At 68.7% G+C, this 114,622-nt stretch carries 102 protein-coding genes and 2 pseudogenes (1 of these 104 cut by a window edge); 76 read left to right on the top strand and 28 right to left on the bottom strand.

All coding sequences use genetic code 11. The features are described from left to right. On the bottom strand, positions 1 to 25 hold the start of the coding sequence (locus tag Aple_RS22175) for a TetR/AcrR family transcriptional regulator (RefSeq protein ID WP_155346579.1). The gene continues 524 nt to the left of window position 1, outside the view; only the first 25 of its 549 coding nucleotides appear in the window; the start codon lies at positions 23 to 25; its stop codon lies off the left edge, out of view. Positions 26 to 78: 53 nt separating this feature from the next. Between Aple_RS22175 and Aple_RS22170 the strand changes: the two genes are divergently transcribed. After that, entirely contained in the window at positions 79 to 792 is a 714-nt protein-coding gene (locus tag Aple_RS22170) for an MBL fold metallo-hydrolase (RefSeq protein WP_155346578.1), read from the top strand. A gap of 56 nt (positions 793 to 848) precedes the next feature. Here Aple_RS22170 and Aple_RS22165 read toward each other — a convergent pair whose 3' ends face one another. From Aple_RS22165 to Aple_RS22155, 3 genes are read right to left on the bottom strand one after another with little or no spacing between them, the layout of a single operon-like run. After that, complete coding sequence (locus tag Aple_RS22165) at positions 849 to 1,103, bottom strand: Txe/YoeB family addiction module toxin (protein ID WP_155346577.1); 255 nt, start codon at positions 1,101 to 1,103, stop codon at positions 849 to 851. Then, complete coding sequence (locus Aple_RS22160; protein ID WP_155346576.1) at positions 1,100 to 1,354, bottom strand: type II toxin-antitoxin system Phd/YefM family antitoxin; 255 nt, start codon at positions 1,352 to 1,354, stop codon at positions 1,100 to 1,102. Before Aple_RS22160 ends, Aple_RS22165 begins: the two co-directional genes overlap by 4 nt. Before the next feature lie 33 nt (positions 1,355 to 1,387). Beyond that, positions 1,388 to 2,527: a CobW family GTP-binding protein gene (locus Aple_RS22155; RefSeq protein WP_155346575.1), complete on the bottom strand. Its 1,140-nt coding sequence runs from the start codon at positions 2,525 to 2,527 to the stop codon at positions 1,388 to 1,390. A 76-nt stretch (positions 2,528 to 2,603) separates the two neighbouring features. Between Aple_RS22155 and rpmG the strand changes: the two genes are divergently transcribed. From rpmG to Aple_RS22130, 5 genes and pseudogenes are all read left to right on the top strand, one after another. Beyond that, positions 2,604 to 2,768 (top strand): 50S ribosomal protein L33, encoded by a 165-nt coding sequence (gene rpmG, locus Aple_RS22150; RefSeq protein ID WP_155346574.1) that lies wholly within the window; start codon positions 2,604 to 2,606, stop codon positions 2,766 to 2,768. Continuing rightward, on the top strand, positions 2,765 to 3,010 hold the full coding sequence (locus Aple_RS22145) for a type B 50S ribosomal protein L31 (RefSeq protein ID WP_155346573.1): 246 nt from the start codon (positions 2,765 to 2,767) through the stop codon (positions 3,008 to 3,010). The genes rpmG and Aple_RS22145 overlap by 4 nt, the downstream gene beginning before the upstream one ends. Further along, positions 3,010 to 3,390: a 30S ribosomal protein S14 gene (gene rpsN, locus Aple_RS22140; protein WP_425544268.1), complete on the top strand. Its 381-nt coding sequence runs from the start codon at positions 3,010 to 3,012 to the stop codon at positions 3,388 to 3,390. The genes Aple_RS22145 and rpsN overlap by 1 nt, the downstream gene beginning before the upstream one ends. Positions 3,391 to 3,392: 2 nt before the next feature. After that, a pseudogene (rpmF, locus tag Aple_RS54595) lies at positions 3,393 to 3,545 on the top strand (50S ribosomal protein L32); the annotation flags it as partial. A 71-nt stretch (positions 3,546 to 3,616) separates the two neighbouring features. After that, entirely contained in the window at positions 3,617 to 3,835 is a 219-nt protein-coding gene (locus Aple_RS22130; RefSeq protein ID WP_155346570.1) for a hypothetical protein, read from the top strand. On the opposite strand, the gene Aple_RS22125 is transcribed toward Aple_RS22130, so the two are convergent. From Aple_RS22125 to Aple_RS22115, 3 genes are all read right to left on the bottom strand, one after another. After that, positions 3,809 to 4,642, bottom strand: a complete 834-nt coding sequence (locus tag Aple_RS22125; RefSeq protein ID WP_155346569.1) for an alpha/beta hydrolase — start codon at positions 4,640 to 4,642, stop codon at positions 3,809 to 3,811. The genes Aple_RS22130 and Aple_RS22125 overlap by 27 nt on opposite strands. A gap of 21 nt (positions 4,643 to 4,663) precedes the next feature. After that, positions 4,664 to 5,488 (bottom strand): alpha/beta fold hydrolase, encoded by an 825-nt coding sequence (locus tag Aple_RS22120; RefSeq protein ID WP_155346568.1) that lies wholly within the window; start codon positions 5,486 to 5,488, stop codon positions 4,664 to 4,666. A 79-nt stretch (positions 5,489 to 5,567) separates the two neighbouring features. Continuing rightward, positions 5,568 to 5,825: a helix-turn-helix domain-containing protein gene (locus Aple_RS22115; protein ID WP_155346619.1), complete on the bottom strand. Its 258-nt coding sequence runs from the start codon at positions 5,823 to 5,825 to the stop codon at positions 5,568 to 5,570. 15 nt (positions 5,826 to 5,840) lie between these two features. Between Aple_RS22115 and Aple_RS22110 the strand changes: the two genes are divergently transcribed. Continuing rightward, positions 5,841 to 6,332: an alpha/beta fold hydrolase gene (locus Aple_RS22110; RefSeq protein ID WP_218038458.1), complete on the top strand. Its 492-nt coding sequence runs from the start codon at positions 5,841 to 5,843 to the stop codon at positions 6,330 to 6,332. Positions 6,333 to 6,376: 44 nt separating this feature from the next. Here the strand turns inward: Aple_RS22110 and Aple_RS22105 are convergent, their stop codons facing one another. Then, positions 6,377 to 7,072, bottom strand: a complete 696-nt coding sequence (locus tag Aple_RS22105) for a dihydrofolate reductase family protein (RefSeq protein WP_155346567.1) — start codon at positions 7,070 to 7,072, stop codon at positions 6,377 to 6,379. 418 nt (positions 7,073 to 7,490) lie between these two features. Between Aple_RS22105 and Aple_RS22100 the strand changes: the two genes are divergently transcribed. The 4 genes from Aple_RS22100 to Aple_RS22085 all read left to right on the top strand — a co-directional run bounded on the left by Aple_RS22100 (position 7,491) and on the right by Aple_RS22085 (position 12,263). Continuing rightward, entirely contained in the window at positions 7,491 to 8,747 is a 1,257-nt protein-coding gene (locus tag Aple_RS22100) for an ATP-binding protein (protein WP_174889856.1), read from the top strand. 622 nt (positions 8,748 to 9,369) lie between these two features. Continuing rightward, positions 9,370 to 10,350 carry a hypothetical protein gene (locus Aple_RS22095; protein WP_155346566.1) on the top strand — a complete coding sequence of 327 codons (981 nt, stop codon included), beginning with the start codon at positions 9,370 to 9,372 and terminating at the stop codon, positions 10,348 to 10,350. A gap of 249 nt (positions 10,351 to 10,599) precedes the next feature. Beyond that, positions 10,600 to 11,625, top strand: a complete 1,026-nt coding sequence (locus tag Aple_RS22090) for a hypothetical protein (RefSeq protein WP_170321617.1) — start codon at positions 10,600 to 10,602, stop codon at positions 11,623 to 11,625. Between the two features lie 164 nt (positions 11,626 to 11,789). Continuing rightward, positions 11,790 to 12,263, top strand: coding sequence for a hypothetical protein (locus Aple_RS22085; protein WP_155346564.1), 474 nt, complete (start codon positions 11,790 to 11,792; stop codon positions 12,261 to 12,263). Positions 12,264 to 12,355: 92 nt separating this feature from the next. Here the strand turns inward: Aple_RS22085 and Aple_RS22080 are convergent, their stop codons facing one another. From Aple_RS22080 to Aple_RS22070, 3 genes are all read right to left on the bottom strand, one after another. Then, complete coding sequence (locus Aple_RS22080; protein WP_155346563.1) at positions 12,356 to 15,559, bottom strand: PQQ-dependent sugar dehydrogenase; 3,204 nt, start codon at positions 15,557 to 15,559, stop codon at positions 12,356 to 12,358. Between the two features lie 208 nt (positions 15,560 to 15,767). Continuing rightward, positions 15,768 to 16,910, bottom strand: a complete 1,143-nt coding sequence (locus Aple_RS22075) for a sugar phosphate isomerase/epimerase family protein (RefSeq protein WP_155346617.1) — start codon at positions 16,908 to 16,910, stop codon at positions 15,768 to 15,770. Between the two features lie 248 nt (positions 16,911 to 17,158). Further along, positions 17,159 to 18,157: a LacI family DNA-binding transcriptional regulator gene (locus Aple_RS22070; protein WP_155346562.1), complete on the bottom strand. Its 999-nt coding sequence runs from the start codon at positions 18,155 to 18,157 to the stop codon at positions 17,159 to 17,161. 107 nt (positions 18,158 to 18,264) lie between these two features. Here Aple_RS22070 and Aple_RS22065 point away from each other — a divergent pair, with 107 nt between their 5' ends. From Aple_RS22065 to Aple_RS22035, 7 genes are read left to right on the top strand one after another with little or no spacing between them, the layout of a single operon-like run. Beyond that, entirely contained in the window at positions 18,265 to 19,680 is a 1,416-nt protein-coding gene (locus Aple_RS22065) for an L-fucose/L-arabinose isomerase family protein (RefSeq protein ID WP_155346561.1), read from the top strand. Further along, a complete protein-coding gene (locus tag Aple_RS22060; protein ID WP_155346560.1) occupies positions 19,677 to 21,176 on the top strand; it encodes an FGGY-family carbohydrate kinase in 1,500 nt (499 codons plus the stop codon). Before Aple_RS22065 ends, Aple_RS22060 begins: the two co-directional genes overlap by 4 nt. Beyond that, positions 21,173 to 22,087: a carbohydrate ABC transporter permease gene (locus tag Aple_RS22055; protein WP_155346559.1), complete on the top strand. Its 915-nt coding sequence runs from the start codon at positions 21,173 to 21,175 to the stop codon at positions 22,085 to 22,087. The genes Aple_RS22060 and Aple_RS22055 overlap by 4 nt, the downstream gene beginning before the upstream one ends. Continuing rightward, entirely contained in the window at positions 22,080 to 22,925 is an 846-nt protein-coding gene (locus Aple_RS22050) for a carbohydrate ABC transporter permease (protein WP_155346558.1), read from the top strand. The genes Aple_RS22055 and Aple_RS22050 overlap by 8 nt, the downstream gene beginning before the upstream one ends. 48 nt (positions 22,926 to 22,973) lie before the next feature. After that, the gene (locus tag Aple_RS22045) at positions 22,974 to 24,281 is read left to right on the top strand and encodes an ABC transporter substrate-binding protein (protein ID WP_170321616.1); all 1,308 of its coding nucleotides are present in this window, start codon (positions 22,974 to 22,976) and stop codon (positions 24,279 to 24,281) included. An 11-nt stretch (positions 24,282 to 24,292) separates the two neighbouring features. Further along, positions 24,293 to 25,819 (top strand): FAD-dependent oxidoreductase, encoded by a 1,527-nt coding sequence (locus Aple_RS22040; RefSeq protein WP_170321615.1) that lies wholly within the window; start codon positions 24,293 to 24,295, stop codon positions 25,817 to 25,819. After that, on the top strand, positions 25,816 to 26,670 hold the full coding sequence (locus Aple_RS22035) for a dihydrodipicolinate synthase family protein (RefSeq protein ID WP_155346555.1): 855 nt from the start codon (positions 25,816 to 25,818) through the stop codon (positions 26,668 to 26,670). Before Aple_RS22040 ends, Aple_RS22035 begins: the two co-directional genes overlap by 4 nt. Before the next feature lie 16 nt (positions 26,671 to 26,686). Here the strand turns inward: Aple_RS22035 and Aple_RS22030 are convergent, their stop codons facing one another. Continuing rightward, positions 26,687 to 27,349, bottom strand: coding sequence for a LacI family DNA-binding transcriptional regulator (locus Aple_RS22030; protein ID WP_155346554.1), 663 nt, complete (start codon positions 27,347 to 27,349; stop codon positions 26,687 to 26,689). Here Aple_RS22030 and Aple_RS22025 point away from each other — a divergent pair. The 3 genes from Aple_RS22025 to Aple_RS22015 are packed head-to-tail and all read left to right on the top strand — an operon-like array spanning position 27,252 to position 31,043. Then, positions 27,252 to 29,291, top strand: a complete 2,040-nt coding sequence (locus Aple_RS22025) for an AMP-binding protein (RefSeq protein WP_308805512.1) — start codon at positions 27,252 to 27,254, stop codon at positions 29,289 to 29,291. The two genes, Aple_RS22030 and Aple_RS22025, sit on opposite strands and share 98 nt — an antisense overlap. 5 nt (positions 29,292 to 29,296) lie before the next feature. Continuing rightward, the gene (locus tag Aple_RS22020; protein ID WP_170321613.1) at positions 29,297 to 30,475 is read left to right on the top strand and encodes a CaiB/BaiF CoA transferase family protein; all 1,179 of its coding nucleotides are present in this window, start codon (positions 29,297 to 29,299) and stop codon (positions 30,473 to 30,475) included. Then, entirely contained in the window at positions 30,447 to 31,043 is a 597-nt protein-coding gene (locus Aple_RS22015; protein ID WP_155346551.1) for a TetR/AcrR family transcriptional regulator, read from the top strand. The genes Aple_RS22020 and Aple_RS22015 overlap by 29 nt, the downstream gene beginning before the upstream one ends. 3 nt (positions 31,044 to 31,046) lie before the next feature. Here the strand turns inward: Aple_RS22015 and Aple_RS22010 are convergent, their stop codons facing one another. Next, positions 31,047 to 32,060: a TIGR03617 family F420-dependent LLM class oxidoreductase gene (locus Aple_RS22010; protein ID WP_155346550.1), complete on the bottom strand. Its 1,014-nt coding sequence runs from the start codon at positions 32,058 to 32,060 to the stop codon at positions 31,047 to 31,049. Between the two features lie 150 nt (positions 32,061 to 32,210). Here Aple_RS22010 and Aple_RS22005 point away from each other — a divergent pair, with 150 nt between their 5' ends. Genes Aple_RS22005 through Aple_RS21940 form a run of 14 tightly spaced genes read left to right on the top strand, consistent with a single transcriptional unit; the run spans position 32,211 to position 44,905 of the window. Next, complete coding sequence (locus Aple_RS22005) at positions 32,211 to 33,464, top strand: ABC transporter substrate-binding protein (protein WP_170321612.1); 1,254 nt, start codon at positions 32,211 to 32,213, stop codon at positions 33,462 to 33,464. Positions 33,465 to 33,506: 42 nt separating this feature from the next. Next, positions 33,507 to 34,265, top strand: coding sequence for an ABC transporter ATP-binding protein (locus Aple_RS22000; protein ID WP_155346616.1), 759 nt, complete (start codon positions 33,507 to 33,509; stop codon positions 34,263 to 34,265). Next, positions 34,262 to 34,969: an ABC transporter ATP-binding protein gene (locus tag Aple_RS21995; RefSeq protein WP_155346548.1), complete on the top strand. Its 708-nt coding sequence runs from the start codon at positions 34,262 to 34,264 to the stop codon at positions 34,967 to 34,969. The genes Aple_RS22000 and Aple_RS21995 overlap by 4 nt, the downstream gene beginning before the upstream one ends. Positions 34,970 to 34,971: 2 nt before the next feature. Then, positions 34,972 to 35,853 (top strand): branched-chain amino acid ABC transporter permease, encoded by an 882-nt coding sequence (locus tag Aple_RS21990; protein ID WP_155346547.1) that lies wholly within the window; start codon positions 34,972 to 34,974, stop codon positions 35,851 to 35,853. 9 nt (positions 35,854 to 35,862) lie between these two features. Continuing rightward, positions 35,863 to 36,888 (top strand): branched-chain amino acid ABC transporter permease, encoded by a 1,026-nt coding sequence (locus Aple_RS21985; protein ID WP_155346546.1) that lies wholly within the window; start codon positions 35,863 to 35,865, stop codon positions 36,886 to 36,888. Beyond that, positions 36,885 to 37,226, top strand: a complete 342-nt coding sequence (locus Aple_RS21980) for a PhlB family protein (protein ID WP_155346545.1) — start codon at positions 36,885 to 36,887, stop codon at positions 37,224 to 37,226. Before Aple_RS21985 ends, Aple_RS21980 begins: the two co-directional genes overlap by 4 nt. After that, on the top strand, positions 37,223 to 38,380 hold the full coding sequence (locus Aple_RS21975) for a thiolase family protein (RefSeq protein ID WP_155346544.1): 1,158 nt from the start codon (positions 37,223 to 37,225) through the stop codon (positions 38,378 to 38,380). Before Aple_RS21980 ends, Aple_RS21975 begins: the two co-directional genes overlap by 4 nt. After that, positions 38,381 to 39,526 carry an acyl-CoA dehydrogenase family protein gene (locus Aple_RS21970; RefSeq protein WP_155346543.1) on the top strand — a complete coding sequence of 382 codons (1,146 nt, stop codon included), beginning with the start codon at positions 38,381 to 38,383 and terminating at the stop codon, positions 39,524 to 39,526. Positions 39,527 to 39,575: 49 nt separating this feature from the next. Then, positions 39,576 to 40,361, top strand: coding sequence for an SDR family NAD(P)-dependent oxidoreductase (locus Aple_RS21965; protein ID WP_155346542.1), 786 nt, complete (start codon positions 39,576 to 39,578; stop codon positions 40,359 to 40,361). A 12-nt stretch (positions 40,362 to 40,373) separates the two neighbouring features. Further along, positions 40,374 to 41,147, top strand: a complete 774-nt coding sequence (locus tag Aple_RS21960; protein ID WP_155346541.1) for a crotonase/enoyl-CoA hydratase family protein — start codon at positions 40,374 to 40,376, stop codon at positions 41,145 to 41,147. After that, positions 41,144 to 41,611, top strand: a complete 468-nt coding sequence (locus Aple_RS21955; protein WP_155346540.1) for a MaoC/PaaZ C-terminal domain-containing protein — start codon at positions 41,144 to 41,146, stop codon at positions 41,609 to 41,611. The genes Aple_RS21960 and Aple_RS21955 overlap by 4 nt, the downstream gene beginning before the upstream one ends. Continuing rightward, complete coding sequence (locus tag Aple_RS21950; protein WP_155346539.1) at positions 41,608 to 42,384, top strand: enoyl-CoA hydratase/isomerase family protein; 777 nt, start codon at positions 41,608 to 41,610, stop codon at positions 42,382 to 42,384. The genes Aple_RS21955 and Aple_RS21950 overlap by 4 nt, the downstream gene beginning before the upstream one ends. A gap of 29 nt (positions 42,385 to 42,413) precedes the next feature. Then, a complete protein-coding gene (locus Aple_RS21945) occupies positions 42,414 to 43,583 on the top strand; it encodes an acyl-CoA dehydrogenase family protein (protein ID WP_155346538.1) in 1,170 nt (389 codons plus the stop codon). After that, on the top strand, positions 43,580 to 44,905 hold the full coding sequence (locus Aple_RS21940; protein WP_155346537.1) for a phenylacetate--CoA ligase family protein: 1,326 nt from the start codon (positions 43,580 to 43,582) through the stop codon (positions 44,903 to 44,905). The genes Aple_RS21945 and Aple_RS21940 overlap by 4 nt, the downstream gene beginning before the upstream one ends. Before the next feature lie 22 nt (positions 44,906 to 44,927). Here the strand turns inward: Aple_RS21940 and Aple_RS21935 are convergent, their stop codons facing one another. Both Aple_RS21935 and Aple_RS21930 read right to left on the bottom strand, forming a co-directional pair. Further along, positions 44,928 to 45,596 (bottom strand): GntR family transcriptional regulator, encoded by a 669-nt coding sequence (locus Aple_RS21935; RefSeq protein WP_155346536.1) that lies wholly within the window; start codon positions 45,594 to 45,596, stop codon positions 44,928 to 44,930. A 39-nt stretch (positions 45,597 to 45,635) separates the two neighbouring features. Continuing rightward, positions 45,636 to 46,160, bottom strand: coding sequence for a VOC family protein (locus tag Aple_RS21930; protein ID WP_155346535.1), 525 nt, complete (start codon positions 46,158 to 46,160; stop codon positions 45,636 to 45,638). Between the two features lie 121 nt (positions 46,161 to 46,281). On the opposite strand from Aple_RS21930, the gene Aple_RS21925 reads away from it, so the two are divergent. From Aple_RS21925 to Aple_RS21870, 12 genes are all read left to right on the top strand, one after another. Next, a complete protein-coding gene (locus tag Aple_RS21925) occupies positions 46,282 to 48,462 on the top strand; it encodes an alpha-ketoacid dehydrogenase subunit alpha/beta (RefSeq protein ID WP_155346534.1) in 2,181 nt (726 codons plus the stop codon). Between the two features lie 26 nt (positions 48,463 to 48,488). Beyond that, positions 48,489 to 49,781 (top strand): dihydrolipoamide acetyltransferase family protein, encoded by a 1,293-nt coding sequence (locus tag Aple_RS21920; protein WP_155346533.1) that lies wholly within the window; start codon positions 48,489 to 48,491, stop codon positions 49,779 to 49,781. 53 nt (positions 49,782 to 49,834) lie between these two features. After that, the gene (locus tag Aple_RS21915) at positions 49,835 to 50,719 is read left to right on the top strand and encodes an NAD(P)-dependent oxidoreductase (RefSeq protein WP_170321611.1); all 885 of its coding nucleotides are present in this window, start codon (positions 49,835 to 49,837) and stop codon (positions 50,717 to 50,719) included. A gap of 169 nt (positions 50,720 to 50,888) precedes the next feature. After that, entirely contained in the window at positions 50,889 to 51,593 is a 705-nt protein-coding gene (locus Aple_RS21910; RefSeq protein WP_170321610.1) for a helix-turn-helix domain-containing protein, read from the top strand. 229 nt (positions 51,594 to 51,822) lie between these two features. Beyond that, positions 51,823 to 53,208, top strand: a complete 1,386-nt coding sequence (locus tag Aple_RS21905; RefSeq protein WP_155346530.1) for an amidohydrolase family protein — start codon at positions 51,823 to 51,825, stop codon at positions 53,206 to 53,208. Next, a complete protein-coding gene (locus Aple_RS21900) occupies positions 53,205 to 54,218 on the top strand; it encodes an ABC transporter permease (RefSeq protein ID WP_155346529.1) in 1,014 nt (337 codons plus the stop codon). The genes Aple_RS21905 and Aple_RS21900 overlap by 4 nt, the downstream gene beginning before the upstream one ends. 96 nt (positions 54,219 to 54,314) lie before the next feature. Beyond that, positions 54,315 to 55,490 (top strand): substrate-binding domain-containing protein, encoded by a 1,176-nt coding sequence (locus Aple_RS21895; protein WP_155346528.1) that lies wholly within the window; start codon positions 54,315 to 54,317, stop codon positions 55,488 to 55,490. Positions 55,491 to 55,495: 5 nt separating this feature from the next. Beyond that, the gene (locus tag Aple_RS21890) at positions 55,496 to 57,994 is read left to right on the top strand and encodes an ATP-binding cassette domain-containing protein (protein ID WP_155346527.1); all 2,499 of its coding nucleotides are present in this window, start codon (positions 55,496 to 55,498) and stop codon (positions 57,992 to 57,994) included. A 103-nt stretch (positions 57,995 to 58,097) separates the two neighbouring features. Beyond that, complete coding sequence (locus Aple_RS21885) at positions 58,098 to 59,450, top strand: M24 family metallopeptidase (protein ID WP_155346526.1); 1,353 nt, start codon at positions 58,098 to 58,100, stop codon at positions 59,448 to 59,450. Then, a complete protein-coding gene (locus tag Aple_RS21880) occupies positions 59,447 to 60,475 on the top strand; it encodes a ketopantoate reductase family protein (protein WP_155346525.1) in 1,029 nt (342 codons plus the stop codon). Before Aple_RS21885 ends, Aple_RS21880 begins: the two co-directional genes overlap by 4 nt. Next, entirely contained in the window at positions 60,472 to 61,902 is a 1,431-nt protein-coding gene (locus tag Aple_RS21875; RefSeq protein WP_155346524.1) for an amidohydrolase family protein, read from the top strand. The genes Aple_RS21880 and Aple_RS21875 overlap by 4 nt, the downstream gene beginning before the upstream one ends. 82 nt (positions 61,903 to 61,984) lie before the next feature. Then, positions 61,985 to 62,605 (top strand): helix-turn-helix domain-containing protein, encoded by a 621-nt coding sequence (locus tag Aple_RS21870; RefSeq protein WP_155346523.1) that lies wholly within the window; start codon positions 61,985 to 61,987, stop codon positions 62,603 to 62,605. 43 nt (positions 62,606 to 62,648) lie between these two features. Here the strand turns inward: Aple_RS21870 and Aple_RS21865 are convergent, their stop codons facing one another. Beyond that, a complete protein-coding gene (locus tag Aple_RS21865) occupies positions 62,649 to 65,840 on the bottom strand; it encodes a GH92 family glycosyl hydrolase (protein ID WP_155346522.1) in 3,192 nt (1,063 codons plus the stop codon). A 257-nt stretch (positions 65,841 to 66,097) separates the two neighbouring features. Here Aple_RS21865 and Aple_RS21860 point away from each other — a divergent pair, with 257 nt between their 5' ends. From Aple_RS21860 to Aple_RS21850, 3 genes are all read left to right on the top strand, one after another. Continuing rightward, positions 66,098 to 67,492, top strand: a complete 1,395-nt coding sequence (locus Aple_RS21860; RefSeq protein ID WP_155346521.1) for an acyl-CoA carboxylase subunit beta — start codon at positions 66,098 to 66,100, stop codon at positions 67,490 to 67,492. Positions 67,493 to 68,183: 691 nt separating this feature from the next. Further along, a complete protein-coding gene (locus Aple_RS21855; protein WP_170321609.1) occupies positions 68,184 to 72,965 on the top strand; it encodes an HD domain-containing protein in 4,782 nt (1,593 codons plus the stop codon). 297 nt (positions 72,966 to 73,262) lie between these two features. Beyond that, complete coding sequence (locus tag Aple_RS21850; protein WP_155346519.1) at positions 73,263 to 73,853, top strand: hypothetical protein; 591 nt, start codon at positions 73,263 to 73,265, stop codon at positions 73,851 to 73,853. A gap of 14 nt (positions 73,854 to 73,867) precedes the next feature. Here Aple_RS21850 and Aple_RS21845 read toward each other — a convergent pair whose 3' ends face one another. The 5 genes and pseudogenes from Aple_RS21845 to Aple_RS21815 all read right to left on the bottom strand — a co-directional run bounded on the left by Aple_RS21845 (position 73,868) and on the right by Aple_RS21815 (position 80,453). Then, entirely contained in the window at positions 73,868 to 74,098 is a 231-nt protein-coding gene (locus Aple_RS21845) for a hypothetical protein (protein WP_155346518.1), read from the bottom strand. 245 nt (positions 74,099 to 74,343) lie between these two features. Beyond that, a pseudogene (locus Aple_RS54590) lies at positions 74,344 to 75,030 on the bottom strand (ISAzo13 family transposase); the annotation flags it as partial. A gap of 230 nt (positions 75,031 to 75,260) precedes the next feature. Then, positions 75,261 to 77,981: an AAA family ATPase gene (locus Aple_RS21825; RefSeq protein ID WP_155346515.1), complete on the bottom strand. Its 2,721-nt coding sequence runs from the start codon at positions 77,979 to 77,981 to the stop codon at positions 75,261 to 75,263. Between the two features lie 7 nt (positions 77,982 to 77,988). After that, a complete protein-coding gene (locus Aple_RS21820) occupies positions 77,989 to 79,710 on the bottom strand; it encodes a 2-isopropylmalate synthase (protein ID WP_155346514.1) in 1,722 nt (573 codons plus the stop codon). Beyond that, the gene (locus Aple_RS21815; RefSeq protein WP_155346513.1) at positions 79,707 to 80,453 is read right to left on the bottom strand and encodes an AfsR/SARP family transcriptional regulator; all 747 of its coding nucleotides are present in this window, start codon (positions 80,451 to 80,453) and stop codon (positions 79,707 to 79,709) included. The genes Aple_RS21820 and Aple_RS21815 overlap by 4 nt, the downstream gene beginning before the upstream one ends. A gap of 223 nt (positions 80,454 to 80,676) precedes the next feature. On the opposite strand from Aple_RS21815, the gene Aple_RS21810 reads away from it, so the two are divergent. From Aple_RS21810 to Aple_RS21800, 3 genes are all read left to right on the top strand, one after another. Then, positions 80,677 to 81,609 (top strand): UbiA family prenyltransferase, encoded by a 933-nt coding sequence (locus Aple_RS21810; protein WP_155346512.1) that lies wholly within the window; start codon positions 80,677 to 80,679, stop codon positions 81,607 to 81,609. Between the two features lie 217 nt (positions 81,610 to 81,826). Next, the gene (locus tag Aple_RS21805; RefSeq protein WP_155346511.1) at positions 81,827 to 82,786 is read left to right on the top strand and encodes a sensor histidine kinase; all 960 of its coding nucleotides are present in this window, start codon (positions 81,827 to 81,829) and stop codon (positions 82,784 to 82,786) included. Then, the gene (locus Aple_RS21800; RefSeq protein ID WP_246264689.1) at positions 82,767 to 83,435 is read left to right on the top strand and encodes a response regulator; all 669 of its coding nucleotides are present in this window, start codon (positions 82,767 to 82,769) and stop codon (positions 83,433 to 83,435) included. Before Aple_RS21805 ends, Aple_RS21800 begins: the two co-directional genes overlap by 20 nt. Here the strand turns inward: Aple_RS21800 and Aple_RS21795 are convergent. Further along, entirely contained in the window at positions 83,411 to 84,316 is a 906-nt protein-coding gene (locus tag Aple_RS21795) for an aldo/keto reductase (RefSeq protein ID WP_155346509.1), read from the bottom strand. The genes Aple_RS21800 and Aple_RS21795 overlap by 25 nt on opposite strands. Positions 84,317 to 84,651: 335 nt before the next feature. On the opposite strand from Aple_RS21795, the gene Aple_RS21790 reads away from it, so the two are divergent. Then, positions 84,652 to 86,085, top strand: a complete 1,434-nt coding sequence (locus tag Aple_RS21790) for an AfsR/SARP family transcriptional regulator (RefSeq protein ID WP_218038456.1) — start codon at positions 84,652 to 84,654, stop codon at positions 86,083 to 86,085. On the opposite strand, the gene Aple_RS21785 is transcribed toward Aple_RS21790, so the two are convergent. Next, complete coding sequence (locus Aple_RS21785) at positions 86,066 to 87,619, bottom strand: FAD-dependent monooxygenase (protein WP_218038455.1); 1,554 nt, start codon at positions 87,617 to 87,619, stop codon at positions 86,066 to 86,068. The genes Aple_RS21790 and Aple_RS21785 overlap by 20 nt on opposite strands. A 139-nt stretch (positions 87,620 to 87,758) precedes the next feature. Between Aple_RS21785 and Aple_RS21780 the strand changes: the two genes are divergently transcribed. The 18 genes from Aple_RS21780 to Aple_RS21695 are packed head-to-tail and all read left to right on the top strand — an operon-like array spanning position 87,759 to position 104,110. Beyond that, a complete protein-coding gene (locus Aple_RS21780; RefSeq protein WP_246264688.1) occupies positions 87,759 to 88,526 on the top strand; it encodes a 3-oxoacyl-ACP reductase family protein in 768 nt (255 codons plus the stop codon). Positions 88,527 to 88,547: 21 nt separating this feature from the next. Further along, positions 88,548 to 88,838 (top strand): acyl carrier protein, encoded by a 291-nt coding sequence (locus Aple_RS21775; protein WP_155346508.1) that lies wholly within the window; start codon positions 88,548 to 88,550, stop codon positions 88,836 to 88,838. Next, the gene (gene fabZ, locus Aple_RS21770; protein ID WP_155346507.1) at positions 88,835 to 89,308 is read left to right on the top strand and encodes a 3-hydroxyacyl-ACP dehydratase FabZ; all 474 of its coding nucleotides are present in this window, start codon (positions 88,835 to 88,837) and stop codon (positions 89,306 to 89,308) included. Before Aple_RS21775 ends, fabZ begins: the two co-directional genes overlap by 4 nt. A 3-nt stretch (positions 89,309 to 89,311) precedes the next feature. Then, positions 89,312 to 90,376 carry a glycine cleavage T C-terminal barrel domain-containing protein gene (locus Aple_RS21765; RefSeq protein ID WP_155346506.1) on the top strand — a complete coding sequence of 355 codons (1,065 nt, stop codon included), beginning with the start codon at positions 89,312 to 89,314 and terminating at the stop codon, positions 90,374 to 90,376. A gap of 27 nt (positions 90,377 to 90,403) precedes the next feature. After that, entirely contained in the window at positions 90,404 to 92,617 is a 2,214-nt protein-coding gene (locus tag Aple_RS21760; RefSeq protein ID WP_155346505.1) for a beta-ketoacyl-[acyl-carrier-protein] synthase family protein, read from the top strand. Between the two features lie 11 nt (positions 92,618 to 92,628). Continuing rightward, positions 92,629 to 93,336 (top strand): nitroreductase family protein, encoded by a 708-nt coding sequence (locus Aple_RS21755; protein ID WP_246264687.1) that lies wholly within the window; start codon positions 92,629 to 92,631, stop codon positions 93,334 to 93,336. Further along, positions 93,333 to 94,562 carry an FAD-dependent oxidoreductase gene (locus Aple_RS21750; protein WP_155346503.1) on the top strand — a complete coding sequence of 410 codons (1,230 nt, stop codon included), beginning with the start codon at positions 93,333 to 93,335 and terminating at the stop codon, positions 94,560 to 94,562. The genes Aple_RS21755 and Aple_RS21750 overlap by 4 nt, the downstream gene beginning before the upstream one ends. Continuing rightward, positions 94,559 to 95,428, top strand: coding sequence for an alpha/beta fold hydrolase (locus tag Aple_RS21745; RefSeq protein WP_155346502.1), 870 nt, complete (start codon positions 94,559 to 94,561; stop codon positions 95,426 to 95,428). The genes Aple_RS21750 and Aple_RS21745 overlap by 4 nt, the downstream gene beginning before the upstream one ends. Further along, the gene (locus Aple_RS21740) at positions 95,428 to 96,333 is read left to right on the top strand and encodes an ACP S-malonyltransferase (protein WP_155346501.1); all 906 of its coding nucleotides are present in this window, start codon (positions 95,428 to 95,430) and stop codon (positions 96,331 to 96,333) included. The genes Aple_RS21745 and Aple_RS21740 overlap by 1 nt, the downstream gene beginning before the upstream one ends. Next, positions 96,330 to 96,740: a holo-ACP synthase gene (locus Aple_RS21735; RefSeq protein WP_155346500.1), complete on the top strand. Its 411-nt coding sequence runs from the start codon at positions 96,330 to 96,332 to the stop codon at positions 96,738 to 96,740. The genes Aple_RS21740 and Aple_RS21735 overlap by 4 nt, the downstream gene beginning before the upstream one ends. Next, positions 96,740 to 97,579: an ester cyclase gene (locus Aple_RS21730; protein ID WP_155346499.1), complete on the top strand. Its 840-nt coding sequence runs from the start codon at positions 96,740 to 96,742 to the stop codon at positions 97,577 to 97,579. The genes Aple_RS21735 and Aple_RS21730 overlap by 1 nt, the downstream gene beginning before the upstream one ends. 11 nt (positions 97,580 to 97,590) lie before the next feature. Beyond that, positions 97,591 to 98,376: an alpha/beta fold hydrolase gene (locus tag Aple_RS21725; RefSeq protein ID WP_155346498.1), complete on the top strand. Its 786-nt coding sequence runs from the start codon at positions 97,591 to 97,593 to the stop codon at positions 98,374 to 98,376. Then, on the top strand, positions 98,373 to 98,834 hold the full coding sequence (locus Aple_RS21720) for a 4'-phosphopantetheinyl transferase family protein (protein ID WP_155346497.1): 462 nt from the start codon (positions 98,373 to 98,375) through the stop codon (positions 98,832 to 98,834). The genes Aple_RS21725 and Aple_RS21720 overlap by 4 nt, the downstream gene beginning before the upstream one ends. Further along, positions 98,825 to 99,829 (top strand): right-handed parallel beta-helix repeat-containing protein, encoded by a 1,005-nt coding sequence (locus Aple_RS21715; protein ID WP_155346496.1) that lies wholly within the window; start codon positions 98,825 to 98,827, stop codon positions 99,827 to 99,829. The genes Aple_RS21720 and Aple_RS21715 overlap by 10 nt, the downstream gene beginning before the upstream one ends. Further along, positions 99,826 to 100,764, top strand: coding sequence for an ABC transporter ATP-binding protein (locus Aple_RS21710; protein ID WP_155346495.1), 939 nt, complete (start codon positions 99,826 to 99,828; stop codon positions 100,762 to 100,764). The genes Aple_RS21715 and Aple_RS21710 overlap by 4 nt, the downstream gene beginning before the upstream one ends. 1 nt (position 100,765) lies before the next feature. Beyond that, a complete protein-coding gene (locus tag Aple_RS21705) occupies positions 100,766 to 101,944 on the top strand; it encodes an ABC transporter permease (protein WP_155346494.1) in 1,179 nt (392 codons plus the stop codon). Further along, positions 101,941 to 103,098 carry an ABC transporter permease gene (locus Aple_RS21700; protein WP_155346493.1) on the top strand — a complete coding sequence of 386 codons (1,158 nt, stop codon included), beginning with the start codon at positions 101,941 to 101,943 and terminating at the stop codon, positions 103,096 to 103,098. Before Aple_RS21705 ends, Aple_RS21700 begins: the two co-directional genes overlap by 4 nt. A gap of 10 nt (positions 103,099 to 103,108) precedes the next feature. Continuing rightward, entirely contained in the window at positions 103,109 to 104,110 is a 1,002-nt protein-coding gene (locus tag Aple_RS21695; RefSeq protein ID WP_155346492.1) for a hypothetical protein, read from the top strand. Positions 104,111 to 104,149: 39 nt separating this feature from the next. On the opposite strand, the gene Aple_RS21690 is transcribed toward Aple_RS21695, so the two are convergent. The 3 genes from Aple_RS21690 to Aple_RS21680 are packed head-to-tail and all read right to left on the bottom strand — an operon-like array spanning position 104,150 to position 107,551. After that, the gene (locus Aple_RS21690; protein WP_155346491.1) at positions 104,150 to 105,319 is read right to left on the bottom strand and encodes a cysteine desulfurase family protein; all 1,170 of its coding nucleotides are present in this window, start codon (positions 105,317 to 105,319) and stop codon (positions 104,150 to 104,152) included. A gap of 1 nt (position 105,320) precedes the next feature. Continuing rightward, complete coding sequence (locus Aple_RS21685) at positions 105,321 to 106,211, bottom strand: LPD16 domain-containing protein (RefSeq protein ID WP_155346490.1); 891 nt, start codon at positions 106,209 to 106,211, stop codon at positions 105,321 to 105,323. Next, on the bottom strand, positions 106,208 to 107,551 hold the full coding sequence (locus Aple_RS21680; RefSeq protein ID WP_170321607.1) for a condensation domain-containing protein: 1,344 nt from the start codon (positions 107,549 to 107,551) through the stop codon (positions 106,208 to 106,210). Before Aple_RS21680 ends, Aple_RS21685 begins: the two co-directional genes overlap by 4 nt. Positions 107,552 to 107,736: 185 nt before the next feature. On the opposite strand from Aple_RS21680, the gene Aple_RS21675 reads away from it, so the two are divergent. Genes Aple_RS21675 through Aple_RS21665 form a run of 3 tightly spaced genes read left to right on the top strand, consistent with a single transcriptional unit; the run spans position 107,737 to position 110,774 of the window. After that, positions 107,737 to 107,994: a phosphopantetheine-binding protein gene (locus tag Aple_RS21675; protein WP_155346488.1), complete on the top strand. Its 258-nt coding sequence runs from the start codon at positions 107,737 to 107,739 to the stop codon at positions 107,992 to 107,994. Positions 107,995 to 107,997: 3 nt separating this feature from the next. Beyond that, positions 107,998 to 109,572 carry an AMP-binding protein gene (locus tag Aple_RS21670; protein WP_155346487.1) on the top strand — a complete coding sequence of 525 codons (1,575 nt, stop codon included), beginning with the start codon at positions 107,998 to 108,000 and terminating at the stop codon, positions 109,570 to 109,572. Next, positions 109,572 to 110,774 (top strand): pyridoxal-dependent decarboxylase, exosortase A system-associated, encoded by a 1,203-nt coding sequence (locus Aple_RS21665; RefSeq protein ID WP_155346486.1) that lies wholly within the window; start codon positions 109,572 to 109,574, stop codon positions 110,772 to 110,774. Before Aple_RS21670 ends, Aple_RS21665 begins: the two co-directional genes overlap by 1 nt. 106 nt (positions 110,775 to 110,880) lie before the next feature. On the opposite strand, the gene Aple_RS21660 is transcribed toward Aple_RS21665, so the two are convergent. Both Aple_RS21660 and Aple_RS21655 read right to left on the bottom strand, forming a co-directional pair. Beyond that, positions 110,881 to 112,236, bottom strand: coding sequence for a condensation domain-containing protein (locus Aple_RS21660; RefSeq protein WP_155346485.1), 1,356 nt, complete (start codon positions 112,234 to 112,236; stop codon positions 110,881 to 110,883). Between the two features lie 8 nt (positions 112,237 to 112,244). After that, on the bottom strand, positions 112,245 to 113,123 hold the full coding sequence (locus Aple_RS21655) for a hypothetical protein (RefSeq protein ID WP_155346484.1): 879 nt from the start codon (positions 113,121 to 113,123) through the stop codon (positions 112,245 to 112,247). A gap of 309 nt (positions 113,124 to 113,432) precedes the next feature. On the opposite strand from Aple_RS21655, the gene Aple_RS21650 reads away from it, so the two are divergent. Then, positions 113,433 to 114,622 (top strand): beta-ketoacyl [acyl carrier protein] synthase domain-containing protein (locus Aple_RS21650; protein WP_170321606.1); only part of this gene is annotated, 1,190 nt, incomplete at its 3' end.

Here is a 114,622-nt window from a genome sequence, read left to right as displayed (position 1 = left end):
GCGAGGTACGGTCCGGAGTTGGCATATCCACAGTATAGCTATTGACAGTAGCCATGATGGCTATTTAGCGTAGCCATCATGAAACTTGCTCCGCACCTCCACCGCATCGGCAACGACATCGTGGCCGCGTATCTCGTCGAGGCGCCCGAGGGCGTGACCGTCGTCGATGCCGGATTGCCCGGACACTGGCGCGATCTGCTCGTTGAACTCAAGGCGATGGGGCGGTCCGTCGAGGAAGTGAGGGGCGTCATCCTCACTCATGGCGACTCCGATCATGTCGGTTTCGCCGAGCGGCTGCGGCGCGAACACGGAGTGCCGGTGTACGTGCATCCGGGTGACGCCGAGCGGGCGAAGGGCGGACCCAAGCCGAAGAATGCGAAGCAGGCGATGCGTCTTGGGCCGCTTCTCGGGTTCGTGGCCTACTCGCTCAGCAAGGGCGGAATGCGCACCACGTGGCTCACAGAGGTCATCGAAGTGCGCGACGGGGAGATCCTCGACCTGCCCGGGGCGCCGAAGATCATTGCCCTTCCCGGTCACTCTCCGGGCAGCATCGCGATCCACATCCCTGACGTCGACGCCGTGTTCGTGGGCGACGGACTGACGACGCGTCATGTCCTCACCGGAAAGCAGGGGCCACAGCCGGCTCCCTTCACCGATGCGCCCGATCAGGCGATCGCCTCGCTGCGGGCGCTGCTGGCGACCCGAGCGAAGTGGGTGCTTCCCGGGCACGGTGCCCCGTCGCGTGGCGGCGTCGAGGCTGTCGTGGCGGCGGTGGAGGCGGCGGTTCGCTGAGGTCTCCGTGCCGCACGCACGCGTCGCTGAGCAGGCATCGCCCGCCGATGTCGTGCTCAGTAGCGGTAGCGGGCCTGAAGAATGATCAGTTCGTCATCGCGTGGAAGGTAGACGAGCCGGTGTTCTTCGGCGATCCTTCGGGACCAGACTCCCTGAAGGGCGTGTTTGAGCGGCTCGGGTTTGCCAATGCCCGCGTACGGGTCGCGCAGGGCGTCTTCGATAAGCCGATTTATCCGTTTCGGGACTTGCCGGTCGGTGGCGAGCCAGGAGGAGTAGTCCTCCCAGGCTTCGGGCGTGAAAGAGAGCTTCATGCCTGGTCGTCGACGTCGATGAGCTCCCGGATTTCGTGACGGCCATCCAGGGCGTGCTGATAAGAGGCGATGAGCCTGCGCATGTTGGCCGGTGAGCGCAACAGGTGCGCCGTCTCCTTCAGCGCTTCGTACTCGGCAGCAGGCACGAGGTAGGCGCGGTTGTGCTTGGCGACGATCTCCACGGCCATGCTGTCCTCATTCACCTCGTCGATGAGAGGGAACAGCCGACGCCGGGCTTCGCTTGCGGTGATCGTGGGCCGTGGCTGTGGGGAGTGTGCGAGGCTTCAAACGATCTCCTCTAGGCCGAGTACGGGGGCGAACGGGTCGTCGTAGCCGGCCCACACGTGGGAGCCGCATACGGCCTCGGCTGGGGTGAGCAGGCAGGAGTCGAGCAGGGTGTGGATGCGGTCGCGGTCGAGGTCGGGGCCGGTGAAGACCAGGTGCTGGATGCGATCGCCGAGGAGGTCGGTCCAGTCCAGGCTGGCGGCCATGCGGCGGGCGGGGGAGATCAGGTCCCAGGAGGCTTCCGGGAGTGCGGCCAGCCACGGGCCGGTGTCCTCGATGGACAGTGCGCCCGCGACGGCGTCCCAGGCGAGCAAACGTTCGGGCCGGGTGGCCAGCCAGAACCGCCCGCGGGAGCGGACCGATTCGGTGACCAGCTGGTCCACGGCCTCGAAGAGGCGGGCGGGGTGCAGCGGCCGCAACCGGCGCCAGACGATGGTGGTGACCTCGCCGGTCTGCGCGTCGCAGGGCAGCAGGGCGGTGGCGGGGTCGACGCGTTCTGCCAGTTCCCGGGTGCGCAGCGCGGTGCCGGTCACGTCGGGCAGGGACTCGGTGAAGACCGGGGTGATGGGCGCGAGGTGGGTGAGCAGGGCGCGGGCGAGATCGAGGCCCTCCTCGTCGCCGCCGTGCAGGACCAGGGCGGTGGCGTACTCGACCTGCCGGGCCAGCACTTCGGCCAGGTAGCGCCGGTCGCCGGACGCCGCGCCCCGGCCGGTTTCTGACAGGCGCTCGCCGCGGGTGATGTCGACCGGCAGATGCTCGGTGCGCAGCGCGGTCAGCACGCAGGTCAGGCGCAGGACCTCGCGGGCTTCCTCGCAGTTGAGCGCCTCGGCCACCGAGCGGGGTTCGACCGAGTCCCACAGGTCCACGACCAGCAGGGACGCGGTGGCGGCATGCCGGATCAGCTGGGGGAGCAGATCCTCGCGAACGGTGCAGGTGACGCAGCCGTGCGCCAGCCGTACCTCGGCCAGGTCCTGTACGCCGGAGGCGTCGCGCACCACGCGCTCGACTCTTCCGGAGGTGACCTCGCACAGGTCGTGGTGGATGGCTACGGCGCCTGGATGGTCGGCCAGGAACCGGTCGACGGTGGCGGTGCGCGCCGAGGCGTGCAGGCCGGCGACCAGGACGACAGGGGTGGGCACGGGACCTCCCGAGTTGCGAGAATGAAAACAATTATCGTTATCATTGCATGGTCGGCAACAGGAAGGGACCTCGGCCTTGGCCAGAAACGAGCTACGACCGGTGATCAAACTGCGATCCACAGCGGGCACCGGCTACACCTACGTGACCCGCAAGAACCGCCGTACCACCCCCGACCGGCTCACCCTCAACAAGTACGACCCGATCATCCGCAAGCACGTCGAATTCCGGGAGGACCGATGAAGAAGGGCATTCACCCCGACTACCACCCGGTGGTGTTCCGCGATCCGAGCGCGGGTTTCGCCTTCCTGACCCGCTCGACCATGACCAGCGGCAAGACGATCGAGTGGGAGGACGGCAACACCTACCCCCTCGTCGATGTCGACGTCTCCTCGGCGAGCCACCCCTTCTACACCGGCAAGAGCCGGGTCCTGGACACCGCGGGCCGGGTGGAGCGCTTCAACCAGCGCTACGGGAGAACCTGATGTCGGCTCACTGCCACCGTCGACAAGATCGGCGTCGAGGCAGCCGTGGCCCGGATCCGCGCCCGGGGAGAGAAAGTCTGATGGCGAAGAAGAGCAAGATCGCAGCCAACGAACGGCGCCGCCTCGTCGTCGCCCGCTTCGCCCTTCGTAGAGCGGAGCTGAAGGAGATCATTCGCACTGGAACCCCCGAGGAGAAGGCGGCAGCCGTACGAGAACTGGCCAGGCAGCCCCGCGACGCCAGCGCTACCCGCGTACGCAACCGCGACTCCGTCGACGGACGCCCCCGCGGCCACCTGACCAAGTTTGGCATCTCGCGGATCCGGTTCCGCGAGATGGCTCACCGGGGCGAGCTGCCCGGCATCACGAAGGCGAGCTGGTAGCCGTGGCTGTTCCCGAACGCAGGGCGTCTCGCAGCAATACCAGGCACCGCCGCTCCCAGTGGAAGGCCACGGCCCCCGACTTGGTGGCCATCGTCGTCAACGGCCGACACCTGCTGGTGCCGCGCCGCCTGATCCGGGCCTACCAGCGCGGCCTGCCCCGTTCGCTTCGATGTGATCTGTCGGATCACATCGACGGCTCGCGCCGAACCAGACGAGCGCCGACCGGATGTTCGGCTACGTCACCCCGTGGGTGATCCCGACCGGCCATCGGGACGGCGCACTTCTCGTACTCGGCCGGGAGCACCACGGCAATTTCGAGCACGAGTCACCGGCATCCGATGATTTCGCGCCCGAAACGCTGCACCGATTCCGCCAGGCCACCATGACGCGCCTGCGCCGCCTGGTGACCCTCTCCAACCTACGACGCGGCGGAACCCCTGGCTGACGTCGCGTGCTCCAGGGCCCAGGCCAAGGCGTGGTCGGCTACGGCCTCCCAACCGGGTGCGCCGCAGGTCCAGTGGTCGCGGCCCTCGAACTCGTAGTACTCCGTGATCGCGGGAGACTTGTTGTAATGCTTGGCGTTCGACTTGTTCACCGACGGCGGCATGATGTGGTCCTTCTCGCCGCCGATGAACAGCAGCGGCGCGCGGTCCGCGGAGTAGTCGACCCAGGTGTCCTGGTGGCCGGGCTTGAAGTTCGCGAACAGTCCGTACTCCCACACCCAGTGGCCGGGGGCCGCGATGGCGTAGCGGTCCCACACCTTGCGCGACTCCTCCTCGCTGAGGGTGTTGGTGAAGGCGTAGTGGAACTCCTCGGGAGTGAAGCCGACGGCTCTGTGCCGATTGGCCGGGTTCTTCAGCGCGGGGAACAGGGATTTCGCCTGCGACAGCGGGTTGACCCGGACTCCCTCGGTGGGCGCGGAGTCGATGACCACCGCGGCCGCTCCCAGCCCGCGGGCCAGCAGCAGCTGGGTGAGCGTGCCGCCGAAGGAGTGGCCCATGATGATCGGCGGAGTCGGAACGGACTCGATGACGGAGGCGAGGTGGGCGACGGTCTCGGGGACGGTCAGCTTGGCGATGATGTCCGGGTTCTCGCGGAGTGCCTCGACTTCGATCTCGAAGCCCGGGTAGGCGGGGGCGAGCACGGTGAAGCCCTTGGCCTCGAAGTACGTGACCCAGTCCTCCCAGCTGCGGGGCGTCATCCACAGGCCGTGGACGAGGACGATGGTGTCGGGACGGATGGTGTCGCTCATGATGAAGGCTCCTTCGGCGGGTCAGGCGTCGATGAATTCGAGCAGGTCGGCGTGCAGGCGGTCGCGGCCGGTGTCCGGCAGGGCGTGTCCACTGCCCTCGTAGACCTTCAGGACGGCGCCGTCGATCAATTCGGCCGAGCGTTTTCCCCCGACCTCGAACGGCACGATCTGGTCGTCGTCGCCGTGGATGACCAGGGCAGGGACGTCGATCTTCGCCAGATCCGGCCGGAAGTCGGTGGCCGAGAAGGCGGCGATGCATTCGTACGCGGCTCGGTGCCCGCACGCCATGCTCTGCAGCCAGAACGCGTCCCGGAAGCCCTGGTCGACGTCCTGCCTGCGGTTATGCCCGAAGAACGGACCGTCGGCCAGGTTCCGGTAGAGCTGGGACCGATTCGCGGCCTCGCCCGCCCGGATCTCGTCGAAGACCTCGATCGGCAACCCTTCGGGGTTGTCGTCGGTACGCAGCATCAGCGGCGGCACGGCGGACACCAGGACCACCTTCGAGACCCGGTTGCTACCGTGACGACCGACATAGTGCACGACCTCCCCGCCACCCGTCGAGTGCCCGACCAAGGTGAGGTCCCGCAGGTCGAGGTGTTCGATCAGGCAGGCCAGGTCGTCGGCGTAGGTGTCCATCTCGTTGCCGTGCCAGGTCTGCGACGAGCGGCCGTGGCCACGCCGGTCATGGGCGATGGCGCGGTGCCCGTGCTTGGCGAGGAAGAGCGCGGCCGCCTCCCACGCGTCGGAGTTCAGCGGCCAGCCGTGGCTCAGCAGAACCGGGGATCCGTCGGTCCCCCAGTCCTTGTAGAAGATCCGGGCTCCGTCGTCGGCGGTGACGTAGGGCACGTGGCCTCCTTTGGCTCGATAGGTGGATCGAGCGTGCCGCGAAGCCCGCTCACGCGGACCACGTGATTCACGTAGTCGCTCAGCCGGCTTCCAGCTTGTCCGTGAGCTGACGCCGTGAGGCGATGCCGAGCTTCTGGAACACCGTGCGCAGGTGGTAGTCGACCGTGTTCACACTGATGAAGAGATTGGCCGCTATCTCCGGATTCGTACGTCCGACCTCCGCCGGCCGGGCGATGGTCAACTCCTGAGCGGTCAGCTCGGGTGTGCCGGAGCCGCTGCGGGCGACCGGCTTCGCGCCGACGGCGTCGAGCTCGGCGCGGGCCCGCGGCAGGAACATTCCTACGGCGGCGCGGTGATCAGTAACGGCGCCACGGGGAACCCGAAGGTCAAGGGCCTGGTCTACGTGGCGGCCTACGCCTTGAACGAGGGCGAAAGCGTCGCCGCCGCCAATGCGCTGGGCGGTGGCCACACCGACGTGACCGACCACCTGATCGTACGGCCCTACCCGGGTGCCGCCCCCGGAGACGGGGACGCCTACATCGACCCGGCCTACTTCCACCGCCTGTTCGCGCAGGATCTGCCGCGGAGCACGACCGGCGTCATGGCCGCCACCCAGCGGCCCGGGGCGCTGGCGGCGCTCGTCACGCCGTCCGGTCCGCCGGCTTGGAAGTCGGTGCCGAGCTGGTACCTCGTCGCCCGGCAGGACAGGATCATCCCGCCGGAAGCCGAGCGCGCGATGGCGAAGCGAGCCGGCGCCACGACCGTTGAGATCGACAGCTCGCACGTCGCGATGATGAGCCACCCCGACGTGGTGACGAAGTTGATCCTGCGGGCCGCCCGCTAGCCGAACCGTCCGGCACCGAGCACCCTCGGTGCCGGACGTCTTGGCTACGGTGCGTCGGTTCCTCTGCCGCGGTCGTCGAGGAGGAGGGCGGCCCGTCCATTGACGGTGTAGCGGATGTGCGTGACCTCAGGGGTATGGATCACTCGCGTGGGCGTGAGCTCGATCGCCTCCTTCTCCGCGAGATCGAGGTCGGCATCCAGCAGGCGCATCCCCGTACCCAGCACGGCCGGGACGATATGCAGCTCCAGCTCGTCCAGCAGCCCGGCCTTGATCACCTGCCGGAGCAGGCTCCCCCCACCGGCGACCGCCACATTCTTGCCCTTCGCCACGGCGCGTGCCTGTTCCACGGCGCTGGCGATCCCGTCGGTCACGTAGGTGAAGCTGGTCCCGCCCTGACGCACCAGCGTCTCGCGGGGCCGATGGGTCACGACGAACACCGGCGCCCGAAACGGCGGCTCGTCACCCCAGGGAACCTCACCACCGTCCGCCATGCGCCGCCCCATGACGTACGCCCCCGCGGCCTCGAACGTCTCAGCCATGATGTCCGAATTGACGTCCTGCTCGCCGCCCGCGAACCCTTGCCGTTCCCGCCAAGCCATGGCGTCGATCACCCACCGGGTAACCCGGAAGAATCCCGCAGCCTCCGCCGACTCCAGCCAATCCTGCGGCTCGCCACTGTGCTCCCGACCGGCGTAAAACCCGTCGAGCGACACCGACATCTGTGCCGTCACCTTTGTCATGTTCGCTTCGCTCCTGTCCTGACGGCCCCTCCGCTGGGACCCACTCAGTGGGAGAGTCGGAACCGCGAACCGAATCTCTACATGCGCGACATGCGCGCACCGTCGCGTGTGCGGGTATTACGCGGCCGTCGTACGGTGGTCGTCTCCGGGCTGCGGCCGGAATCCGAGTGGCGTACGGCGTCCGCGATCAGCTCGGGGACGACCAATGACAGGGTGGAGATTGCCGACTGACTGAGGTCCGACCTTCCCTGCTTTGCTTCGTCGAAGTGCCCACGTAGATGCGTCCATCTGCCCATAGAGCACCGGCGAACCGCCCACACACCTTTCGGCCAGATGCCCATCAAGCTCCGGCCAGTCGCCCAGCAGTTATTCGGCCATACGCCCACACACATGGTCTGACCTTGTGTAACGTAGCGGCATGGAAGGTCCGAAGCTCTACTCGCGACGTGCCGAGGTCATGGCCCTAGAGGCTCTGGCGGATACGCGAGTGATTGTCGTCAACGGTGCCCGCCAAGTCGGTAAGAGCACGCTCGCGAGATTGATCACCGATGGCAGCCCCGGTTCGCGGGCGCTCTATCTCGATGATCCTGCTGTGCGGGCAGCGGCTGAGGATGATCCTGTCGCGTTCGTACGCCATGACGCGCTCCTGCTGATCGATGAGATCCAGCGAGTCCCCAGTCTTCTCCTTCCGATCAAACGAGAGGTGGATCAAGACCCGCGGCCGGGGAGATTCCTGCTCACGGGCTCCGCACGGCTACTCGGGCTACGTGACCTTCCAGACAGCCTGCCTGGCCGTGCCGAAACGATCGAGCTCTGGCCTCTCTCCCAGGGAGAGATCGACTCAACTCCGGATGCGTTCGTCGACACGGTCTTCGCTGCCGGACCCGACCTTGTCATCCCACCCTCATCTCTGCGCAAGCGCGACTATGTGGAGAGAGCGCTCCGCGGTGGCTATCCAGAGGCAGTCCGGCGGGACGCGGGACGGCGCCGGGCACGATTCTTCGACTCTTACATCACGGACTTGATCACCCGGGATGTCCGGCAAATCTCGGACATTGAGCGCCCAGCGGAGATGCGTCGCCTGCTCAGCGTGATCGGTGCTCGGATGGCGAGCATGGCGGTCGTCCAATCGATCGCCAACGACGTCGGCTTGCCACGGATGACGCTGACCCGCTACCTGGACCTGCTGGAACTTGTCTTCGTCATCAAGCGCATCCCCGCGTGGTCCTCAAACCTGACGACTCGCGCGATCTCGACCCCCAAACTGATAGTCACCGACTCTGGTCTGGCGGGCCGGCTGGTCGGCCTGTCCATTGAGAAAGCCAAAGACCCGACCGCGCACATCGGCCCCCTGCTGAAGAACTTCGCGATCGGTGAAGTCGCGCGTCAGCTCACCTGGTCTGAGGAACCGGTCCAGCTCTTCCACTACCGGGACAAGGACCAAGTAGAAGTCGATATTGTCCTCGAACACGCCTCCGGCTCAGTGATCGGCATCGAGGTGAAGGCGTCCGAAACCGTCCGCACAGACGACTTCCGCGGGCTCAGACACCTCGCCGACCGTCTCGGCAACCGTTTCCAAGCAGGCTTCGTCCTCTACTGCGGCGAACAGCCACTGCCATTCGGCGAACGTCTCAGGGCTATCCCCATGGCTTCCCTCTGGACTCTCGAAACATAGAGAACAGCTTCGACGGACTGCCATCATGCTCGTCCCTGTAGCTGATCAGGCGGCTCCGAACTACAGCATCTGACTACGGATCAGAAGTTGGGGTTTCGAGTACCTCCGGCCGCACCCATGCAAGAAGGCCCCTGAACAGGCGATATGCCATCAGGGGCCTTTCGTTGTGGTGCTCAACTGGTCTCTTCGGTGTCCGTGGGAGCCAAAGGCACAGGTCTGCCCAGTTCACTGGTGTTACGCGGCCCTGGCCGCGTTGCCGTGGTCGGCTCGACTGCCATCGGCAACCTCGGTTGACTCGGTTGTGGTGACCGTCAGGGAGACTGGTGGGGGAGCATTGCCAGGTTCGGCAACTTCGTTGCCTTGTCCTGGCTTGGGGCCTTTTCCTGGCTTGGGGCGGCGGGACTTGGGGACGCGGCTAGCGGGTACTACGGCCATCGAGGTCCCCTGGCTGGGCCAGTCGCGGTAGGGCGCGGCCCGGACGCCCTTACGTTCGGTGTCGTAGGCCCAGTATCTGGAAACAAGCCGCCGAAGGACCAACCAGGCGCTGCCTCGGGAAATGTTGTGATCGATCATCAGCTGGCGAGTGGTCAGCCGCTGAAATTCGGCACCATAATCCGTGCTCGTGAAACCTTTGACCGCCGGAGTCGGCGTCGCCGTCATTGCCTGTGTTGTCCTGGTCCCGGCTCACGCTGAGGCCGCCGTAAACCCCGTCGCGGCGGTGAAGCGGTTGATGGCCCAGGCGCGGACGGCCAAAGTCATCGAATGGGGCACGGTGATGCTGGGCGGTCGGGGGCGCACCGTGAACAACATGGCCAGTCTCTTTGACTATCACTTCGAGCGAAAAGGCTGGCTGAAGCTTGGAAGGAGTGGCGTCGCCGCCTCCAATCTGACGCGGCATGTCATGTTCAAACGGCCGGGTACGCTCGCCATCGCCAAGCAGGACGCGGCAGGCGGCGACCTGCAGGCCAAGAGCCTGCTCGCGCAGACCAGCATTCACCGTTCCGCTGGCGTGAACGGCCGCCTCTACACAGCGGGCAAGCTGTATGCCCCGGCACTGCCGAAGGGGAAAACGTGGGCCTATCGAGGCAAGACATTCAGCGGCGGCGCCTTCACCGACCAGATCATCAACATATTCGAGCCGAAGACGCTGCAGCGGTTGCTGTCCGACACCTACGAGAAGAAATTCATCGCCGGACCCGCCTTCAATGATCCGACGGGGCGTGTCCACAAGGACGTCTACCTCTACAGGGGCAAGCTGACCTTCTCCGATCTCTACGCCGTATCGCCGACATTCCAGGCGCTCGCCCAGACCGAACCGGACGAGTCCTATGGACCGGCCCTGGTCTGGTGGGACCTGTCGACGGACAAGTCCGGAACGCCGCTGCGTTTCTCGATCAGCTGGAACACCCACTACCAGGGCTACTACTCCTCGCGGGAGCGCGCGGAAGGAAGCACGATCACGGACTTCATCGGCTGGCGGTCCAATCTCCCGATCAAACCGCCCCACTCCAGCACGGTGGCCGCGGTCTCCGGTCCAGCGGGCGGACTACCCGAGTTCGACGACGTGGCTGAAGTAATTCGCGGCCGACGCCCACGAAGCTGAACCTACCCAACTCGGTCAAGTCCGCCCTTGGGGCGTACAACTGGAAACCGCACTGCGTAGAACGCCTCCTGATCGTGCAATCCGGACATCAAAACCGCACAGGGCTGAATCACGACTATTGTTAGATGTAACAATCCTTGTGATTTGTGAGAGATGTCGGCTGGTTCTGGTCGCGCAGGCCATCATGAGATCATGGCGTACCGACCGTGGATAGTGAGCGCGGTAGTAGCAGGGCTTGTTCTGGTAGGCATGGCGGTGCTGCTGGCCTGGACCGGGCTTGACGACGCCGATAAATGGGGCAGCGTTATCAGTGCGTTCGCAGGACTGCTCAGCTTGGGCCTCGCCGGATACGGAGCGATACGCGAGCATCGAACGGCGCAGTCTGCCCCGCAGCCATTGACCGCGTCCGAACGTCGACCAGGCGCGGCACAATCCGTTTCCGGCCCTGACTCAGCCGAAGCTGCGGCAACCCTGGTGAAAATGGTGTCATCCAGCGGGGATCGTTCAATCGGCGTCGGCGGGGAGATGGGCGGGATCTCTTCCACCGGAGATCAGGCCATCAATGTGCAGTACAACACATACATCGAGACCAGGCAAAGTCAACGGCGATGGTTGTGGCCTATTATCCTGCTGATATTACCAGTGCTCGTGCTGGCTACGATCTTCATCGCGCCAATTCTAACGAATCCCAGGAACGCGCCGCTCACAACTACTCCCAAGAACACGCCGACTACAAGCACTTCCAACAACGAGCCGGCCATAGCCACACCCAGGAAGGATCCGATCTTCCTGACGGCAATTGCGAATAGAGCCACCTGGACTTCGGGCCGTGGAAAGATTGAATTTGGTGGCCAACCTGGCACTCCGGCTGGCCATGTACTACCTGACGTGGAGACCCTTGAAGACGGCTCAAAAGCTGGCGGTTTGCTGACACACCCCAATTGGGATGACGATGGCTATCTACGAGGATGTTTCAAACTTCCTCGTCAGCTACGAGAAGACGACTGGTTCTTTGCCACCGGCGGATTTCAGGACAAATACGCCGTCGCCGGAAACGTGAGATTTCAGGTTCTCGTCCGCGATCAGCAGGGAAACCAGAAAAAGATCGTCGACAAGCTTGACGACCGCGCTAACGGAAGGCTGATCTCGCTGGACGTCCCACTCGCTTCCTACGCAGGTTCAAAAACCATCTGCCTGCAAGTGACAGCGAATGGCGACCCCGCACAAGACGCCGCCTTCTGGGTCAAACCACGAATCGAACCACGCAAGCCCTGACAAACCCAGAGCCCAACGCGTTCACGGCCGCGCGTGATGCCGGCGCACAGATCCTCGCCGAGCACGGCATCCAACGTACGATCCTCACCCGACCCGACCGCCGCAGCTTCGAGGTCAGCGACGAGGCCGCCGCGCTGTTCCGGACCCAGACGGCCGGACGGCGCATGCTCATCGTGCTCGACAACGCCGTCGACGCCGCCCAGGTGAGGCCGCTGCTCCCCGGCGGATCGACCTCGGCCGTCCTGGTCACCAGCCGGGCCCGGCTCACCCCGCCCGAGACCCGCCTGGCCGAACTCAGCCACGGCGACCTGTGCGTCCGCGAGCGCCTGACCGCAGGCCACGACCTCGACCACCACCCCGCGGCCGGGGAACTCTTCAAACTGCTCGGCGTCCTCGACCTCCCGGAGGTGACCACTCCCGTCGCCGCACTCATGGACGGCGACACGGACGACGTCCAGCCACTCCTCGACGCCCTGATCCAGGCCCAGCTCCTGGAGAGCCGCGCCCCCGACCGCTACCGCATGCCCGTCCTGATCCGGCTCTTCGCCCGCTCCCAGGCCGCCCACACCGCCGCCGGCCGAGCCGCGCACTCCTACCTCCTCAGCGCGCCTCTCCTGCTCAACCTCATCGGCGCATAAGGTGTCCAGGCTCAGCCGGCTGCCCTGCCCAGGTGGAAGCGGAGATGTGTGGCGGGGGAGAGCCTCGCGCCCTGAGGCTCTCCCCGGCTTGGTTACTGCTGTTCCTCCAGGTCGGCGATGAGCGCCTGGCCGTCTCTGGCGAGCGCGGCCCGGACCGCGGAGTCAGCGATCTTGTTGGGCTTCCCTGCTTCGGAGATGAAGTTCCTCAGTGGGTTGATGGCGTGCTGGATCCTGCCCTTGAGGGCCTGTTCCTGAGAACGGTCGATACGGTCGCGGAGCTTGGCGGCCGTATCGGCGTTGAATTTGCCGGCCAGCTGGAACTGGGTGATGAGGGTGCGGACCTCGTCGTAGGAGGTCCGGGTCGTGAAGGTGACGGTCTGCGTGGCGGTGTTGCCGGCGTTGTCGGTAGCGGTGACGGTAAAGGTGTGTTCGCCCAGCGGCAGCGACCACAGCGGGACCGGTGTGCTGGAATCGACGTCGGTGCCGTCGATCGTGGCCTTGACGCTGCTGACGCCGGAGGTCGCGTCGCTCGCGGTGAACACCGGGGTGATCGACTCGGCGTCGCCGTACGGCTTGGCTTCGACGCCGATCGCGGCGATTCCAGGGGTGGTCTTGTCGACCTTGAGGGCGAGGCTGCGGGACGGAGAGGCGGTGCCCGCGCTGTCGGTGGCCCGGTAGAGGAGGGTTCCGTTGAAGTCGGCGCTCACGGTCTGGATTCCGGTCGCGGGTACGTTGACCCAGGTGGTGCCGTTGTTGATGGAGTATTGGCCGGTCCACAGGCCGGCGGTCAGCCCGCTGTAGACGAGCTTGACGTCGCCGGCGTACCAGCCGTTGTTCCCGGTGGGAGTGGCCGGGTCGAGGGTGACGCCGATGTCGGGGATGGTCTGGAACTGGAAGTTACGAGCGAACAGTTCGGGCTGGACGCCGCCGGTCCAGGTGGCGACGAAGTACAGGTCATGGACGCCGCCCGGGTCGGTGATCGGGGTGGTGAACCACTTGTAGACCCTGCTGGACAGTGATGTCGATCCGGTGCCGGGCACGTTCGCGAAGCTCGCGACGGTCGGTCCGGTGGGAGAGTCGGCGTGCACGGTGAAGTCGACTCCGGGCAGGCGGGTGGCGAACTCCATGTTGAGGTTGTCGACGTCCTTGAGGTTGACGCGAGGGAACATGAACCAGTTGCCGGTGTCGGGGATGAACAGCTGCCCGGTGTAGAGACCGACACCGACACCCTTTTGATAGGTGGAGGCGGCGTACTGGCGGGGGTGCAGGACGACGTCGCTGGAGCCTTCGAGCGCCGGGGTGTCGTCGGCGCCGCCCTGGTCGGTGTAGGAGGCCTCGACGACGTGGAAGACGTAGGCGTTGGTGCCGTGGGAGGCGTCGCGGCCCGGCACCAGCACGCCTGCGCAGTCGGCGCCGGGTGTGGCCTCGGCCATCGGGTGACCGTGCTGGTTGTGGCCGAGTTGGTAGGTCACTTTGACCTTGGTGCAGTCGATGGTGCCGTCCTCGGGGTCGGTCACCTTGACCTTGAACGGCAGGTTCTGGCCGAACTCTGCGAACCTGCCGTCTTCGGGCAGGATGAGCTCGACGGTGGGACGGGTGTTGCCGGCCACCACCGAAAGATTGGCGATCGCTTCGGCGCCGCCGGAGTCGGTGACGGTCAGGCGGGGATGGAACTGCCCGGCCGTGGTGTAGGTGTAGCTGGTGGTCGGCCCCGTCGCATCGGCGGTGCCGTCACCGTCGAGGTCCCAGGAGAACGTCAGCGGGTCGCCGTCGGGGTCAGTGGTGGCCGAGGCGTCGAAATCGACGGTGAGTGGGAGCTTGCCGGAGTCGGCGCTCAGGTCGGTCTTGATCGCGGGTGTCCGGTTGCCTTCGACGTAGTCGATCCGGTATATGCCCGAGTCGTCGTTGCTGGCGCCCCAGCCGTTGCCGTACTCCAGCACGTACAACGAGCCGTCGGGGCCGAACTGCATGTCCATCGGCTTACGGAAGTCCAGCTCAGGCAGGAACTCATGCATCTCGGCAGGTGCGCCGCTCTCGTCGAACTCCGTCGTCTGGATCCAGTCGGTGGTCCAGTCGAAGAAGAACCGCCGATTGTCGAACCACTCGGGGAACTTGGTCTTGGAGGTGCTGGCGGCGTCGTAGTGATACTGCGGTCCGGCCATGGCGCCGCCGCCGTACAGTTCGGGGAAGTAGGACTGCTTGTCGTAGGTGTAATAGATGGTGGCTGGCTTGATCGGCGGCAGGTTCACCAGGCCGGTGTTGTTGGGCGAGTCGTTGACCGGTGCGGCGCAGTCGAACCAGGGGCCGGGCTGGTCGGTGACGTAATTCCAGTCGTTGTAGGGGACGTTGTTCATCGTGCAGTACGGCCAGCCGTAGTTGCCTGGCCCGTCCATGAGGAACACTCTCACGTGCCCGGCCGGTCCGCGCTGGGGGTCGGCGAGCACCGCGTCGGGCCCGTAGTCGGCCATCCACAGCTTGCCCGTGGCCTCGTCGTAGTCGCCGATGGTGAAGGGGTTACGGAACCCCATCCCGTAGATTTCCGGACGGGTCTTGGCGGTGCCGACCGGGAACAGGTTGCCCTCGGGGATGTCGTAGCCGCCCTCGGGCTTGGGCACGATCCGCAGGATCTTGCCATTGAGGTCGTTGGTGTTGGCCGAGGTCCGCTGTGCGTCGCCGCCCGCCTGGCCGGGACGCTCGTCGGTGCCGGGAAAGCCCCGCGAGGCACAGCAGTTGGTGTTGTCGCCGGTGACGATGAACAGGTAACCGTCATCTGACATCAGCAGGTCACCGGCGCTGTGCCCGCCACCGACACCCTGCGGGTGCTGGATGTCCAGGATCACCTTCTCCGAGGAGAGATCCAGCACGTTGTCGTCGCCGAGGGTGAATCGCGACACCCGGGAGATGAAGCTGGTCGCCCAGTCCGGCCGGGAGAAATGCAGGTAGAGGTGGCCGGTCGTGGCGAAGTCCGGGGCGAGCGCGAGCCCTACCATGCCGAGTTCACCGACGACCCGGACCGGTACCGTACCGGCGACCACGGAGGCCTTGGTCGCCGGGTCCCAGACCTTTACCCGGCCATCACGCTCGATATAGACCACACGCCCGTCCGGGGCGACACTGATCCGCATCGGCTGCGTGAGATTGGTGTTCTCCAGCAAGACCTTCTGGAAGCGCTCGTCCGGAGGGGGTGGCGAGCTGTGTTCTCCGGGATGTGCCACGACCCTCGTCGCGGGCATCAGGGATGTCGTCAACAGGAACGAGGACAAGAAGGCCACCATAAGGCGGCGCGCGAAACGCATGAATCTCTCCACGGAGTGGGGATGGTTTCTTCGGTGCTGTAGGAGCTCCTCTGGCGGTCAGTTGTCTCCGGAGCCCGCTTGAGCAGGCCCCACGGCCCAGGCCGGCGCCGGCCTGGGCGGGAATCAGAGACAGGGGAAACCGGTCGTCACGCGACCGGTCACGGCGAAGCAGACACGGCGACCGGTCGGCCTCGCAGGCCCAGCAGGGCTAGGCGCGAAGAGCAGCCATGTTGTCGTAGCTGATCTTGGCGTACTCCAGGGACTGGTTCGGCGCCGTCGTGGCGTTGCCCGGCGCGTTGTCCTGCTCGTACATCGGGTAGTGGTGCCCGCTGGTCAGGCCGCGGAAGAACCCGGTGTAGTCGATGGCGCCGGTGCCGAACGGCACCATGTCGTAGCCGTTGGCGGTCGAGGTGTTGCTCGCGCCATCCTTGGCGTGGAACAGCGGGTAGCGGCCCTCCTGCGCCTGGACGAGGGCGAGCGGGTTGAAGACGTTCGTCTGGGTGGAGCCGTCCGGCGCAGTGTAGGTCGTGAACTTGTACTGGGCGACGTGCGCCCAGAAAATGTCCATCTCCAGGTTGACGAACTTGGGGTCGGTGATCCCGAGGAAGTACTCCAGCTTGCGGACGCCCGAGGAGCGCGTGGGGCGGCCCTGCTCATCGAGCGGCCCGCTGTCCAGCAGGAAGTTGTACGCCGCGTCGTGATTGTGGGTGTACAGCTTGACATAGCCGGAGGAACGGGCGATCTCGCCCAGCGCGTTCCACTTGGCCGCGGCGACGTCCCAGTCGGCCTTGTAGTTGCTCGACGTGGGGTCGCTGCCGGTGCCCATGTGGTCCATGCCCAGGATGTTGGAGATCTCCAGGGCCGCCTTGAACCGGTCGAGATCGGCCTGGGTCAGCGGCCAGGAGGCGGGGATGAAGCCGTGGTTGCCCTCGGCCCGCAGCCCGTTGTCGTCCAGCCACTTGCGCAGCAGCTCCGCACCGGCGACGGTCCCCAGGTTGGCGCCGCCCTCGGCGTTGGCGTTCTGGGTGTAGCCGGCGAACTCGACACGCTCGTAACCGATGTCGCTGAGCGCCTTGAACACCTCGCGGAAGCCCGAGGGCAGGTCGGAGGTGAGCGGGTTGCGGGAGATGGCGTCCCGGACGGTGAAGAGGATGATGCCGCGCTTGCTGTCCCGGATCAGGGGGACACCTTCGGCGGCCGCAGCGCGTCCGGGCTTCAGCGTCGAGGCGGCGACGGCCGCCGCTGCGGCCATCCCGGTGGTGGCCGCGAGGAGCTGCCGTCGGCTGAGACCCAGCTTGCGGCCCAGCTCGTGACCCTCGACAGGTGCGTCTGCTTGCGGATGACGAAACATCACACACGTATCCCTTCACAGGAAGAACGCGTGCGCCGACCACGTCACAACAAATCATTTCCTCAGACCATCCGGCATGCCACCGCCGTCAGGTCCGAGCTTCCACATTGTTAGCTGCTGATCACCATCACGTCAATGAGCCTTTTTCCAGCAGCGTGATCGCGGGCAGCGTGGCCGGCCCTGAACTACCGAGATGGGCGAGCACCTCCTGAGGTGCCACGGCGGGGCGATCTCCCGTCGCACCGGCGTCACGGTGCGGGGCGTGCGGAGCTCTGGTTCGGGAACAAGGTCGTTTCCAGGATGATGGACTGTTCCGCCGCGGTCGGCTCCTGCTGCCGGCGGATGAGGAGCTTCGCGGCGGCCTGGCCGAGTTCGGCGGCCGGCTGCCATACCGTCGTGAGCGGGGGTCTGATCAGGCGTGACCAGCTCGCGCCGCTGAAGGACACCAGGCCGATGTCGGGTGGCCTGATGTCGGCGTCGAGCAGCGCCTCCATGGCGCCCACGCCCAGGAGGCTGTTGGTCGCGAGCACGGCGTCCGGAGGGTCATTCGATCTGAGGAGGTCGGCCATGGCCGCCAGCCCGCCGTCCTCGCGATAGTTGGTGTGCTGGACCAGCCGGCGGTCGGGCTCGATGCCGGCGGTGCGCAGGGCGCGTCGGTAGCCCCGGAGCCGGCGTCTGGCGGTCAGAGCGTTGCGCGGACCCGCCAGGCAGGCGATTCGGCGGTACCCCTGCTCCAGCAGATGCGCCGTGGCGGTCTCGGCGCCGCGCTCGTCGTCGATGCCGACCAGGTCGATGGGGTGGCCGGTCGGCCGGCGGTCGATCGCGACCACTGCCGTGCCCCCGCCGACCAGGTGGGACAGGTCCAGTTTCGACCCGGAGGCGGGACTGATGATGGCGCCCGTCATGCGCTCCGCCTTGGCCGCCTCGATGTAGCGGTCCTGCTTCCGCTCGTCGTCATCGGCGTTGCACAGGACGAGCGACAGCCCCGCGTCCTGGGCGACGTCCTCCACCCCGCGCGCCAGGGACGTGAAGAACGGATTCTGGATGTCTGGGATGATGAGCGCCACCAGATCGCTGCGCTTGCGGTTGAGCCGGCGGGCGATGCGGTCCGGCACGAACTTCAGCTCCTCGGCGGCGGCCCGCACCAGCGCCTCGCGCTCGGCGGCGACCGAGCCGCCGTTGAAGACGCGGGATACCGTGGACGGCGCCACTCCCGCCAGGCGCGCGACATCGTAGATGGTGGCCATGCACCCCTCCATTGGAACCGGTTCCATAAGAATACCCTAGAAGTCTTGACGTCGCATATGTCGTTCCTGTTACATGATGGAACCGGTTCCACGAGAAAGAGGTGGTCATGGCGTGTATCGGGATTTTGACGTTCTCCGACGGGCGTGACTTCGTCTCAGCGGACCTCGACGCGTTCTGCCGGCAGCGTGAGTCCCGGCTCCGGAAGGAACTCGAGGCCCGGGGGCATCATGTCCTGCCGATGGTCGCGCCGATCAGCTCGAACGAGGCGGCCGTCCGCCTCGCGCGGGAGATGGACTCGCGCTCGCCCGACCTGACGATCTATCACTATCCGGTCTGGGCGTTCCCGCACTTCACCATGCTGGCCGCCACGGCCACCCGCGGCCAGGTGCTGCTGTACTCAGCGATGGAGCCCGAGCAGCCGGGGATGGTCGGGCTGCTGGCCGGCGGCGGCGCCCTCGACCAGGTCGGCCGGCCCCACGAGCGGGTGCTCGGCCCGCTCGGCGACCCGTCCGTCGGACGCCGGCTCGACGTCGCCCTACGCGCGGCGGCGGCCGTCGCCCGCCTGCGCGGCATGACGTTCGGCCGGATCGGCGGCAGGCCGATGGGCATGTACACCGCGGCGAGCAACGCCGACCAGTGGATCGAGCGGTTCGGCGTCGACGTCGAGGAGATCGACCAGTGGGAGATCGTGCGCCGGTCCGAGCACGTCGACGACGCCGCCGTCGTACGGGGAAGGCAGTGGCTGGAGCGGCACGCCGCGGGCGTGCACTACGACGGCCGGTCGCTGACCCCGAAACTGCTGGAGCGTCAGATTCGCGCGTACTACGCGGTTCGCGAGCTCATCGACGAGTGGAACCTGGACTTCGCCGGCATCAAGGGGCAGCCTGAGCTCACGAACCACTTCGCGACGATGGACGTCGCCGAGGCGGTCCTGAACGATCCCTACGACTGGGACGGCCCCAAGGAGCCGTTCGTCTGCGCGACCGAGAGCGACATGGACGGCGCGCTGACGATGCAGATCCTGAAGCTCCTGTCCGGACTGCCGGTGTTGTTCGCCGACGTCCGCCACTACCACGCCGACATCGATGTCTGGGACCTGGCGAACTCCGGCCAGCACGCCACCTGGTACGCCGCCCGCAGCGACGATCCGCTGGAGAACCTGCGCCGCGTGCACTTCTATCCGGAGGTCTTCTTCTTCCCGGCGGGCGGCGCCTCGGTCCATCACATCGCCGCGCCGGGCGAGGCCACGTTCGCGCGGCTGAGCCGGTACGACCACCGCTACCGGCTCCAGGTGACGAAGGGGCGCTTCGTCGACCTGGGGGAGGCGGAGCACACCAGGCTCGCGCGGGCCTCGACGTTCGAATGGCCACACGCGTTCGCGCGGTTCGACGCCCCGGCGCAGTCCTTCCTTTCGGCGTTCGGCGCCAACCACGTGCACGCGATCCCGGGGGACTGGACGGAGGAGCTGCGGGCCGTCAGCCGGCGGCTGGCCATCGACTACCACGATCTGGACGCCGGATGAGCGACGACCTGGTCCTCGGCCTGGACATCGGCACGTCGAGCAGCAAGGCCGTGCTGTGCGACTCCGGCGGCCGGGTGGTCCGGCGGGCGGAGCGTGAGCATCACACCAGCCGCCCGGCCGCCGGGCACGTCGAGCACGACGCCGACCGCGTCTGGTGGGACGACGTCCTGCGGCTCACGGCGGAACTCGGCGACCTGGACCGGGTGGCCGCGGTATGCGTCAGCGGCATCGGCCCCTGCCTGCTGGTCACGGACGAGGCGGGGACGCCGCTGCGCCCGGCGATCCTCTACGGGGTCGACACCCGCGCCGCCCGGCAGATCGCCGACCAGGAGCGGGCGTTCGGCGCCGAGAAGGTTCTGCGGCGGTGCGGGTCCGGGCTGACCAGCCAGGCGGTGGGCCCGAAGATGCAGTGGGTCCGCGAGAACGAGCCGCACGTCTGGGACCGGGCCCGCCGGTTCTTCATGGCGTCGTCGTTCATCGCCTTCAGGCTGTCGGGGGCGTACGTTCTCGACCATCACTCGGCGAGCCAGGCCGTGCCGCTGTACGACGCGAACGCCCAGGACTGGGCCGCGGACTGGGCCGCCGAGGTGGCCGGAGGGCTGGAACTGCCCGCGCTCGTCTGGCCTGGCGACATCGTGGGCGAGGTCACCGCCGAGGCCGCCGCGCACACCGGGCTGCGGACCGGCGTCCCCGTGCTCGCGGGCACCGTCGACGCGTGGGCCGAGGCGTACAGCGTCGGCGTCCGCGCGCCCGGCGACTGCATGATCATGTACGGCACGACCATGTTCCTGGTCGCCTACGCCGATGACGTCCAGCCGTGCCCGCGACTGTGGACCGCGAACGGTGTCGATCCGGGCAGCCGGTGCGCGGCGGCCGGGATGTCCGCCTTCGGGGCGGTGGCGCGGTGGGGCGCGCAGACTCTCGCCGGTGGCTCGTACGCGGAGCTGGAGGCCGCCGCCGCGGGGGTTCCGCCCGGCGCCGCGGGACTCGTGGTGCTCCCCTACTGGGACGGCGAGCGCACACCGATCTTCGACCCCGACGCGCGCGGCGTCATCGCGGGCCTGGGCCTGGAACACGGACCCGGGCACGTGTACCGGGCGCTGCTGGAGGGGACCGCCCTCGGCGTCCGCCACAATCTGCTCACCCTGCGGGAGGCCGGCGTGAGCCCCGAGCGCCTCGTCGCGGTGGGGGGCGGCGCGAGGCAGCGGCTCTGGGTGCGGATCGTCAGCGACGTCACCGGCGCCGAGCAGGCGATCCCCGGCGAGCTCGTCGGAGCGGCGTACGGCGACGCCCGGCTGGCGGCGGAGGCGATCGGTCTCGCCGACCGGCGGAGCACGTGGGCGCGCGTCCGCGAGACCGTCCGGCCCGACCCGCGGAACGCCGAGCTGTACGCCGCCATGTTCGACGACTACCTCGATCTCTACGACAGGACCGGCCCGCTGCTGCACCGGTTGCGAGACCGCGCCGATGGCGTTCCACAGAAGGGCGTGCGATGAGCACGATCGTCACCACGCGGCGGCCCGGCGAGCGCCGGTCCGCGGGCGGGCCGGCGCCCGCGACCCCGCGCCGCCGTATCCACGCGGGGCCGGTGCTGCTTTACGTGCCCGCGCTCGTCCTCGTCGTGGCCGTCTCCATCGTGCCGGTCGGCTACGCCGTGTGGCTCAGCGTCCACGTCACCCGCGCCCTTCGCGCGGGCGCGTTCAACGGCCTCGAGCACTACGGGGTCGTGCTGGGCGCCGGGGGCCTGCCGGACATCATCCGGACCTTCGTGTACGTGGGCGGATCCCTGCTGATCACGCTCCCGCTCGGGGTCGGGCTGGCGGTGCTGCTCAACAAGCCGGTCGCGTACCGCCGCGCCTTCCGCGTGATCATCCTGCTGCCCTGGGTGGTCTCGCAGACGATCGCCGCCCTGCTGTGGAAGTGGCTGCTCAACCCCTCGTACGGGCCGCTGCAGTCCATCCTCGGCGGGCACGACGTGCTGGCCGATCCGTACGCCTCGATGGCGGCCCTGATCCTCGTCAACGTCTGGATCAGCTATCCGCTGGCGACCATCCTCAGCCTGGCCGCGATGCAGACCGTGCCCGGCCAGGTGCTGGAGGCGGCGCGGGTCGACGGGTGCGGCCCGATCCAGTCGTTCCGGCGGATCGTGCTTCCGACGATCAAGCCCGTCCTGATGATCCTGATCATCATGCTGACGCTCCTGTACTTCAACATGGTCACCCTCGTCTACACCCTCACCGGCGGCGGCCCGCTGTCCGGCACCCAGGTGCTCAGCCTCCAGGCGTTCCTCCAGTCCTTCCAGTTCTTCAAGATCGGGTTGGGCGCGGCGTACAGCGTCGTGCTGTTCGGCTTCAACGTGATCTTCGGCATCGCCTACATCCGCGTCCTGAGGAGCGACAATGGCTGACCGCGCGAAGAGGATGCCGGCGCGGCGGGCGGTCGGCGTCTACGCGGGACTCGCCGCGGCGAGCGTCTTCGCCCTGCTGCCGATGCTGTGGGGACTCAGCACGTCGCTCAAGCCCGAGTCCCAGGTCTTCGCCGTTCCCGCCCGGTGGATTCCGCAGGTGCTGACGCTGGAGAACTACCGCAAGGTGCTGTTCGAGAGCCAGATCCCGCTGAACCTGCTCAACAGCGTCATCGTCAGCGTGGCGACCGTCGTGCTGACGCTGGTCATCGCCGTGCCCGCGGCGTACTCGGCGGCGCGCTTCCGGTTCCGGGGCAAGAACGGCCTGCTGTTCTTCATCCTCATGACCTCGATGATCCCGGGCATCGCGATCCTGGTCCCCCTCTACTACCTCGCGGTGAAGCTGGGGATCTACGACACCTACCAAGTAATGATCATCATCTACGCCGCCTGGCAGGTTCCCACCATCGTGTGGATCCTCAAGGGCTTCTTCGAGACCATCCCCGTGGAGATCGAGGAGTCGGGCCGGGTCGACGGATGCACCACGGCGGGCTCGTTCCTCCGCCTCGTCCTGCCGCTGGCCCGGCCGGGCCTGGGCGCGGCCTCGATCATCGCCTTCGTGTACGTCTGGAACGACTACCTGATCGCCAGCACCTTTGTCAGCGACCCCGACCTGCGCCTCGTGTCGGTCGGGCTCTACAGCTACCTGACCCAGTACGGGGTCGTCTGGGGTCAGCTCATGGCCGCGGTGGTCGTGACGCTCGTCCCCATGATCGTGGCGTTCGTCGTCTTCGAGCGCAGGCTCGTCGCCGGGCTGACCGCCGGAGCCAGCAAGGGCTGACTCCACCCGCCCACCTCATCACTCCCCATGCACATCAAGGAGTGGGCAATGTCCCATCGAACATTCCACCGGCATCTCCTCACCACCCTCTCACTCATGCTCATCGGCACGCTGCTGACCGCGTGCGGCTCGGGCTCGGGCTCCGCCGACGGCGTCACCCGGCTCACGATGTGGACCTTCCTCGACCCCAAGGGCGACGACCCCCGGGGCGCGGCGCTCGCCAAGATCGTCGAAGGCTTCAACGCCGCCAACCCGAAGGTGCGTGTCGAGGTCACCGGCATCAACTTCGCCAAGATCGACGGTGAGGTCATCCGGGCCGCCGCGACCGGCGGCGGCCCCGACATCGTGAACGTCTACAGCGTCCAGCTCGCCCAGCACGTGGCGGCCGGCTCCGTGCAGCCGATCACCACGCGGGTGCAGCCGTGGCTGGACAAGCAGGGGGAGGAGTACGTCTTCCCGATCGACAACGTGACCTACGACAAGGAGATCATGGCCCTGCCGTGGGAGTCCCGCGTGTGGCTGCTCTGGTACCGCAAGGACATCCTGAGCGAGTACGGCTTCGAGCCCCCCACCACGCTCGCCGAGCTGAGCAGCGTGGCCGCGGGGATCAGCGAGAAGTCCGGCGGCAAGGTGGCCGGCATCGGGATCGGCATGTCCGAGCAGGGGCTCGGCGCTGACTTCATGGAGAAGTTCCAGCCGCTCACCGCGCACTACGGCGGCACCCTCTTCGACTCCACCGGACGCGCCGTCTTCGACGACGCCGCCGGGCAGAAGGCCCTCTCCTACATCAAGAGCCTCGGCGAGAACGGCGCGCTGCCGCGCTCGTCCCTGACGATGTCGGCCGACGACGTCGTCAACAGCGTCAAGGCGGGCACCGTCGCCATGGCCATCGAGGGCAGCTACCGCGTCGCCTCGACACGGGCCGGCGAGGGAGTCGGCGAGAACCTCGTCACCGCCCCCGTGCCCGGGGACCCGGCAGGAGAGACGACGCCGACGGCCGTGGCCGGCCAGACCCTGGCGATGGGCGCCAACACCGAGCACCCGGACGACGTCTGGCGCTTCATGGAGTACTACCTGAGCGCGAGCTCCCAGGAGATCTTCGCCGGCGCGGGCGTCATGCCCGTGCTCAAGTCCGCGTACGCGAAGGCGCCCGCGACGGGCAGCGTGCCGGCCGAGGAGCTGGGGCGGTGGCGCGACTACCTGCTCAAGGACGGCCGGGCCTCGCGTTATCCGGAGGACTACAGCGAGCTGAGCACCGAGGCGGTCAAGGCGGCCCAGAAGGTCGTCTTCGAGGGCGGCGACGTCGCGTCCGCCCTCCAGCAGGTCGCCAAGAACTACAACGCCAACAGGAACTGAAAAGGATGCCCATGGCACACAAGGCAGAGGATCGCACGTACGACGTCATCGTCGTGGGTGGTGGACCGTCGGGGTTCGTGGCTGCCATCGCGGCCGCCCGCGAGGGCGCGCGAACCCTTCTCGTGGAGCGCTACGGCTTCCTCGGCGGGATGCCGACCAGCGCGGCCCTGGGACCGATCTCCCCGTTCTACTTCGACGACGAGCAGGTCATCCAGGGCATTCCCCACGAGTTCGTGCAGCGCATGGTCGCCGACGGGGGGAGCACCGGCCACATCCGCTGCACCAACCCGCACGGGAGCGGCAGCTACCTGTGCTTCTACGACCGGGAGGCGTACAAGTGGGCCGCCCTGTCGATGATCCTCGAGGCCGGCGTCACGCCGCTGTTCCACTCTTTCGTCAGCGGCGTCCGGGTCGAGGGCGACCGGGTCACCGGCGTGTCGGTGACGAACAAGTCCGGGACGTCGTTCTACTCGGCCTCCGTGGTGGTGGACGCGACCGGTGACGGAGACGTGGCCACGCTCGCGGGCGCCGAGTACGTGGTGGGCCGGGAGGCGGACGGCGCCGTCCAGCCGAGCACGATGATGTTCGACATGGCCGGCGTGGACACCGCGGCGGTCAAGGCGTACATGGACGACAACCTCGACGACTTCGAATGGGCGTCGGAGATGGTGGCGGTCCATCCGTACTCCGAGCGCCTGCCCCGGCAGCACTTCGTCGGCCAGGGCTTCAAGCGGCTGGTCAAGGAGGGCATGGACGCCGGGGAACTGCACCTCGGCCGTGATTCCGTGCTCTTCCTCACCACCTGCCATCCGGGGGTCCTGCACTTCAACAGCACCCGGATCCAGAATGTGGACGGGACGAGCGCCGAGAGCCTGACGGCGGGGGAGATCGAGGGCCGCCGGCAGGTCATGTCGCTGTCGCGGTACCTGATCGCCAGATTCCCGGGGTTCGAGAACGCCCAGCTCATCGCCACCGGCGTCCAGATCGGCATCCGCGAGAGCCGGCACATCCTGGGCGAGTACACCCTCACCGCCGACGACGTCATGAGCGGGCGCAAGCAGGAGGACGTCGTGGCCCGCGGCTACTTCCCCGTGGACATTCACAACGTCGACGGCGTGGAGGGCTACGGCGAGGGAGGCGTGTGGGCCGGCCTCGACGACTCCTACGACATCCCCTACCGCTGCCTGGTGCCGGCCCGCCTGGACGGGCTGGTCATCGCCGGTCGCGCGATCTCGGCGTCGCACGAGGCCCACGGGTCGTTCCGGACCCAGGGCGGCGTCATGGCCATCGGGCAGGCGTCCGGCACAGCGGCCGCGCTCGCGGCGCTCGGCGGCGTGGCGCCGCGCCGGCTGGACGTCGCCGAGCTCCAGGCCGCGCTGCTGCGCCAGAAGGCGTCCCTGCGCCGGGACCCCGAACGGGCCCGCGAGGAGCGCCGCAGGGCCGTCCAGGCCGTGAGCGCGGCGCTTGCCGAGGGCAGGATCTCGGCGAAGTACCTGGCCGACGCCGGCACGTTCACCGGCCAGGCGCCCCGGCTGTGAACGACATCATCACGGCCCTGACCACCCCCTTCGACGATCGGATGGACATCGATCTCGACGGCGTGCGCAGGCTCGTCGCGCACTCCGTCGGCGGCGGCGTCGACGGCGTCTTCGTGGCCGGCACCAACGGCGAGTTCCCGGCCCTGGACGACGGCGAGCGACTCGACGTGATCTCCGCGGCCATCGCCGAGGCGGGAGCGTCGCGAGTGATCGCCCACGTCGGAGCGCCGTCCACCCGCCAGGCGGTGCGCCTGACCACGGCGGCCCGGGACCGCGGCGCGGAGAGACTGGCCGTCATCACGCCGTACTTCCTGCCGGCCGGGCCGCGAAGGCTCGTCGAGCACTACGCGGAGGTGTGCGCCGCGGCCCAGGGCGCGCCCGTCTACATCTACGTCTTCCCCGCGCTGACCGGCACGCGGGTGCCGGCGGACCTGATGCGAGAGCTCGCGTCGATCGGCGGCATCGCGGGCGTGAAGGTGAGCGCGCCGGGCGCGGCGGTGGTGCGCGAGTACACGGACGCGGTGCCGCCGGGGCTCCCGGTGTGGTCGGGCAGCGACGGCGCGCTGCCCGAGGTCGTCGCGGCGGGTGGAGCCGGAGTCGTGTCCGGGGTCTCGGGCGCGCTCCCCGGACCCTTCGTCCGGCTCGCGGACGCGCTCCGCCGCGACGACCAGTCCGCCGCCCGCGCCTGGCAGCGGGATGTCCGTACCGCGGTGGACCGCATCGAGGGGGACATCGCCCGGATCAAGCACCTACTGGACCTGCAGGGCCTTCCCGGAGGGCGCTGCCGGATGGCGATCGACCCGCCGCGGCCTGACCAGATCACCGCGCTCACCCCGCTCGTCGCGGCGTAACGGGGGCTGCCCCGGCTCAGCCGGCCGTGCTCTCCCTGACGATCATCCGGTGTGGCACGACGACCTCGGCCGCACCGGATGTCGCCGTTCCATTGATCGCCGACAGCAGCGTGTCGACGGCCGTGCGGGCGATGGCGGCCTTGTCGGGAGCGACCGTCGTGAGGCTCGGCGTGCTGTACAGCCCCTCCTCGATGTCGTCGACGCCGACCACGGCCACGTCGTCGGGCACCCGGACACCTGCCCTGGTCAGCGCGCGGATCGCGCCGAGCGCGAGCAGGTCGTTGTAGCAGAACACCGCGTCGGGCGGCTCGGGCAGGGCCAGCAGCCGGTCCATCGCCTCGGCGCCCAGCCGCCGGTGGAAGCGGGCCGTCGGGACGACCAGCTCCTCCACCACGGGCAGGCCGCGGCGCGCGTGCGCCTGCCGGTAGCCGATCGTGCGCAGCTGCGCGGTCTCGCCCGTCGCGTACGGCTGGTCGCCGATGGCCGCCACCCGGGTACGGCCGAGGTCCAGCAGGTGGGATGTCGCGTCGAGGGCGGCGGCGACGTTGTCGATCGCCACGTGGTGGAAGCTGTCGTTGAAGATGTGCTCGCCCAGCAGCACGATCGGCACCCGGTTGCCGCGTTCGCGCAGCTCCTTGGCGGTGATCGTCAGCGGGCTGAGCAGCAGGCCGTCGAACATGGCGGCCCGCGAGTCGCGGCCGAGCAGCTTGACCTCGATGACTCGGTGCGGTTCGCCAGCTCACCGATCGTCAACTGCTCGCCCATTGACTTCAAGCGGCCTTGAAGTCGTTGACTGGCGACCATGCAGAGAGCAGGGACAGCTATCAAGCAACGCGCGTTCAGAAATTGGTGCGGCAGGCCGGTCGCCCCCGGGCTGCCCTGATACGAGACGCCTCTGCGCCATGGTCGGGACGTCTTGGGCCGTCTCTGCTCCAGCTGGTCGTCCCAAGACCAGCAGTGCCGGATCGAGACTCACACTCGGGCAAGTGGGTCACTCGAAACATGCCTTACTGGTTAAACAAGAACGAGCTAGGCTGCGTCCAGGCACAGGCGCCTCGCGCATGGAGGAGATCGGGATGCAGTCGGTAGTTCATGAGGTCACGGTCGTCGATGGTGCGCTTGCCGCTCTGCGTCGTCGGGGGAGCGACGTCGTTCTCAGACACGAGAGCGGGGCACTTCGGGCGGATGAGGCGATCCGCACGGTGTATCGGATCGCGCGGGTGTTGCGGAGTCGTGGGCTGGGGAAGGGTGATGGTTTCGCTTTGCTCAGTGGCAATCTGCCGCAGGCCTTTTTGGTCCAGCTCGCCGGGATGTTGCTGGGCGCTCGGTACACACCGCTGCACCCGCTCGGCTCGCTGTCGGACCACCTGTTCATCCTGGACGATGCCGAGATCGATCTGGTGGTCTTCGACCCGCGGATGTACGCCGAACGTGCGCACGCCTTGGGGGAGTCCGGCCGGGTCCGGAATCTGCTTTCGCTCGGGCCGGCGGACTCGGGCGACGACCTGCTGGCGCTCACCGGGGTCGAGGACGATTCGCCGTTGGACGTCGTACCGTCCTCGTCCGACATCGCCGGGATCTTCTATACGGGGGGCACGACCGGCGTGCCCAAGGGCGTGGTGCACACGCACGCCGAGGTCTGGTACACGAACATGCTCGCCGCGAGCCAGCTGGACTGGCCGACGGAGAACACCCTGCTGGTGTGCACCCCGATCAGCCATGCCGGCGGCTGGTTGATCACGCCGGCCCTGATCCGGAACGGTTCGGCAGTGCTCGTCGACCGATTCGATCCACACGAGTTCCTGAACCTCGTGGAGGCGTTCCGGATCACGGCCACCTTCCTCGTCCCCACTCAGATCTACGGGCTGCTGGATGCTCTCGACACCTCTCGTGCCGACATCTCGAGTCTCGAGGTGATCTTCTATGGAGCCGCGCCGATGTCGGTCGAACGGCTCCGCGAGGGCATCGACCGGCTGGGCCCGGTGTTCGCCGGCGGATACGGTCAGACCGAAGCGGGAATCAGCCTGCTGTCGCTCCCTCGTCGAGACCTGGACCCCGCTGTCCCCGGCCGCCTCGCCACGTGTGGCAAGCCGGTCGCCGGCGTCGTCATGCGGGTGGTTCGGGAGAGCGGTGCGGAGGCCGACGTCGGCGAAGTGGGTGAGCTGTGCCTCCGTGGTCCGATGGTCATGTCCGGCTACTGGAAGCGTGACGAGGCGACGGCGTACGCGTTGCGCGACGGTTGGCTGCACACGGACGACATGGGCTTCGTCGACGAGCACGGGTTCCTGACCTTGGTCGATCGCCGGAAAGATATGATCATCTCCGGCGGCTTCAACGTGTACCCCAGCGAGGTGGAGGCGGCGCTTGCCGAGCTGGCGGAGGTCAAGGAGTGCGCCGTGATCGGCGTACCCGACGACCACTGGGGCGAGGCTGTGCACGCCTTCGTGGTGCTACGGGACACCGCGGAGTTGAGCGAGGCAGAGGTGATCGATCATGTGCGTGAGCGCAAGGGCCCGGTCAACACCCCCAAGCGGGTGCATTTCCGAACGGCGCTGCCGCTCACGCCTATCGGCAAGCTGGACAAGAAGGCTCTTCGCGCGGCCCGGCAAGAAGGAGCCTGACTGCCGTGCCTGCCGGGAAGGTCGGCGTCGGCCAGCCGCTCGCCGGCCTCAGAGTGCTGAGTCTGGCGCAGCAATTCCCGGGGCCCTTCGCCTGCCGCCTGCTGGCCGACCTCGGTGCCGAAGTCGTGTTGGTCGAGCAGATCGACGGAGGGGATCCCGCTCGAACGCTCCCGCCGCTCTTCGACGCCCTGAATCATGGTCAGCGCAGTCTGGCCGTCGACCTCAAGTCGGCCGCGGGCCTCGATGTCTTCGCGAGGTTGGCGGCCACGTCGCGCGTCGTCCTCGAAGGCTTCCGGCCGGGTGTCGCAGCACGCCTCGGAGTCGGACTCGAGGACGTCCGCGCGATCCGGCCGGACGTCATCTACTGCTCGATCAGCGGCTTCGGGCAGGAATGCGACGAACCAGGCCATGATCTCGGGTTCCAGGCGCGGGCAGGAGTGATCGCGCCCAAGACGTTCAGCCCGGCGGAGCCAGGGCTGCCGCTCGCGGACCTCGCCGCGGCGATGTACGCCGCCCTCGGAGTCGTGGCAGCTGTGCCGGAACGGGACAGCGTCTTCCTCGACATCTCGATGACGGATGCTCTGGTGGCCTGGTCCGCACCCCTTCTCGCCCTCCGCTGGAGCCAGCCGGCGGGCAGGGACGCCACGCCACCTGGCTACGGCCTGTTCCGCACTCGTGACGGGTGGGCGTGCATCGCGATCTTCCACCACGAGGACGGCTTCTGGGCTGCGCTCTGCTCCGAGCTCGGGCTCGACGACATCGCCGGCATGCCGGCGGCTGAGCGCGTCGCCGGGGCAGAGGTTCTGAGAAGCCGGATCGCTGATCGCGTGGCCGGACGAGAAGCCGGCGAGCTGCTCGAAGCGCTGCGTGCACGCGGCGTACCGTCCGGCCCTGTGAACGATGCGGAGGCGGTACGTGTCGATCCGTTGCTCCGGGATCGGGGAACGGTCGTCGCTGCGGCCGACCGCACCGTGGTTCGCAGTCCGTTCGCCCGTCTGCACGCGGTGGATCGCTCGGCTGCGCCGAGACTGGGTGAAGATACTCTGTCGCTGTTGAGCGAGTTGAGCTATTCGCCGCAGGAGATCGACTGCCTCCTGGCAGAACGTGTGATTCGGGTGGACGGATCAGAGAGTGATCGATTGAAGGAGGTGTCGGATGGCACAGCCGAAGGCAAGCACCCCTGATGCCGTGCTGAAGGCTGCCGCCGAGGTCTTCCGTAAGCACGGGTACCAGAAGGCGACGATCGACGACATCGCCCGCGAGGCCGGGATCTCCAAGCCGACCGTGTACCGGTACGCCAAGAGCAAGCAGTGGCTGCTGGAGAAGATCGTCAAGACGGTCCAGGACGAGATGGTCCAGCGCCTGGACGCCGCCTGGGACGAAGGGTTGCCGGCCGCTGAGCGGCTGCGTGGCCTGGTCGCCGTGAACGTCGAGGTGTCGATCCACTTCCGCACCTTCTACAACGTCTCGCTCGGCGAGCAGCACGACATGTCGAAGCGGGCGGCGCAGCAGTACCGGGCATGGGCCCACGGCATCAACGAACGGACCGAGCAGATCCTGCGGGCGTGTGTCGAGGAGGGGTCGCTCGAGCTCGACGGCGACCTGACCGTCTACACGAACCTCTTTCAGAGCATGCTGTTCTCGCTGTTCCGCTGGTACGACGAGAGCGGTCCGGTCGATCGTGATCTGTTGGTCGACCACATCATGGGACTGGTCGGCTGCCGGGGATCCGCGACCCGCCAACCGGCCTGACGCTCAGGTCAGGACGGGTGTCTGGAGCCGGTCCAGCAGGCCGTCGTAGCGTTCGGCCGCGCGCTGCCGGATCTCGTCGGGACGGCAGATGAGTCCGATCGTCTCGACCACCTCGTCGTCGACCAGTTCCGCCATCCGCTCCCAGCGTGCCGGGTCGGTGGTCCGCGAGAGGCTGTGGAGCTGCTCGCCGAGGCGGCCCCAGCCATGGTGTTCGAGGACCGAGAGATAGGCCGGCGTGCTTCCGTAGAACGCGATCCGGCGGCGAACGGCGCGTATCGAGTTCGCCATCTCCTCGTCGGTGGCGCCGGTCGCGACGAGGACTGCTCCCGAGAGCCGGAACGCGTTCCTCTCCCGACCGGCCTCCTCGAGGCTGCGTTCGACCAGCGGCACGGTGTGTTCGCGCAGGTACGACGCGCTCGCGGCGAAGGGGTGAGTGATGAGCCCGTCCGCGGCACGACACGCGAGCCGGGTCATCGCGGGGCCGACGGCCGCCAGGAGGACGGGCGGATCCGGGTGCGAGATCGCGGGCGGGGTGAGCTCGGAGTTCATCAGGTTGATCGTGTAGTGGTCGTTGCGTACGTCGAGCACGCCGCCCTCACGCCAGCACGCCCAGATCGCGCGCGTGGCCTCGATGAAGGACTCCATCTGAGCCACCGGCTTGGTCCACGGCATGCTGTAGCGGCGGGTGATGTGCGGCTTGATCTGGCTGCCCAGACCGAGGACGAATCGGCCGCCGCTGATGGCCTGGAGATGATGTGCCCGCAGCGCCAGTGTCATCGGTGACCGGGCGAACGCGATCGCGATTCCGGTGCCGAGTTCGATGGTCGAGGTGTCCTCGGCAGCGGCCACGAGCGGCAGGAAGGCGTCGCTGTTGACCTCGGCGGAGTAGGTGGCCGCGTATCCGTTCGCTTCCTGCGCGGACGCCTGGTCCCGGATCTCCCGCGTGCTCAGGTACCTGAGCGCAGACTCGCCCGCGCCGTTGGTCGCGGCCTCGAGCGTCGCTTCGAACTGAACCATGTGCTGACTCTCCTCGGTGTCCACAAGACTGTACCTTGACTAACCAGTTAAGCAAGTGCCACAGTGAGCCGCGTCACGGGTTGTCACCGGTGATACGGGGACGAATCGTCGTCGGATGCGGGCTCGGCCCGCGAGCACATGGAGGCAGCAGTGAGACCCACCGGAAAGAAGTTCGCGGTTGTGACCGCAGCGGCTCTCGCCGCGGCTCTCTCCCTGACCGCGTGCGGCGGTCGCGGGTCCAACGACAGCAGTGCCATCCCGGGTGTCACAGACTCGGAGATCATCCTCGGCAGCTCGTACCCGTACAGCGGGCCGGCTTCCGCGTTCGGCACGATCGGTAAGGGCATCGCGACGTACTTCGACTACCTGAACGCCGAGAAAGGTGGCGTGAAGATGGGCGACGGCAAGACGCGGAAGATCAAGTTCATCAGCTACGACGACTCCTACGCTCCGGAGAAGCAACTCGCGAACGCCCAGAAGCTCGTCGAGCAGGACAAGGTCTTCGCCACCTTCGCGATGTTCGGCACGCCCACCCATCTGGCGGCGGTCGACTACCTGAATGCCAAGAAGGTTCCGGACGTCTGGGTCAACAGCGTCTCTGCGCAGTTCTCAGTCGAGTCCACGAAGTGGCCGTTCACGCTGGCATTTCCGCCCACGGGCCAGACGGAGGTCGACGTCCTCGCCACGTACCTCGGCCAGACCAAGCCGGACGCGAAGATCGGGCTGCTCTTTCAGAACGACGACACCGGCAAGGGCGCCGTCGCGCAGTTGGAGAAGAATGTGGCCGGCACGCGGATGAAGCTCGTCGCCAAGGAGTCCTACGAGGTGACGGACCCAACGGTCGACTCCCAGGTCACCAACCTCGTCCAGTCCGGGGCCGACGTCATCTGGATGGCGGTCGCGCCGAAGCAGGGCGCGCAGGCGATCAAGCGGAGCGCCGAGCTGAAGTTCAAAGGCGTGCGGATCATCTCCACCACGGCGTCGTCGGTCGCGGCCGTCCTTACCCCGGCGGGGCTCGAGGCGTCGAAGGGCCTCATCTCGACCGCGTTCACCAAGGACGCCAGTGATCCGAAGTGGGCTTCGGACCCAGACGTGGTCGAGGCCAACCGAATCATCGAGAAGTACGGCAAGGGCCTGAAAGCCAACGACTCGCTCGCGCTCACCGGGATCAACGCTGCGCAGATCATGGAGCGCACCCTCGAGCGGATGGACGAGCCCACGCGTGACTCGCTGATGAAGACGGTCCGCACCATCGACCCGCCGCTGCAGCTTCCCCTGGTGCTCCCCGGCGTCACCGTCTCGACCGGACCGGACAAGCTCCTGGCGGTCACCATCCTTCAAGTGCAGCAGTTCGACGGAGCTGCCTGGCAGTCCGTGGGCGAACCGGTCTCGCTCGACCAGTAGTCGGAGCCACCCTCCTCACGGACGATCGGATCCCCAGTGAACATGCTCAGCGTCGAGGGTGTGAGTCTCCGCTTCGGCGGGGTTCTCGCACTGGACGACGTCACCTTCTCGGTCGACGACGGTTCCATCTGCGGTCTCATCGGCCCCAACGGTGCCGGCAAGACGACCCTCTTCAACTGCATCACTCGCCTCTACGATCCCGACAGCGGTCATATCCACTTCAACGGTCTCGACCTTCTCGATCGCCGGGCACACGAGATCCCTCGCCACGGCGTAGCGAGGACGTTCCAGAACCTGGGGTTTCTTCCGGGCGAGACGGTGCTCGACAACGTGCTGCTAGGCGCGCATCACCGCTTCAGGTCGCGCTACCTCGGTGCCCTCCTGCGGAGCGTCGCCCATCGGCGGGAGCAACGTGCGTTGACCGAGGACGCTCTGACAGTTCTGGCCGGTCTCAACCTGCTCGACCTCGCCTACCGCCCCGTTGGCGGCCTGCCGTACGGCACGCAGAAGCGTGTCGAGCTGGCGCGAGCCGTCGTCGGCAAGCCGCGACTGATCCTGCTCGACGAGCCGGCGAACGGCCTGACCCATGGTGAGGTGGACGAACTGGGCGACGTCATCCGCCGGTTCCAGGCCGAACGGGACCTCACCGTCGTGCTCGTCGAGCACCACATGAGATTGGTCATGGGCGTGTCCGACCACATCGTCGCGCTGGCCATGGGACGCAAGATCTTCGACGGCACCCCGGCCGCCGCACAGTCGAACGCCGCCCTGAGCGAGGCGTACTTCGGGACGACGGCATGAGCATCCTCAGTCTGCGTGGTGTGTCCGCCGCGTACGGTCCGATCAACGTGCTCCACGACGTCTCCCTCGAGGTCCCAGCACGCCAGGCGGTCGTGGTGCTCGGGGCCAACGGCGCTGGAAAGACCACGACCCTCCGCTCGATCTGCGGAATCACGAACAATCGTGGGTCGATCGTCTTCGACGGCGCCGAGATCTCGCGCATGGCCACCGCTGACATTGTCCGCCGAGGGGTCGCACACGTGCCCCAGGGACGTGGGACCTTCGCGGATCTGACCGTCCGGGAGAATCTGGACCTGGGTGCCTACCTGCGTCGGGACAAGGCTGTGCGCGCCGATATCGACCGATGCTTCGACCTCTTTCCCCGGCTGTCGGAGCGCGCGACGCAGGCGGCCGGCAGTTTGTCCGGCGGGGAGCAGCAGATGCTCGCGATCGCCCGTGGGCTGATGCTGCGGCCGAAGCTGCTGGTTCTCGACGAGCCATCCCTCGGGCTCGCGCCGATCATCGTGCGCGACTTGTTCGACACGCTGGCCACGCTCCGATCCGAACGGGAACTCGCCCTGCTCATCGTCGAGCAGAACGCCGACCTGGCGCTCGCGATGGCAGACCACGCCTACGTCCTCGAAGCGGGATCGATTGTCTTCGGCGGCCCCTCCGAGGTCGTCCGCCAGAACGACACCCTCCGGCGCGCATATCTGGGGTACTGACGATGACCTTGTTCTTTCAGCAGATCGTCGACGGGATCTCGTCGGGCGCGATTTACGCGCTGCTCGGGCTCGCGATCGTGATGGTGCACCGCGGCAGCGGGGTCGCGAACTTCGCCCAGGGCGAGATGGCGATGCTGGCCGCGTACATCGCCTGGCAGGTCAACGCCTGGGGAGCCCCGTGGGCGCTGGCGATGCTCGCCGCGGTCGGGGCGTCGTTCGGGATCGGAATGCTGGTCGAGCGGCTCGTCGCGAGACGTGCCGCGCAAGGCTCGGTACTCACCGTAGTGATCGTCACGCTCGGTCTTTTCCTGGTCATCAACCAGAGCGCCGGGTACCTGTGGACCTTCGAGATCAAAGACTTCCGCGGAATCATGCCGTCCGGGGTGTGGTCAGTCGGTGGCGTCGCGGTCTCCTACGACGCTATGGGCGTGGTGGGCGCGCTCGTCCTGTGCGGCGTGGGTCTCTACCTGCTGCTGAGCCGCACCCGCGTCGGGCTGGCGATGCGAGCCGCGACGTCGAATCCGGAGTCGGCGGCGCTGGTGGGAATCCGCACCAGCCGGGTCCACATGTTCAGCTGGGGGCTGGCCGGTTCGATCGGGGCCGTCGCCGGCGTGATGGTGGCGCCGCGGCTGTTCCTCGAACCGAGCATGATGTTCGGCTCCCTGCTTTTCGCCTTCGCAGCCGTCACGGTCGGCGGTCTCGACAGCCCGCTCGGCGCGGTGATCGGAGGACTGCTGGTCGGCATCTCCGAGAACCTGGCCGGCACGTATGTCGACTTCATCGGCTCCGACCTGAAGATCGCGGTGCCGCTGCTGATCATCGTGCTGGTGCTCATCGTCCGTCCGGCCGGCATGTTCGGCAACCGATCCGTCACTCGCGCTTAGGGGGACGTGATGACCCAAACTCAAGCCGTGCCGTCGAGCAGCCTGAGCTCGCCGCTCTGGATAACTCGCGCACGCCGTCTGCGTTGGGCGCTCGCTGCCCTGTTGGCGCTGATCGCGCTGCTGCTGCCGTTCGGTCTGCAGCCCTACAACGTCCTACGTCTGACTCTGGTCCTGATCTTCGGGATCTCCATCATGGGCCTGAATCTCCTCACCGGCTACGCCGGCCAGATCTCGCTCGGGCACGGGGCGTTCTTCGCGGTGGGCGCGTACGTCACCGCGATCACGTGCAACGAATGGTCGTCGCCGTTCGCCGTCGCGCTGCCGGCCTCGCTCGTCGTTACCTTCGTGCTCGGTGGGCTGATCGGCATCCCCGCGCTGCGCATCCGCGGCGTGTACCTCGGAGTGATCACGCTGGCGCTGGCCATCATCGTGCCCTCGCTGGTCAAGCGGTTCGACTCCGTGACCGGCGGGGCGCAGGGGCTCCGGGTCCCGCAGCTGCAAGCGCCGGCGTGGAGCGGCCTGGGCGGCGACCAGTGGACCTACTTCGTCGTCCTCGTCGTGTGCGTGCTGGTGTTCCTCGGGGCCCGGAACCTGACGCACGGGCACATCGGGCGAGCCATGGTCGCCGTTCGGGAGAACGAGCTGGCCGCGAGTGCGAACGGGGTGGACGTCGTTCAGGTGAAGCTGGTCAGCTTCGCTGTCAGCGCGGCGCTCGCCGGGCTCGCCGGAGGACTGTACGCGATCGTGGTGGGCTACGTCGCCCCGGACAGCTTCACGCTGCTGCTGTCGATCAACCTGCTCGCCGGCATGGTCGTCGGGGGAGCCGGCTCCATCGCAGGCCCACTGATCGGAGCGGTCTTCATCGAGTACACGCCGATCGTCACCAGCGGTTTCAACCAGGCCCTGGGCGGCATGATCTACGGACTGGTGATCGTCGTCGTCATGCTGCTCTTCCCCAAGGGCGTCGTGGGTCTGGGTGAACTGGTGGCAGCACGCCTTCCCTGGACGCGACCCGACCAAGGGGTCCGCCGATGACGGAAGCGCCGCCCGAGCTCGAGGTCGCGGCCTGCGGAAGCTGCGGATTCCTCGATCACCCGGCCCAAGAGTTCGGGTGCCGGCGGTGCGGGGCGCACGGCGCGGCACTCGGAGTGGAACGTGTGCCCGCCCGCGGGATTGTCGTTTCGTCCGCAGAGGTGAACCTGTACGGCGGCACCGACATCACCGCACCGTTCGTCGTCAGTGCGGTGCGACTCGACAGCGGTCCGGTCCTGCGGGTGACGATGCTCGACACCACGCCGGTTCCCCGTGGTTGCGCCGTGATCGGCGTCGTCTCCGGCGGCGAACTGCGCTTCGTCCAGGAGAACGGCTCGTGATCAAGACGCTTCAGGATCTTCGCCCGGTGTACGTGGTCGGCATCGGACTGCACCGTTACCAGCGGATCGGCGACACGTCGTTCGTCCAGCTCGGCCTGACGGCGGTGCGCGCCGCGCTGGACGACGCTCGGCTGACCTGGCCCGACATCGACCACGTCTACACGGGGACAGCCACGAGTGGCATGGCCGTCTCGCGGCCCATCCTCAAACACCTCGGGGTCACGGGCATCCCCATGACGCAGATCGAGAACGCTTCCGCCTCCGGTTCCAGCGCGGTGCGTCTCGCCGCGATCACGGTCGCCTCGGGGTTATCAGATGCGAGTCTCGCGCTCGGCGTCGATAAGGGCTTCCAACTGCTGAACTCGGCCAGCCGCACCGGTGTCAGCGGGCTCGCTGATCACCGAATCCCGCCGCCCGCGCACTTCGCGCTGCTGGCCTCCGAGTACATCGACACCTACGGTGCGACGCCGGCGCAACTGGCAGCTGTGGCGGTGAAGAACCACCGCAACGGCGCCTTGAACCCGTACGCCCAGCGTCAGAAGGTACGGACGCTCGAGGAGGTGATGGCTGACGCCCCCATCGCCGGAGTGCTCACGCGGCTCCAGTGCTGCCCGATCGGCGAGGGAGCAGCGGCCGCCATCCTCGTCTCTGAGGACGCCATCGAGCGATGCGGACTCGACCGATCCAGATGCGTGCGGGTCGCATCGTCCGCCCAGTTCAGCGAGGAGCTCTACGGCGCCAGGAGCTTCGACGCGGAGCTCACCCGGCGTACGACGCGCCAAGCGATGGCCGAAGCCGACATCCGGCCGGAAGACCTCGATCTGGTCGAGCTCCACGACGCCTTCACCATCGAAGAGCTCCAGTACGTCGAGGCCATGGGCCTGTGCGCCGAGGGCGACGCCGCGGCAGAGATCGCCGCGGGCGCGTTCGACATCGGCGGCCGCACCGCGGTCAGCGCGTCCGGGGGACTGATCGCCATGGGGCACCCGACCGGTCCGACCGGGGTCGGCCAGGTCGTCGAGATCACCCGCCAGCTGCGCGGGGAGGCCGGAGCCCGGCAACAACCGGAAGCGCGCTGGGGCCTCGCCCACATGGTCGGCCTGGGTGCTGTCTGTGTCGCCCATGTTCTCGAAGCGCCGGAAGGAAGGCACTGAGTGTTCGATCCCATCGACCTCGCGCCGGAACACCAAGCGCTCCGCGAGCTGGTACGTCGGATCGCCGACGTTCACCACCGGCCGCTCGAGGAAAAGGTCCTGCGTGGCGAACGCGTCCAAGCCGGTGATCTCGTACCGGGCCAGGACGCGGCGAGAGCGGCCGGACTGGCCGGGATCGCCGTGCCCGCGGCGCTCGGCGGCGCGGGAATGACCGCGCTGGAGCGGGCGGTGGCGACGGAGGAGGCGGCGAGACCTCTGGTGCCGCTGCGCTTCCCCGGCAGTCCGTTCGATCAGGTCTTCGTGACGGCACCGCCGGAGCAGCGGGAACGGTTCCTCTTCCCGCTGATGAGGGGCGAGATCGAGTTCTGCTTCGCGCAGACCGAGCCGGGCGGCGGCTCCGATCCGGGACGCAGCATCCGGACCACGGCCGTGCGGGTCGACGACACCTGGGTGCTGAACGGCAACAAGGTGTTCATCTCCGAGGTCGCGAACGCCGACCACGTGCTGGTCGTTGCCGTCACCGACCGCGACCTCCGCCAGCGCGGAGGGTTCTCGCTGTTCATCGTCGATCGCGACACGCCCGGCCTCACCATCGGACGGCGGATCGAGATGCTCGGCGGGTTCGTGACGCACGAGATCTTCCTTGACGACTGCCCGGTTCCCCGGGAAAACGTCGTCGGCGCCGAGGGTTCGGGGTTCGCCGGCGCCCAGGCGCTCCTGACCTCGGCGCGACTCGGCGTGGGCGCTTCGTCTCTCGGCATCGCGAGCCGGGCCTGCGAGATGATGATCGAGCACGCTCGGACCCGGGAGGCCTTCGGCTCCCGGCTCAGCGACAAGCAGGCCGTCCAGACCGCGATCGCCGACTCCTGGATCGAGATCCACCAGGCCCGACTCGTCCTCTACAACGCCGCATCGCGCGCGGACCTGGGCAACGACGTCCGAGTCGAGTCCGGCGTCGTGAAGATGCTCGGAACCGAGGTTGCCGGACGAGTCATCGACCGCGCGATCCAGGTGCTCGGTGCCGCCGGCGCGTCCCTGGACCACCCGCTGGCGCACTGGAACGGACTGCAACGCCTGGCCCGGATCTACGAAGGCCCGACCGAGGTGCAACGCCACCAGGTCCTGGTGCCGCGGCTGCTGCGCTGATGCGGCCTGCGACGCCCTCCACCTCCAGACATCAGACAGGACATCTCCAATGAGTGACATCCTCAGCCTGACCGGAAAGGTCGGACTGGTTACCGGTGCCGGCCAGGGGGTCGGCCGCCAGATCGCGCTGCACTTCGCGGAGCACGGCGCCGGTGTCGTGGTCAACGACTACGTGCTCGATCGCGCCGCGGCGGTCGCGGCGGAGATCCAGGACCTCGGTGGATCCGCCTGCGCTGTGCAGGCGGACGTGAGCGACCATGCCGGCGTGATGGCGATGTCAAAGCAGGCCGTTGAGCAGTTCGGCCCGATCGACATCCTGGTCAACAACGCCGGCAACGCGGGAGCTACGCCTAGCCCCGATGCGCTGGCGCCCTTCTGGGAAACCGGGCCCGATGTCTGGAACACCTTCTTCAACGTCAATCTGTACGGCGTCATGAACTGCGCGGCGTCCGTGATCCCGAGCATGATCGAACGCCGGCAGGGCCGGATCATCACCATCATCTCCGAGGCGGGACGTTACGGGGATGCGGGCCTGGAGGCCTACTCGGCCGCCAAGGCCGGTGCCGCCGGGCTCACCCGGGCGATGGCGCGCACGCTCGGTCGCCACGAGATCACCGCCAACTGCGTGGCGATCGCAGCGACCGAGACGCCGGCCATCGCGGATCAACTCGCCGATGGCAAACGCCTCAAGAAGATCATGGAGCGCTACGTCATCCGCAGGCCGGGCCAGCCGAACGACATCGCGAACATGGTGCTGTTCCTCGCCTCCGACGCGAGCAGCTGGATCACCGGCCAGACCTATCCCGTCAACGGCGGATTCACGTTCGCTCTCTGAGGAGCCCCTTTCATGTCCCACGATCCATCATCGGTCCGCACCGAGCGGCAGGGCCCGATCCTCCTGGTGACGATCAACCGACCGCACGTGAAGAACGCGGTCGACAGCGGCACCGCCTACTTGATCAATGAGGCGATGGACGTCGTCGACTCCGATCCCGGCATCTTCGGAGCCGTCATCACCGGAGCCGGCGGAGCCTTCTCGGCCGGAGCCGATCTCAAGGCGCTGCGCGAGGACTCACACGTCGATCTACCGGCTCGCGGTGGGTTCGGGGTGATGCGGCGGCCTCCGCGCAAACCATTGGTCGCAGCGGTTGAGGGCATTGCCGTCGGCGGTGGACTCGAGCTCTGCCTCGCGTGTGATCTCGTCGTCGCCGCGCGGGACGCGCGGATGGGTCTGCCGGAGGTGCGCCACAACGTGGTGGCCGTTGGTGGCGGACTCTTCCGACTTCCCCGACGGATCCCGTACCACCTGGCGATGGAACTGGCGCTCTCCGGTGAGCTCCGTCCGGCCGAATTCTTCGCCGAACACGGCCTGGTCAACCGGCTGGTCGAGCCGGGCCAAGCGGTGACCGAGGCGCTGGCGATGCTTCAAGGGCTGCTCCGCAACGGCCCCACGGCCCTCGCGGCCACCAAACAGATCATGCTGGCCTCCACCGACTGGACCGAGTCGGAGGCCTGGCAGCTCCAGCTGCCGATCGCGGAGGTGGCCCTGACGTCGGCGGACCGGGAGGAAGGCATCCGGGCCTTCGCCGAGAAGCGCGCTCCCGTCTGGACCGGGCGATGAGGCTGCCGCTCTACTTCGACGACCTCGAGGTCGGTCAGCGGTGGGACCTGCCCGGTCGGACGGTCACCGAGACCGACCTGGTCAGTTTCGCGATGCTGTCCGGGGACTGGAACCCGATCCACACCGACGAGACCTTCGCAGCCTCCAGCCACTTCGGAACCCGGGTCGTCTACGGGTTGCTCGGTGTCGTGATGCTCACCGGTTTCCTCGACCGCAGCGGGCTCTTCACCGGCTCCGCCGTTGCCGCCCTCGGCATCAAGGACTGGCAGTACAAGAAGGCGTTCTTCATCGGGGACACGATTCGCGGACGGCTCGAGATCGTCGGTCTGCGCCTGACCAGCTCGGGGACGCAAGGCGTGGTCGAGCGTCATTTCACCCTGCTCGACCAGCATGACGACGTCGTTTCCGAGGGCCGGCTCGACTCGATGATCCGGGTCTCGCCCGAGGCGGTGATCCTGGCATGAGCGCGCGGGATCTGACCGTCGTCCGCGGCGACGGTGTCGTCACGATCACGCTCGATCGCCCCGGCGCCGGCAACGGCCTGAACCTTGAGTTGGCCAGGGCCGTGGCCGAGACGGTGCGCGGCGCGGGGCACGCGCGCTGCATCGTGCTGCGCTCCACGGGTCCCGTGTTCTGCGCGGGTGCTGACCTGGCCATGCTCGAAGGGCTGGGGGCGCCGGAGCAAGCGGAGGCGGTACGCACGTACGTCTACGACGGTTTCCAGGGCATGATCCTGGCGATCGCCACCTCGCCGGTCCCGGTCGTCGCGCGACTCCAGGGGCCGGCGCTGGGCGCCGGCGCTGACCTGGCTCTGGCGTGTGACATCCGGGTCGCCTCCGACCGCGCCTGGATCGAGGAGAGCTGGATCCGGATCGGCACGATCTCCGCACTCGGCGGCGCGCACACCCTGCCGGCGATCGTCGGTCGCGGCGACGCGCTCGACATGCTGCTGACCGCCCGCCGGCTGACCGCGAGCGAGTGCCTTCAGCGCGGCGTGTTCCAGCGCCTCGTACCGGAGGAGCAGCTGGATGCCGAGGTCGGCCGGGTGGTGCGGTCCATCGCGGCACACGACGCCGACGCGGTCCAGGCTGTCAAGCGCCTGGTCTGCGGTGGGGATGTCGAGACGGCGCTCCGTGCAGCGCTGGCGGCCGCACTCGAGGAGCAGGTGCCACTCATCGCACGCACGGAGTTCGCGGACCGGGTCCGCGACGTCAGGGCGCGCCTGGCGCGCAAGTGACGACGCAGCACAAACAAAAGGAGCAAAACATGGCAGTCATCTGGGAGCCCACGCTCGACGCGGAGGCCGCGCACTGGCGGGAGGTGGCCCGCGATCTGTCGGAACGCGTCTTCGGCCCGGCCGCGGAGGAGATCGACGCGAACGCGCGCTATCCGCACGAACACATCCCGGTCCTCGTGGAATCCGGCCTCGCCGGATTGTTCGTTCCGAAGGAGTTCGGCGGTGCCGGGGCCCCGCTCGTCACAACCTGCGCGGTGATGGAGGAGCTCGCCCACGGCTGCGCCACGACCGCCTCGCTGTTCGCGGCCTACATCCTCGGCTCCTACCCGATCCTCCTCGCCGGCACGGACGACCAGAAGGACGCCTACCTGCGGGCCGCCGCGACGAAGGGCGAATCGGTCAGCTTCGGACTGACCGAGCGCAACGCCGGGTCAGACGCCTCGGCGGTCGCGACCACGGCAACCCCGGAGGGCGACAAGATCCGGATCCGGGGTGAGAAATGGTTCATCGGCAACGGCGGTGAGTCACGGTTCTACACCGTCTTCGCCCGCTCCGAGACCGACGCCAAGGGTCGTGCGCGCCTCACGGCGTATGTCGTGGACAAGGAGTCCGAGGGTGTCGTGATCGACGAGTGGGTCGACAAGATGGGCATTCGCGGCACGAAGACGAGCAACATCAAGCTCGACACCCTGGTCGATCCGTCTGCCCGTGTCGGTGAGCCCGGTCGGGGGATCCAGCTGGCTCTCGGCACCCTGACCGTCGGGCGGATCAGTACCGCCGCGCAGTGCGTCGGCATCGGACGCGCGGCGTACGACGAGGCTGCCTCGCACGCCGTCGAGCGGCGGACGTTCGGCTCCCCGATCATCGACAACCAGGGCGTCTCGTTCCCGCTCGCCGAGATCGCGACGGAGCTGTCGGCCGCCCGGATGATGACCTACGAGGCCGCCCGCATGTTCGACGCGGGCCAGGACACCTCGGTGATCGGTTCGATGGCGAAGTACTACGGCAGCACGGTGGCGCACCACGCCGTGAACGTCGGGGTCCAGACCTTCGGCGGCTACGGTTACTGCAAGCCGAGCAAGGTCGAACGTCTCTACCGCGACCAGCGCATCTTCGAGATCGTCGAGGGGACGTCGGAGATCCAGCGCCTGGTGATCGGCCGCGCGATCAAGGACGAGAAGCAGGGGCCCCGGGGGTGACCGCGACGCCCTTCTCGGCAACGCTGTGGAACGAGTCCGAGCGGTGGAGCCGTGACCAGCTGGTCGCCCATCAATCCGACCGGTTGCGCTCGCAGCTGAGGTACGTCTCGGAGCGGAGCGCATTCTACGCTGCCCGGTTCGGCGAGCTGGACTGGTCGCCGGAGGACGTCGCCGGCCTGGACAGCCTCGCGGAGCTGCCGTTCACCCGGAAGTACGACTACGTCGAGTCGTTGTCCGCGGCTCCTCCCTGGGGATCCGCGATCGCCGCCGACCCCGAGAGCATCGAGCGGATCCACTTCTCGTCCGGTACGACCGCGCGGCCCGCTCCGCTGTTCTGGACCGGCGGCGACATCGAGCGCTGGACGGAGAACTACGCGCGCATGTACTACGGGCAGGGCATCCGCCCGGCGGACGTCGCCCAGGTGCTCTACACGTTCTCGTGGTTCGTCGGAGGCTCCGCCGCGGTGCAGGGGCTCCAGCGCGTCGGGGCGGCGAGCATCCCGGCGGGGTCACGCGACTCCGAGCGTCAGATCGAGACGATGATGCACTACCGCACGACCGTCCTGCCGGCCACACCGTCGTTCGTCTTCCACCTCCTGGAGGTCGCCGACGGCATGGGGCTCGACCTGCGTGACAGCGCGGTGCGAAAGATCGTGCTCGGCGGCGAGCCCGGGGGCAGCGTGCCCAGCACCCGGTCAAGGATCCAGGACGGCTACGGCGCGGAGGTGTTCGACACGTACGGAAGTCTGGAGTTCCAGCCGATCGCCTGGGAGTGCACGGCGCACGACGGGATGCACTTCGCCGAACACTCGGCCGTCGTCGAGATCCTCGACCCGGTCACCGACGAACCGGTGCCGGACGGCGACCCGGGGGTGGTCGTCCTGACCCACCTTCACCGTGAGGCGAGTCCGCTGGTCCGATGGTGGACCGGCGACGTCGCGGTCCGCGATTCCTCGCCCTGCGCGTGCGGGCGAACCACCGCACGCCTGGTCGGAGGGGTCCGCGGCCGAGCGGATGACATGCTCGTCGTCCGGGGAGTGAACCTGTTCCCCAGCGCGGTCGAGGAGCTGGTGCGGCAGGCCGAGGGCGCCGCGGGGGAGTACCTGATCGTGCTCGACGAGACGGTCAAGGACCCGGTCAGCGGCTACCTCACCGGTATCAAGGTACGGCTGGAGGCCCGCTCGGACGCCCCCGTCGATCTCGGCAGCGCAGTGGCGGCGGCGATCCACGCACGACTAGGTGTCCGAGCTCACGTTGAGGTGGTCGCGTACGGCGAGCTGCCGCGCAGCGAGCACAAGGCGAAGCGGGTCGTTCATGTCTAGGGCTCCCGGTGAAGTGGCCCGCTCATGAGGCGAAAATGTCCGGGTGCAGGCTGAGTTCGCGCTGGGTGCGGCTGATGTGCATGGCGAGGATGCGCTGCGCCATCTCGGCGTCCTTCTGGCGGATGGCCGCGATCAGAAGCCGGTGCTCGGAGTTGATGACCCAGCGCTGATCGTGGCCGATGAGCTTGGTGTACGCACGCCGGTAGTGCTGTGTCGTGTCCCACAGGCGGGCGATGATCGCCGCCAGTTCCCGGGCGTCGTGGCGCCGGTAGCTCGCCCAGTGCAGCTGGCGGTCGAGGCGGAGGAACTCCTCGACGTCCTCCGTGGCCTCGATGCGATCTTGGATGCCGGCCAGTTCCTCGAGGTCGTCCGGCGTGAGCGCGCGCATGCTCTCGGCCAGGAGCAGTGGTTCGAGCCGCTCACGGATCTTGTAGTTCAGCTCGCAGTCGCGCTGGTCCAGGGACGTGACCCAGGCGCCGCGGTTGGACTTCAGCGTCACCAGGCCACGTGACTGCAGGATGCGCAGGGCCTCGCGGACCGGCAGGCGGCTCGCGCTCAGCTCTTCGGCGAGCTCGTCCTGCAGGATGCGGGTCCCGGGTTTGAGCTGGCCCGACAGGATGCGCTCGCGAACGGTCTCCGCGATGCGGTGACTGGCGACCGTGGTGCCCGATCCCTCGTCAACCTCGGACACGCTCTGATCACTCCCTACGCTGATCACTCCCTTCGCTGATCACTCCTTCGCGGGGGCTTCCCGCGGCGCGCTGTCGAACGCCTTCCCGCCCGGATAGGACACTAGCTCAAACTGCATTCCCCACGGTGCGAGGAAGTAGATCCACCGCTGGCCCTCGCTCGGTCCCTTGCTGGCGGTCGGCTCGCCGAAGACCGTCAAGCCCAGGCTGCGCAGATGATCGACGGCGGCGTCCAGATCCGTGACGTACAGGGCGACATGATGGCCGCCCACGTCGCTGTTACGCGGCGGCGACAGGTTGTGCTCGGCGGCTTCGTACTCGAACACCTCGAAGATCGCCTGCCCGGCGAGGCGGAAGAAGTGGAGTCGGCGCATCACCGTGTCGTCGGCGACGTTGAGGTGCTCGCTCATCCAGTGGTCGTCGTGCCGGAAGGGGCCGAGCGTGTACATGTACTCGCAGCCGAGGACGTCGACGAAGAACGCGCGCGCCTCCTCGAGGTCGGGAACGGTCACCCCGAAGTGGTCGACGCGAGTGATCCCCGGTATCGGGCCGGTTGCGGATTTCATCTCACCCACCTTGTAATGGATCCATTCGTAGCCTACGGTGCTGCACATATGGCCGTCAACGCAGCAAAATGGTTATTGAGTTCCCCTTGTATGGATCCATGTTCTCGCTTGGAGGAAGAACATGTCGACGCATAGGAAGCTGGCCGCCCAATCCCCATGGGTGGAGCTGGCGCCGAGCCGTGCCGACTGGGACGCCGCAGACCCCGATCTCCTGCGCATGATGCTCATCCAGACACTGTGGATCCGGGTGTTCGAGGAGTACGTCCTCCAGCTGGCCACCGAGGGACTCGTGCACGGGCCCGCGCACTCGAGCATCGGCCAGGAGGGCGGCGCCGTCGGCTCGATCGTGAGCTTGCGAAGCACCGACTTCGTCAACGGCTCCCATCGCGGGCATCACCAGTTCCTGGCGAAGGCGCTCGGCCATGTGATGCCGCCCGCGGACGGCCGGCTGTCCGAGCTGAGCGAAGACGTGCGCACCGTCCTGTACCGGACGTTGGCCGAGATCTGCGGTCTCGCGGACGGGTTCTGCCGCGGCCGCGGTGGCTCGATGCACCTGCAATGGCGCGAGGCCGGGGCGATGGGCACGAACGCCATCGTCGGCGGGGGAGTGCCGCAGGCGCTCGGCTTCGCGTTCAACCAGCGGCACTCGGGCACGGACGGGGTGACCGTCACGTACTTCGGCGACGGCGCGGTGAACATTGGATCCGTCCTGGAGTCGTTCAACCTCGCGGCGGCGTGGAAGCTCCCCGTGTGCTTCTTCATCGAGAACAACCTGTACGCCGTCTCCACCCCCGTGGACAAGGCCACCGGCGAGCCGCGCCTGTCCGCCCGCGGCCTCGGCTTCAACATCCCGAGCTGGCGCGTCGACGGTATGGATCCACTCGCCGTGCATCTCGCGATGAACGAGGCGCTGGAGCACATGCGGTCCGGCAAGGGCCCGGTCATCGTCGAGGCGGAGGTGTACCGCTACTTCCACCAAAACGGCGCGTATCCGGGCAGCGCGTTCGGCTACCGCACGAAGGCTGAGGAGAGCGCCTGGCGTGAGCGTGACCCGCTGGAACTCCTCAAGCAGCACGCGATCCGGCGCCGCGTCGTCACCGGTGCGGAGTTCGAGGCGAAGCAGCGGGAGATCTCGGACTGCCTGCGGTCGATCGGGGACGGCCTCTTCGAACCGCTGCCCGGCGGCAAACCCGGTCAGCGCCGGATCCGGGCCGGCAAGTGGCCTGACCCGGGCTTCGTCGACGTCGGGATCCGCGGGGACCTGAGCGAACTGCGCGGCAGCCGCTACGAGGAGGAGCCGACCTTCGGCGGCGAGCTCGGTGAGCGGCGCTTCATCGACGTCGTCAGCGACGTCATGGCCCGGCGGATGGAAGAAGACCCCTCGATCGTCGTGCTCGGGGAAGACGTCGACGGCCTCAAGGGCGGTACGAACGGCGCCACCCGCCGGCCGCTCGAGAAGTTCCCCGAGCGGGTTCTCGGCACGCCCATCAGCGAAAACGCGTTCGCCGGCATGGGCGGCGGGATGGCGCTCGACGGGCGGGTCCGGCCGGTGGTCGAGTTCATGTACGCCGACTTCATGTGGGTCGCCGCCGACCAGATCTTCAACCAGATCGCCAAGGCGCGGCACATGTTCGGCGGTGACAGCCCCGTGCCCCTCGTGCTGCGCAGCAAGCTGGCCGCCGGGACGGGGTACGGCTCACAACACTCCATGGATCCGGCGGGCGTCCTCACCACCGCCCCGGGCCTTCGCGTGGTCGCCCCGTCCAACCCGTTCGACTACGTGGGCCTGATGAACACGGCGCTGGCCTGCGACGACCCCGTCGTGGTACTGGAACACGTCGATCTGTACGCCGCCACGGGAACCGGTCCGCTCGCGGACCTCGATTACCGGATCCCGGTCGGCAAGGCCGCGCTCAGGAGGCAGGGAGACGACCTCACGATCATCGCCTACCTCTCTATGGTGGGCCACTGCCTGGAGGCGCTGGAGCAGGTGCCCGAGCTGAGCGCCGACCTCATCGACCTGCGCTGGCTCGACCGCGCCAGCCTCGACTGGGACACGATCGAGGCGAGCGTCAGGAAGACGAACCGCGTACTGATCGTGGAGCAGGGCGCGGTCGGCACGTCTTACGGTGGCTGGCTGGCCGATGAGATCCACCGTCGGCTGTTCGACTGGCTCGACGGCCCGATCGAGCGCGTCACGGGCGCCATCGCGTCACCGAGCATCAGCAAGGTCCTCGAACGAGCCGCCATCGCCCGAACCGAGGAAGTCGTCACCGCGCTACGCGCCCGGGTCCAGTCCTGATCGCGCGAGAGCCAAAGGAGAAGATCATGGCAACCCTCCTGCGAATGCCCGAGGTCGCGGCCGGCGCCACGGAGGCGGTTCTGTCCGATTGGCTGGTCGATGAGAACGCGTCCTTCACCACCGGGCAGCCCATCGCCGTCATCGAGACCGACAAAGCCGTCGTCGAGATCGAGGCGGAGACCGACGCGGTCCTGCTTCGCCGCCTCGCCGAAGGCGGGGCGAGCGTGGAGGTCGGCTCGCCGATGGCCCTCATCGGGGACGAGAGCGAGAAGAACAGCGATCTCGACCGGATCCTGGCGGAGCTCGGGGCCGGTTCGCCCCGGGAGGCGCCCCCGCCGGTACGGCATGAGGTGCCCGCTGTACCCCTGCCTGTGGCGTCCGCCGTGCCGCCTGCCGCCCAGAAAGACGGGCGGCTGTTCATCACGCCCATCGCCCGCAAGATTCTCGCGGACGCCGGGCTGCGCGCCGAGGACGTGCAGGGCACCGGGCCGAACGGCCGGATCCTCCGCCGTGACGTGGAGCGGGCCGTGGCGACGTCCCGAGAACAGGCCGCGCCCAGCCCCGCCCCCGAGCCCGCGGTGGCCACGGGGGAATCCGCGCAGCCCGCACGCGCATCGCAAGCCGCCGCGGCACCGGGCTTGGATTTCGAGGAGATCCCGCACTCGCGGCTCCGGCGCGCGATCGCCGGTCGGCTGACTGCGAGCAAGCAGACGATCCCGCACTTCTACCTGCGGCGCACCGCGCGGATCGACGCCCTGCTCGCGCTGCGGTCCCAGCTGAACGACGTCTCACCGTGCCGGATCTCCGTCAACGATCTCGTTCTCCGCGCGGTCGCGATCGCCCATGTCGAGGTGCCCGACGCCAACGTGATCTGGACCGAGCAGGGCATGCGCAGGTTCGAGTCGGTCGACATCGGGGTCGCGATCGCGTCGGAGCGCGGACTCGTGACGCCGGTTCTGCGCGGCGTGCAGAACGCGGCCCCGAGCGCGGTCGCGCGGCAGGTCGGCACGTACGTGCGGCAGGCGAACGACGGCAAGCTGCGGCAGAGCGACCTCGAAGGCGGCTCCATCAGCGTCACGAATCTCGGGATGTTCGGCGTGGACGAGTTCGCCGCGATCATCAATCCCCCGCAGTCCGCGATTCTGGCGGTCGGCGCGGGGAAGGCCGTGCCGGTCGTCGCCGGCGGTGCGGTCGAGGTCGGGACGGTGATGTCACTCGTGCTCTCGGTGGACCATCGAGCCATCGACGGAGCCCTGGCGGCGAAATGGATGGCCGCGTTGGTGACGAGCATCGAGGAACCGCTGCGCCTGCTCGCCTAGACGGCGCATCCACCGACGGGAAGTTCACGATGAGCGTACGGAGACGAGACCAGATGACCAAGATCGCATTCCTCGGCTTGGGGCGGATGGGCCTGCCCATGGCCGGCAACCTGGCCGCGGACGGTTATGAGCTGACGGTTTGGAACCGCAGCCCGGCGAAGGCGGAGGACTTCGCCGCCCAGCACCGGGCCCGCGCCGCAGCGACACCGTACGACGCCGTGTCCGGGGCGGATGTCGTGATCACCATGCTCGCCGACGACCGCGCGGTGCTGGACGCCTACACCGGCGAAGGCGGGGCGCTGGAGGCAATGTCCGAGGGGACGCTCGCGTTCGACATGGGCACGGTGTCGCCGGACACGGTCGGCCGCCTTCGCTCCCTGCTGGGCGGCCGGGGAGTGGACTTCGTTGACGCCCCGGTCTCGGGCAGTGTCACCGCGGCCGCGGCCAGGTCCCTGACCATCATGGCCGCCGGCGACGCCGACGCCGTGCACCGGGGGCGGGAGGTCCTGTCATCGCTGGGCGACCCCGTCCTCTACCTGGGGGAGAGCGGCGCGGGAAGCGCCATGAAGCTCGTGGTCAACACGATCGTGCACAGCCTCAACCAGGCCGTGTCCGAGGCCCTCGTGCTTGCCGAGCGCGCGGGTATCGAGCGGTCCACGGCGTACTCGGTGTTCTTGAACAGCGCCGTCTCCGCGCCGTTCATGCAGTATCGCCGGGAGGCATTCGAGCGTCCCGGCGAGGTGCCCGTGGCATTCAGGCTCGAACTCGCGGCCAAGGACCTGCGCCTGGCTTTGGAACTGGCGGACAAGGTCGGGGCAGAGCTCCCGCAGGCCCGCGTCAACCGCGAGGTCCTCGGCGCGGCGATGGCCGCCGGGTTCGGCGACGCGGACGAGTCGGCCGTGGCGCAATATCTCCGCTCCGGTACGCCCCCGCCGTGATGTTCGCTGCGATTTACATCGCCGCACTCGTTTGACAGCAACTTTGAGTCTCATTAAAGTACGCGTTGTCGAGTCGGGAGTGATGATGGAGGTCGAGTGCCTGCTGCTGGAGCCACGCCAAACACGACAGCATGGAACGCGGGGTTATCCGCGTCCCCGCACCGGGGGCATGGCATTGCCTGAGATGGAGAACGCGGGCAACCGGATCAGGGCCGCTCGGCGCGCCAGGGGGATGAGCCTTCGCGTGCTCGCCGAGAAGGTCGGAGTGTCGGCCAGCATGCTCTCGCTACTGGAAAACGGCAAGTCACGCTCGTCCGTGCGTACCCTGTACGCCGTGGTCGAGGCGCTGGACATGACGATGGACGAGCTCTTCTCGGATCAGGAGTCCCCTGCCGCGCCACCGCCGCCGGCCGAGCGAGCCACGGAGGCGGCTCCCTCGTTCATCACCGTGGCCCGGGCGGGCGACCGACGCCGGATCGAGATGGAGACCGGTGTCATCTGGGAGCGACTGGGCCGAAATTCCGCGGCCGGCCTGGAGCTCATGCTGGTCATCTACCCGCCGGGCGCCAGGTCGAGTGAGTTCGGGCGCTACCACCGGCATCCGGGGGTGGAGAGCATGTTCGTGGTCCAGGGTGAGCTCACCTGCCGAGTCGGGTTCGAGGAGGTCTCCCTGGGCGTCGGCGACAGCGTCACCTTCGACTGCTCGCAGCCGCATCTTCTGGAGAACCGTGGAGTGGAGGAGATGCGCGCGGTCTGGGTCGTGCTGAACCGGTCCGCTGACGCCCTCGAATCCCGCACCGACGGGCCCGTCCCGCCGTATTCTCCCGGCCGGGCTGCCGGAGGTTCCGGCCACTGGCCGGACCAGATGCGCTGATCGTTCTTCATCCCATCCGCCGGAGGGCCTGCCGATACCACGTCGGCAGGCCCTCCGGCTTCTTCGTTGAACGTGACTGATCAACGAAACTGAACAGAAATCAAATGTTACTTGACAGACATTCAGCGTGGCTCGCATAGTTTGTTCACGCCGATCTGGGATTGAGGCACATCGACAGATCAGCGGAATCAATCACCCCCCCTGCCAAAGCCTGCGGAGGTTCACGCTGATGCGTACGCTGCTTCTCTCCGGCGGGATCGTCGTCACCTGCGATGACTCGAACACCGTCCTCTGGCCTGGAGACATCCTGATCCGAGACGGCAAGATCGCGGCCATTGGGCGCGAGTTAACAGCACCTGACGCGGAACGGATCGACATCGCCGGGCGGATCGTGATGCCGGGCCTGATCGACACCCACCGCCACACCTGGCAGTCAGTGGTCCGCAACATCGCCTCGGACTGGACACTCGATCAGTACCTCGTCGGCCTCCATATGGGGCTGAGCCGGCACTTCCGCCCCGAGGACACTTACGCGGGCAACCTCATCGGCGCGCTGGAAGCACTCGACAGCGGTATCACCACGTTGCTCGACTGGTCCCACAACCTGTACACCCCGGAGCACACGGACGCGGCCGTCGACGCGCTGGCGGAAGCGGGGCTCCGCGCCGTGTTCTCCCACGGCGGGGGCGCGCAGCAGTGGGGCGGCCCGATGCCCTCATCCGTCCCCCATCCGGAGCATGACGTCCGCCGACTGCGCGCGGATCGCTTCTCCGCCAACGACGGCTTGGTGACCATGGGGCTGGCGGTGCGGGGTCCCCAGTTCACCACGGCGGAGGTCAACAAGGCGGACTTCCTGCTCGCGCGCGAACTCGACCTGCGCGTCTCGGTACACGTCGGCGACGGGCACTGGGGCAAGAGCAAGCCGATCCACAAGCTGAACGAGGCGGGCCTGCTCGCGGACACGACGACCTACGTCCACTGCAACACCATCGCCGACGACGAGCTGCGGCTCATCGCCGACACGGGCGGGACCGCCTCGGTCGCGACCGACGTCGAGATGCAGATGGGGCACGGCTGGCCCGCGACGGGACGGCTGCTCGCCGTGGGCATCGAGCCGTCGCTGTCAGTCGACGTGTGCAGCTCGGTCGGCGGCGACATGTTCTCCTTGATGCGGACGACGATCGCGGTGCAACGGGCGAGCGACAACGCGGCCGCGGTGGAAGCGGGCGAGCAGCCGGATCGGATCAGACTCCGCTGCCAGGACGTGCTCCGCTTCGCGACGATCGAGGGCGCCCGAGCCAACGGGCTCGTGGACGTCACCGGTTCGCTCGAAGTCGGCAAGGCCGCCGACATCCTGATCCTGTCCAACGACACCCTGGCCACCACGCCGATCACCAACCCGGTCGGCACCATCGTCTACAACGCCCACCCCGGCCTGGTGAAGGACATCCTGGTGGCCGGGAAGTTCGTCAAGCGTGACGGAAAGCTGATCGGCGTCGACCTCGACCGGTTGCGCCGCATGGCGGAGTCCTCGCGCGATCACGTCTTCGGTTCGCTGGAAGGCGCCGCGATCGGCGGCGACTGGCAGCCCGAGCAAAAGCTGGCTCTAGGGTGAGCGCACCCACGGTGGCAGCGCCCGCGATCCGCACGAGCGACCCGTTGGCACAGCGCCTGGCGGCATGGCCGGTCAGCCGCGCGTTCGCCGCGGTCGTCATCCTGTTCCTAGCGAGTGCCGCCATCTCCCCCGCCAGTGTGAGCCAGAGCGCGCTACTGGCGATGCTGCCCTTCGCCGCGCTCACCGCGATCGTCTCAGTAGGACAGACACTCGTCGTCCAGCAGGCAGGACTCGACCTGTCCGTGGCGGGCGGGATCTCCCTCGGGGCGTTCATCGTCGCCAAGTACGGCTCGTCGCAAGAGCTCGGCCTCACGATGGCGATCGTGCTCGCGCTGATCGTGGCATTCGCCGCGGGCGCGGCGAGCGGTCTGATCGTCGCCTTCTTCGGGCTGCCGCCCCTGGTCGTGACCATCGCGATGAACGCGGTGCTGATCGGTCTGGTGCAATTCCTGTCGGGCGGGTACAGCGCCGAGGCGCCGCCGTCGCTGGCGAGCTTCTCGGTCGGCCGTACCCTCGGGGTGCCCAACATCGTCTACATCGCGGTCGTCCTCATCGTGGTGGCACAGGTCGTGCTCAAGACCACCGTGCTCGGGCGCCGCTACGAACTCGTCGGCGCGAACCGGCACACCGCACACGCGGCCGGCATCGGCACCCGACGCTACGCCGTCGCCGCCTACGTGCTGTCGGCCCTGCTCGCCGCGGCCACCGGTGTCCTGCTGGCCGGATTCCTGCGCACCACAACGCTTTCCCTGGGCGACGCCTACCTGCTGCCTTCGGTGGCCGCTGTCGTGCTCGGCGGCACCGCGCTCACCGGAGGCCGGGGCAGTCTGGTGGGCACCGCGCTGGGCGCGCTCTTCCTCGGACAGCTCAATCAACTGGTCCAGACCTACACCCAGACGACGGCCGTACAGAACATCGTGCAGGCCGCGATCATCGGCGTCGGCATCGTCGTCCAACTCGATCTGGCGAATCGACTGCGGCGCCGCGTCATCCGGCGAAACCCGAACTGACAAACCACTTCTGCCGGAGTTTCGGTCTCACCGGATCGCCTACTCACCCCTGCCCGCACCCCCTGCTTATCCGCACCCGTCTTTTGGGGAGCTCTCATGTCCAGCACAACCCGACGTCATGCCACCATAGCGTTCGCCACGGCCGCGACCCTGGCCGCGGCGCTGACCGCATGCTCCAGCGTGAACACCACCTCTTCGCCCGCCAGCGGCTCCCCGGCAGGCCCCGGCCAGGTCGCCGTGGGCAACTCGGGCCCCCTGTCGGCACTGATCTCCATGGACCAGGTCTGCGGCGACAAACCGGTCAAGGTCGGCTTGGTCGACGGCCTGGGCACCAACGCCTGGTCGAAGATCGTTCGGGCCGAGGTCGAGGACGAGGTGAAGAAATGCCCGTCCATCACGAGCTTCGACTACGTGGCGGGCCGGGGCGATCTGCAGGCGACGCTGGCGGGCATCACCGGCCTCGCCACCAAGGGCGTGAACATCCTGCTGGTCATCCCCGACGCGGGCCCGGGCCCCTCGCACCTGTCCGCCATGCGTGCGGCGACGAAGGCGGGCGCCACGGTGGTCGCGATCGCCGCGGACCCCTCCGGCTCCGCAGGGCCGGACTACCTCGACTACGCCGACTGGGACGCGGCGTACTCGGGTGAGGTCTGGGCGAAGTGGATGATCGACCGGCTCGGCCCCGAGGGCGGCAACATCGTGATGCTCGGCGGGCCCGCGGGTAACGCGGTGTCGGCGGCCGAACTGAAGGGCGTGAAGAAAGCGCTCGCGAACGCGTCCCAGGTGAAGCTGCTGACCGAGGAACCGGTGACGACCAACTGGGATCCGGCCATGGCTCAGCAGGCGATGAGCGCTCTGCTGGCCAAGTACCCGAAGATCGACGGTGTGATCGGCGACTACGGCGCGACCGTGAGCGGGGTGACGCGGGCCTTCGCCAGCGCCGGCCGGCCTCTGGTGCCGATCGTGACCACCGACGACAACGAGCTGAGCTGCGGCTTCGACGCCCTGAAGAAGGACAACCCCGACTACGAGCTGGCCACGGCCTCCTCGCGCACCTGGATCGGCCGCATCGGGCTGCGCAAGGCCATCGCCAGGTGGAACGGCAAGCCCAACGCCGAGCCCTCGCTGGTTCAGCTCGACCTGTACGAGGACTCCAGCGGCAGCCAGGCCGGCGCCATCGCCCCGTCGAAGGCGTGCAAGACGGGACTGCCCAATGGCGCCCCGCCGTCCTCCCAGCTGACCGACGCGCAACTCGGCGCTCTGTTCAGTTGAGCCCGATGGAACTGAAGGTGGAATCAGCGATCGGCACCGCCCTCACGCTCTCGGGGATCGTCAAGCGGTATCCGGGCGTCCGGGCGCTGGACGGGGTGGACCTGACGGTCCGCCCCGGGGAGATCCACGCGGTGCTCGGGGAGAACGGCGCGGGAAAGTCGACATTGGTCGGGGTCGCCGCGGGGTCGGTGACCCCGGACGAGGGCCGGATCTGCTTGCTGGGCAAGGAGTATCCGGCGATGACGCCCTCGGTGGCCAGGGCACACGGCCTGGCACTGGTGTATCAGACACCGGCGCTCGCGCCGAGCCTGACGATCAGCGAGTCGATGCTGGTGCTCGTGCACGAATCGGTGCGGCCTTCGGTGGCCGACGCCGGCGCGTGGACCAGGCGGCATTTCGAGAAGCTGGGCCTGCGGATCGACCCCGAGCTGAAGGTCGCCGAACTGACACCGCGTGAGGCGCACCTGGTCGAGATCGCCGCCGCTCTCGCCAACGAACCGCAGGTACTCGTGCTCGACGAACCGACCGAAGCGCTCGGTCCCGACGAGACCGACTGGTTGTTCCGCGAGGTCCGGTCCCTCGTCGCCGCCGGGGGTGCCGTCGTCTACATCACGCATCGCATCCCGGAGATCCGGGAGATCGCCGACTCGATGACCGTACTGCGGGACGGCCGCGTGGTCGGCGGCGGCAAGGTCGCGGAGTTCAGCGATGAACAGATCGTCGAACTCATCATCGGCCGCTCACTGGACACCACGTTTCCCGACAAGCCGGACCTGACCGGTGCCGAGACGGTCTTCCGGTTCGAGGAGCTCACCGGCACGGGATTCCAGGGCGTCACCGGGTCGGTGCGCGCGGGCGAGATCGTCGGCTTCGCCGGTGTCGAAGGCAACGGGCAACGGGACGTGCTTCGCGCGCTGGCCGGGCTCACCCGGTCCCATGGGACGGTGCATGTGGCGGGGAAGGCGGTCCGGTTGTCCAGCCCGGCCGCCGCGGCCGGGCACGGCATCGTGTTCCTGTCCGGGAATCGCCTGCGGGAAGCGGTGTTCGGTGACCTGGGCGTGCGGGAGAACATCGACGCGCTGCGGCTCCCGGACGTCTCGCTGGCCCGGTCGGTGCTCGTCCCTCGCCGGGAGCGGGAGCTGGTCGCCCCCGCGGTGGCCGCCCTGCGGGTCAAGGCGGCCAGTCTGGACACTCCGGTCAACACGCTCTCCGGTGGCAACCAGCAGAAGGTGCTGCTCGCCCGCGCGAGTCTCGGCGCGCCGAAGGTGCTGCTGGTCGAGGACCCGACGCAGGGGGTCGACGCGGGGGCGCGGCTGGAGATCTATCGTGTGCTCCGCGAGATCGCGGCCCGCGGCACGGCGGTCATCGCGCTGTCCACCGACGCGGTCGAGCTCGAAGGGCTGTGCGACCGGGTGTTGGTCTTCTCCCGCGGGCGCGTCAGGGCCGAACTGCAGGCGGCGATGCTGTCCGAGCGGGAGATCACCGGCGCGGCCGTGCTGTCCACCGAGCTGAGCGTCGAGCAGCCGCCGCCGACCCGCGCGCGGACCCGTCGCCCGCTGCTGGGCGGCGAGTTCCAGGCGGCGGCCATGCTGGCGTTGGTGGTCGTCGTCGGCGGGCTGACCACGCTGTCGTCTCCGGCGTTCCTGACCAGCCTCAACATCGGCCAACTGCTGCTGGCGACCTCGTCCCTGGCCCTGGTCGGCCTCGCTCAGCTCCTGGTCGTGATGACCGGCGGGATCGACCTGTCGGTGGGTTCGGTGGTCGCGCTGTCGGTGGTCACGGTGTCGTTCTTCGCGAGCGGCTCACCCGCCCTGTTCGGCATCGGCGTGGTGTGCGCCGCGGCGGCGGGCGCGGCGATCGGGCTGCTCAACGGCCTGCTGGTGACGAAAGTGGCCATGCCGCCGGTGATCGCCACCTTGGTCAGCTCCATCGGAGTGCTGGGGATGGCGCAGTTGCTGCGCCCGCTGCCCGGCGGTCAGGCCGACGACGCCTTGCTCAGCCTGCTGGGCACCACACTCGCCGGTGTCCCGATGGTGTTCGTGCTCGCCGTCGCGGTGGGTGTGCTCGCCCACGTGGTGACCCGCCGCACCAGAGCGGGCCGGGCGCTGCGGGCGACCGGGGCCGACCCGTTGCGGGCCGCGCGTATGGGTGTGCCCACCGGCCGCACCCGGCTGCTCGCCTACGTGACCGCGGGGGTGCTGGCCGCCTGCGGTGGTATCGCGTTCTACTCGCAGACCGGCGTCGGCGACGCTTCGGTCGGCCAGGCGCTCACGCTCACCTCGGTCACCGCCGTGGTGCTGGGCGGCGCCAGCATCTTCGGCGGCACCGGCTCGGCCTTGGCGACGCTGGCCACCGCGCTGTTCCTGCAGACCATCACGAGTTCGCTGAGCTTTCTGTCGGTCAGCGTGGCCTGGCAGTACTGGATCCAAGGCATCCTCGTCGTCGGCGCGGCCGTGGTCCCCCTGGTCAGGACGGAGAACTCCCGACGAAAGGCGAGCGCCTGATGTCCTGCCGGAGAACGAACGCGGCACCCGACCAGTCCCCCCTCGACGGGCGGGACCCCTACCGCCGGCCCTGTGGCTGAGCACCTACACACCGGAGAAACTCATGGGAACGGCCACATTCGGCATGAACGTCGTCGACTGGGAGGCACGCGTCGATGTCGACCGGCTGCGCCGGGAGCGGCTGGCCAAGCTCAAGCGGCAGCTCGCCACCTCGGACGTCGGCGCCCTGCTGACCTTCGACTTCCACAACATCCGCTACATGACCGCGACCCACATCGGCACGTGGGCGATGGACAAGCTGATCCGCTTCGCCCTGCTTCCCCGCGGTGGTGAACCCGTGCTGTGGGACTTCGGCTCGGCGGCGCGCCATCATCAGCTCTACGCACCGTGGCTGGACTACCGTACCGGTGATGACGTGGCCGGGCCCGCCCGCGGCACCAGCGGCGCCCGCGCCGGGATCTCTGTGCTGCGGGGCGCCTTCCACCCCGACGCCGGCATCGCCGAGGCGGTCGCACAGAAGATATTCGAAGAGCTCGAACGCTACGGCCTGCACACCGAGCCGATTGGAGTGGACATCGTCGAGATGCCCGTGCTGATGGCGTTGCGGGCCAAGGGCATCGAGGTCGTCGACGGGCAGCAGATCTTCCTGGAGGCCCGCCGGATCAAGACCGACGACGAGATCTCGCTGCTGACCACCGCCGCGTCAATGGTGGACGCGGCCTATGATGACCTGTACGCGTTCCTGCGCCCCGGTGTGCGCGAGAACGAAGCCGTGGGACTGGTGTCGAAGCGGTTGTTCGACCTCGGGTCGGAGCAGGTAGAAGGCGTCAACGCGATCTCCGGGGAACGGTGCTCCCCGCATCCGCACGTGTTCAGCGACCGGTTGCTCCGTCCCGGAGATCCGGCGTTCTTCGACATCCTGCACAGCTTCATGGGGTACCGGACCTGCTACTACCGCACCTTCGCGGTCGGCAGCGCCTCCCGCGCGCAGGTCGACGCCTACCGGCGCTGCCGCGAATATATGGACCACGCGATCGAACTCGTCAAGCCCGGCGCGACGACAGCCGACATCGTGAGCGTGTGGCCGACGGCGCGGGAATTCGGGTTCGCCGACGAGGAGGCCGCCTTCGCCCTGCAGTACGGCCACGGCGTCGGGCTGTCCATCTGGGAGAAGCCGATCTTCAGCCGCCTGGTCTCGCTGGACCATCCAGAGGTGCTGGAGGAGGGCATGGTGTTCGCGCTGGAGACCTACTGGCCGTCGGCCGACGGCGTGGGGGCGGCGCGGATCGAGGAGGAGCTGGTCGTCACCGCCGACGGCGCCGAGGTCATCACCAAGTTCCCGGCCGAGCAACTCCTGGTGGCGGGCCAGCGCTACTACAGCGTCGGCGGACCGCTGCCGACCGAGCGCCATGCCCAGTCCCACATCAACAATCGATCGACGGAGGAAACACGATGACCGGACTACGGATCGCCGTACTGGGCACCGGAGCGAACGGCGCCTCGATCGGGGCCGATCTCACCAGGGCGGGCCTCGACGTCACATTCATCGAGCAGTGGCCCGAGCACGTGGCCGCGATGCGCGCGGCGGGGGTCCGCGTCGACATGCCCGAGGAGAGCATCGTGACCCCCGTGCGGGCGTTCAACCTCTGCGATGTGGCGACCTTGCGCGAGCCCTTCGATCTGGTGTTCGTACTGGTCAAGGCATATGACACGCGATGGGCGTGCGAGCTGCTCAAACCGCTGGTCAAACCGGACGGCCTGGTGATCGGGTTGCAGAACGGGATGACGGTCGACACGATCGCCGACGTCATGGGTCCCGAACGCACGCTCGGTGCGGTGATCGAGTGCAGTGCCGCGATGTACGAGCCCGGCGTGGTCGAGCGGCACACGCCGCCCGCGAAGTCCTGGTTCGGGCTCGGCAGCGTGACATCGGCGACTCGCCCGCGGGAACGCGAAGTCGCCGGCATCCTCGGGCACGCGGGAACCGTGGAGATCGTCGAGGACATCCGGTCGGCGAAGTGGGCGAAGCTCATAGTCAACGCCGGCGAGCTGGTGCCCTCGGCGGTCCTGAATCTGCCGATGCGGGAGGCGATGGCGGCTCCCGGGATGCGGAAGTTCATGCTGCGGTGCGGGATCGAGGCGGCCGAGGCCGCCATCGCCGACGGCCACAAGCTGGTGCCCATCTTCGGTCTCAGCGGGCTCGACCCGGCGGACCCGCGCGGATTCGTCGAGGCATTGCTGGACGCGGTCATGAACGACTTCGCGCTGCCCCACACCAGGACCACCGTGTTGCACGACTGGATGAAGGGCCGCCGCTGCGAGGTCAAGGAGATCAACGGTCTGGTGGTCGACGTGCACGCCGAGCACGGAGGTTCGGCGCCCGCCAACGCGATCGCGGTGGAACTGGCGCGGCGGGTCGAGTCCGGCGAGTTGGAGGCCCGTCCCGAGAACGTCGACCTGATGGTGACGGCCCTGTCATGAGAATCCTCATCGAGAACGCCGCCGTCGTCACGATGGATCCCGCGCTGGGCGAGTTCGAGCGGGCGAGCATCCTGATCGAGGACGGCAGGATCGCCGCGGTCGGGCCGGACCTCGACGCGGACGCCGAACGGATCGACGCCTCGGCGATGATCGCCCTTCCCGGCCTGGTCGACACGCACCGGCACGTCTGGCAGTCGCCGCTGCGCGGGATTCTCGCCGATGGGAACATCCCCGATTACCTGCGCGGCATCCGGCTGCAGATGGCACCGCGGTTCCGGGCCGAGGACATGTACGTGGGCAACTACCTGGGCGCGCTGGACGCACTCAACTGCGGCATCACGTCGGTCGTCGACTACTGCCACAACATCCTGACGCCGGAGTGCGCTCATGCCGCGGTCTCGGGCCTGCTGGACGCGGGAATCCGCGGGCTGTACGCGCATGGCCTGACCCCGGTCACCAGCAATACGTGGTCGGAGAGCAAGAGCGGGAGTACGACGGCCGCGGATCCGGGCCGGCTCGAAACCCGGGCCCGGCTCGCCCGCGAGATCCGGGAGACCTACTTTTCCAGCTCCGACCAGCCGCTGCGGTTCGGCATCGCGCCCCAGGAGCTGTGCATCGCGCCCGTCGCCGAGGTCGCCGCGGAGTTCGCGCTGGCCAAGGAGCTCGACGCGCGCATCACCCTGCACGCCAACCAGGTCATGGTGCGGCAGCTTTTCGAGGACGTGGAGGTGCTGCACCGCCACGACCTGCTCGGCGACGACCTGCTCCTGGTCCACTGCACGTTCAACACCCCGAACGAATGGAAGCTGCTGGAGGGCACCGGAACCATGGTCTCGGTCTGCGCCGAGACCGAGATGCAGATGGGCATGGGATTCCCGGTGATCCGCGAGGTCACCGACCACACCCCCGGCCCCAGCCTCGGCATCGACGTGGTGAGCGGCGCCTCCGGCGACCTGCTCTCGCACGCCCGGTTCGTCCTGCAGGCCACCCGCTGGCGGCATGACGAACCGGAATACCGCGAGTACCGGGCTCCGCAGGTCATGGGCTGGACGACCCAGGACGCGCTGCGCTGGCTGACGATCAACGGAGCGAAGGCCGCGGGCGTGGACGACGTCGTGGGCTCGCTGTCTCCGGGCAAGCGCGCCGATGTGGTGCTGATCGATATGTCGGGCGTCAGCGTGGCCGGCTGGAACCGCCGTGAGCCCGGGAGCACGGTGATCGCGCAGGCCCACGCCGGGCTGGTGGACACCGTGCTGGTCGACGGCAAGATAGTCAAACGCGGCGGGCGGCTGGTGCACGTCGACGTCGAGGCCGCGCTCGCGAAGATGCGGGCCACCCACGACCACTTGTTCGAGCAGATGGATCGCCACGGTGGGTTCATTCCGCAGCCCCCGGTCGACATCCCGCTGTACCGTGAACGCGCCTGAAGCCGGATGTTCGCGGCTCGGTGCGCGCTCGGGCCGTGAGACCCTCCAAGGACGGGACATGTGCGGGTAACAGGAGCGTTCGATGGAAGTCGAGTTCGGGAAGCGCATCCGGGAGGAGCGACAGCGAAAGGGGCTGTCGCTGCGCGAACTCGCCGGTCGGGTCGGTGTGTCGGCGAGCATGCTGTCCCAGGTCGAGACCGGTCGCAGCCGCGCGTCGGTGACCACCCTCTACGCCCTGGTGCGCGAGTTGGACTTGTCGCTGGACGAGCTGTTCGGGGACCAGCCCGTCCCGGACCCGCCGCGGCCCTCGTCGGCGCGGTCCCGGGTCGTTCCCGTGCACCGGGACCGGCCGGTCGAGCATGCCGGCGACCGGACCAAGATCCAACTCGGTTCGGGGGTGGTGTGGGAACGGCTCGCGCACGTCGACCCCGATGTGGCGACGCTCATGGAGATCACCTACCCACCGGGCGGCACGTCGGCGGAGTCCGGCAAGTTCCAGCGGCATGACGGCATCGACTTCGCCTACGTGCTCGCCGGTCGGCTGACGCTGCACCTCGGGTTCGACACCTATGTCCTCGGACCGGGCGACACCGCCTCCTTCGACGCCACCGAGCCCCACATGCTTGAGAACACCGGCACCGAGGACGCCCGCGCACTCATGTTCGTCTTCAACCCCGACCGCCACCGACCCGACCACCACTGAGCGGGTCACCCCGGTTCGGGGTGACCCGCTCAGCACTGGGTGCCTAGAGGAAGGCCCAGGTGAAGATGTGCAGGATGCCGTCGTCGGAGGGGGAGAACTTGATGGTCTTCAGGGTTTTCGCCGGGTTCAGCGCGATGGGTTGTGCCGCGAACACGTGCGCTGGGATGGGCTGCATGGCCCAGGAGCCGCCGTACAGGCGGTAGGGGCTGGAGGCGATGATCTCGTTGCCGTACTGGGGCTGGCCGCCGCCGAAGTCGAGGAGCCAGTCGCTCATGCCGAGTTTGGCGGTGGTGGTGGTGCCGTCGGTGTAGGTGATCGTGGCGTCTACCTCGGGGTAGCCGCCGGTGCCGGCGCCGAGGAAGGCGATCTTGGTGGCGCCGGTGGGGGCCGTGACGTCCAGGGGTTTGACGCCGGGCTGGATGTCGTCCCATTCGCCGGGTTTGCGGTTTGGCCAGGTGAACGTGAAGCCGTTCCAGTTGATCGTCGAGCCGGGGGTGAGGCCGACCGCGCCGAGGGCCTGGGCGGAGTAGCTGAAGTTGGCGCCGTCCACGTTGGCGCTGCCGGGCTTGGTGTCGTCGCCGATGCTGGCGTTGTTGTGGTGCCAGGCGGGGGTGCCGGGCTTGGCGACGTTCACCCGGATGCCGGCGTTGAGCTGGCCGGATCCGATGATCGGGATGCTGACCATGCCGAGCGGGGTGTTCGCGGGCACGGTCACCGTGATCTTCTGTGAGGCCGCGCCGCCGCCCGAGGTGGGGTAGAGCGTGCCGCTGATCGGGGCGACCGAGATGCCGGGCGGCGGCTTCGCCTCCCAGCGCACCGACCCGCCGACGCTTCCGGTCGACCGCGCCGTGATCGTGGTCTCGAACGTCTTGCCCGGTTCGGCTGGGCCGCTGCCGGGGTTCAGGCCCAGCAGGAGCGGCTTCGCGCCCTCGTTGAACGCGGGCGGCGCGTCCGCGGGGGCCGAGCCGAACGCGGTGTTGGGGGTGGTCGCGGTGGTGAAGTCCAGCTTGCCGCCGCGCTGCGCGATCGTCTCCGGCACCCATGCCTTCGTCGTCGCCACGCCGTTGACCTTCAGCGTCCGCACGTACCGGTTGGTCGAACCCGGCGCGTTGATGATCAGGTCGCCGGCGGGGCGCTTGATCGTGATCGAGTCGAACAGCGGCGTGTTTACCAGCAGTTCGGCCCGGCCGGGAATCGCCGGGAACAGGCCGATCGCGGACCAGACATACCAGGAGCCCATCGCGCCGAGGTCGTCGTTTCCGACCAGCCCGTCCGGAGCTGAGGTGAAGAGCTCCTTCTGGACTCGCCGTACCAGATCCTGGGTTTTGTACGGCTGACCCGCCCACGCGTACAGCCACGGCGTGGCCGCCGACGGCTCGTTGCCGAGGTAGGCGTACGGCTGGTTCGGGCCCGCGTTGAGGACCTTGAAGAAATTGTCCAGGCGGGAGATCGCCGCCGCGTTGCCGCCCATCGAGTCGAACAGGCCGCGCACGTTGTGCGGCACCAGCCAGTGGTATTGCGCGCCGTTGCCCTCGATGTAGGAGTTCATCGAGCCCGGGTCGAACGGCGACCGGAACGCGCCGTCGGCCATCTTCGGCTGGATCCAGGTGTTCGCCGGGTTGTAGGTGCTCTGCCAGGCCTGCGACCGCTTCATGAACTCGCTCGCCAGCGCGGTGTTGCCCAGACGGCCGGCCAGCTGGGCGATGCCGAAGTCGGCGATCCCGTACTCCAGGGTGGTCGACGGGTCCATCGGGACGTAGCCCTTGGCCATGAAATCGGCGTTGCCCGGGCGCTCGTCGTAGCCGAGCAGCGAGTGGCCGATGTCCTGGGGGCCGACCCGGCGGGCCGCCTTGGCCATCGCGTCCAGCGCCGCGGGGGCGTCGAAACCGCGCGCGCCGAAGGCGTACATGCTGGACAGGATCGAGTGGAACGGGTCGCCCACCATGACGCCGGTGATCGCGTTCTGGTGTGACCAGCGGTCCCAGACATTCCCCACCGACTGCGCGTTGTCGTACATCGACTGGGCGATGTCACTCGCCACATCCGGCGCGAGCAGGGCGAGGAGTTGCACCTCGCTGCGGTAGATGTCCCAGCCGGAGAACGTCGCGTAGTGATGCTTTCCGGGCGCCACCTTGTACGGCTGGCCGTTCATCCCGGTGTAGGTGCCGTCCACGTCCTCGAACACGTACGGCTGGAGCAGCGCGTGGTAGAGGTTGCTGTAGAACGTGCGCCGCTGCTCGGTGGTGCCGCCGCCGATCTTCACCTGCCCCAGCCGGGTGTTCCAGCTGGCCCGCGCCTTCGCGGCGACCTGGTCCACCCCGTCCTGACCGATCTCGGCGGCCAGGTTGTTCTTCGCGCCGGCCAGGCTCACGTAGGACAGACCCACCCGCATCTGGACCGGCCGGGCCGGATCGAACTCCAGGTATGCCCCCGAGCCGGGCCCGTTCACCGTGATGTCGCCCGGGGTGACCACGTCGGCGTTGGCGACCTTCGCCTCGGAGGCGTTCCGCACGGCCGCGCCACCCGGCGTGACGGTGTCGTCCTTCCAGGTGCCGTAACCGAGGATCGGCTGGTCGAATGTGGCGTGGAAGTACACCTTGTACCGCATCGGCGGGCCGCAGAAGCCGCCCGTCTGCACCCAGCCGGTCACCGTGTTGCCGCTGATCCTGGTCTCGCCGTCGTCCACGCCGTTGACCGAGCCGCTGGTGTTCAGCAGGAGCGTGCCCGGCTTGCCGGCCGGGAAGGTGAACCGGCCCACGCCGCCGCGCGTGCTCGCCGACAGCTCGGTCTTGATGCCGGTGTCGAGAACCGAGCTGTAGAAACCGGGGGAGGCCTTCTCATTCTCATGCGTGAACGTCTGAATGTAATCGGCGCCGTGCGTCGCGGGCGATCGGCCGATCTTTCCGGAGATCGGGATCACGGGGAAATCCTGCGCGCCGGTGCAACCGGGCCCGGAGATGTGCGTCATGGAGAAACCGCGCAGGCGGTTGTCCTCCCACGCGTAGCCGCCCCCGGCGTTCTCCATCGTGTCGGGGCTCCACTGCATCATTCCGAACGGCACGACCGCGCCGGGGAAGTTCATTCCCGCGCCGCCGCCGTGCCCGAAGTCCGCGGCGCCGGCTTTGGTGCCGAGGAAGGGGTTGACCAATGCGGCCACGTCGGTGACCGGGGTCGGCACGGTGTCGCGCACCGCGCCCGCGGGCAATGCCATGGCCGCCAGGAGGGTGGCGGCCATCGATGCTGACCATATAGACAAGGGAGTCCTCCATCGTGGACATCGTGATCACGACGAGGAAACGGGAATGTGAGATGGCGGTCAATCAGCAGAAGTGCCGGTCACAAGTTGCCAATGCCGTGTTTTCGCGGGTCACCGGCCTGCCGGGCCGGGTCCTAAGGGCTGGAAACAGGGATAGGGGAAAATAGGGGTTGGCCGCCGCGGGCGCGGCTTGGCACATTCGGCAATATGACTTCCCCTGGAATCGGGATTCGCGAATGACTGCCGTCGAAATCGAGATTGACCGCCGGGCCCCTTCGGTCCGGCTGGCCCGGTTGCTTGACCCCGAGCCGGTGCCCCTGCACGCCGACGACGACAGCGGCGTCCAGGCCGTCTGCGGACGGGTGGACGGCTCGCCCGTCGTCGCCTACTGCACCGACGCGACCCGGATGGGCGGCGCGCTCGGGGCGGCCGGCGCGGAGCGCATCGTGGAGGCCATCGGCGCGGCCGAACGCCTCGGCTGCCCGGTGATCGGCCTGTGGCACTCCGGCGGCGCGCGCCTGGCCGACGGCGTCGAGTCGATGCACGGCGTGGGCCGCATGTTCGCCGCGATGACCAGGGTTTCCGGCGTGATCCCGCAGATCTCGGTCGTGCTCGGTCCCGCCGCAGGAGCCGCCGCGTACGGACCGGCCCTCACCGACATTGTGATCATGGCCGAGGACGCGCGGATCTTCATCACCGGACCCGAGATCGTCCGCAGCGTCACCGGGGAGCGCATCGACATGGCCGGTCTCGGCGGCCCCGAGGCGCACGGCCCCAAATCCGGCGTCGCCCACATGGTCGTCGGCGGCGAGGACGAGGCGTACGAGCAGGCCCGCCGCCTCACCGGCATCTTCACCCGGCCCGGCGCTTTCGACCTCGGCGTGCTGTCCGAACGCCGCGACCTCGCCGCGTTCCTGCCCGACTCGCCGCGCCGCGCGTACGACGTCCGCCCGCTCGTGCACGCGATCGTCGACGACGGATTCCAGGAACTCCAGCCCCGCTGGGCCGCCAACATCCTGGTCGGCCTCGGCCGCCTGGGCGGGCGCTCCGTGGGCGTGCTGGCCAACAACCCGATCCGCAAGGGCGGCTGCCTGGACACCCTCTCCGCCGAAAAGGCCTCCCGTTTTGTACGGATGTGCGACTCGCTGGGCGTGCCCTTGGTGGTGCTCGTCGACGTACCCGGCTATCTGCCCGGCATCGCGCAGGAATGGGATGGCGTCGTCCGGCGCGGCGCGAAACTCCTGCACGCCTTCGCCGAATCGGTCGTTCCCCGGGTCACCCTGATCACCCGCAAGTCGTATGGCGGCGCGTACATCGCGATGAACTCCCGCTCCCTCGGCGCCAACGCGGTCTTCGCCTGGCCGGACGCCGAAGTCGCGGTCATGGGCGCCGAATCCGCCGTCGGCATCCTGCACCGCAAGACCCTCGCCGCCGCCCCCGACGACGAGCGCGCCGCCCTGAAAGCACGCCTCACCGAGGAGCACCTCCGCGTCTCCGGCGGCGTCGAACGCGCCCTCGCGATCGGCGTCGTCGACGAGGTCATCTCCCCAGACTCCACCCGATTCCGCCTGGCCGAGGCCCTCGCCCAAGCCCCCTACGCCCGAGGACGCCACAACAACATCCCGCTCTAGGCTTGATCTTTAACCTGGCCGATGGATTGACCTCGTTAATCGAGCGGGGAGCCGTAGGGAAAGCTTGCTGGAGGACGCCGCTCACGTCGAGCCCTTGACCACATTGTCCCGGTTCCGGACCGATTTCTACGATTGCCTAGCCCGAGCTGATGCTGGCCTCCCAGCTTATTCGCGGCTGGCTCTACTCCTTCATCGCCGTCCTGGAGCCGGGCCGCACCCTCCTGAACGGAGGTGCTGGACGCGGTCAGGCTGCGCCCGGACGATGACGGAACGGATCGCTGTGCATGTTCGCGCCTTCGTCGCCTCGGCTGTCCTTGCCGGACGGTCACATTGCCAGCGCCACCGAGATCTGGCGGGACTCGATGTGCGCGAGTTTCGGCGCCACCCCGCCGGCAGGTCTCGCTTGTGCGACGATCCCGGGAGCCGTTCACATACAGCGACCGTGATGATCCATGCTGCTGGGGCCGCGCATTGTCTGCGGCAGAAGAGGATGGCCGCCCAACCAGGGCCGGGCGTTGTCGCGGGCTGGTGTCACTGGAGGTGGCGTACAAAGGGTGGCTTCAGCGGAAGATGACCGGAGGACGGTCATCTTCGGTTGGCTATGCTGATGAACCGGGTCGGTCTGGATGATACGCATCCCAATCTCCCAATACCGACCACATTGGTTGTCAGCGCATCTACCATGTCGCGAGTGACCGTGCGTCGTGCTCTTCTCATTGGTGTTCCGAACTGTGACGACACAGCTTTCTCCACTATTACCCAGGTGGTAGAAACTGACATCCAAAAAATGCGATCTGCCCTAGCCCTTTCGTCGTACGATATCGAGGCGCTGGGTGAGGACTCTAGAAGTCCTGAACCGAGCGGGAGTCGTATCAGGGCGGCAATCAAGAAGGCGTGTGCGGAGGCGCCCCGGGGCAGTGTCCTGCTGCTCTACTTCTCCGGCCACGGCGTCAATGTCGATGGTCGCGACTACTTGGTGCCGAGCGATGCCTATCGTGAGCCCGGCGCGACGATCCCTGACTTGGACAGCCTGGTCCCGGCGATTCCCGATCTGCGCCGGTGCCAGGCCAGGCTGGTGGTCTTCTTTATCGACGCGTGCCGCGACACCCCCGCCGGGTCACGAATCGAGGGTGCTCAGGGAGGAGCCATCCACTTTCCCGGAAGCGGTTCCCTGGTGATGGTCGCCGGATGCGGCCCCGGTCAGTTGTGCCACTACGGGGAGGACGGAAGCTCATTCAGCCAGACCTTGGCGAGAGTCCTCGACCGGCGTAATCCCGCCCGTACGCTGTCAGGCGTGCTCACCGAGGTCATTCAGGAGATGCGGCGAAAGGCTAACCCGGGTGATGGGAGAGCGCAGCTCCCTGAGGCGTATCCGCAGGCGATGCTGCTTGCTGCAGGGAATACCGTGATCTGCGAAGGCGACGAGCTGACGTCGGCGTGGCGGCGCGTCGCTGAGGACAACGCCCTGTGGACCCTATGCCCTGCGGCTAGCGAGGGAGACAGAGCGAAAGTTCGCAATGTGGTGGACGCCTGCGCGCGGAGCCACGTTGCGGCCACCGACTATCTCCTGCAGAAGACTGGCATGATCGACAACTGGTTCGATCTGGGTTATCCGGGCAGGGTTATCTCCTTCACCTCGACCCTGCTCGGGGCCGAAGTTCGACTTAACCCTGACCAGGCCGCCATCCTAATCGCCGCGCCGTTCCTCCGGGAAGCAGTGCTAGCCGCCTCCCTACGGATGGCAGCCGACGTCCGCCCGGGGGACTTCGAGCGCAGCTACGAGGTAGGCGAACGAACTGACCTCGAACTGACTCACGAAATGTATCCCCAGGTTATTCGACGAGCCGAGGGCTTGAAACAACGCGGCCGGAAGGAGGCACACGACGACCTGGCCCTTTGGCTTCTTCATCGTTGGCTCGGCAACAGAGCGTCGTTATGGCAGTCACAGGCAGCCGGAATTGAGTACGAGCGAGGCGCTGGGCTACTGACGGACTGGACATTGCGATTGAGCCAGGCGGAGCAGCGCACGCTGGTAGAGACGCTTTTACGGGCGGTAGGGGCCGAACCCCGCAATCCGCAATTAGAGGAACGGCTCAAGAACCCCTCGCTACCCGACGATTGGCGTGGCCTCAGCGCGATTCTTTGGCTGGCTGGGACTTTAGCAGCCGACCCCAGGCGCATGTCCGCCGTGATCGCTGACCACATCGGAACCGGACTAGAACTGCCCCTGACGTCGGTGAAAAGCGCTGCAGACCGCTTCGGTACCTCTAAGCATAAGGACGTGCTCGATTTGGAGCTGATCTGCGTTCACCCTGCACAGCACGCGGCTTTTGTAGCACTGACGAAGGCTGCCCAGACGGTGCTCGACGAGATTCCCGGATTCGGTGGCACGGGCCAGACTGGTGATACGTTGCCTGTACGGATTACGTATTCGGGGATTCGGCCAGATCAGCCGAGGGCAGAATCGGGTCCGGCATACAAAGTGCCTTTGACTCGGTTCAGGCTCTCCGAAGACAAGGTTCGCGAACTGCTGATGGGACGTCAACTCTACGACGACCCGTCGCTAGCAATTCGGGAGCTGTACCAGAACGCCCTGGACGCGTGTCGCTATAGAGACATTCGGCTCGAGGCGCTTCGCAGGCGGGGGAAAGATCCCTCGCCCTGGGATGGCCGTGTGATGTTCCGCCAAGGGTCCGAAGACGGCCGTGAGTACATCGAGTGCGAGGATAACGGCGTTGGCATGGACAGCGACGTACTCGAGCATGTATTTGCCAATGCTGGCGAGAGGTTCGTCTATCGGCAGGAATACCGTGCGGAGCACGCTATTTGGCAGTGCCTCAATCCGCCACTGCGCCTCGTCTCCAACAGCCAGTTCGGCATTGGGGTGTTTAGCTACTTCATGATCGCCGACGAGATCCTGCTGGTCACTCGGCCGGTCGACACCAAAGGGATTCCCTCGCACGAGGCATTTACCGTACGTATCGCGAGTAGCGGCAGTATGATCCAGGTCACCCCATCCGACGCCATGCTCGGTGGCGGTACCCGGATCAGGCTGTATCTGACCGGAGATGACGATGAGCGAGTCTCTGTGTTGCAGACACTGCGCAAACTACTGTGGATCGCCGACTACCGGGTGGTCGCCTCCGAGCACGACTCGGTGGAAGAAGAGTGGCAGCCCAAGGTACTGCGCTATCAGGATGAGTCGGCCGAGTCCCTCGAACACGACCGCGACCTATGGTGGGTCTCCGGCGAAGGTGGTCTAGTGGCGGACGGCATCCGAACGAACGAAGAGATCTATGGCTTGGTCGTAAACCTCCGCGACGCGCACCGACCGCAGTTCACGGTGGACCGCAAGAAGCTCAGGAGTTGGGATAAGGATTGGGTAAATGAGAAGATCGACAAGTCGCTGCCGCAGCTGATGGAATGGCCAGGACTCTCGCTTTCGTGGCTCTGGGAGGTCACGAATTCGGCACCCGAAGTGGCACAGCGGATCTTCGAGCATCTCGTAAAGACAGATACCCCTCTGTTGGTGGGCGGTACCCGAGCGAAGAGCGGCACCGTGAGGGCAGCCGAGATTGGCTGCCTGCCGTATGATAAAGAACTTCTCGACTCTTCAAACTGGAACCGCTATTTCGCAAGATGGTACAGCTCATGGCGAACTGGCGTCTGGATGGAACTAGCCAATTCACAACGCGGGCACCGGCGCATTCCGCCGGTGGTTTCACACAGGGGATTTCCCATGGTGGACCCTATCGACGGTGCGCTCTTAGGTGGATTGAAATGGTATCACCGCGAGGATGCCGTTTGGGTGGATAAGATCCTCGAAGCTATTGCCCAACCCGAACAGCAGGCAGCAGATTTACTGCGAAGGCTACGGAAATTCGCTATCACCGAGCTCAATCTGACTGAACTTCGGCGATGCCCCCCTCTTTCCAGAACTTTTGAGAAGGAAGAGAAACCGCTCCTGCGGGCTTTGGCTGCCTGGACGCCTCCCGGTCAGCCGACACCGTTGCTCGTCGCGGGCTGGCTGGTCAAAACCTCCTCCCAACTCGACAAGCCGCTGGGCGAGGTACTCAGATTGGCCGAAGAGCTGGCCCCTGAAGGGTGGATCGCGCCACTTCTTGACCTTGGCACCCTCGCCGACAAAATATGCACTGCAGCCGAAGTCAAGCTCGTTTCGGTGGAACTTGACGGACAGCCGCCATGGGTCCAAGGCGATCTGCAGCCTGACCACATCGCGCACGCCTCGAGTGAGTTGGGTCGGGATATTGAGCAGGTCCTAGAAATGTGTGATCGGCTATCTCCGCTGGGTATCACCGTTGCCGCGCGCGACCACTATCCGGAGTCTTTCGCACCAGTCGAGGCGGAGGCTCTGCGTCATGTGAGGGCAGTTGGAGATCGGCTCACCGCTATGCACATCGTACTCATCGCTGGATGGGCCGAGATAAGCGTCCAACAGACTCTCGCTGAGCTGTCTGAGCTGGAGCGGCGTGGCTTGCTCCGGTTGCCCGAGATCCCGCCGACAACGGACATCAGGCCAGACGGGGAGACCCTCAGACTGATCAACATCGCGATGATGAATTTTCGGCGCTCGACCAACAGATGGAGCATCAGCCCGAGAAGGCCCTGCCTAGCGCTCGCCGCCGCGAGAACCGGCAGGTACTTTCGGGGAGGACTGGTCAATCAGGCTGCCATGCTTACTCCCCTTACCGCTCCCGAGACCGAGGTCACCTTTCCTGAACTGATCAGCCTCGCATCACAGTTTTTCGGAACCATCGGCGAGGCCCGTCAGCTCCTGCTGGACGCCTACCCCGCCGTGAGGCTGCCTGCCGAAACGGAGCAGAGTAACCAACTGCATCCTTGGATGATCGAAAGCTATCTGATCTCCAATAGATGGAGTTGGCGCGTGACCGACTGGACGCTCGGACCCGGGGAGATCATCCGAGGCGCGCACGAACTTGGCAAGACAGTAGCTGAATTCTTGTTCCTGCTCGCGCCCTATAGAAGACTAGGCGCGCCCGTACCGGATCCTGATCCCGAGGTGATAGCAGACCTCACCAACTGGCATCCCGATCCATATGACGTGGACCTACTCGCTCTGTACGACATGAACGACGAGGCCGAGGATTTTCTGACGGAAGTTGACGCGCTGCGCTTGGTTCAACTCGCGGGCAGACTCGGCCTTACTCTTGCCGAGACTCACCGCAGGCTAGCCCGGATGGTGTCATTAGGCCTACGCCTCGACTATCCCATTCTGGATGTTCCCGACGAGATCGTCTACTGGCAAGATCTGCTACTGCTTACTGCCTACCGTGACGGCCAAGCGCCGTCTCTTGGCGGAGAGGTCTCCACCGGCCATCTAGCGACCGTGGCGGAGGAAACAGGCGAATCCATCGAATGGTTGACCGCCCGGCTTCGCCTCTACGTCACGCTGTTCACACTTCGTCTACCAACGGAGTCCGCCGATGTCTGAACAACACCGTCCTGTCCCGTTCGCTGAGACCGATTTCGCCGAACAACCCGGTTTCACCGTGTTGGAACTTGAAGACGGACTTACGATCAAAGGCTCATGCCCCGCTTGCTTCGGACATACGTCGATGACCTTCCGATACGGCACACCGCAAGGATACAAGGGCCCTTTTCGCAAGGTCGCTGTGCCTCAGCGCACCCGCCAAATCACCGTCTACTGCGTGTGCGGTCATCTCCATGCCGATCGCCCCACTGAATCACCAGAAAATGGTTGTGGGGCCTACTGGTTGGTCAATCTCGGATGAGCGTCGTGCGCAAGCGGTGGGCGATGCTGGCCCAGGATCTAACATTCGAGCAGCTAGCAACTGTACGCAAACAGGCCGAAGGGTGGCGAACCGCCCTGGCTGGATTGACCGCGCTGCTGAGCACAGTCCTCATCATTAAGGGCAGAGACTCCGTCACGAGCCTGGCCACGGTGCCCCGCTGGACGGCTACCGCCCTGCTGGGATTGGCTTTCGCAATGCTCATCGTTGCCACGCTGTCCTCTGTACGAGCCGCTTCCGGGAACCCGGGAACCGAGATTCTCCTCACAGGTGAAGAGCTCCGAACCTGGACCCAGACCGAGGTCCGCCACGTGGGAAGACTAATCTATCGGGCCACCCTTTTCACCATCACTGCATTGGCCTTGCTGGCCCTCGCCGTCGGCATCACTTGGCTCGCACCCTCGGCACAGACAGATCGTCCACTTATCGAGGTTCTCAACACCAGCGGTCGCGTATGCGGCGAACTAGTCGGCACGGCAGATGGCGCCCTCATCCTCAAGACCGCAAAGCTGAGGCAAGTGCCCCTCATCGCTGTCACTTCGGTTACCCCTGTCACAGCCTGTACTTAGGGCCTTGCAGATGATCAGCACGCTGTGTTGATCTTGTGTATAGCGCCGGTACTGATGACGTAGGTGGTGAGGTCTGCTGCGGTGTAGAGGCGTTTGCTGTTGGGCGTGATGGCATAGTCGGCCTGGTCGAGCAGGGGTTGGATCTGCCGAATGGCGCGGTTGGCGGTCATGAGGGTTGTGTGGAACAGGTCGGCGAGTACTGCTTGAGGTTGGCCGAGGCGGCGGTGCAAGACGGTGATCAGCACACGTTCGGTGATGGTGAGGGAGGGATGACGGCCCCAGTGCCGGGGGCGACCATCCGCGGCTAGGCCGCGTTGACGGTGCAGGCCGGCTTCTCTTGGGCATGTCGTAGGGCGGTCAGCTGGTCGATGAGGTGGTCCCAGTCTGGTTGCGGGAGGGCCGGTCAGGGGGTGGGGTGGATCAGCCAGGCATGGCCGTCTCGGCGGGGTGATGGCGCCGCAGTGGCGGAACCGGTGGCGGGGGTCAGCCATGCCGGAAGCAACGTGTAGTTCCAATCGTGGCTGGTGATCGGCAGGCTGGCCATCTGAGCGTCGCTGACGGTGACGCTGGTGGCGTACTGGCCGGAGTCCAGTTCGGCGTGCACGGTGAGCCGGTCGTGGTGGTGGTCGCGGCGATGCTCTGCACGACGACTTCATGGCTGCTCAGCGGCCTGCCACGCCAATTCATCGTGATGTGGCAGAACAACCGGTGTTCAACGCGGTTCCATTTGGAGGTGCCGGGCGTGAAATGGCAGATCATGATGGCCAAGCCGGCCTCGGCGGCCAAACGCCGCGAGTTCGGCCTTCCACGCGCGGGTGCGGTATCCGTTGGAGCCGCCTGCGTCTGAGGTGATCAGCAGGCGTGTCGCGTCGGGGTAGGCGCCTTGCTCGGCTCTGTTCCGCCAGCGGCGGATGGAGTCCACGGCGAAAGCGGCGGTGTCGTGGTCGGTGCCGACGTTGACCCAGTCGCTGTCAGTGGCCAGGTCGTAGATGCCCTAGGGAATCGTCTTGCCCGCCTGAGCGTCGGGGAAGTCGTGCATGGCGACCCGTACCGGCCGACCGGTGGGACACCACTCACGGCCTGCGGTTTTGTATTCGCCGACCAGTTCCTTCTTCTTGGTGTCCACGCTGATGACCGGCTGGCCGTCAGCGTGGTGGACTCTGACCTGCTCATCCACTCCTGCCGACACCGTTGCCGCTCGAAGCCGGGCGGCTTTGGCCACTGCCGCGATGCCCCCATGCCCAAGGCCCTTGCCTCAGCGCCTCAGTAACTGTCGCTGCCGCTCATCCAGGTGCAGGAAGATCGCCTCGAACTTCGCCGCCAGCATCTCCACAGTCCCGGCCGCCACGCGTATCCCACATCAACGAGCGACAATCCCGGAAGCTACGGGTCATTTCTCTGCAAGTCCTAAGCCACGGTCGGTTGCTGAGTATCAGCGAGAGTCTCCGGCAACTCCGTTCGACGGGACACCTTCAGCTTGCGGAAAACGCGGGTCAGATGCTGCTCGACCGTGCTGACCGTGATGAACAGCCGCGCGGAGATCTCCCGGTTCGTATACCCCTCGGCGGCCAGCTCCGCCACCCGGCGTTCGGCGTCGCTGAGCAGCACCGGAACTCCGCCCGGATCATCCCGATCCATCCGGGGCAACGCCCGGCGCAGCGAATCGGCGTGGCACTCCTTGGCCAGGGCGCGAGCGCGCTGCCCGAGCATCCCGGCCCGCCGATATTCGCCAGTGGCGTGATAGGCCTCGGTGAGGTCGAACAGCAACCGGGCGTACTCGTACCGATCGCCCCCCGCCTGGAGCAGATCGGCGGCCTGCCGCAGGAGCATCGGACGCTGGCGAACCTCGCTGACGGCGGCCAGCAGGCGCAACGCCGACCCCCGCACCCGCTGGGACTGGCGCCCGCACCGGGAGAGCTGCTCGGTCACCAGTCGCCGGGCCTCGTCGTCGTTCCGCAACGCGATCAGCGCTTCGGCGGCGTCCAGGCGCCACGCGATGAAGCTGGGCACGTCCAGGTCCCACCGCGTCATCAGCTCGCCGCACAGCAGGAAGTCCCGCAGGGCCTGGTCGGGCTGGTCGGCCATCAGGTTGAAACGGCCCTTGCCCCGCAGGTACTGCAGGCCGAACCGGGTGTCCAGCATCGCGTCGGGAACAGGCTGGTTGAACTCAGGCAGGCAGTCGTCCAGGCGGCCCATCGCGGCCCCGGCCAGCAGCAGGGTGCCCAGCGGTCCACCTACGGCCACCCCCCAGCTCCCGGCAGGGATGATCGACAAGGCGTGCCGCGCGTCCGCGGCCGCCGCGGCCAGGTCGCCACCCCGGAGGCCGATCTCGGCGCGGATGGCGGCCAGGCGGGCCTGGCGGCTGGGGGCGCGACGGGTTTCCGCCTCGGCGATGAAGGCGTCACACCAGGGGGCGGCGCGGCCGGGACGGTCGGTATAGGTGAGGGCCAGCAGCGCCGTCTCGACCGTGTCCATGGTCATCTCGTCCAGGCGGCAACCGCGCAGGATGTGCTCGGCGGTGGCCATGGTCTCCTCGCGAGGGCCGTGAGTGAGCACATCGGCGAGCGCCCCGGCCGACTGGATCCGGCGGCCGACGCCGAGGGAGGACGCGGCGGCGGTCCGCGAGGCGCCGACCTCCGGCAGGTGCGGCAGGAACGACGGGTAGAGGGCGCGGAACCACGGGCGGGCGGCGGCGAGTTCGGCCGCGGTCTCCTGGTCGGGTTCGCCGAGCTCGCGCAGGCGGCCCAGGACGTCCATGGCGTCCTGGGTGTGGCCGTGCCAGAGCAGCGCCTTGGCCAGGATGACGGTGTCGCCGCCGCCGAGGTGGCCCTTGTGCAGGGCGTCGGTCAGCCCGGCCAGGTGGCCGACGGGGTTGCTGGGGTTGATCCGCCATTCGGCCCGGACCAGCGTGGTGGCGATCCTGGCCCGGCGGCGCTCGTCGTCGCAGGTACGCCAGGCCAGTTTGAGGTACTCGATCGCGGATTCCACGCCGTTGTCACGCAACGCGTGCCTGGCCGCCTCCTCCAGGGCCGACAGCGCCCACGGGTCGCCCGCGTGGCTGGCGTGCAGGAGGTGGCCGGCCACGACATCGGCCGTCGCGCCGTCGCGGTGGGCCAGCTCGGCGGCGCGGCGGTGCAGGTGGATGCGGTCGGCGGCGTCCAGTTCCGCCAGTACGGCCGAGCGCGCCGCCTCATGCCGGAACCGGCCGTCGGCCAGCAGCCCGGCCCCGGCCAGCGCCTGCAGCGACTTGGCGACGGCGGCTTCGCTCTCGCCCCGGCCGAGCAGGCGGCCGATCGAGCCGGGCTCGCCCAGCACCGCCAGGCCGTGGGCCGCTTCCTGGGCGCACGGTCCTAGCCTGCGCACGCACGCGAGAACCGCTTCGCCGTAGCGGTCGCTGGGGGCGCCGGTGGTCTGGAGGTCCTCCAGCAGGGCGTCGACGAGCAGCCGGTTGCCGCCGCTCAGCTCGTGGACGACCGCGCCGAACCGGCGGGCGGCGTCCTCGCCGAGCCGGGCGTCGACGCCGTCGCGGGACAGGTGCGTGAGCCGTACCGGACGGCAGTGCGGCTGCCTGAGTATCTCGGTGTGGAAGAGGGTGCGCAGGTGGGGGCTGTGGTCCGCGGCGCTGAGCACGAGCATGACGTTGGCGAACTTGACCCGCCTGGCCAGGTAGGCCAGGCACAGCTGGGAGGCGCGGTCGGCGTGGTGCACGTCGTCGACCGCGACCACCAGCGGGCAGCGTTCGGCCAGGTCCAGCAGGACCGTGCAGAGGGCGTCCACGATCTGCACGTCCACATGCTCGATCGATTCGGTGCCCGGGTCCCTGGAGAGCTGCGAGCGGGCGCCCTCGTGCAGCAGGCCGCTCGTGGTGACCCGCTGCTGGTCCAGCAGCGGCGCCTGGTGCAGGAGCTGGGACAGCACGCCCAGCGGCAGGCCGCTCTCGGCCGGCGAACCCGTGGCCGTCAGGGGCAGCGCGCCCTGGTCGAAGGCGCGCTCGGCGATCGCGTACAGCAGCTCGCTCTTGCCGGTCGCCACCGCGCCGGTGACCATCGCGATCCTGCCCTTGCCCGCGACCGCCTCGGCCAGCAGCGCCCGCAGGGTCGCCATACCCTCGCGTCTGTCGTCCACCATGTGCTCCCTAGTGCCCAGCGGCGGCGAGCTGGTCGTCCAGATGACCGTCGCGGGCGAGCCGGTCGGCCGCCGCGCGGACTGCGGAGAAGGCCGCCGCCGCGATGTCCTTGTCGATGCCCGCGCCCCAGGCGACGGCTCCGCCGCTGCGGCACTCGGCGTAGATCACGGTCTCGTCGCCGGACCTGACCGCCTGGTTCGGGGTGAGATCCGCATGGTCCAGGGGCAGCCCGGTCCGGTGCACGACGCCGACCTGGATGCCCCACGGGCTCAGCACCGAGCCGAGCGTGCGGAACGCGTCGGCCTGGTCGCCGCTGACGTCGAACCCGCCGTCCACGTGCAGCGCCGTCGCGAGCGGTTCGCGGCCCACCTGGAGCGGGTCGGACGGGTCGCCGTGGTAGAGATACTCCTCGGCGAACAGCGCCCCGATCCGGCTCGGGGTCAGCTCGCCGCCGACCTCGTCGGCGTGCCGCTGCACCCGGGCGGACAGGTCGGCCTGCAGGCCGCGCGGCAGGTTCAGGCCGTGCCAGGCGCTCATGACGTACGCCACGCCGCCCTTGCCGGACTGCCCGTTCACCCGGACCACCGCCTCGTACGTGCGCCCCACGTTCCTGGGATCCACCGGCAGGTACGGCACCTGCCACGGCAGCGCGTCCGGGCGCACGCCGGTCTCGGCGGCCTGCCGTTCCAGCGCGTCGAAGCCCTTCTTGATGGCGTCCTGATGCGACCCGGAGAACGCGGTGTAGACGAGATCGCCGCCGTAGGGGTGGCGCGGGTGGACCGGCAGCCCGGTGCACCGCTCGACCGTGCGCCGGACCGCGTTGATGTCGGAGAAGTCGACGCCGGGGTCGACGCCGTGGCTGTACAGGTTCATCGCGAGCGTGACCAGGCAGACGTTGCCGGCGCGCTCGCCGTTGCCGAACAGGCAGCCCTCGATCCGTTCGGCGCCGGCCAGCAGGGCCAGTTCGGCGGCGGCGACCCCGGTGCCCCGGTCGTTGTGCGGGTGCACCGACAGGCAGACGTGCTCGCGCCTGGACAGGTTGCGGTGCAGCCACTCGATCTGGTCGGCGAAGACGTTCGGGAGGGACCGCTCGACCGTCGTCGGGAAGTTGAGGATGATGCCGCGCCCGCACTCGGGCTGCCAGACGTCCATGACGGCCTCGCACACCTCGAGGGCGAAGTCGGCCTCGGTCTCGTTGAACAGCTCGGGGGAGTACTGGAAGGCCAGGTCGCAGTCGCGCAGCACCCGCTCGGCGTGGTCCAGCATCGTCCGGGTGCCCTGGACGGCGAGGTCCCGCACGCCCGCCCGGTCCAGGTTGAACACGGTCCGGCGGAACAGGGGCGAGGTCGCGTTGTAGATGTGCACGAGCGCGCGGCTCGCGCCGCGCACGGACTCGACGGTGCGCCGGATCTGGTCCTCGCGGGCCTGGGTGAGCACGGTGATCCGCACGTCGTCCGGGATGCGGTCGCGTTCGATCAGCATGCGGACGAAGTCGTGGTCGCTCTGGCTGGCCACCGGGAAACCGACCTCGATCTCCTTGTAGCCGATCTCGACCAGCAGGTCGAACATCAGGAGTTTCCGCTCGGGTGTCATCGGATCGGCGAGCGACTGGTTGCCGTCCCTGAGGTCGGTGGAGAGCCAGCGCGGCGCCGCGGTGATGCGGTTTCCCGGCCAGGTGCGGTCGCTCAGAGCTAGGGGGGTGAATCCGGAGTAACGTTCGACACCCTTCATCGTCGGATTTCCTTTCCTGGATGACTCCTGGCGTGCGGATCGGGGATGGCGAATGAAGGCGCGACGCCGAGTTCGGCGTCCAGGAGCGCGCGCAGCCCTTCGTAGGCGTGCCGCGCGTCGGTGCGCCGGCCGGTGCGGCTGAGCGCGGTGATCAGCTGGGCGTGGAAGTTCTCGTTGAGCGGATGGGCGGCGACCAGCAGGCGCAACTCCTCGATGACCTCGCCGTGCCGGCCCAGGCTGATCATGGCGTCCATGTGCATCTCCTGCGCGCGCAGCCGCCGCTCGTGCAGGGCCGTCGCGTACGGCGCGAGCACAGGACCGAGCCGCACATCGGCCAGCGCCGGCCCGGTCCACCTGGCCAGCGCGTCGCGGAGGACCCGCTCGGCGGCCCGGTGGTCGCCCGCCTGCTGGTGCTCGGCGGCCCGGTCGACCAGGCGGGGAAAGACCAGGGCGTCGACCCGGTGCGGATCGACCCGCAGCGCGTAGCCGGGGGCCTGGGTGGCGACGATGCCGCCGGCCAGCACCTGGCGCAGGTGATAGATATGCGTCTGCAGCGTCTTTATCTCGGCCTTCTTGGCGACCTCGCCCCACAATTCAGTGACGAAGACGTCGACGCTGACGACTTTTCCCGCATTGAGCGCCAGCAGCGCCAGCACCTGCCGGAGCTTGGGGCCACCGGGGGTGCGAGAATGGCCGTCGCCGTCCAGCACCTCGGTCGGGCCCAGCAGCTTGAAATCCGGCATTTGATTCCCTAAGGTGTAGTCGATCGACTTGTTGAAAGTTGTACGACCCTTATTCCGCTGGCCCCAAGCTAATAAGGGTCACCCCCACCCGACAAGACCGGGAATCAGCAGTTCAGGGAAAGTAGCCCGGAGTGGTAAGGGGGGGTATCCAAAGTTGTATTCCGGACTACAACTCTCGGATTATCCCCTTAACGGATGACCGTTCCGGCGTAACAATCCGGTCATGGCAAGTACATGGGCAACGGGCCGCGCATCCGGCCCCTCCGCCCTCAAGAGCGCGGCGCGAGTGCTGCGATTCTGCGTGATCGAGGCCCGGCCGGCCGTGCTGGCCGTGTCCATGCTGAGGTTCCTGGCGGGGGCCATGCTGGCGCTGCCGGTCGCCGTCGCCCCCGTCCCGGCTGAGGTGCTGCAGGGCGGCGCCGCCTGGGTGTTGTCGATCTTCGCGATCTACGTCGGGAACGGGGTTTCTGACGTCACCGAGGACCAGGTGAACGGGTCCCGCCGGCCGATCGCCCGCGGCGATCTGGACCCGCGCGTGGCGGCCGCCGTCGCCGCCGTCGCCGCGGTCGTGTCGCTGGTGGCCACCGCCGGGCTGCCCGCCGCGATGACCTGGGTGATCGCGGCCAACCTGGTCCTCGGCTACCTGTACTCGGGCGCGCCGTTCCACCTGAAGAGCCGGTCCGGCGGCACCATCCTGGTGCTCTGCGGGTCGGGGCTGCTGGCCTACTGGGGCGGGTTCACCGTGGTCATCGGCGGTGCGGCCGAGTCCACGCCGATCCCGCTCATCATGTTCGCGGTGGCCGCGACCTGCTGGATGACGCTCGTCGGCGTGCCGGCCAAGGACCTGTCCGACATCGCGGGGGACGCCGCCGCCGGCCGGCGCACCATAGCCGTGACCTGCGGCGCGAGGGTGACCAGCAACGTCATGTCGGCCGCCGCGCTGATCCTGGCAGGGTCATTCTGCGTGGTCAGCCTGGCCCTCGGGGTGCCGCTCGCCTGGGCCGCGCTGGCCATGCTCGTCGGCGCGGTGGCGGTCACCCTGGCTGGTCGCGCGGCGCATGCCCACGCCGATCGGAGCCGCCGGCGCAGACCTTACCGAGCGTTCATGACCACACAACATATCGTTCACATTACCGTCCTGTTCTCCAATATCTGACAGGATATGTTGCTTTGCAGACGTAAGTGAGAGATAGTAAGGATCTCACGCGTCCCAAAGCGGAGGGGCTTCCTTGGGTGCTGAATTCGGGGCCGGGAGCGATCCAGCGAGATTCGTAGATGCGTGCCGGGCCGAAATCCTTGAGGAATTCGAGTCGGAGCTGCAAGCCACCGGTAACGCGCTCTCCGCGGATCCGAGTGCCATCCGCCAGGCTCTTATGACCGCCCAGTACGTCCTGGATGACGTGGCCGCGACGCTGCGCACCGGAAAAGTGCAGGTCAACGACCTCTATAAATTTCACGCCTGGGAAGTCGGCATCAGCAGGGCCGCTTCCGGAGTTCATCCAAGGGCCTCTCTTGAGGCGGGCTCACTTTTTTTCAAGTCCGCGCTGACGCATCTGGCGCGGCGAATTGCGGCCGATTCCGATCGCCCTTCCGACACGTTCGCGCTGGTCGCCACCGGCATGGAGGAGAGCCTGTCGCGCCGGGTCAGGGAGGCCTCCGAGAGCTACACGGGGTTCCTGCTCAACCAGGTCCACGAGGTGCAGGAGGAGGAGCGGCGCCGGATCGCGCGCGACCTGCACGACCGGATCGGCCACGGCATCAGCGTCGCGCACCAGCAGCTCGCGCTGTCGGAGCTGCATCGCGACACCGACCCGGCCAGGGCGGCCATCAAGATGGGGGTCGCCCAGCAGGTGATCAGGGAGGCGATGGAGAACCTCCGCCAGATCACCTCGGAGCTGCACCCGCAGGTGCCGGTCAAGAGCCTGGAGAAGGCGCTGCTCGGTTTCCTCGAAGCGGTCGAGGACGAGGCGGTCTCGGTCGGTCTGGACGTGAACGGCGACGAGTCGTGGGCCGAGCCGCGCGTCCTGGACGAGTCCTTCCTGATCATCCGCGAGGCGACCAGGAACGCGCTGACCCACGGCACGCCGACGGTGATCCTGATGCGGGTGGACATCGCCCCGCACGTGCTCCAGGCGTTCGTGCAGGACAACGGCAGGGGCTTCGAGCCGTCCCGGCCCAGAGTCCGCAACGGCGGGGTGGGGCTGACCTCCATGCGCGAAAGGGCCGAGCTGCTCGGCGGCCGGTTGGCGATCACCAGCGAACCGGGCAATGGCTGCCTGGTCGAGCTGTTCATCCCGCTCAAGAGGCAGTCACGTGAGTCCGAGCAGCTTTAGCGGAAAGATCTCGGTCGCGCTCGTGGACGACCACGCCCTGTTCCGGGAGGGCCTGCGCGAGATCCTCGAATCCACCCCCGACCTGGCCATCGTCGGCGAGGCGGGCAACTCGGCCGACGCCGTACAGCTGGTAGAGGACACCCGCCCGAACGTGGTGCTGCTGGACGTCGAGATCCCCGGCGACGAGGTGACCGAGACCGTCACCCGGATCCGGGCGCTGTCGTCGTGCACGCAGATCATCATTCTGAGCATGTACGACGGCCCGCAGCTGCTCACCCGCCTGCTGGCGGCCGGGATCAGCGGCTACCTGCTCAAGAGCATCCACCGGCACGAGCTGATCGCGGCCGTCCGCAGCGTGTACGAGGACCCGGGCCGGGTCGTGCTCGCCGTGTCCAGGACCAGCCTGGCCCAGGTGGAAGGTCCGCAGGCGGGGGTGCTGACCGACAAGGAGAAGGAGATCCTGCAGCTGGCGGCGCAGGCGCTGAGCAACCTGCAGATCGCCCGCCGGCTCGGGCTTGCCGAGGCGACGGTGAAGCGGCACATGCGGAACATCTTCGTGAAGCTCAACGCGGTCTCCCGGATCGACGCGGTCAACAAGGCGCTGGCCGCGTCGCTGATCCCGGCTCAGAGCAGGAGGGAGTCGGACTGATCCGCCGCCCCGGGCGGGAAGATCCGGCCGAGCTCGTCCCGGACGTCGGGAGCGAGGGTGACCTCGGAGGCGGCGAGGTTCATCTCCAGATGCACCTGGTCGCGGGTGCTCGGCACCGGGACGACGTGCTCGCCCTGGGACAGCAGCCAGCCGATCGCGAGCCGGCCCGTGCCGAGGTCCAGCCGGGCGGCGACGTCCTCGACCTCGCGCAGCGGGCCCAGGCCGCGGCGCAGGCTTTCGGGCTGGAAGCGGGGGTCGCGGTGCCGCCAGTCGCCGGGCGTCAGCTGGTCGGCGGAGCGGATGCGGCCGGTGAGGAACCCCCGGCCGACCGGGCGCGCGGCCACCACGCTGATGCCCAGGTGCCGGGCCTCGGCCAGCAGATCGGGCTCGGCGCGCAGCCCCCACAGCGAGTACTCCACCGCGAGCGCGGCGACCGGATGCACGGCATGGGCCTGGCGGAGTTGCCGCAGCGAGCCATTGGACAGGCCGACATGGCGGATTTTTCCGGCTTTGACCAGGTCGGCCAGCTGGGACATGCCCTCCTCGATCGGGGCGTCCGGGCGCAGGTAGTAGAGGTCGATGGCGTCGACGCCCAGCCGTTTCAGCGACGCCTCGCACGCCTGCGTGGTGCCGCTGCCCCGGGTGGCGATCACGATCTCCTCGCGGCGGCTCGCGACCGCCCGGCCGATCAGGCGCTCGACCTGGCCGTCGTCGTACACGTCGGCGGTGTCGACGAAGCTGACGCCCGCGTCCAGCGCGCGGCCGATCAGGTCGAACGCGTCGCCGGGGTCCACCGGGCCGTACGCCCCGGACAGCGCGAGCGTGCCGAGCCCGATACTGGAGATCATCGGGCCGTCCCGCCCGAGCCTCGTGTAACGCAATTGCCCCCCTTAGCGCGCCGGGTCGATCCATTGATAGCCTGCGCCGGTCAAAGCCCGGTCAAAAACGGCCGAACGCCGCCGGTTCCCGGAGAAATAGGGGAACCCTTATCAGGCGCCGGGGGCAGGGGATTACAGGGGGCGCCTAGGGGTGCCGGGGCAGCAGGCCCCTCATTAGGTTCAGAGCTAGCGGATCCCCCTCCAGCAATCTGCGGGAGAGATTCTTAAATGGCTCGAAAACATCTCTTCATGTTTCCACCGTATGACGGCAGTCTAATACCCTCCTCCCTAGTACTTTCCCTACCCAGTGGAAATTACCCGATACCGGTGCGGGCCCGATGATGGACGAGGGCCTCAGATTCCGGCTGCTCGGCCCCATGCAGGTGCTCAGGGACGGCGCCGAGCTGCATATCTACGCCAGCCGCGAACTGGCGATATTGGCCAGCCTGGTGCTCAACGCGGGCCGCGTGGTCAGCGTCGACCGCCTGATCGAGACGGTCTGGGCGGGGTCCGCCCCGCGCAGCGCGCGCCGCCAGATCGCCATCTGCGTGTCCCGGCTCCGCCGCATCCTGGGCGCCGGCGCGATCGAGACCTCCAGCCCCGGCTACCTGATCCGCCCGGCCCCCGACAGCGTCGACTGGCTGCAGTTCCGGGCCCTGGTGGCCCGCTCCCGCAGCGAGGTCGCGGGCAAGAACCGGGAAGAGGCGGTCCGGCTGCTGCGGGAGGCGCTCGCGCTGTGGCGCGGGAACCCGTTCGAGGACATCCGCGGCCTGCGCTACGACGTGGCCCGGATGGAGGAGTCCCGGCTGGAGGCCGCCGAGGCCTGCCTGGAGCTGGAGATCGAGCTCGGCCAGCACCATCAGGTGATCCCCGAACTGCTGGCGCTGGTCGCCGAGCACCCGTTCCGGGAGCGGGTCCGGGCCCTGCTCATGCTCGCCCACTACCGGGCCGGCCGCCGCGCCGACGCGCTGCGCACCTACCAGGAGACCCGCCGCTACCTGCGCGACCAGATCGGCCTGGAGCCAGGACCGGCGCTGCGCCACCTGCACGAGCAGATCCTGCGCGACGAGTCCAGCCTGATGCGGCAGTCCGTGCCCCGGGCCGCGATGGTCGTGCCGTCCCAGCTCCCGCCGCGGGTCGTGCCGTTCGTCGGGCGGGGTGAGGAGATGGCCGCACTGGACGCGGTGCTGCGGCCCGACCCCGAGGTGGCGCTGCCCGGCACGACCGTGCTGAGCGGCCCGGTCGGCGTCGGCAAGACCGCGCTGGCGCTGCAGTGGGCGCACGACCGGGCCGACTGGTTCCCCGACGGTCACCTCTTCGCCGACCTGGACGAGGCCGAGCCCGCCGTCGTGCTGGACCGGTTCCTGCGCGCGCTCGGCGTGCCCCGCGCCGACCTGCCCGCCGACCGGGCCGAGAAGGTCGCGCTGTTCCGCAGCTGGACGGCCCGCCGCCGGCTGGTCGTGGTGCTGGACCGGGCCAGGGACGCCGCCCAGGTGCTGCCGCTGCTGCCCGGCGGCGCGAACTGCCGGGTGATCGTGACCAGCACCAATCCGCTGGACGAGCTGGTGGCCCGGCAGGGCGCGCACCGCGAGTTCGTCCGCCCGCTCGCCACCGAGGCCGCCAGGGAGCTGGCCGATCTGCTGGTCGGCGCGGTCGAGGCGCAGGCCGTGACCGACCTGCTGGCGCACTCCTTCGGCAACCCGCTGCGGCTGCGGATGGGCGCGGCCAGGATGCGCTCCCGGGCCAGATCGGTCACGACCTGGCCAGGATGACGTCGAGTGCCTTCTCCAGCTCGGCGAAGTCCGCGTTCTGGGTGCGCCATCCGACCTGACCGTCGGGACGGACCAGCACCGCGCCTTCGGCTCCGACGCCGTACGTCTCCGCCCACTCGGCCGAATCGATCTCCACGACCCGCACCCCCGCCGCGGCCCGCGCCCACCCGCTTCCCGGCGCGGTGAGCAGCGTGAACGACGGGCCGAGCAGGTCGAGCGTGGACACCCCAGGCGACACCCAGACGTGCGGCGCGCGGTGCCCCGGCCGGGCGGTCGCCACATATGTCCGGTACGGATCCGCCGGCGCGGGCTCCGGCGTGCCATCCGGGACGACGGCGGCCGACTCGTAGTGGAATCCCAGCACCAGCCCCTCCGACCCGCGCCGCCCCGCCTGCTGCTCGATCGCCTCGTGCATGGACAGCTGCCCGGCCATCATCCGAAACGTGATCATGGCGTTGACCAGGCTCTCGTCCACGGTACGGACCGCGACAGGGCGGCGTTCCGCCGCATAGGTGGCCAGCAGGTCCGGCCCGGCCGTGCCGCGCAGGACGGCGGCCAGCTTCCAGGCCAGGTTGTGCGCGTCCTGGATGCCGCAGTTCATGCCGAACCCGCCCTGCGGGGTGGCCACGTGCGCGGCGTCCCCGGCCAGGTAGACCGGGTCCCTGGCGAACTCGGCGGCCACCACGGCCTGCTGGAGCCAGGGCATCACGCCCACGATGTGGACCGGATGATCGGGGATGCCGATCGCCGAACGCACCGCGGCCAGGCAGTACTCCTCGGTGAAGTCGTCGGCGCTGCCGCCCTTGGCGGGGTCGTACCCGGTCTGCATGATCCAGCGGCGGCGGTTGTCGACCGCCTCGATCGCGCCGCCCGGGGTGCTGCGGACGAAGGAGAGGGCGGCCCGGCGGCCGGGGGGCAGGAAGTCGAAGTCGGCGTCGAACATGATGCTGACCATGTGGCCGAGCGGGGGCGGCCCTTCGACGGCGATGCCGAGTCGCTCGCGGATGCCGCTGCGGCCGCCGTCGGCGGCGATCAGGTAGCGGGCCTCGACCCTGGTGGCGACGCCGCCGGATTCCACCACCGCCTCGACCCCGCCCGGGTCGACGCACAGGTCCGTCAGGGTGGTGTCGAAGCGCACGTCACCCGCCGACTCGGCGACCCTGCGTATGATCACTTCGAGGATGTCCTGCGAGCAGAGGTAGGTGTACGTCGGGCTCTGCGCCGCGTCCTCCGCGATGGCCGCCGCCTTGCGGAGGTAGTCGTCGGCGCTCAGCGAGGTGCCGACGCCGACCGCCAGCACGTCCTCGCGCGGCATGCCGGCCCGCTCCACCTCCTCCTGGATGCCCCAGGCGCGCAGGATCTCCATGGTCCGGGTGGTGACCAGCCGGGCCTTCGGGAAAAGGGAGGTGCCCGGGTGTTTCTCGACGAGCAGCGACGATATTCCGTACCGGGACAGCTCGATGGACGCGGCCAGCCCCACCGGGCCACCGCCGACGATCAAAACTTCAACTTTTTCGCTACGCAGCTCGTCCATTGCGCCAGAGTCGTATATCCCCTAATGCGCGTCAATCTTCGGATAACTCGGTGATACAGGCGTGATATCGCGCCTTAGTAGCTTGATTCGTGAAGTTAAGGACTATTTGCAGTGTGATTGTCCCGCGAATCTGGAGACGATGATGTTCTCTCCTGAAGGTCTCTTCGCCGAAGGCTCCGTGGCCCTTGTTACGGGCGGTTCCCGCGGCATCGGCCGGGCCGTCGCGCTCGACCTCGCCGCCGAGGGCGCGCACGTCATCGTCAACTACGCCCGCTCCGAGGCGGACGCCAAGGAGGTCGTCGCCCTGATCGAGGAGCACGGCGGCACCGCGACGGCCGTACAGGCGGATGTGACCGATGAGGACGCGGTGCGGCAGATGTTCCGCGACATCCGCACCACCCGCGGCCGGCTGGACGTCCTGGTGACCAGCGCCGGCATCACCCTGGACCGCTACCTCGTCGCGATGAACCTGGAGCAGTTCCGCAAGCCGATGGACATCAACATGACCGGCACGTTCCTGACCTGCCGGGAGGGCCTGCGGCTGATGCAGCACCAGCGCAGCGGCGCGATCGTGACGCTGTCCTCGACCAGCGGCCTGGACGGCGGCTTCCCCGGCCAGACCAACTATGTGGCGTCCAAGGGCGCGATCATCGCGTTCACCCGGGCGCTGTCCAACGAGGCCGCCCCGCACGGGGTGCGCGCCAACGTCGTCGCGCCCGGTTTCGTCGCCACCGACATGACCCGCAGAGTGCCCGCCGAGATCAGGAAGCAGTACGAGTCCCGCATCCGGCTGGGCCGGATGGGGCGGCCCGAGGAGATCGCCTCGATCGTCAGCTTCCTCGCTTCGGACAAGGCGTCCTACATCTCCGGCGCCGTCGTGGTCGCCCACGGCGGCGGCCTCGGCTGAAGACCCCAACCTGGAGGACAGATGACCATCGACGAGCTACGCGCCAAGGCCGCCGAGCGGCAGCAGACGTGCACCCAGATCAAGAAGATGATCGTGTCCCGCCTCGACCTGGAGATCGAGCCCGACTGGATCACCGACGACCAGCCGCTCTTCGGGCGCGGCCTCGAACTCGACAGCCTGGACGTGCTGGAGCTGTACGTCGCGATCGAGGCCGAGTTCGGGGTGGCCCTGTACGACAGCGAGATGGCCGTCTTCGGGTCCGTCTCCCGCCTCGCCGACGAGGTCAATCCGCAGCTCAAGGCCACCGCATGACGATCACGGAGGCGGCCCCGATCACCGGGCTGAGCAATGATCAGATCCGCGACGTGCTGCCGCACCGCTGGCCGATGCTGCTGCTGGACCGGGTCGGCAAGGTCGAACCGGGCACCAAGGGCACGGCCACCAAGAACGTCACCGGGACCGAGCTGTGGTTCCAGGGGCACTTCCCGACCGAGGCCGTGCTGCCCGGCGTGGTGATGATCGAGGCGATGGCGCAGCTCGCCGGCCTGGTCTTCGCCCTGTCCGGGGCCAGCCGGATCAGCTACCTGGCCGGGGTGAGGTCGATGCGGTTCCGCCGCCCCGTCGTCCCCGGCGACCAGCTCGCCCTGACCGCCGAGCGGACCGGGGGCGGCGCGGGCTTCGCCGAGTTCCGGGTCTCGGCCCGGGTCGACGGCCAGGTCGCGGCCGAAGGAATCCTCACGATCGTTGATCCGGCGGGGAACACCGCCGTACGAAAGGTGTGAGCAATGACTACCGTCCTCGCGCATGTGCACCCGGGGGACACCGTTTACGGCCAGGTCGGCGACGCCTCCGTCCCGCTCCGCTTCGGCGACCTGCCGGATGAGTACCAGGTGCTCAGGGACCGGGCCGCGTTGCTGGACCTGAGCGGGCACCGGCTGATCGAGATCAGCGGCCCCGCCGCCGTGGACTTCGCGCAGCGACTGCTGGCCCGCGACGTCGAGTACCTCACCTCCGAGCGCTGCATGATGAGCCTGGTGCTGGACGACGCCGGGCAGGTCGTCGACCAGGTCCTGGCGTTCGGCCGGGAGAACGGACTGCTGCTGGAGAGCTCGGTCGGGGCCGGCGACCGGCTGATCGAGCACCTGCGGGCCAACAACGACGAGGGTGTGGAGATCACCGACAGGTCCGGCGACCTGACCGTGCTCGGTCTCGAAGGCCCGTACGCGTGGGGCGTGGTCGGCCGGCTGATCGACGGCGAGCTGGCCTCGCTGCCGTTCGAGGCGGTGGCGGACACCGTCTGGAACGACGTCGAGATCATCTTCGCCAGGACCGGGTTCACCGGCGAGTACGGCTACCAGATGATCGTGCCCATCGAGTCCGCCGCCGACCTGTGGCAGGCCTCCCTGGAGCACGTCACCGCCGCCGGGCAGGAGGCGCTGGAGCTGGCCATGCTGGAGGTGCGCCAGCCGATCCCCCGGCTGGAGACCGCCGGCGGCGCGAACGTGATCGAGATCGGCGCCAACTGGCTGGTCGACGTCACCAAGGACGAGTTCGTCGGCAAGCAGGCCGTGCTCGCCGCGTTCGAGTCCGGGCAGGGCCGCAGGACCGTCGGCTTCTCCGGCGGCGACACCGTGCCCGAGCCGGGCGCTCGCGTCCTGGCCGGCGGCGAGGACGTCGGCGAGGTGGTGCTCGCGGTCCGCAGCGTCGGCCTCGGCGCGACCCTCGGCCTGGCCAGGGTGGACGCCGCGCTGGCCGCCGCCGGTCTGGAGTTCACTGTCGAAGGCACGGGTGTGACCACGCTGACCAGCCCCTACATCGTGCCCAAGAGCTGGAGCATCCCGATCATCTGATCGGTTCCGCGAGGTAAGGAGACCAGCATGGCGCTGCGGCCCGTTGTCGTCACCGGCCTTGGAGTCATCTGTGCCATCGGCCGCGACCCCGCCGAATTCTGGCACCGGCTCACCACCGGCCAAGGCGGCCTCACCCCCATCCAGGACCCGGCCTTCGCGGTCTTCGAGGCCAGGTACGCCGGCCAGGTCCCGGACGAGTGGATTACCGGACAGCTGCCCGAGCCCGACGCCGCCCTGGACCGCACCGCCAGGCTCGCCCTGATCGCGGCCCGCCAGGCGGTCGCCCAGGCGGGGCTCACCGGCATCGAACCCGCCCGGTTCGGGATGATCCTCGGCAAATGCCAGGCCACCCCGGACGCGGCCGGCCACTACCAGCCCATGCACCACACCCAGGACGTGCTCGCCGACCGGCTGGGCATGCGCGGCCCGCGCATCCTGGTGTCGACGGCCTGCGCGGCCGGCGGCAACGCGGTCGGCCTGGCCAAGGACAAGATCCTCACCGGTGAGGCCGACGCCGTCCTCGCCGGCGGTGTCGACCCGCTGCTGTTCGGCACGTACGCCGGGTTCGCCGGACTCAAGGCCCTGAGCACCGGGCCCTGCCGTCCCTACAGCCACTCCGACGGTCTGAACCTCGGCGAGGGAGCCGCGTTCCTGCTGCTGGAGCCGCTGGACCTGGCCCTGGCCCGGGGCGCGGTGCCGCTGGCCGAGGTCGCCGGGTACGGCCTGTCGGCCGACGCCTACCACGCCACCGCCCCCGACCCCACCGGCCGGGGCGGCACGTCCGCGATGCGGCGGGCGCTCGCCGACGCGGGGCTGACCACCGATGACGTCGGCTACGTCAGCGGGCACGGCACCGGCACCCCGGCCAACGACGCGATGGAGGTCAAGGTCATGCGCACGGTCTTCGGGCCGCGCGCCGGGCAGGTGCCGACCAGCAGCATCAAGTCGTTCGTCGGCCACACCCTGGGCGCGGCCGGCGCGGTCGAGGCGGTCGCCGCGGTGCTCGCGCTGCGGGACGGGATCGCGCCGCCGACGATCGGCTTCGCGGCGGACGCCGAGCCGGGTGATCTGGACTTCGTGCCCAACGTGGCGCGGGCGCTTCCGATCGACACGGTCGTGTCCAACAACTACGCGTTCGGCGGGAACAACGTCTCGCTGATCCTGACCACGCCAGGTGCTGACCGGGAGTATGAGGAGCTGCCCCGGCGGGAGGCCGTGATCACCGGGCTCGGGCCGGTCAGCGGGCTCGGCGTCGGGATCGCCGAGACCACCGAGGAGATCCTGGCCGGCCGGGCGGCGCTCGGCGCGCGGCCATCCCTGGAAGGCCGGACGTTCGCGCCCCGCTCGCTCTGGCGGCACATGAACAACCTGTCCAGAATGGCGATCGCGGCATCCCGGCTGAGCTGGGAGGACGCGGGTCTGAAGTTGCCGCGTAAGGAGCTCGACGACGTCGGTCTGGTGTTCGCCACCGGGGCCGGGTCGGCCGAGAGCACCGGCGGGTTCGACGACAGCATCGCGGCCAACCCCAACAAACCGGCCGTGCTGAGCTTCTCCAACGTGGTGCTGAACGCCACCGGCGGCGCGGTCTGCCAGACCCTCGGGCTGCGCGGACCGACCACGACGATCTGCAACGGCGGGGCGTCGGCGTCGATCGCGCTGGACTGCGCGCTGGAGATGATCAGAGCGGGCAAGGCGGACGTCGTCCTGGTGGTCGCCGCGGACGAGCATGTCAGGGCGGTGCCCGAGGGCGCGTTCGTGTCGCCGTACGACCGGGATTCCGGCAGCGTGCCCGGCTCCGCGGCGGTGGCGTTCGTGGTGGAGGCGGCCGAGCACTGCGCGGCGCGGGGCGGGACGCCCTACGCGCGGGTGCTGGGCACGAGCCACGCGGGCGGGCTGCTCGATGAGCGGCCAGGGCTGGTCATCGGCGCGGGCACCGGCGGCGGCGACGACGCAGAGGAGGCCGCGGCCGTGCTCGCCGCGCTGCCCGGCGTGCCGCTGACCGCCTCGGCCGGGCTCACCGGCGACTGCCAGGCCGCGACCGGCGCGCTGAACATCGCGCTGGGCGCGCTCGCGATCAGGGACGGGGTCGCCCCCGCGCTGACCGGGCTCGCCGCGCCGGCGGTGGGCGGACTGGCCGACTACCTGAGCAAACCGAACTTGCCCGAACCAGTCGAACGAGCGCTCGTGCTCAGCGCCGCGCCGGGATCGGTGCGCGGCGCGGTCCTGCTGGGGGCGATATGACCCCCTTCGACGTGGCTGAGACCGACAGGCTGCTGACCACCACCCGGTCTGTCCGGCGTCGCCTGGATCTGGACCGCCCGGTGCCGAGAGAGATCGTCGAGGAGACGCTGGAGGTCGCCGTCCAGGCGCCCACCGCGAACAACCACCAGAACTGGCGCTGGCTGGTGATCAGCGAACCGGCGATCAAAGCGAAGATCGCCGAGATGACGCTGTCGTCCTGGCTGTTCCACCGCAACGACGTGTGGACCAACGCCGGCCGGCGGCGCAACACGGCGCAGGCGCGCCGCAACAACGAGTCGGTGGTCGTGCTGGCCGAGACGATCGCCCGGGTGCCGATCCTGGTCATCCCGTGCGTGCTCGGCCGTCCGCCGGACACCGAGGCGATCGACGCCGCCTGGCGGGAGCGCATGTCGACCAAGCCGCCGCAGGACCCGGGCCACCAGGTCCGGCTCGGCCCGATGCGGGCCAGCATCTTCTACGGCTCGATCTTCCCCGCCATCTGGTCCTTCCAGCTGGCGCTGCGCAGCCGCGGCCTCGGCAGCACGATCACCTGCATGCACGTCCCGCACGAGCGGCAGGTCGGCGAGCTGCTGGGCATCCCGTCCGGGGTCACGCAGGTCTGCATGATCCCGGTCGCCTACACGGTGGGCACCGGGTTCCGCCCGGCCGATCGGGCCAGCGCGAAGGAACGCACGTACTGGGAGAGGTGGGAGGCATGACCGATGTCGTGATCGTCGGAGGGGGCATCGCGGGCGCGTCGGCGGCCTGCAAGCTGTCCGCCGGCGGGCTGGACGTGGTGCTGCTGGAGAAGCAGGCCGCCTACCACGATCTGGTCCGCGGCGAGTGGCTGGCCCCCTGGGGCATCCGCGAGGCGCAGCGGCTCGGCGTGTACGACTGCTTCGGCGCGGGCGGCGCCTGGGAGATCCGGGAGTGGATGACCTGGGACGAGGCGGTCGCCGACGACGAGGTCGAAGCCGTGGACATGACCCGGTTCATCCCCGGCATCGGCGGCCCGATGTCGTTCCCGCACCACGCGGTGTGCGAGCTGATGGCCGCCCAGGCCGCCGGTTCCGGCGCCCGCCTGGTGATGGACGCGTCCCGGATCAACGTCACCGCCGGCCGGGAACCCGTCGTCACCTACAAGACCCCCGAGGGCGAGCACGAGATCCGCCCGCGGCTGGTGCTCGGCGCGACCGGACGCGGCTGCACGGTCGGCCGGCAGGTCGGCGTCACCATGCGCAACTCCATGCACCACTGGGGCGGCGGCATGATGGTCGAGGGCCTGGACTCCTGGCCGGCCGACGTGCAGGCCATGGGCACCGAGGGCGACGTGATGTTCATGGTCTTTCCGCAGGGGTACGGCCGCGCCCGCCTCTACCTGAACTTCCCCGCCGAGAACAAGCTGCGCTACCGGGGCGAAGGCGGTGTGGAACGTTTCCTGGCCGCGTTCGAGCTCGACTGCCTGCCCGATCGCGGCAAGGCCGTCACCGAGGCGATCCCGGCCGGGCCGCTGTCGGTGTGGCCGTCGGTGTCGAGCGTGCCGGAGGGACCGCCGCTGGCCGAGGGCGTGGTGCTGATCGGCGACGAGGCCGGCAACGCCGACACCGTGCTCGGCACCGGCCTGTCCTGCGCGATGCGCGACTCCCGGACCGTGTGCGACATCCTGCTCGGCTCCGACGACTGGTCGCCTGGGGCGTTCGATCCGTACGTGCGGGAACGCCAGTTCCGGCTGGACCGGCTCGCGTTCGGCGCGGACATCGTCAGCCGGCTGCACGTGGAGTTCGGCGAGGTGGCGGTCGAGCGCCGGCGCCGGGCCCGCCGGTTGATGGCGAAGAACTTCGCCGCCCAGGTCACGGGCCTGCTGAACATGGTGGCCCCCGAGGATGTGCCCGAATTCGGATTCAGCGAGTTCTTCGCGGAGCGGTTGTTCAGGGAGACGGCATGACTGAGAAGAAGACGGTGCGCGTCAACGACGTCGACATCGCCTACGTCGAGGCGGGTGAGGGCGACCCCGTCATCCTGCTGCACGGCTACCCCGACTCCTCCTACCTGTGGCGGCACCAGATCCCGGCGCTCGCCGAGGGCGGCTTCCGGGTGATCGCGCCGGACCTGCGCGGCTTCGGCGACTCCTCCAAGCCGCAGGAGATCGAGGCGTACGGCATGCAGACGATCGTCAACGACATCGTCGCGCTCACCACCACACTCGGCATCCGCCGCCCGCACGTGGTCGGCCACGACTGGGGCGCGGCCATCGCCTGGATGTACGCGTTCCTGATGCCGCGCCGGATCGACCACCTGGCCGTGCTGTCGGTCGGCCACCCGGGGGTGTTCGCGAACCCGTCCATCGAGCAGCGCGCCGCCTCCTGGTACATGCTGCTCTACCAGTTCCCCGGGATCAGCGAGGAGCTGCTGCGCCGCAACGGCTGGCGGCTGTTCAAGGAGATCATGGGCAGGGACGGCGACTACGACCGCTACCTGCGCGACATGGCCCGCCCCGGCGCGCTGACCGCGGGGCTGAACTGGTACCGCGCGAACCGCTCGCCGGAGTCGGAGCTGCGGCCCGCCCGGCCGTTCCCGCCCATCCTGGCCCCGACCCTCGGCATCTGGGGGGCCGGCGACCGGGCGCTCCGCGAGGAGGGCATGCTCGGTTCCGCCAAGTTCGTGAAGGGCCCGTGGCGGTACGAGCGGGTCGAGGACGCCGGGCACTGGATCCCGCTCGACGCCCCCGAGGTGGTCAACAAGCTGCTGCTTGGCTTCCTCGGCACGGAGGACTCGGCGCAGGCCGAGCGGCGACCGCGCCGGCGGCTCTGATGCTCGGCTACCTGTTCCCCGGTCAGGGCACCGTGCGGGTCGGCATGGGCGCGTGGCTGCGCCGCCGGCCGGTCGCCCGGGCCGTGCTCGACGAGGTGGACGAGCTGCTGGCGCGGCCGATCTCGGCGCTGTGCGTGCGCGGGCCGCTGGATCGGCTGGTGGCCACCGAGCACGCGCAGATCGCGGTGACCGCGTGCAATCTGGCGGCGCTGGCCGTACTCGAGGAAGAGGGGTTCGAGCCGGGCATCGTGGCCGGTCACAGCGTCGGCGAGCTGGCCGCGCTGCACGCGGCCGGGGTGCTCGGGCGGGCCGAGGTGGTCCGGCTGGTGGAGACCAGGTCGCAATTGATGTCGCGGGTGGGCGTCACCGGCGGGATGCGCGCGGTGATGGGCCTGCCGGTCGAGCGGGTCGAGGAGCTGGCCGCGCTGGCCGGGACCGCGGCTGAGCCGCTCGTGGTCGGTCTGGAGAACGCGCCGGGACACGTGGTCGTCTCCGGCTCGCCGGCCGCGCTGGACCGGCTGGGCGAGCTGGCCACCGACGCCAGCAAGATCGTGCAGCTCGCGGTGGGCAACGCGTTCCACTCGCCGCTGATGGCCGCGGCCGTGCCGGGGTGGGCGGACGCCGTCCGGGCCGCGCCGATGAGCCCGCCCCGGGTGCCGGTGGTCCCGAACGTCACCGGCAGGCCCACCACCGACCTCGAACTGATCAGGGACTCGCTGATCGCCCAGCTGACCGGCCGGGTCCGCTGGACGGACACCGTCGCGGCGGTGGACGCGCTCGGGCCCTCCGTCGAGGTGGGCGACAGCAAGGTGCTGGCCGGGCTGTCCCGCCGGGCCGGCGCGCGCTGCCTGAGCATGGCCGACCCCGGCACGCTGCGCCGCCTGGCCAGGGAGCCGGCGGCATGAACCGGTGGGGGAGCGCCGTGGTCGGCTTCGCCGGGCTGACCCTGCCGCACGACCTGCTGGACGGCATGCGGCTCGAGGACGTCTACACCCCCGCCGAGCGGCTGCGCTCCGGCGCCGGCCGGTCGCTCCAGCACTGGGCCGGCCGGCTGGCCGCCAAGCGCGCCGTCCTGCGCCTGCTCGGGGTGCCGCCGACGGCCGAGCACCTGGCCCAGGTCGAGGTCCTGCCCCAGCCCACCGCCGCCTGCGCCCGTACCGCGGCCTGCAACGACGGCCATCCCCCTTTCGTACGGCTCAGCCCCGCCCTCGCCGCCCGGACCGATCAGCGGATCCGGCTCTCGCTCAGCCACACCTCCGGCCGGGCCCTGGCGGTGGCCGTGGCGTCGGCCGGGCTTCCGGAGGACGTGTGATGGACGCCAGGAAGATCGCCGAAGCGCATCTGGAGGCCTGGCGGAACGCCGACCCCGCCGCCGTGGCCGCCTCGGTCACCGGGTTCCAGGACCCCGACACCGCGGGCTCGCTGGCCGGCGACGCGCTGGCCGCGCACGCGGCGGCGGTGCTGGCGCGCTTCAGGAACCTGCGCCTCCAGGTCGAGCGGGTGACCGGCGACGCGGACGCCGCGACCGTCTGGTGGACCATCGAAGCCGACCACCGCGCCGCCTACCTGGGCATGCCCGCCGTCGGCCGAGCCGCCCGGTTCGACGGGACCGACCTCGTCACCGCCGACGGGCGGGTCCGGCGCTGCTTCGACCGGCTGGCCGTCGCCGAAGCGCTCGGATACGCGGCCAGGTTCGTGCCCGCCGCCGACGAGGTGCGCGAGTTCGGGGTCAGCGCGCGGGCCGCGAGCAGCCGTACCGACCGGCCCGGCGCGTTCACGCTGACCTGGCTGGAGGTCCGCGACGAGGCGGAGGCGGCCGACGTGGACCTGCTCAGCGTGGAGATCGTCAAAGGGCTGCGGGCCTCCAAGGGCTTCCTCGGGGTCGCCACGTTCGACATCGGCGACCGCAAGTACACGCTCACCGCGTTCGACCGGCCGGAGTCGGTGCGCGCCGTGCACGCCCGGCCGCACCAGCGGGCGATGCGCCGGTTCTTCAAGGCCGGGCTCTGCACCCGGGCCCTCACCAGCGTCCTGATCCCCGAGGCCATCCGCGAGTACGCCCGCTGCGCCTCTTGCGGCACCGTCGTCAAGCTCGGCGACGGCGCGGCCTGCGGCTGCGGGTGGACCCCCGACGACGTCGCCCTACTGTGACTGGAGCACCGATGACCGACTTCACCTTCGAGCACGCGCCGGGGGACGGCGACCGGCCGACCGTGGTGTTCATGTCCGCGCTGTTCGCCGGCGGCTGGATCTGGGAGCACCCCTACCAGCACCTGGCGGCGGCCGGCCGGCCGGTGCTCCGCACCCACGAAGCCATCTGCGCCCTGGACCGGCGGGTGGCCGGGTCGATCGAACGGCTCGGCGACGCGCTCCTCGAGACCTGCGACGAGGCCGGCGTGGGCGATGTGATCGTGTGCGCCAACTCGCTCGGCGGGCTGGTCGCGATCGACCTCGCCGGGCGGCACCCCGACCGGGTGCGCGGCATCGTGGTCAGCGGCGCCCCCGGCCTCACCCCCGACCCCGACGTCGGCCTCAGCTTCGACCGCCGAGCCAGCGTGCGACCGGTCGGCGCGGAGTTCGGCGACCGGATGATGGCCGCCCTGTTCCACAGCGAGGAGCGGTTCTTCACCCAGGAACAGATGGACGGCGTCGGCACCATGCTGCTGCGGCCCGAGTCGATGGTCAGCATGGCCCGCAGCATCAAGGCCACCCGCCGCTACCAGGTACGGCCCGCGCTGGACAGGGTGCGCTGCCCGTCCGCGTACGTGTGGGGCCGGCACGACCGGATGACCCCCGTCGACCCCTGGCTGGAGCTGCTCGCCGAATACCCCGAGACCGAGGTCGTCGTCGTGGCCGGCAGCGGCCACATCCCGATGATCGAGCGGGCCGCCGAGTACACCGCGATCCTGGAGCCGTTCCTGGACCGCTGCGGACGGGTCCCCGCATGACCACGCCGGCCGTCCTGATCGGGGTGGACATCGTCGCGGCCGACCGGCTGGCCAGGGCCGCCGCGCGCGGCGGCGCGACCTTCACCCGCCACCTCACCACCAGCGCCGAGCGCGACCTCGGCCCGGGCACGGCGACGTTCTCGGTCAAGGAGAGCTTCATCAAGGCGGTCGGCGGTCGCCCGCCCGGCTTCACCTGGCACGACTTCGAGGCCACGCCGGAACCGCCGCCGCGCTGGACCGGCGAGCTGCTCGACGAGGCGGCGGCCGAGCTCACCGCCGCCACCGGCCTGGCCCTGACCGGCGGCGCGGCCTACACCCTGCGCGGCGCCTGCCGGGACGCCGCCCGCCTGCGCCTGGCCGGCCCCGTGGCGGGCGCGGCCCGCTGGGGGAGCGGCGACGGGCTCCTCGTCTCCCTCGCCGTCGTCTACGTCGACAGGAAGGACGCCCGATGTCCATAACCAGAACGGTCCAGCCCGGCGAATCCCTCCAGACCGCCCTGGACGAGGCAGGCCCCGGCGCGACGATCCTGCTCGCCGCGGGCACGCACGCGGGGAGCGCCTGGATCAGGCACGACGGGGTGACCCTGCACGGCGAGAAGGCCGTGCTGGTCCCCGGACCAGGAATCCGGGCCGACATCCCCAAGCTGCACGACGCGAGCGAGGACGTGGTCTCCGGCGTCGTCGCGCACGGCGTCCGCGACCTCACCGTCACCGGGCTCACGGTGCGCGGTTTCTCCGGCGCCGGCCTCTACGCCCACTCCGTCACCGGCCTCGCCGTCCGGGACATGACAGTCGTGGACAACGCGGTCTGGGGCGTCTACGTGCGCGAGACCACCGGCTGCGAGGTGCTCCGGTGCCGGGCCTCCGGCAGCCAGTACGCCGGCGTCGCGGTCAGCTTCTGCGCCCGCGGCGAGGCGCTCATCGAGGGCAACGAGACGTTCGCCAACGCCTTCGGCGTGTTCGTCGACAACTCCAGCGGCGTACGGGTGCTGCGCAACACCAGCCACGGCAACGCGATCGGGCTGATGCTGCTCAACCAGACCTACGAGGGCGAGCCGGACGGCGGTGTCCGGGACTGCCTGATCGCCGGCAACGACGTCTACGGCAACGACCTCGCCGCCGGCGGCGACGACCCCGGCGCGCTGGGCGCGGCGGGCCCGCCGATCTCGGGCGTCGGGATCGCGCTGATCGGCACCGAGCGGGTCAGCGTGGTCGACAACCACATCCACGACAACCACCCCAGCGGCGAGTCCGTGATGGGCGCCGCCTTCGTGATGGGCTCGTCCAAGGGCTGGGGCGGCGACGACGCGGTGGCCAACCACATCCTCTGGAACCGTGTCACCGGCAACACGCCACTGGACTACCAACTGGGTGTCGAACTGGAGCTCCAGACCTTCGCCGGCAACGTCGCCGCCAAGGGAGAACCAGACGAAGCGACGGGGTGGCGGCCATGACTAACACGCTGAACTGCGAAAACCTCAGCAAGAGGTATGGCGATGTGGTCGCGGTGGCCGATGTCGGGTTCACCATCGCGCCCGGCGAGGCGTACGGGCTGCTGGGCCCGAACGGCGCCGGCAAGACCACCACGATCTCCATGCTGGTCGGCCTGCTCAAGCCCGACACCGGAACGGTCGTGGTCGGCGGCACCGACCTGGCGGCCGACCCGATGGCGGCCAAGGCGAAGATCGGCTACGTCCCGCAGGAGATCGCCCTCTACCCGGACCTGACCGGCCGGGAGAACCTGCGCTTCTTCGGCCGCCTGTTCGGCCTCCCGCGCAAGGCGCTGCGCGGGCGCATCGAGGAGGTGCTCGACCTGGTCGGCCTCGCCGACCGCGCCGACGCCAAGCTCGACACCTACTCCGGCGGCATGAAGCGGCGCATCAACATCGGCGCCGCCCTGCTGCACCGCCCCGAGCTGCTCATCCTGGACGAGCCCACGGTCGGCGTCGACCCGCAGAGCCGCAAGGCCATCCTGGACGGCGTCGAACGCCTGGTCGCCGACGGCATGGCCCTGCTCTACACCTCGCACTACATGGAGGAGGTCGAGCGGATCTGCGACCGGGTCGCCATCATCGACCACGGCGCCATCGTCGCCGAGGGCACCCGCCACGAGCTGGTCGAGCTGGTCGGCGGCGCGGACCGGATCGAGCTCACCCTGGACGGCGACGTCGAGACCGCGGTCGCCAAGCTGCGCGGCGTGGGCGGCGTCACCGAGGTGGTCCGCACCGCGGCGGGGTCGGTCCGGCTGATCGCCGAAGGCGGCCGCTACCTGCTGCCCGCGATCATCTCCACCGTCGACGGCATCGCCACCGTCACCGCCGTCGAGGTCGTCGAACCCGACCTCGAGGCCACCTTCCTGCACCTCACCGGCAGCACGCTCAGGGACTGACATGTTGCGACCGCTGCTCACCGTGAGCGCCCTGGAGCTCCGCACCCGGGTGCGGGATCGCACCGCCCTGCTCATCGCGATCATCGTGCCGGTGGCCATGGCCACCCTGTTCGGGGTGGCGCTCGGCGGCGACGACCCGCCGCTGCGGGCCACCGTGGGCTTCGTCGACCTGGACGGCGGCGAGTTCCCGGCCGGCGTCCGCCGCGAGGTCATGGCCTCGAAGGAACTCGACGGCGTGCTGACGCTACGGGATCTGCCCGGCCGCGAGCAGGCCCAGACGGCCCTGGACGCCGGCGACATCGGGGCCGCGATCGTGTTCCCGAAGGGGTTCAGCGCCAGCGTCGGCGCGGGCGAGGGCGGCCAGGTCGGCGTGCTGACCTCGGCCGATTCGCCGCTGGCCGGGGTGGTCGCGAACGCGGTCGTGGACCGGATCTCATCCCTCGTGCGGGCCCGCACGCTCGCGGTCCGCGCCTCCCTGGACGCGGGCGTCCCCGCCGCCGAGGTCAAGGAGTTCGTGGAGCGCAACGGCGCCGCCGGACCCGCCCTGACCTTGGAGAACGACCCGATGGCCGGCGGCAAGGTGGACCTGTCGGTCTACTACGGCGCCGGCATGGCCGCGCTGTTCGCCTTCTTCGTGGTCGGCGCGTCCTTCCGCAGCCTGCTGATCGAACGCAAGCAGGGCACCCTGGACCGGATGCGGGCCGGGCCGATCGGCGCCTGGGTCCCGATCGCCGGCAAGGCCGTCGTCGGGTTCGCGCTCGCCATGGTCAGCGTCTGCGTCACCTGGGCCTCCTCGGTGCTGATCTTCGGCTCCACCTGGGGCGACCCGGTAGCCGTGTTCACCCTCCTGCTCGCGCACGTGCTGGCCGCCACCGCGATCACCATGCTGGTCGCCAGCCGGGCCAGGACCGACGCCCAGGCGGACGGGGTGATCATGGTGATCTCGTTCGTGGCCGCGTTCTTCGGCGGCAGCCTGGTCCCGCTCTACAACCTGCCCGATCCGCTCCAGACGATCGCCCTGTTCACCCCGAACGCCTGGACCACCACCGGGCTGACCGGCCTGGCCGGGTCCGGCGCGGGTCTGGCCTCGGTGGCCGTGCCGATCGGCGTGCTGTGCGCGATCGCCGCGGCCGCCTTCGGGCTCGCCGCGATGGGCTTCAGGAAGGGACTACTCGGATGAGACCGCACCCCGTCCTGGCGCTCGTCGCCGCCAACCTGCGCCGCCACTCCCGCGACCGGGTCGGCCTGTTCTTCATCGTGGTGATGCCGTTCGTCAGCATCATCTTCGTCGGCATGGCGCTGGGCGGCGGCACCGCCGCGTCCCGGCTGCCGGTCGGCGTGGTCGCCCAGGACTCCGACCCGGTCGCCGCCGCCGTCCTGACGGAACTGCGCGCGCACCCCGACCTGGAGATCACCACCGTCGCCGGCGAGGACGAGTTGCGGGCCGACGTCCGGGAGGGCGCGCTGGCCGCCGGGCTCGTCATCCCGCCCGGCTCGACCAAGTTCGAGCTGGTCATGACCCAGTCCAACGGCAGCGGCATGGCCGCCCGCAGCGCCGTCGACGTCGCCGTCGGCAAGGTCGCGGCCGTCCTGGAGGCCACCCGCGCCGCCACGTCGGCCGGCGCCACCCCGGCCGAGGCCGCCGAGCTGGTACGGAAGGCGCAGGACGCCTCGGCCGACGGCGAAGAGGTCAACGTCAAAGTGGTCAACGCCGACACCGCGTCCGGCAGCCCGCGCGGGTTCGCCTACACCGCCCCGGCCAACCTGCTGCTGTTCACGTTCATCAACTCCATGGCCGTCGCCGCCGCGCTCGCCGAGAGCCGCCGCATCGGCATGCTGCAACGGGCCTTCACCGCCCCGGTGCGGCGCGGCGCCGTCCTGTTCGGCGAGGCGCTCAGCCGGTTCCTCGTGGCCGCCGCCCAAGCTGTGCTGATCATGGTGGTGAGCTCGCTGCTGTTCGGCGTCTCCTGGGGCGAGCCGCTCGGCGTCGCCGCCGTCGTCGGCGTGTTCGCGCTGGTCTCCACCGGCGCCGCGATCCTGATGGGCAGCCTGGTCCGCTCGTCCGCGCAGCCGTCCGCGATCGGGCCGCCGCTCGGCATCGTGCTCGGCATGCTCGGCGGCTGCCTGTGGCCCAGCGAGGCCGCCGGCGACGTGCTCAACGCCATCGGCCGGCTCTTCCCGCACGCCTGGGGGATGGACGCCCTGCTGACCCTGTCCCGGCCCGGCACCGGGCTCGGCGACGTGCTGCTCGACGTCGCCGTACTGGCTCTGATGGCCGCCGCCCTGCTGAGCCTGTCCCTCGTCCTGTTCAGCCGACGTACGAGAACCCTCTGAGGAGACAGTCATGAAGAATTCGACCACCACGTGGCTTTCCGATTCCGTTCGCGCCGGTGGCGCCCACGTCACCGGTGTCTACCGGTACGCGACCAGGAACGGCGCCATCGACGCGCTCGACGTGGCCGCCGTCGAGCTCGGCATCGGCATGCGCGAGCTGAACGAGGCGGTGGACCAGCTCGTCGAGAGCCGCCTGTTACGCGCCGTGGACGGTGCGGCTCGCCGGTTCATTCCGGTGGACCCGCAGGTCGCGGCGAACTCGCTGGTCTCCTCGGTGGAGCGGGAGATCTACCAGCGGCGGGAGCTGATCGATCAGATCCGGGAGCGGATCGATGTGTTCCGGGAAGACTACGGTGGACCCGCTTCGGCACCGGCGCCGATCGAGTATCTGGTCGGGTCGCTGGAGGTGCGCGGGTTTCTCAAGATGGCAGGGGACGCGTGCCGTACCGAGGTGCTGGTGCTGCAGTCCAGTGAGGACGACGCGGAGGAGCTGGCGCAGGCGTACCTGCCGCTGCTGTCGCGCGGCGTCACCGTGCGGATCATTTGCCAGCACCGGAACCGGGCCGATCTGTCCACCCGGATGAAGCTGAAGCAGCTCACCGACGCGGGTGCCGCGATCGGGACGGTCAGTCACATCCCGCGCTCGGCGGTCGTCTTCGATCGGTCGCTGGTCGTGCTGTTCGGGCTGGCCGACGGGGAGACCAATGTGGCGCGGGTGCACCACGACGGCATCGTCCGGTTCCTGCTCGACCTGTTCGATCACCTGTGGGACACCGCGATGCCGCTGGAGGGCGCCGAGTCCGGCTACGCGAACGTGGCCGACGACCTGCGGCAGGCCATCGCCGGGCTGATGGCGAAGGGCTACACCGACGAGGTGGTGGCCCGCAAGCTCGGCATGTCGGTACGGAGCTGCCGCCGGCACATCGCCACCCTGATGCGGGACCTGGACGCCACCAGCAGGTTCCAGGCGGGGGTGCAGGCGGCCCGGAAATTCCTGGCCAGCGGCGCGTGAGAAGGGGTCCGCCGTAGCTCCGGCGGGCCCCGCGTCGTCTCAGAACACGGCCGCGCCTTGCATCGCCACCACGACGTCGGCGAGGCCGCGGGCCCGGTCGCAGACCAGGTCAAGGCCCCTGACCAGCTCCTCGGCCGACATGCTGGGGCTCAGGCACATCCGGATGGAGCTGTTGGCGTCCTCGGCGCTGACCCCGATCGCGGTGAGCACCGGCGAGGGCTCCTGGGAGTCGGAGTTGCACGCGGAGCCGGTGGACAGCGCCACCGACGGCAGGCTCGCGACCAGGCTCTCGCCGCGCACCCCCGGCAGCACCAGGTTCAGCACGTGCGGGACGCCGGCCCGCGGGTGCCCGTTGATCCGCAGGCCGGGGATGCGGCGGGTGAGCAGCTCCATCGCGATCGAGCGCAGCAGCGCGACCTTCTTGCCGTCCTCCTCCATCCGGGCCGCGGCCAGCTGGCAGGCCCTGCCGAGGCCGACCACCAGGTGGGTGGGGATGGTGCCGCTGCGCAGGTCGTACTGGCCGCCGCCGTGTGTGATCGGGCGGATCCGGCGGCGGATCTCCGGGCGGACGTACAGGACGCCGATGCCCTTCGGGCCGCCGATCTTGTGGGCGGACATGGCCAGCGTGTCGACGGCCGTGCCGACCACGTCGATTGGAATCCGGCCCGCGGCGGGGGCGGCGTCGACGTGCAGCAGCGCGCCGGTCTCGTGGCAGAGCGCGGCCATCTCGCGGACCGGCTGGATCGTGCCGATCTCGCTGTTCACCCAGGCCACGGTGGCTATCCGGGAGTCAAAGTCGAGCCGGTTGGCGAACTGGGTGAGGTCGACCACGCCGTCGGCCCGGACCGCCATGGTCCGGATGTCGACGCCGCGCTCGCGCAGCGCCCGGGCGATCGACAGCGACGACTTGTGGTCGGTGGGGCAGAACACCGCGTTGACCGGGGCGCGGTCGCCGTGCTCGAACGCGCCGAGCAGCGCGATGTTGTTGCTCTCGGTCGCGCCCGAGGTGAACACGATGCTCGCCGGGTCCGCGCCGAGGAGTGCGGCGACCGACTCGGTGGCCGCGTCCACCGCCCGGCGGGCCCGCTTGCCCAGCAGGTGCGGGGAGGACGGGTTGCCGAACTCCTCCCGCAGGTACGGCAGCATCGCGTCGAGCACGTCCTCGTCCACCCGGGTGGTGGCGCAGTTGTCCAGGTAAATGACGTCCATTTCAGCTCCGGAAGGTGCTGACGGTCACCAGCTTTGAGTAGATCTCGTCGGTGGACATCTCGCCGCTGCCGCCCGGGTCGGCGATCACGACGACCATGCCGGTGAGCCGGTAGAGGCTGAGCGCGATCTCGACTCCGGTCCGCACCGGGGACAGGCACTCGCCGGGGGCGAAGATCACGATGGTCCGGTAGCCGGCCTGGTACACCTCCGAGATCATCTCGGTGATCTCGCCGGCGCAGCCGGTGATGCCGCAGCTGATCAGCGTGCGGTAGTTCCCTGCTTCGTCAAGGAACGCGACCTCGGTGTCCTTCGCGCTGGACTCGAGCACGCGCTTTTCCAGCTTGCCCTGCTTGACGAACTTGTCGGCGGCCTTCTGGAAGCGGTACTTGAGCCACGTCTCCGGGAACGCCAGCGGATGCTTGCGGCTGGGCAGCACGCTGCCCGCGTCCAGACCCGCCTCGCGCAGGACCTGCGCGTAGCCGTCCGGCAGGCCGGTGAAGCCCTCGAAGAACTCGGCCCGGAGCTGGCTGGCGGGGCGGCCGCCGGTGGGGACGTACTGCCAGTCGTTGATCAGCAGTAGCAGCTTGGCGTCGTTGACGAGCTCCGCGTACGACGTGATCAGGTCGACCGACAGCTGCCAGGTGTACTTCGGGAAGATCCCGACCCGGCCCGCGATCCGGTCGCGCATCGTGGCGGAGGACTGCTCCTCCATGACGCCGGGGACGAGCTTGCCGGTGCCCTCCTCCTCGAACAGCATGAAATGGCCGCCCATGACGACGAGCTCGTCCAGGGCGGCCGACGCGAGCTCGCGATCGATGGCGGCGCGGAGCTCCTGCTCCGAACCGACGAGCTGCTGCGACTTGGTTATGGTCTCGGCGAACACTTCACTCATGATCGGACTCCGGGTCGTCGTGGATCGTTGCGTTGGGTGGGTGCTGGGGGGAAACCGGCCAGGGCGGCGATGTCGCTGGTCCGCAGGCCGTCCGGGGTCGTGTCGTAGGTGAGGATCGCGGTCTCCATGGCGCGCAGGAAGCGCTCGATCGAGTCCGCGTCCATGACCGAGGACGCGGCGCTCAGCGCGATCACGACGGCGTCCTTCCACTCGTCGATCCGGACGTAGGTGTCGGCGCCGTGATCCTCCGACGGCGCCTGCCAGGTGACCCGGCTGCGCCGCGCGCGGGACTCGCGGCTGGTCTGCTTGATGAAGTTGAACTCCGACGCCAGCCGTGCGCCCTTGCTGGCCAGCAGTTCGACGACCTTGTCGTACGGGACGTAGGAGTGCGCCCGCGCCTGCTCGAACCGGTCGGCGACCCGGGCCAGCAACTCGGCGAAGGGTGGGTCGTCCGCTACGTCGACGCGCATGAGCAGCGGGGAGAACATGCAGGTCAGGACCGTCGCGTACGGGCCGTCTTCGCGGTTGCCCGTGAACGTCAGGTGGTCGAATGACGGGCCGCCGGTGTAGGCGGCCATCAGCGCCGTGTAGGCCGCCAGGTGGACCTGCGACGGCCACACCGTGTGGCGGGCCGCGATCCGGCGCGAGGCGGCCAGCAGGGCCGGGGAGACCAAAGTCGCCCGCCGGGTCTCCGGGTGCTCATCGGGCCTTCGGCGGTCGGCGAACGCGTCCGCGCGCATGGACTCGATCTCCTTCTCCCAGTACGCCAGCGATGGGCCCGGGTCCAGGGTCGCTTCGTACCTGACGAGATCGGACGGGCGGTGCCGGACCGGTTCGATCGCGGCGGGGCGGCGGGCCACCACGGCCGCGCAATTCAGCCTCAGCTCGCGCTTGAGCTCCCGGACCGTCCACTGGTCAACCGCGAGGTGGTTCAGCACCAGCACGATTCGCCGGGGCTCGCCCGCGGTGGTGCTGATGGCGGTCCGGATCGGCAGGTCCGCGGCGATGTCGAACTCGGTGTGGCCGAGCTGGTCCACGATCTCGGCCGGCATGGGGGTGCCGTCCTGCTCGGTGGACATGACGATCAGGGGACACGGGACCGGGGGGCGCACCACCCGGTACGGATCGCCGTCTTCGACGTGGTAGGTGGTGCGCAGCGTCTCGTGCCGGCGGACCAGCTGGTTGAGGATCGCCCGGCAGTTCTGGATCGTCAGGCCGGCTGGAATCTCTAGATTCAGAATGATATGTGTATCGTGGCGAGCGTGTGGCGGCAGTTCGTGATAGCGGAGCCAGATATAACGCTGGCCCCAGCCGAGATTCTCGTTCTTCGCACCGGACACCCCGGCCTCCCACGGTTGAACAGTCCAGCCCACTCAGGCTAAATGAGAATAAGGTCGCTGTACCGGCCGGGCGCTGGCATATTGTCTTCGGCCAAAAGCTGCCAGAGCTTCGGCTTGACACCTGTCGCGGAATTCAACGAACCTGAACGAGGTAATTCAGCGTAGGTATTGTGAGGAGACCCCTGATGGAAATGCCTCACGAGTTCCAGGCCATTCTTCGCCGGCATCTTCCGTATGCCGAGCCGGGTGAGCTGAGCCCCGGGGACGAGCTCACCGCGCTCGGGCTGGATTCGATGGGGGTCGTGCAGTTGCTGGTCGACCTGGAGGATGGGTACGACCTCGAACTGCCTGACGACATCCTCGACGAGGAGACGTTCGCGACGGTGGGGTCGCTGTGGGCGGCGCTGGCGGTGCTGCTGGAGTCGGCGCGGGTCGGGCTCTGAGCCATGTTGACGCGCTTCGAGGATCTGTTGCGGTTCGGGGCCGCTGAGGACGCGGCTGTCACGTACAAGGACGCGACTCTTACCTATGGTGAGCTGCGGGATCGGGTGGCGCGGGCGGCTGAGGGGTTGCGCGGGCTGGAGCCGGGCGCTCGGGTCGCGATTTATGCGGAAAAGCGGCTCGAAACGGTCGTGGCGATGTTCGCGGTGGCGGCGGCTGGTGGGGTTTTTGTCCCGATAAATCCGCTTTTTAAGGCTCGGCAGGTTGAGTATGTGGTCGAGGACTGTGGCGCCGCGCTGCTGATCACTACTCCTGAGCGGGCTCGCACGCTGACCGGTTCGGTGCGCACGCTGCTGATCGGAGAAACAGGGCTGGTCGGAGACGCGGGGCTGGGAGAGGCAGGGCTGGTCGGAGGCACGGGGCTGGTCGGAGGCACGGGGCTGGTCGGAGGCTTGGGCACGAATCGCCCTGGCCGGGTCGGGGCGACCGCCGCGCGAGATCAGGCCGCCTCCACTACCCATACCGATCGGGATATTTCGGATATCGCGGCCATCCTCTACACGTCCGGTAGCACCGGCCCGCCGAAGGGTGTCGTGCTGAGTCACGGCAACCTGCTCGCGGGGGCGGAGAGCGTCGCTGGCTACCTCGGTCACATGTCCGACGATGTGGTGCTCGCGGCGCTGCCGTTGAGTTTCGACGCGGGCTTGAGCCAGCTCACCACTTCCTTCCTGGTCGGAGCGCAGGTGATCCTGGTCAACTACCTGCTGCCCCGCGACGTCGTCCGGCTCTGCGCCAAGCACGGGGTGACAGCCCTGACCTGCGTGCCGCCGCTGTGGGCGCAGCTCGCGACGCAGCGCTGGCCGGCCGAGGCGACCCGGAGCCTGCGGTATTTCGCGAACACCGGCGGGCGGCTGCCCAAGACCACGCTGGCCTGGCTGCGCGAGACGTTCCCGCAGGCCACACCCTTTCTGATGTACGGCCTGACCGAGGCGTTCCGATCCACGTACCTGGACCCCGCGGAGATCGACCGCCGGCCCGGGTCGATCGGCAAGGCGATCCCGAACGCGGAGGTCCTCGTCGTGCGGGCGGATGGTTCGCCGTGCGACCCGGGCGAGGAAGGGGAGATCGTGCATCGGGGGGCGCTGGTGTCGCTCGGCTACTGGAACGACCCGGTTCGTACTGCGGAGAGGTTCCGGCCGTTTCCTCCTGGCGCCGATGAGATCGCCGTGTGGTCGGGCGACGTGGCGTACCGGGACGAAGAGGGGTTCATCTACTTCGTCGGGCGTACCGATGACATGATCAAAACTTCCGGGTACCGGCTGAGCCCGACCGAGGTGGAGGAGGCGGCGTACGCGACCGGCCTGGTCACCGAGGCCGTCGCCGTCGGCGTGCCGGACGAGGTGCTGGGGGAACACGTGGTGCTCACCGTCGCAACCGCTGCTCCGGATGAGCTGCGCGCGGCGCTGGAACGCGATCTGCCCCGGTATATGGTGCCGCGCAGGATCGTGGTCGCCACCGCGCTGCCCCGGTCCGGAAACGGCAAGTTCGACCGCGCCGAGATCCGCCGGAGGTCGACCTGATGACCTGGGAAGGCCGCCGCGACGGGCACCTGACCGTGGGGGGAATCCCGGTCGAGCGGCTCGCCGCCCGGGTCGGGAGCACGCCGTTCTTCGCCTATGACCGCGACCTCGTCACCCGCAGGGTCGCCGCCGTCCGCGCCGCCCTGCCGGACGGAGTCCAGCTGAGTTACGCGGTCAAGGCGAACCCGATGCCCGCGCTGTTGCAGCATGTGAGCGGGCTGGTCGACGGCTTCGACGTCGCCTCGGCGGGGGAGCTGCGGCATGCGCTGGACACGTCGACGCCCGCCGAGCGGATCAGTTTCGCCGGGCCGGGCAAGACCGTCGAAGAGCTGTCCCAGGCGATCGCGGCCGGCGTGACCGTGGAGCTGGAATCGGAGACCGAACTGGCCAGGGTGCGCGCGATCAGCGCCGCCACCGGAATTCGGGCGCGAGTCGCGTTCCGGGTAAATCCTGATTTCACCGTACGAGGCTCGGGGATGCGCCTGGGCGGCGGGCCGCAGCAGTTCGGAATCGACGCGGAACGTGTGCCCGAGGTTCTCGCCGGGCTGGGCGATGACGTTGATTTCCAGGGGTTTCACGTGTTCGCGGGCTCGCAGAATCTGCGCGCCGACAGCATCTGCGAGGCGCAGGACCGCACCGTGGACCTGATCCTCGAGCTCGCCGCCGTGTCGCCGCCCGTTCGGTACCTCAATCTCGGCGGCGGGTTCGGCATCCCGTACTCGCGCCGCGACCATCCCCTCGACCTGGACCCGATCGGCGACAATCTGGCGCGGCTCATGCGCGAGCGCATCACGCCTCACCTGCCGGAGGCCCGCGTCGTCATCGAACTCGGGCGCTATCTCGTCGGCGAGGCCGGCGTGTACATCACGCGGGTCGTGGACCGGAAGGAATCCCGGGGGACGACGTTCGTGGTCGTGGACGGCGGGCTGCATCACCAGCTGGCGGCGTCCGGGAACTTCGGGCAGGTGATCCGGCGCAACTATCCGATGGCCGTGGCCAACCGTCTGGGCGAACCCCTGGACGCGCCGGTCAACGTGGTCGGCTGCCTGTGCACGCCGCTCGACCTGCTCGGCGACCGGGTGGAACTCCCGAGAATCGAGATCGGCGATCTGATCGTCCTGTTCCAGGCCGGCGCGTACGGCCTGACGGCGAGCCCGACGGCGTTCCTCAGCCATCCGGCGCCCGTCGAAGTGCTCGTGTGATCATTCCGGCAGCGGAACTATTAATCAGAAACCCGTCCCATAGACGGCCGCGTAGCCGCCGACCAGGCGATTCACCGCAGCGGCTGTCCAGATCACGACTTTCTGATTAAACCGGGGGGAACAGGGACGGTGCCAGGGTTTCGTGGTCGGTGTTCCACAGGTCCTTGAGGCTGGTCTCCGGGTCGGTCGCGGCGACCTGGACGCCGAGCGCGATCACGCGCAGCATGTCCGCCATGCCCTCGGCCGGGACGATCGTCGGGTCGGCGAGCATCAGGATGCTGGTCCGGCCGTTGAACACCGACACCCTGACCCGGAACGGCTGGCCGTACTGCTGGGCCAGGGGCGTCCACAGCAGCTCGGCCGGGGTCTTGGCGACGGGGTCGGACGGCTGGCGGTCGAGCTGCACGTAGTTGAACCAGCAGCGGAACAGCTGGTTCACCCAGCAGTCGTGGGTCAGCTCCTCGCCGCGCTGCGCGGCGGCCTCGGCCGCGAGTGCGGCGATGCGGTCGAAGTCATAGGACGAGTAGCGGTACGCCCTGGTCCCCGCCCAGTGCAGGCGCTTGACATGCTCGCCCAGCGACGACCCCGGGTCGACGGCCGCGACGACCGGGATGAGCTGGTTCATCGTGCCGATCACGTGGTGGTACTCCGGCGCGAACCGGTTGGAGGCCATCAGGCTCATCGTCACCGTGTCGGTGTTGGTGTGCTTGGCCAGACCGGCCGCGACCAGCGCCATCACCACCGCGGGCGGGGTGACGCCGAGCCTTCTGGCGGCCAGCGCGGCCAGCCCGCCGAGGCGGTGCGAGTGCAGGATCGCCTCGACGCGGTTGCGCTTCACCCGGGCCGGCAGGGTCGGCAGCGGGTCGGCCAGGACGTCGCCGAGGGTGCGCCGCCAGTACCGCTCGGACGCCTCCTTCCGGTCCCGCCACAGGTCGGTCCGCTGCTCGCGGGCCAGCTCGCTCTGCGTCGGCCCGAGTTCGGCGACCGCCTCCGGGTCGGCGACCAGGGCGTGGAACTGGTCGGTCAGGTGGTTGATCGACCACACGTCCAGGATCAGGTGCGAGAAGGACAGCGCCAGGAACACCGGCGACCCGTCGGTGGTGACCAGCTGCCCGCGCCAGCACAGGCCGCCCTCCATCGGGATCGGCACCGCGCAGAGCGCGTCCTTGGTGTCCTCCGGGTCCTGCCGGTCGGGGACCACCCGGTCCACCCGCTCGATCGGCGGCTCCGCCGATTCGTGCACGCGCTGCACCGGCTGCCCGGCCACGACGTGGTAGGTGGTGCGCAGCGCCTCGTGCCGGTCCATCAGTACGCGCAGCGCGTTCTCGACCCGGGCCAGCGGGAGCCCTCGCAGGTCCCAGACGGTGGGAAGGTTCGCGTCCTGCAGCCAATCCTCCGGATACCGTGCGATCTCGCGCCAGCTGAAAAGCTGTCCGTGGCTCAGGGGGGCGTCGGCGGGCATCGATTCTCCTAGCGAGTAGTTGCCGCCGGGTTCTGGCGCGGCTCCCGCCGCCCCAGCCACATCACGGCGATGGCGACGGTGACCGCCGTCTCGAACATGGTCCCGAGCGTGACCAGGCTCGCCACATCGGGATGGATCAGCGGCAATTCCCGCAGATCCTGCATCAGGCTGAACGCGATCAGGCCGGCATAGGTCCCGGCGACGGTCCACGTGAGCCGCACCCTGACCTGCGAAGACCACACCCAGTCGGTACGGCGGGCCAGCGGCCGGAGCACCGCCGCGCACAGCACGACCACCGGCAACGCCTGCATCACCAGAAATAGCGTGAAATTTCCACCGATAGCGAGCGCGCCCGCGCCCCCGACCAGGGTGACCAAAGAACCCCACCGAATCGCCGACACCGGCTCCGGCTCGGCCCGCCGCATCACAACCAGCAGCACGACGACCACCAGCTCGACCACCCAGGCGGCCACCGCGACCGGATCGATCCCGCGGACCAGGACCAGCACGCTCTCCACCACCAGCCCCACCCCGGCCAGGCCAGCCCAGATCAGCGCGGACCGGATAGACGCGGACTCGATGGGCGCGGACTCGATGGGCGCGGACTCGATGGGCGCGGACCGGATGGGCGCGGACTCGATGGGCGCGGACTCGATGGGCGCGGACTCGATGGGCGCGGACCGGATGGGCGCGGACTCGATGGGCGCGGACTCGATAGACGCGGACCGGATGGGCGCGGACTCGATAGACGCGGACCCGATAGGTGCGGACTCGACGGGTGCGGACTCGACGGGTGCGGACCGGATGGACGCGGAGCCTGCGGTCTTGGCCGGATCGAAAATAGGGGTTGCCATTCTGGAGTCCGGCGCGTTCTGCTGGTCGCTCATCCCGGCCTCTGCTCCAAAGAGATGAATTTCGCGAATAGCGCGTATTCGATTTCGGCCAATAATAGCGTGTCGTACCAGCATCCGAGCTCGCCCCCTGCGATGTCAAGGCGCTACCACGGGGTGGCGATGACAACTAGCTACTGGCAACAAGGTGCCAGCACGCGATCGTGGCCCGGGGCCGGGAGCCGCCCTTAGGGTCGCAGTAACTTCCAGCGGTGACTATTTGAATAACCCTCATTTTCTTCTGATGGGTTTAGGAGAAACCGGCGCGGTAGGCCGGAGACACCCGAGGCTTGAGGTGGCGCATTCATGGTTGGTGAGTCGATTCAATCGGACGCCCGGCGGGATTCGCCGGTCGAACCGGTCGCTGTGGTGGGCCTGTCCTGCCGGCTCCCCCAGGCCGACACCCCCGAGCGCTTCTGGCGCCTGCTCGCTGGCGGCGAGGACGCGGTGACCGCGGTCCCCGCCGGCCGGTGGCCGGACGCCGACGCGCCCGGCTACGACCGGGGCGGCTTCGTCGACGGCGTGGATCGTTTCGACGCCGCCTTCTTCGGCATTTCCCCGAACGAGGCCGCCACCATGGACCCGCAGCAGCGGCTCGTGCTGGAACTCGCCTGGGAGGCGCTGGAAAGTGCCAGGCTCGCCCCCACCGCCCTGCGTGGCGCGGCGGCCGGCGTGTTCCTCGGCGCGATCTCCAACGACCACGCCGCCCTGCTCGGCGAACCCGGGCGGCACACCTACACCGGCGCCAACCGCGCCATGATCGCCAACCGCGTCTCGTACTTCCTGGGCCTGCGCGGCCCGAGCCTCACCCTGGACGCCGGGCAGTCGTCGTCGCTGGTCGCCGTGGAGCTGGCGTGCCAGAGCCTGCGCCGGGGCGAGACCGGCCTGGCGCTGGCCGGCGGCGTCAACCTGAACCTGCTCGCCCAGACGACCGCCGCCATCGGCAGCTTCGGCGCGCTCTCACCCGACGGGCGCTGTTTCACCTTCGACAGCCGCGCGAACGGCTACGTCCGCGGCGAGGGCGGCGCGCTCGTCGTGCTCAAGCCGCTCGCGGCGGCGCTCGCCGACGGGGACGCGGTGCACTGCGTGATCCTCGGCGGAGCCGTCAACAACGACGGCGGCGGCGAAGGCCTGACCGTGCCGAGCGTCCGCGCCCAACAGGAGGTCATCACACTGGCCCGCCGCTCCGCCGGCGTCGCCCCCGCCGAGGTCCAGTACGTCGAGCTGCACGGCACCGGCACCAAGGTAGGCGACCCGATCGAGGCCGCCGCCCTCGGCGCCGCCCACGCCGGATCCCGCCCGGCGGACGACCCACTGCTGGTCGGCTCTGTCAAGACGAACATCGGCCACCTCGAAGGCGCGGCAGGCATCGCGGGCCTGCTCAAGACCGTGCTCAGCCTCAAACACCGCGAACTCCCGCCCAGCCTCAACTTCGAAACCCCAAACCCGGACATCCCACTCACCGACCTGGCCCTCCAGGTCGTCCAGTCATCCCG

This window comes from Acrocarpospora pleiomorpha, from assembly GCF_009687885.1.
Lineage (GTDB): Bacteria > Actinomycetota > Actinomycetes > Streptosporangiales > Streptosporangiaceae > Acrocarpospora > Acrocarpospora pleiomorpha.
The sequence above is the reverse complement of the archived record's forward strand: the minus strand, read 5'-3'. Positions and strand labels throughout refer to the sequence as shown.

Coding starts and splice junctions, on each gene's coding strand:
- Aple_RS22170 (WP_155346578.1), top strand. CDS start 79: ATGAAACTTGCTCCGCACCTCCACCGCATCGGCAACGACATCGTGGCC.
- Aple_RS22165 (WP_155346577.1), bottom strand. CDS start 1,103: ATGAAGCTCTCTTTCACGCCCGAAGCCTGGGAGGACTACTCCTCCTGG.
- Aple_RS22145 (WP_155346573.1), top strand. CDS start 2,765: ATGAAGAAGGGCATTCACCCCGACTACCACCCGGTGGTGTTCCGCGAT.
- rpsN (WP_425544268.1), top strand. CDS start 3,010: ATGTCGGCTCACTGCCACCGTCGACAAGATCGGCGTCGAGGCAGCCGT.
- Aple_RS22130 (WP_155346570.1), top strand. CDS start 3,617: ATGTTCGGCTACGTCACCCCGTGGGTGATCCCGACCGGCCATCGGGAC.
- Aple_RS22125 (WP_155346569.1), bottom strand. CDS start 4,642: ATGAGCGACACCATCCGTCCCGACACCATCGTCCTCGTCCACGGCCTG.
- Aple_RS22115 (WP_155346619.1), bottom strand. CDS start 5,825: ATGTTCCTGCCGCGGGCCCGCGCCGAGCTCGACGCCGTCGGCGCGAAG.
- Aple_RS22105 (WP_155346567.1), bottom strand. CDS start 7,072: ATGACAAAGGTGACGGCACAGATGTCGGTGTCGCTCGACGGGTTTTAC.
- Aple_RS22100 (WP_174889856.1), top strand. CDS start 7,491: ATGGAAGGTCCGAAGCTCTACTCGCGACGTGCCGAGGTCATGGCCCTA.
- Aple_RS22090 (WP_170321617.1), top strand. CDS start 10,600: ATGGCGGTGCTGCTGGCCTGGACCGGGCTTGACGACGCCGATAAATGG.
- Aple_RS22085 (WP_155346564.1), top strand. CDS start 11,790: ATGCTCATCGTGCTCGACAACGCCGTCGACGCCGCCCAGGTGAGGCCG.
- Aple_RS22080 (WP_155346563.1), bottom strand. CDS start 15,559: ATGCGTTTCGCGCGCCGCCTTATGGTGGCCTTCTTGTCCTCGTTCCTG.
- Aple_RS22075 (WP_155346617.1), bottom strand. CDS start 16,910: ATGTTTCGTCATCCGCAAGCAGACGCACCTGTCGAGGGTCACGAGCTG.
- Aple_RS22070 (WP_155346562.1), bottom strand. CDS start 18,157: ATGGCCACCATCTACGATGTCGCGCGCCTGGCGGGAGTGGCGCCGTCC.
- Aple_RS22065 (WP_155346561.1), top strand. CDS start 18,265: ATGGCGTGTATCGGGATTTTGACGTTCTCCGACGGGCGTGACTTCGTC.
- Aple_RS22060 (WP_155346560.1), top strand. CDS start 19,677: ATGAGCGACGACCTGGTCCTCGGCCTGGACATCGGCACGTCGAGCAGC.
- Aple_RS22055 (WP_155346559.1), top strand. CDS start 21,173: ATGAGCACGATCGTCACCACGCGGCGGCCCGGCGAGCGCCGGTCCGCG.
- Aple_RS22050 (WP_155346558.1), top strand. CDS start 22,080: ATGGCTGACCGCGCGAAGAGGATGCCGGCGCGGCGGGCGGTCGGCGTC.
- Aple_RS22045 (WP_170321616.1), top strand. CDS start 22,974: ATGTCCCATCGAACATTCCACCGGCATCTCCTCACCACCCTCTCACTC.
- Aple_RS22040 (WP_170321615.1), top strand. CDS start 24,293: ATGGCACACAAGGCAGAGGATCGCACGTACGACGTCATCGTCGTGGGT.
- Aple_RS22025 (WP_308805512.1), top strand. CDS start 27,252: ATGTGCTCGCCCAGCAGCACGATCGGCACCCGGTTGCCGCGTTCGCGC.
- Aple_RS22030 (WP_155346554.1), bottom strand. CDS start 27,349: ATGTTCGACGGCCTGCTGCTCAGCCCGCTGACGATCACCGCCAAGGAG.
- Aple_RS22015 (WP_155346551.1), top strand. CDS start 30,447: ATGGCACAGCCGAAGGCAAGCACCCCTGATGCCGTGCTGAAGGCTGCC.
- Aple_RS22010 (WP_155346550.1), bottom strand. CDS start 32,060: ATGGTTCAGTTCGAAGCGACGCTCGAGGCCGCGACCAACGGCGCGGGC.
- Aple_RS22000 (WP_155346616.1), top strand. CDS start 33,507: ATGCTCAGCGTCGAGGGTGTGAGTCTCCGCTTCGGCGGGGTTCTCGCA.
- Aple_RS21995 (WP_155346548.1), top strand. CDS start 34,262: ATGAGCATCCTCAGTCTGCGTGGTGTGTCCGCCGCGTACGGTCCGATC.
- Aple_RS21990 (WP_155346547.1), top strand. CDS start 34,972: ATGACCTTGTTCTTTCAGCAGATCGTCGACGGGATCTCGTCGGGCGCG.
- Aple_RS21985 (WP_155346546.1), top strand. CDS start 35,863: ATGACCCAAACTCAAGCCGTGCCGTCGAGCAGCCTGAGCTCGCCGCTC.
- Aple_RS21980 (WP_155346545.1), top strand. CDS start 36,885: ATGACGGAAGCGCCGCCCGAGCTCGAGGTCGCGGCCTGCGGAAGCTGC.
- Aple_RS21965 (WP_155346542.1), top strand. CDS start 39,576: ATGAGTGACATCCTCAGCCTGACCGGAAAGGTCGGACTGGTTACCGGT.
- Aple_RS21960 (WP_155346541.1), top strand. CDS start 40,374: ATGTCCCACGATCCATCATCGGTCCGCACCGAGCGGCAGGGCCCGATC.
- Aple_RS21955 (WP_155346540.1), top strand. CDS start 41,144: ATGAGGCTGCCGCTCTACTTCGACGACCTCGAGGTCGGTCAGCGGTGG.
- Aple_RS21950 (WP_155346539.1), top strand. CDS start 41,608: ATGAGCGCGCGGGATCTGACCGTCGTCCGCGGCGACGGTGTCGTCACG.
- Aple_RS21945 (WP_155346538.1), top strand. CDS start 42,414: ATGGCAGTCATCTGGGAGCCCACGCTCGACGCGGAGGCCGCGCACTGG.
- Aple_RS21930 (WP_155346535.1), bottom strand. CDS start 46,160: ATGAAATCCGCAACCGGCCCGATACCGGGGATCACTCGCGTCGACCAC.
- Aple_RS21925 (WP_155346534.1), top strand. CDS start 46,282: ATGTCGACGCATAGGAAGCTGGCCGCCCAATCCCCATGGGTGGAGCTG.
- Aple_RS21920 (WP_155346533.1), top strand. CDS start 48,489: ATGGCAACCCTCCTGCGAATGCCCGAGGTCGCGGCCGGCGCCACGGAG.
- Aple_RS21915 (WP_170321611.1), top strand. CDS start 49,835: ATGACCAAGATCGCATTCCTCGGCTTGGGGCGGATGGGCCTGCCCATG.
- Aple_RS21910 (WP_170321610.1), top strand. CDS start 50,889: ATGGCATTGCCTGAGATGGAGAACGCGGGCAACCGGATCAGGGCCGCT.
- Aple_RS21905 (WP_155346530.1), top strand. CDS start 51,823: ATGCGTACGCTGCTTCTCTCCGGCGGGATCGTCGTCACCTGCGATGAC.
- Aple_RS21895 (WP_155346528.1), top strand. CDS start 54,315: ATGTCCAGCACAACCCGACGTCATGCCACCATAGCGTTCGCCACGGCC.
- Aple_RS21890 (WP_155346527.1), top strand. CDS start 55,496: ATGGAACTGAAGGTGGAATCAGCGATCGGCACCGCCCTCACGCTCTCG.
- Aple_RS21885 (WP_155346526.1), top strand. CDS start 58,098: ATGGGAACGGCCACATTCGGCATGAACGTCGTCGACTGGGAGGCACGC.
- Aple_RS21880 (WP_155346525.1), top strand. CDS start 59,447: ATGACCGGACTACGGATCGCCGTACTGGGCACCGGAGCGAACGGCGCC.
- Aple_RS21875 (WP_155346524.1), top strand. CDS start 60,472: ATGAGAATCCTCATCGAGAACGCCGCCGTCGTCACGATGGATCCCGCG.
- Aple_RS21870 (WP_155346523.1), top strand. CDS start 61,985: ATGGAAGTCGAGTTCGGGAAGCGCATCCGGGAGGAGCGACAGCGAAAG.
- Aple_RS21865 (WP_155346522.1), bottom strand. CDS start 65,840: ATGGCCGCCACCCTCCTGGCGGCCATGGCATTGCCCGCGGGCGCGGTG.
- Aple_RS21860 (WP_155346521.1), top strand. CDS start 66,098: ATGACTGCCGTCGAAATCGAGATTGACCGCCGGGCCCCTTCGGTCCGG.
- Aple_RS21850 (WP_155346519.1), top strand. CDS start 73,263: ATGAGCGTCGTGCGCAAGCGGTGGGCGATGCTGGCCCAGGATCTAACA.
- Aple_RS21825 (WP_155346515.1), bottom strand. CDS start 77,981: ATGGTGGACGACAGACGCGAGGGTATGGCGACCCTGCGGGCGCTGCTG.
- Aple_RS21820 (WP_155346514.1), bottom strand. CDS start 79,710: ATGAAGGGTGTCGAACGTTACTCCGGATTCACCCCCCTAGCTCTGAGC.
- Aple_RS21815 (WP_155346513.1), bottom strand. CDS start 80,453: ATGCCGGATTTCAAGCTGCTGGGCCCGACCGAGGTGCTGGACGGCGAC.
- Aple_RS21810 (WP_155346512.1), top strand. CDS start 80,677: ATGGCAAGTACATGGGCAACGGGCCGCGCATCCGGCCCCTCCGCCCTC.
- Aple_RS21805 (WP_155346511.1), top strand. CDS start 81,827: ATGACCGCCCAGTACGTCCTGGATGACGTGGCCGCGACGCTGCGCACC.
- Aple_RS21790 (WP_218038456.1), top strand. CDS start 84,652: ATGATGGACGAGGGCCTCAGATTCCGGCTGCTCGGCCCCATGCAGGTG.
- Aple_RS21785 (WP_218038455.1), bottom strand. CDS start 87,619: ATGGACGAGCTGCGTAGCGAAAAAGTTGAAGTTTTGATCGTCGGCGGT.
- Aple_RS21780 (WP_246264688.1), top strand. CDS start 87,759: ATGATGTTCTCTCCTGAAGGTCTCTTCGCCGAAGGCTCCGTGGCCCTT.
- Aple_RS21775 (WP_155346508.1), top strand. CDS start 88,548: ATGACCATCGACGAGCTACGCGCCAAGGCCGCCGAGCGGCAGCAGACG.
- fabZ (WP_155346507.1), top strand. CDS start 88,835: ATGACGATCACGGAGGCGGCCCCGATCACCGGGCTGAGCAATGATCAG.
- Aple_RS21765 (WP_155346506.1), top strand. CDS start 89,312: ATGACTACCGTCCTCGCGCATGTGCACCCGGGGGACACCGTTTACGGC.
- Aple_RS21760 (WP_155346505.1), top strand. CDS start 90,404: ATGGCGCTGCGGCCCGTTGTCGTCACCGGCCTTGGAGTCATCTGTGCC.
- Aple_RS21750 (WP_155346503.1), top strand. CDS start 93,333: ATGACCGATGTCGTGATCGTCGGAGGGGGCATCGCGGGCGCGTCGGCG.
- Aple_RS21745 (WP_155346502.1), top strand. CDS start 94,559: ATGACTGAGAAGAAGACGGTGCGCGTCAACGACGTCGACATCGCCTAC.
- Aple_RS21740 (WP_155346501.1), top strand. CDS start 95,428: ATGCTCGGCTACCTGTTCCCCGGTCAGGGCACCGTGCGGGTCGGCATG.
- Aple_RS21735 (WP_155346500.1), top strand. CDS start 96,330: ATGAACCGGTGGGGGAGCGCCGTGGTCGGCTTCGCCGGGCTGACCCTG.
- Aple_RS21730 (WP_155346499.1), top strand. CDS start 96,740: ATGGACGCCAGGAAGATCGCCGAAGCGCATCTGGAGGCCTGGCGGAAC.
- Aple_RS21725 (WP_155346498.1), top strand. CDS start 97,591: ATGACCGACTTCACCTTCGAGCACGCGCCGGGGGACGGCGACCGGCCG.
- Aple_RS21720 (WP_155346497.1), top strand. CDS start 98,373: ATGACCACGCCGGCCGTCCTGATCGGGGTGGACATCGTCGCGGCCGAC.
- Aple_RS21715 (WP_155346496.1), top strand. CDS start 98,825: ATGTCCATAACCAGAACGGTCCAGCCCGGCGAATCCCTCCAGACCGCC.
- Aple_RS21710 (WP_155346495.1), top strand. CDS start 99,826: ATGACTAACACGCTGAACTGCGAAAACCTCAGCAAGAGGTATGGCGAT.
- Aple_RS21705 (WP_155346494.1), top strand. CDS start 100,766: ATGTTGCGACCGCTGCTCACCGTGAGCGCCCTGGAGCTCCGCACCCGG.
- Aple_RS21700 (WP_155346493.1), top strand. CDS start 101,941: ATGAGACCGCACCCCGTCCTGGCGCTCGTCGCCGCCAACCTGCGCCGC.
- Aple_RS21695 (WP_155346492.1), top strand. CDS start 103,109: ATGAAGAATTCGACCACCACGTGGCTTTCCGATTCCGTTCGCGCCGGT.
- Aple_RS21690 (WP_155346491.1), bottom strand. CDS start 105,319: ATGGACGTCATTTACCTGGACAACTGCGCCACCACCCGGGTGGACGAG.
- Aple_RS21685 (WP_155346490.1), bottom strand. CDS start 106,211: ATGAGTGAAGTGTTCGCCGAGACCATAACCAAGTCGCAGCAGCTCGTC.
- Aple_RS21675 (WP_155346488.1), top strand. CDS start 107,737: ATGGAAATGCCTCACGAGTTCCAGGCCATTCTTCGCCGGCATCTTCCG.
- Aple_RS21670 (WP_155346487.1), top strand. CDS start 107,998: ATGTTGACGCGCTTCGAGGATCTGTTGCGGTTCGGGGCCGCTGAGGAC.
- Aple_RS21665 (WP_155346486.1), top strand. CDS start 109,572: ATGACCTGGGAAGGCCGCCGCGACGGGCACCTGACCGTGGGGGGAATC.
- Aple_RS21660 (WP_155346485.1), bottom strand. CDS start 112,236: ATGCCCGCCGACGCCCCCCTGAGCCACGGACAGCTTTTCAGCTGGCGC.
- Aple_RS21655 (WP_155346484.1), bottom strand. CDS start 113,123: ATGAGCGACCAGCAGAACGCGCCGGACTCCAGAATGGCAACCCCTATT.